Consider the following 115,343-nt stretch of genomic DNA (forward strand, 5'->3'; position numbering starts at 1 on the left):
GCATGTGTTGCCAGCGCACGGGCTGCAATATGGAAAACTGTAGGGGTTAATTCGCCTGCAATCTTATACATATTGGGAATCATCAACAGCAGCCCCTGGGAACAGGTAAAGGTAGAGGCCAAGGCACTGCCCTGCAAGGCGCCGTGGATAGCACCAGCAGCACCGGCTTCGCTCTGCATCTCAATGACCCTCGGAATTTGACCGAAAATGTTAGTCCTTTCATCGCTGCTCCATTCATCTGCCCATTCACCCATGGCTGAAGAAGGGGTGATGGGATAAATAGCACAGACTTCACTGGTTTTGTAAGCAATATGTACAGCAGCCTGATTACCATCCATGACTTCTGTTACTGCTTTTTCTTCTATTAATTCTTTTGGAACTGGTTGTGTATTTACTAATTCCATGGCAAGATTTTTAGTTTGGGGAATTGGCGGAAAAGTAAGCATGAATAAAGGACAAGAAGGTGACTAAAGTCAGATATGTAGATGATTCAAATGACGAATGGGAAAGTTGAGGGAAATGTATGATGTTGACCGTTAGTGAGCCTGAGGTGGAACGCTGGTCAGGTTTTCGTAATCTGATTGTGTGTCAATATCAATGTGGCCTTGGGAGAATGGAATTGTGACTATATTATTGGCGTATTGCTGGACGATCTTACGGGCGCCGGTGTCTCCTTTGAGTTGGAGTAATTCGCTGAACATACTTTTATGGAAGAAGGTGGGAGGACCGAATGTATTTCCGTAGCTACAGGTAATGACCGGTTTGCTGGTTTCTTTGTGTGTTTTTAGTAAATCATTTAATAAAGAAGCCGTTACAAAAGGTTGGTCGCAGAGCATTAGGATGATACCATCTGATGAAGGTGCCATTGTAAGTATAGCGTTTAGACCGCAACGGATGGATGATGCCATCCCTTCCTGCCATTCAGTATTTATAATGACATGTATGTTTTGCTGATCAATTTCTTTCTCTAATGCTTCCGCATTGGCGCCTAGCATTACAACCACCTGATTAGCATTGGCGCCCAGGGCAGTATTTATATTATGCTGCAGCAGACTTTTGCCGTCAAATTGTAATAATTGTTTTGGCTTGCCTAGGCGCCTGGATGCACCGGCTGCCAGCAGAATAATGCCAAAGTTGTTTGTCGTATTTTGGTCGGTACTGATGGTATGGTCTTTTATAGGGAATTCAATCTTATTTCTTCGATTAGGGTTGCTGAGCGGGCATGGATCACATCATTCTTTTCTGTAAGAAAAAAAGGATACCGCCTGGCTAGTACAGCTTTTATTTCAGCCATAATTGACAGTGCGATTTCTTCAGGAGTTTCTGCGCCAATATCTAACCCGACTGGGCTATGGATGATAGAAAGCTGCAGCGGTGTTAGCGCCTGGCCTTCAGCGCGGAGTTCATCCAGCATGCGGGTCAGTTTTTTCTTGGGGCCCAGCATGCCAATGTAGGCCAGGTCCTGTTGGAGTAATACACGGAGCATTGCCAGGTCATAGTTGTAATTGTGCGTCATGAGCACGAAGGCTGTTTGATCGTCGATTGGGATTTGCTGCAATAGGCCTTCTGGTTTCGTGGTGAGTACCTGGCAAGAACCTGGGAACCTTTCTCCTGAACTGTAATGAGGTCTTCCGTCTATTATAGTTGTTTGCCAACCCATAATGCCGGACATGTTCACCAGGGGCAAAACATCATTTCCTGCACCAATAATTACAAGAGAGACAGGCGGTTTTATGTATTCGATGAATGCCGTAATGTTTTGATCCTGGGAAATATAGTTTTTAAAAGCAGATTTCTTCAGAGCTATTACCTGTTTTGCATTTGCAATCAATGTTTCTTCCAGCTGTGTTTCTTTTAAGAATGCAGCATTGCCGAGTATATATTGGTCGTCAGTTACCAATAAACAAAGGCCAGGTTGAGGGGCCCTTTTGTCTTGTAATGAAAACAAGGTTATTAAAGAGGCATTTTGCCTTATGGCTGTTGCTTTTTTTAATAATTGGATAGGGTTATTGGGGTTAGAAGGATCGATGGATTCTATCAATACCTGAATGATACCGTTGCAGCCCAGCCCTAAGCCCATTTTAGCATCATCTTCGTCATTGGTATCGTATGTAACCAATTTTGTCTTCTGTTCCATGATCGCAAGCAGGGACTTGCGAAGGGCGTCGCCTTCGAGGCAACCGCCACTGATCGCGCCTGTTAGTTCACCATCTTCGGTAATGAGCATGCGGGCGCCTGGTCGCCGGTAGGATGAGCCATTCACGTGCACCACTGTTGCCAAAGCGGTTTGCTTTTGTCGTGTTTGAGCTTCTTCATATGCCTTTATAATATCATTAATCTCCTTCATGGCTCATTAGATTCTATTATACTTTATTGATATCGAAAGGTAGTCTCCTGATACGTTTGCCGGTAGCGGCGAAAATGGCGTTGCAGAGGGCTGGTGCGAAAGGTGGCAGTCCGGGTTCGCCTACACCTTTTATTTTAGGACCTCCGTTGGCCAAAATATGTACTTCGACAGGAGGCATTTCGTTGATACGGACCAGTGGGTTGTTGTGGAAGTTGGATTGGACTGCTTGTCCTTTCTCGAAAGTAATACCGTTTTTGATCGCTGCTGTCAGTGCCATGACCGCAGCACCTTCTACCTGTGCTCTTACCGTATCCGGGTTGACCACTGTGCCCAGGTCAATTACGGCATAAATCTTTTCGATTTTAATACCTGTTCCTTTTTTGGAAACTTCAATGACGTAGCCACCTAAGCCCGCAAAAAATTCATACTGTGCTACGCCACGTCCCCAACCTTTTGGCAGGGGCTTATCCCAGTTGGAAACTTCTTTCAGTTTCAACAGGACATTCTTCGTGTCGGAATCCTTGGTGAGCAATTCCAGGCGGAATGCCATCGGATCTTTTTTTGCATTAACGGCCATTTCATCGATAAAACATTCGTGTGCAAATGCCAGTGTGGAACTAGTAACCGAACGCCAGGCCGCTATGGGAATGTGCAAGTCGGCATACACATAATTGTTTTTCATGTTCGGTATCTCGTACTTCTGCTCACTGATACCCTCGGTCATGCCCCTGTCTGATTTCGTTTTGTCATAGTTCATCCTGCCCGATGCATCGATAGAAGGGGAAATCACTTTATGCTGGAAGGCAACTGCTTTGCCGTCTGCTGACAATGCGCCCTTCATAGCAGAAAAAGTCATAGGGCGGAAAGGACCTTGCTGTGTATCATCCTCCCTGGTCCAGATCACTTTCACGGGCTTGCCTACCTTTTTAGAAAGCTGGACTGCATCATGAATGAAGTCGGTATATAAGCGGCGACCGAAACCACCACCATTAAACATTGTGTGTACCGTAAGGTTTTCTTCCGGAATGCCATAGGTTTTAGGGAAATCTTTTTTAATACTGCCTGGTACCTGTGTGGACGTCCAGATTTCCAGTTTGTCTCCTTGCTGCCAGCTGGCTACGCAGTTCATTGGTTCCATAGGAGAGTGAGAAACTATCGGAGTTTCGTAGAAGGCTTCCACTTTAACAGGAGCTTCTGCGACTGCTTTATCAAAATCACCCTGGGTGTGATCTACAACACCTTCTGTTTTTGCCAGGTCGCGAAGGCTTTGCTCGTAGGTTTTGGAGTTGAAAGTATCATGACCCTGGTGATCCCATTGCACTTTAAGCGCTTTACGTCCCTGCAATGCGGCCCAATAATTTTCTGCGATCACAGCAACGCCTTCGTAGGAATAGATGCCTATAGTGCGCGTGGAAGTCTCGACATGGAGGACGCCTTTGACCTTCCTGGCGGCGGCTGCATCAAAGCTTACCAGCTTGCTACCCAGGACTGGCGTGCGTTCAACAGAAGCGTAAACCATGCCAGGCACTGATACATCAATACCAAAGGTAGCCTTGCCAGATACCTTTAAAGGCGTATCGGGGCGGGGCATTGGTTTTTCCAATATTTTAAAATCTTTTGGGTCTTTGAGTTTAGGAGACTGGGGTACTTCCAATTTAGAAGCGGCCTCTACCAAATCGCCATAGGAAAGGCTTTTACCGGAGGGTTTATGAAATACTTTGGCGTTTTCTGCATAACATTCTTCCACCGTGGCGCCCCATTGCTGGCTGGCCGCTTTCACCAGCATTTCGCGGGCAGAGGCACCAACCTTCCTTAAGTTATTGTAGTTGGAGCGGATAGAGGAGCTACCACCAGCAGATTGTCCGCCACCGAATTTCTTTTCGCCACCAGTTTGTTTGATCGTTATCTGATCCATGGAAACTTCCAGTTCTTCTGCGATCAAAGAAGGGATGGCTCCGAAGACACCCTGCCCCATTTCTGGTTTGGTATTGAAAATGGTGATGGCACCGGACTTTTCAATGACCACGAAAGGGGTGAGTTCGAATGCCTCGGTGGCATCGGCCAGGCTGTTTAAACCTGAATTGGTCAAATTGGCTACTTCGGGGACACCGTTATTGCCTTTGGCGGAAAGTCCCATAATGAAGCCTGCACTAGTGATGCCTGTGAGTCTAAGAAAGTTGCGGCGGTTGATATTTGAAGATGTTTTTTGCATGAGGGAATTTGTGAATGGTGAATTGTCAATGGTCAATGGTGAATACGGTTTAGGCTTGTGACAGTTCGGCGGCGCGGTGGATTGCTTTGCGAATGCGTTGGTAGGTACCGCAGCGACAAAGATTACCCTGCATGGCTGCGTCGATGTCAGCGTCTGTTGGTTTGGGAATCCTTTTTAACAGGGCAACGGCACTCATGATCTGCCCTGACTGGCAATACCCGCATTGGGGAACCTGTAGTTCGATCCATGCTTTTTGCACGGCGTGGTCGATGTTTTCAGAAATACCCTCGATTGTGGTGATCTCTTTACCAACAGCAGCTGCAACGGGAAAACTACAAGAACGTATGGGGGTACCATCGAGGTGAACTGTGCATGCACCACACTGTGATAGACCGCAGCCAAATTTTGTTCCTGTTAGTCCCAAGACATCCCGAAGTACCCAAAGGAGGGGCATGTCTGGTGTTACGTCAACATTGTATTCTTTCCGGTTGACTTTTAGTTTTATCATTTTGGTTAGTTAAGTTGAATAAGATTGAGTGTATTGTGATTATATGAAAAACAATTCTCTATTGAAGAATTGTACGATTGATAAAACTAATATAGAGTTGGGAAAAAATAGGTGATTGGGGGAGATTTTTTCTGAACCAAGATTTAGGGGAATCAGGGATTGGGAGGAATGGGAGTTTGAAGTTGGGGGGCAAAACTTGGAAAGTGGGGGTTGGATTTGTATCTTTAGACTCAGTTCCACCTAACTCCGTTCAAGGCCTTGAAGGCGTTCTGCCTGCAGGTTGTTTTCCCCTTATTTATGAGCATTTGCTCAATTCAGGTCGAAGCATAGTCGAAAGATGGTCGAAGGATAGTCGAAGGATGATCGAAGGATGGTCGAAGTAGCATCGGTTTAGGTACGGCTAAAGTATGGCTCAAGTACGGCTCAAGTATGGCTCAAGTATGGATTAAGGGTCAAGAGTTAGGGGAGAAGGGAGGGGTCAAAATCTGTTTCGTGCGCTAAGTATACTTGAAGTAAGCTTGAGCTACCCTTCAATTATACTACAGGTATACTTTAGGTATACTCTAGGTATACTTTAAGTATGCTTTAGGTATACTTAAGCTACGAAAGATGAATTGGATTTTATTGGGGTAGAGAGGGTGATGAGCCGGGGCTGAGGGTAAGTTTTATGCTGAGAAGCATTACAAGAGTAAGAAGGGAAGGAAGATCGCGGTGACCCACCACCCAGATATGAGTGGGAAAAAAGCCTCTAAGCATCGGGGATAGGAGCAGTTGTTAAGTTGTTGAGAGATGCTGAAACTTTTGCATAGTTTTTGAGTAGTGATCAATCACATACTTCTTTATTAATAATCCTTTGAATTATTGTATTAAAATAAATTATTGTTTATGGATAAGAACTTTAGTAAATAAATATATATGGCTTACAAGAAAAAGATTGTTCTTTCTATCATGGTTACTTGCTGTATCAGTTTATCAAATTGTAAAAAGGACATTAATGAAGATAATTCTTCCCCCCAGGAAACGGAAAATATCTTAACCAAGGATACTTTGAAATTTGATACCTATATTGTTTTTTGGAATACTTCCTATGAACGTATCGTCTATAAAAAGGGGAGTAATGCGAACAGCTGGAATTTAGATAATGCCTGGTATAAATTTGATTCTAATGGAAGCTATAAGCTTTGTATACCTTTTTTTAATTGGAATCATCAAGCTTTATGGGAACTTTCAGATGAGAATAAAACACTTAGAACCTGGGATACTGCTACTACCTTTAATCAAACAGCTAACATACTTAAACTATCAAAAGATACTATTGAATGGGTAAATCCGGAATCCAAGGTTTTTTGCCGCCTTCTTCCAAAATGATCATCTAAAGATTCTTACAAATGCACAAAACATCTTGTTCGCTTCAATATTTGTGTAACTTAACTGTAGGAAGGCGATAACCTATCCGGTCTATACTGGTAAACTTGACGGCTGCATTGGTTGTTTGTTTGTACCGGGACTCAATGTTTGGTGGATTATAAATATTAAGAACAGACAGGAGAAAACGTTGGATATGAACAAGTGGACAGTTCTAAGCAGGTAGATGTGTGATAACATTGTCAAAAACACTTTGAACCCCTGGGGCAATGCTAACTGCGACTTCAATTTCAGACAATGAACCCTGATTCAAATATTGATGTGTTGATTGTTGGTGCAGGGCCAACCGGATTGATGATGGCTTGTCAACTTGCAATGCACAACATTCCTTTTCGCATTATTGATAAAAACGAAGACCATACTACTCAGTCCCGTGCGCTTGTTATACAAGCAAGAAGCCTTGAGATTTTCGACCAGATGGGAATTGCAGAGAAAGCCCTGCAGCGTGGCAAAACAGCTAAAGCAATAGGTGCGTTTTTTAATGGGAAAAAAGCATTGCGCATTGCTGTAAACGATATGGGTTCAGGACTTACCAAGTTCCCTAACCTGCTGATGCTTGAACAATCACAGACCGAGAGGATTTTAGTGGAATTTCTTGGTAGTCAAAACCACAATGTTGACAGGCGGACTGAAATAAAAAGTTTCTCTCAGAACGGAGATGCTGTTACTTCTATTTTGAAACTTCCTGATGGAAAAGAAGAAATAATAAAGTCAAAATTTATTATCGGTGCAGATGGCGCACATAGTTTTGTGCGTGAGCAATCAGGAATCACTTTTGGTGGTAAAACGTATGAGGAATCACTTTTTGTTCTTGATTGTAAAGCTGAGGTTGATATTCCGGATGATGAAATGTATTTAACTTTTGCCGACAAAGCATTCGGAGGATTTTTCCCTCTTACTAATGGAAGATGGAGGGTATTAGGAAATATACCAATGGACCTGGAAAATAAGGAAGAAATAACATTTGAAGATATAGAAAAGAACTTTGCAAATAGAATTCAACTGAATGTGAAACTTTACGACCCACAATGGATTTCTGCATATCACTCGCATCATCGTTACGCTTCTACATTCCGCAAGGATCGTTGCTTTCTTGCCGGTGACGCAGCACATATTCATAGTCCTGTAGGTGCACAAGGTATGAATACAGGATTGCAGGATGCTTATAATCTGGCATGGAAACTTGCTCTTGTACTTAAAGGAAAAGCGAAAGATTCTTTGCTTGACACATACACGGAAGAACGAATAGCTATTGCAAAGCGTCTTGTCCGTTCAACAGACCGAGTATTTAAGGTTGTTACAAGTAAGAATTATTTTCCCAGAATATTCAGGATGTATGTAGTTCCTGTTGCTTTAAAATTGGTAGCTCCCCTTTTTCAAAAAATAAAATTCATTCAACGGATTGCATTCAGATTGATTTCAGAAATTGGGATCAGCTACAGGAATAAATCCTTATCAAAGAATGCTTCATTTGGCAAATTTTCGAATGATGCGCCACATCCCGGAGACCGATTACCTTTTATACGATTTAAAGATGCAAACGGAAATGAAACCAATATTCAAAATAAAGTAAAGGGTAATTGTTTTTGCTTTTTGATATTTTATGATAATATACCAAAAGAAATAATTTCTGCTATTGAACCTTTTAAATATTTTATTTCAATCGAAATTATCCCAATGACATCGCAGACCGAAATTCTTTATAAAGCGTTTGGCATCAAGAAAAATGGATGTTACCTCATTCGGCCGGATATGTATATTGCTTACAAATCTGTCGATTTTGATGCCGAACACTTGACAAAATATCTTGAAAGATATTTTGTCAAGTGAGCAAACAAAATGAAGCATATGCCCATATCAAGGTATTGCCTACAGGCAACAGGCAGTTGGAAAGGGTAAAATTGAAAGATTAGAGGCGGTAATTTCAAATTTCCAATTCCTTAACTCAAGGTTTGTTAATTTTGCAGCTCGAAAATGATATAATGAAAAGCTTTGATGTACCTGTTGTTTATAGAAGTCCGTTGATCTCTGCTATTAAGAAAAAGCGTAAAGAGGAAGACCGGATGAAGAAGGACTTTTCGCCTACGCTTTTAGATTTTGGCCCTATCCGCATATTCCTGGCCCGTCACTTTGGGTTTTGCTATGGGGTGGAAAATGCTATCGATATTGCTTTTAAAACGGTGGAGGAACATCAAGGCAAGCGGATCTATTTGCTTAGTGAAATGATCCATAATCCATATGTGAATCGAGATCTTAAGGCTAAAGGCGTATCATTTTTGCAGGATAATGCCGGCAGGCAGATCATTCCTTTTGAATCACTAACGTCAGACGATATCGTATTGATCCCGGCCTTTGGCACTACCCTTGAAATTGAGGAAAAGCTGAGAAAAATAGGTATCCGAATAGAGAATTACGATACTACCTGCCCATTTGTAGAAAAGGTTTGGAACAGGAGTGAAGTGATCGCTAAAAACGAGTACACGATTGTGATACATGGTAAACCAAACCATGAAGAGACCAGGGCTACTTTTTCACACGCGGCTGCTAATGCTCCGGCTGTTGTTGTAAAAGATATGAAGCAGACACAAGAACTGGCAAAGTACATTACGGGTGAAAAGCCTGCAGAGCAGTTTTATACAGAATTTGCCTGCCAGTACTCTGAAGGTTTTGATGTGACGAAACACCTGCAAAGGTTGGGCGTTGTGAATCAAACTACCATGCTGGCCAGTGATACGCAGGCCATTGCCGATTTCCTGAAGCAAACCGTTATGCGGCACTATGAGTTAACAGAGGATACTGTAAGGGAGCGATTTGCGGACACGAGGGATACGCTGTGTTATGCCACTAATGATAACCAAAGTGCTGTTACCGGTATGCTTGCGACGGAAGCTGACCTGGCTGTGGTGGTAGGAGGATATAATTCGTCTAATACTTCACACCTTGTCGAATTGTGTGAAGAGAAGCTGCCGACATATTTTATCAATAATGAGGAAAAGATCCTTTCCGCTCAAACGATCATGCACTATAATTTTCATACACACCAGGAGTTGGTGACAGAGCATTACCTGCCTGCTAAAGAACCTGTTACCGTATTGATCACCAGTGGTGCTTCATGTCCGGATGCGTTGGTGGAAGGGGTGATCAAAAAACTGGCTGGTTTTTATCCTAGCAGTAAATCGATTGAAGAGATTGCGAAACAGTTTGGGTGAGATGATAGATGATAGATGGCGGGGAGGGAGAGAGGTGCGTGGTGAGGTAAAGATATAAAAGGGTTTGGGAGGTTAAATCAGTTGGTTTTTAGGACCGGAACTGATTTAATCTCGCAAACCCTTTAAATTTTATATAATATTCTAAATATTAAGCTGGTACTTCTATTTTGTAGCGTTCTTTATACAACAATTCGTAATATTCATTAGCCATGCGGTTACTGTCGAATTGCAATTGAACGTCTCTCATACCGTTTTTAACGATCTGCCTCCAGGTTGGATAATCTTCATAATACAAAGGCAGTATTTCGCTTTGTAAGATCTCATACAATTTGTCCAGATCGTATTGGTCCTGCTCCTGAACTGACATGTGGTGATAGTCGGCAGGTGGTACTACAAAACCATTGTTGCCATGATGTACGAATTCAGGGATCCAGCCATCATTGGTAGAGAAGTTTACAGCACCATTCATTGCCGCGGTCATACCGCTTGTGCCGGAGGCTTCGCGAGGTACGCGAGGATTGTTCAGCCAACAGTCAGCAGCTTGTTTCAGGCGTTTTGAGAGGTGTAATTCATAACCAATCACAACAGCTACGCTTTTGTATCTTTTGCTCAGGTGCACCAAGTGGTTGAACTCAGAGATGGCAGGGTAGTCAACCGGGTAAGGTTTACCTCCCCAGATCACCTGAACAGGGTATTTTGAGTTGTTCAACAGTGCTTCAAACCTTTGTACTTCGCTGGCAATCAAACCTGCGCGTTTGTAACCGGCAAAACGGCGAGCCCATACGATGGTAAATACGTTAGGGTTTAAAAGCTTTCCTGTTTGGTCGGCAACAATTTCAAAGGCTCTTTTCTTCAAATATTTTTTGCGATCATCGAAAGTTGCATCATCACCATCTTCTTTTGCATTGTACAATTGCTTGTCTGCCCAATAGCGCCAGTTTTGTGCATTGGTAATAGAGAGGATCGGGCAAATGTCATTGTATTTGCTCCACATGGCTCTTGATACTTCACCATGCAACTGGGATACGCCATTTGCGATCCTTGCAAAACGAAGTGCTGCCAATGAGTGGTTGAATTGTTCGTCCGGCATACCTGTCAATTGCATTACTTCTGGTACGGAAAGACCACAGAAATAACTCATTTTATGACACAGGTAGATGTCGTGTTTTTCATTACCAGCTTCTTCAGGAGTATGGGTTGTGAAAACAAGGCGTTTTCTTACTTCGTCGATGTTCCTGTTGTATTTCTGGTAAAGATAGAAAGCAGCGGATAAGCCGTGCGCTTCGTTCAGGTGGTATACATCCGGCTTGAAGCCAATTTCATCAAGCAGTTTTGCGCCACCAACACCCAAGAGAATGAACTGTGCCACTTTCGTTGCCACGTTCGCATCATAAAGGCGGTGCGTGATGGTCTGTGATACGTAATCATTTTCAGGAATGTCTGTAGTCATTAAGAACAGAGGTGCAGACTGGAAGACATTTGGCGGAAGGTACATAACCTTAACCCAAACCGGGTGTTCGTGCACTGTAATGGAAAATTTAATACCGGTATCTTCTAAGAAGCTGTATTGTTTTTCCATCCAGGTAACCTGTAAAGTCTGGTCCTGATTTCGGGCCTGGTCATAATAGCCATATTTCCATAAGATACCAATACCTACAAGGTTTTGGCGAAGTTCATAAGCGCTTCTTAAATGGGAGCCTGCTAAAAAACCTAAACCGCCGCTGTATATTTTTAATGGTTGGTGTATTGCGAATTCCATTGAGAAATAGGCCACACTTTTCTTATACCGCTCGTCGATGGTAAAGGGGACTTTATATGCTTTAAAATTCATCTGACTTGTTTTATTAATAAGATAAATATAGTAAAAGATTAAATGTAATATCTACAAACAAATTACAGGCTAATTATTAACCTTTTTTCTTTGTTTTAGCTTCTGTTTTTTCTTTGTCTTTGTCTGTTTTTTTTCTTTTAAATGTGCCATCAAAGGAACATTCCAGTCCTCTCCTGGACCCGCAGCCTTCTAATTCTTTCAGGGCTACCGAATTCGCTGAAAAGGTTAGCTGCAGCACGCAGGGGTCGCCTCCCTGGCGGTATACCGCTGAATTAGCGCCTGACATTTCTGCATCCCCTTTCAATTCACCATTACACTGGCCTTTGTTCTTTTCGAAGTGGATAAAAACAAGTAAGGAGTTGGGTTTTCTGCCATCCCTTACAGATACGATGTTTCTATTATCTTTTGTATAGTCGCCTGTCCATTTCTGACTGGCAGGGAGCGTATCAATCGGATTCACAAGTGCCTCACTTCTTTCGTCCAGAACATCGGTCATGATCAGCGTAAAAGCCTTTGCATCATTATTATAAACGTAAACATCTTTTCCTTCAGCTATAACGTCATTTGGCTGCTTACGGAAGACACTACGTGAAATAGAATAAGCTTTATCTATTGTGCTCACCTGTGAAGTAGCAGATTCTTCATCCGGAATCAAAAATGGAAATACACCACCGAACTCGTGGTCTTTATTAAAAGAGAAGAGCAGGGCTGATTTTTTTGATCCAGCGGAGGCTTTCACGATGTAATAAGTTTCTGCACCGGGCACTGCTATTTTTGCAAGTGGAACATATTTAACGCTGGCATTTTTTCCAAAGAGCTTTGTTTTTGTGCTATCCGGAACCAGGCTTGAAAATGATTTATCGCGGATTTGGGCCGTGTCTTTATTATTGATCAAGGCCGTATCGGAAAGTTGAAATGGTACTGTTGCTGATTTGAACTTTTCCGTGAAGTCCTGATATTGAAAGTTTTTTTCTTCCTGTTGTTCCTGTTTGTTATTCCCGCATCCAACTACCACCGCTGTAAAAATCAAAAAGCCGATCCCGATTTTCATGAAGAATATTTAATGTAAATAAAACAAAAAACTTGCAAATAAAACCAGGAAGCTGCTATCCTTCAAAGAATAACAGTGCGAAAAAACACAGTTTGTACGGAATACACATTAAAAAACGGTAAAAAATCATTTTGCATTGCTGAGATGGCAAGAATTAACGGTGAAAATTGAGGTTTGGGTTGGAAACTCCGGTTTAGGGGAAATGATGAAGAACCAATGAGGCAGAAATAGTGAAACCAAAAAGTGCCAGGTTGAGGGGTAAGAGGGCAACTGTGAAATTAAGGGTAAGGGAGGGGGTTAGTAGCATTGTATCAATAAGAATTTTAATTAGTGGGGTTGTTTGTGGGGGCATATGGTTCTGAAATATTTTTGGGCCAGTTGTAATTAATTTTTAGCTTAGTCTAAATTTTAATTTCGGAGTTGTGAATATTTCTAATAGTGAAGAAAACTACCTGAAGACTATTTTTCATCTTCAGGCTGACACTGAGAAAGTGAATACCAACGCTGTTGCTGAAAAGTTGAACACGAGGCCAGCTTCGGTAACTGACATGATGAAAAAGCTGAGTGCTAAAAAGTTGCTGGATTACCAGCCTTATAAAGGTTTCAGTTTGTCGGGTGAGGGGAGAAAGATTGCTTTAGGAATAGTACGCAGGCATCGTCTTTGGGAATATTTTCTGGTTGAAAAATTACACCTGGGCTGGGATGAAGTGCATGAAATTGCTGAAGAGCTGGAACATGTTAGCAGTAAGAGGCTTATTGATAAGCTGGATGAATATTTAGGTTTCCCAAAGTTTGATCCGCATGGTGATCCTATCCCTGACAGCAAAGGAAAGCTCAGGAGATCGAATGAAATCTTATTGCTTCAACTTCCGCTGCATCAGCGAGCAGAGGTTTGCCGTGTTGGTAATCAGTCCGCAGAAATGCTAGAGCTGTTACAACATAAGAATATACGCATTGGAACGAAGCTGGAGGTGAAGAATAACTTCCACTTTGATGGTTCCATTGAAGTAAAAGTCAAGAATACAACTGTTTCCATTAGTGAGCAGCTTGCTAAAAACATCTTTGTTACCTATGAATCATAAGCATAACATTGATGCATCTTTAAGTGAAGTGCATCAAAGTGTAGATACAACTTCTTCCTCAAAACCTGTCTGGAAAAGAATACTTTCATTTTTTGGCCCGGCTTATCTTGTCAGTGTAGGCTATATGGATCCCGGCAACTGGGCTACGGATCTTGCAGGGGGCAGCCAATTTGGCTATTCATTGATCTGGGTTTTACTAATGAGTAACCTGATGGCCTTGTTATTGCAGAGTCTATCAGCCCGCCTAGGTATTGTAAGGGGTAGAGACCTGGCGCAGGCTAATAGAGAGACTTATCCTAAGACGATTAACTTCTTATTGTATATACTTGCTGAGGTTGCGATTGCTGCTTGTGATCTTGCTGAAGTATTGGGGATGGCAATAGGCATTCAATTGTTAACGGGTCTTCCGCTGCTTTGGGCCGTGCTGATCACTGTTTTTGATACTTTCATATTCCTTTTATTGCAACGAATGGGGATGAGGGTAATGGAGGCATTCATAATTTGCCTTGTCGGCATTATTGGTATTTCGTTCCTTATTGAAATCCTGCTTGCGAAGCCTGATGCCGGGCAGATCGCAACCGGCTTTGTCCCCTATCTCCAAGGTCCTAAAGCATTGTACATTGCCATAGGAATCATTGGGGCCACTGTGATGCCGCATAACCTGTACCTGCATTCAGCTTTGGTACAAACCAGGAAAATCAGGCGCGATGAACAGGGTATCAAGCAGGCGCTTAAATTCAATTTTATAGATAGTGCTATAGCGTTGAACCTTGCTTTTTTTGTGAATGCTGCCATATTAATATTAGCCGCTGCAGTTTTCTTTCACAAAGGACATACGGACGTTGCTGAGATTAAAGAAGCGCACCGCCTGCTTGACAGTGTTTTGGGCACGCGCCTGGCCCCGGTATTATTTGCAGTAGCATTAATTGCTGCGGGGCAAAGCTCTACTGTGACAGGAACGCTTGCCGGGCAGATCGTGATGGAAGGGTACCTGCGCTTGCGGATCAATCCCTGGATCAGACGGTTGATGACGCGGTTAATAGCAATTATCCCCGCGGTTATTGTAATCCTCATCAATGGAGAGAATAATATTGACAGTTTGTTGGTATTGAGCCAGGTGATTTTAAGTTTGCAATTGGGTTTCGCCATTATACCGCTGATCCATTTTGTGAGTGACAAGAGCAAAATGGGTATTTTTTCTATCAAGCCAATAGTGCAGTTTATGGCGTGGTTAGTCACCGGCGTTTTAGTGTATCTGAATATCCGGATGGTAACCGGGGAGGCCATCAACTATTTTAAAACCAGTGAAAATGTGTATTGGAAAATAGTGATTGTAATTGGAGGATTGCTTTTTATAGGCTTATTGCTGGTAGCCATTTTTTATCCGTTGGTTAAGAAGAGAAGAAAGCCTGTATCTGTGCAGGTGCACAGGGAGGATGTGCAGGTGAGCAGACTGGAACCCCCGGCTTATGGTCGTATTGCTGTGGCGATTGAATTCAGTCGTCATGACCATACTTTATTATCTTCTGCTATCGGCCAGGCCAGTCAACATACTTCTTTTGTATTGATCCATGTAGTAGAAAGCGTGCCGGCCAAAATATTAGGTGCGGATAGTGATGACTTTGAGACGAGGAAGGACTTTGAAAAGCTGGAAGTGTACGCACAAATTTTGAAGGACAAAGGATATTCTGCGGAAAGCAGGTTGGGATTCAAAAACAGGGTGAAGGAAATTGCGCGCATTGTGAAAGAAAGTAAGGCGGACCTGTTGGTAATAGGCGCCCATGGCCATAGCGGGGTGAAGGACTTGTTGTACGGGACGACTATCGATGCTGTGCGTCACCTTGTGGAGGTGCCGGTGTTTATTGTTAGGTTGTCTGAAACTTGATTTAGAGAGGGGATGGGGAGAGGCGTGCGTATAGTGGTTAATTTGGAGAAAGGAGTGTTTCTTTAGAAATTTTACTAATTCCTGACAATTCGTAGAATACATATAAAAAAATAGCATTAAAGCCATTCATTTTGATAAAACATTAGATTTGCAGCCAATTTTTATTCAAAAGCGCTTATAAAATGACCGAAAAAATCAAAGTTGCCAATCCCGTTGTAGAATTGGATGGTGATGAAATGACCCGCATTATCTGGAAGTTTATCAAAGACAAATTGATCCTTCCTTATATTGATGTTGATATTAAATACTACGATCTGGGTATTGAATATCGTGACCAAACCAATGACCAGGTAACTGTTGATGCCGCTAATGCCATTAAACAATATGGTGTTGGTATCAAATGTGCCACCATTACGCCTGATGAAGCCCGTGTGAAGGAATTCACTCTGAAACAAATGTGGAAGAGCCCTAACGGAACGATCCGTAACATCCTGGATGGAACGGTATTCCGTGAACCAATCGTGATCAAAAACATTCCACGTCTGGTAACTACCTGGGATCAACCAATTGTTGTTGGCCGTCATGCTTTTGGTGACCAATACCGTGCTACTGATTTCGTTGTGAAAGGAAAAGGTAAGTTGACCATTACTTTCCAAGGAGAAAATGGAGAAAAGCAAGAATACGAAGTATATAACTATAGTGGCGAAGGCGGTGTTGCTTTAGCTATGTACAATACAGACGAAAGCATTCGTGGCTTTGCCAGAAGCTGTATGAACATGGCGCTTCAAAAAGGCTGGCCGCTGTACATGAGCACAAAGAATACCATCCTGAAGAAATATGATGGTCGCTTTAAGGATATCTTCCAGGAAGTGTTTGATGCTGAGTTCAAGCAAAAGTTTGCTGATGCAGGCATCACTTACGAGCACCGCCTGATCGATGACATGGTAGCGAGCGCTATGAAATGGAACGGTGGTTTTGTTTGGGCTTGTAAGAACTATGATGGTGATGTGCAAAGTGATTCTGTGGCTCAAGGTTTCGGTTCACTTGGTCTGATGACTTCTGTACTGGTTACTCCTGATGGTAAGACCATGGAAGCTGAGGCTGCGCATGGTACTGTAACCCGTCACTACCGTGAGCATCAGAAAGGTAATCCTACATCTACCAATCCTATTGCTTCCATTTTTGCATGGACCAGAGGTCTTGCTTTCCGTGGAAAGCTTGATGGCAATCAAAAGCTGATTGACTTCTGTAAAGCTTTGGAAGAAGTATGTATCGAGACTGTGGAAAGTGGCAAGATGACCAAAGACCTGGCATTGACCATTAAGCCTGGTAAGGTTCAGCATGGCAAGGATTTCTTGTATACAGAAGAATTCCTGGATGCTATTGATGAAAACCTGAAGAAGAAAATGGCGGGGAAGTAATTATCTCTGATAAATAATTTTAGAAAGGAGCTGCGGAAGATCATCCGCAGCTTTTTTATTTATCGCTTTATTGTTTGGATTTGTTTCCTTTAATTTGCACACGTAAATGACTCTGTAGCTCAGTTGGTAGAGCAGCTGACTCTTAATCAGCGGGCCTAGGGTTCGAGTCCCTACAGGGTCACAACAGCCTCCTCAACGGAGGCTTTTTTATTGCAAATTGTATTGATTTTCAACTATTTTCAAAAATCTTTCATCAAATCAAACCAATTCAAACCAATGCATTCGGTAACCATTTCGGTAACCATTGTATCTTCCTAATTTTAGGTTACCGAATTTAAGTGAAGTGCTTGATAGACGTGGGTTTAAGAGGATTGCAAAAGGCTGCAAAAAGCATCAAAAAAAAGAAAAAGCAATCAAAATTCGGTTACCAAAACACACTACAACATGAAAATTAACCAAAACACGTCAATCCTTTTTTGGCTGTACAAAGGAAAACAGTCAGAAGACGGCAAAGCCCCCATTTACTGCCGCATCACTATCGAAGGTAAACGCACTCAATTCTCTACCGGCAAAAAGATCATAGCCAACAATTGGAACGCAGAACTAGGAGCAGCCAAAGGCAACAACCAGGAAGCTATTGATATCAACAGGGAATTAGCAAAGATCAAAGCTGGCCTTCAGAAAACTTTTGATCAGTTATCGGCCATTCACGAAAGAGTGACTGCCGAAATGGTCAAAAACACCTACCTCGGCATTGGACCCCGGTACAAAACCATCCTAGAAGTATTCACTGAATACAATCAAATTATGAAGGAGAGGGCCCAGGCCAAAGAACCCACCTTAAGCATGGCCACCTGGCAGCGCTTCGAAATAGGGAAGAAGAAGGTCGAAGCCTTCCTGAAGCATAGGAATGGTACCAGTGAAAAATTCATTCAGGACGTTAAGAACACTTTTGGCGAAGACTTTAAGCATTATCTCACCACCGTTGAAAACATCTGTATGAACACCGCCTGGAAATACCTCAAGATCGCCAAGCAGGTATTTCGCTATGCCGTACTGCAGGAATACATTCCCACTTCCCCCATGGCTGCTTTTAAGTGCACCTACAAAAATCCAAAACGCGAACGTCTCACCTGGGAAGAGTTGGTTAATTTATATCATACTGAAATGCCAATGAAGCGCCTGGAAGAGGTTAGAGATGTTTATGTTTTTAGTTGCTTTACAGGTTATGCTTATATGGATACCTATAAACTTACCCCCGAAAATGTGATCCCCTGGATTGATGGATCCAAATGGATGATCAAGGACCGTAGTAAGAACGACAACAAAGCAAACGTGCCGCTCATGGATATCGCACTGGCCATCATCGAAAAATATAAAAAACATCCTTACTGCCAGGCTTACCGCAAGCTGCTACCTGTCAACAGTAATCAGCGTTATAATACTTATCTCAAAGAAGTGGCAACTATAGCTGGCATTGATAAAAACCTGACCACCCACACTGCCAGGCATACCTTCGCCACTACAGTTTTACTGGAACATGATTGCCCAATAGAATCTGCCAGCGAAATGCTAGGGCACAATTCTATCCGCACTACTCAGATCTACGCCAAGACAACCGACGTGAAGGTGAGCAAGAACATGAAAGACGTGAGAGCTAAGATCTCCGGAAAACTGGAGGTGGCCAAGACTGGTAGTTAGTCATAGCCATTTATATTAAATGAGATAAAACTATCTCATTTACCTTCACACATTCTATACAAACTTGTCTCTTTTATCTTTAAAAAATTATAAGGTAAATGGGCAGGTTTTTTTATAAAGTATAATATATTTAACGCCCATTTGGTTGCCATATAGACATTAGCCTTCTGAAACAAACCATCATTTCCCTTCATTGGTAACCAAATTGTTTGAATGCCAATGTAGCTGACCTACCTGAAAACACCCTTAAGGGACCAATCCAATGCGCATCCAGGTTGTCCCTGCCAAAATTCACCTTTAGTTCTAAGCATTATTTCATCAATCCCCTGACAGGTTTGATAAGGGAAGTTTTGCCTCTTCATTTAAACAATGAAGCGAGGGCGCATCGTAGGAAACTGAAAGCTTAACGATAATACACCATAACTAAACTTAAAAAATTTGAAGAACTCATTAGAAAAGCTTTATTATTTAATCAATGTGCGGATTAACCCTGTCAATACAGAAGGAATTGATGCCTCTTGTCGTTTTTTAGATATTTGGATCAATGAAACAATTTCAGAAACTGAAAGCATCAGAACTTACTTGCTTAAAAAGTCTGTAGACATCGAAAATGAACAATCTCTCGTACTCTTAATTTACCAATGTGAGTCAGCCCTGATACGCCTCCTGGACAAAGTCTTTAGCTACATGGATCCTGCTTCTCCGCTCAATGGTATGTATGATACCATCCTAAAGCGCCTGGAGAAGCTGCTGCATTTTATTGAATGCCATTATCCTAAATACTTCAACAAGGAAGAAAAGGTACCAGATCATTTGCTGCATGCCACCCAAGCACTCATTAAAAAAGAACTTCGGCAACTGGAAAAGACTGTTTTTGCTGGCACTGATCCCAGGCTGAAGAAAATAGTATGCAACCATCTGCAAAAGTTTACGCAACACAACAGCCAGGAGTTTATCTGTTATAAGAAGGTCGCCTACATCAAAGAGCTGGTTACTGAGTTGAAAGATATATCGTCAGGCTTCACATGTTCCTCCAGGCAGCTAATGGACTTGCTGATCTACATGAACTTCAATACGGCTGATTTGTTTAGTTATTATGTGTCTAATATTGAATCCACCACTGCTGTATGTAATATGCCAGCCCAAAAGAGAGATGCATTGCTCTCAGGTCTTAAAACGTTAAACCAACTGCAGGAAAAGCCGGGCATTGCTTTCAAACCCAAGATGAGAAGCTTAAAAGAACAGATATGTTCCTGGATCTCTGAAGAAATCAATTATTTGGATCAACAACAGGCCTGCTTACATGCTTCTTATGTTCAGTCAATGCCCACCCAAGATGTGGATGATGAAGAAAAACTGCACACTTCCCTTTCTGTGCAGCAACTCGCCATCTTAATTAGAGCAGCCCGGGATACAGGGGTGTTGACCAATAAGAACCAATCAGCTCTTCTTAAAACCTTTGCAAAGGTATTCCGCACTCCCCAGGCAGAAACCATTTCCGCCGAAAGTTTGCGTAGCAAGTATTATACAACTGAGTCAAATGCTCTTGAATCAGTTAAAGATATTTTGATGAAAATGTTCAATAAAGCACAATCCTATTGACCACAAAAAACTTACTTACTTATCCAAAAATATTTTCTCTAATGTGCATTTGTCATTCGTCACGAGTTCGCCTTTGACGGATTCGAATGATTCGTCATTCAAATCAGTCTTCTTTCAGGAAATCCATCAAATCATACTTCTGCAGGTAATCTACAATTTCATACTGGTGATGATAAGTAAAGGAGGGATAGTCATGCCACCTGTAGGCTGGAACATTCAAAAGATCCTGTAGGCTCTTATGGCCTTTTTCCAATAATAAACTTTTCAGTTCCGGACTAAATGGAAGATCTTGAATAGGAGTGTTTAATATTTCCTGTTGGCGACTCATAAGAAAAAAATTAGCGTGGTACACATGTCTACGGTTACTGAGGGACCGCCAAGCCCCAACATCGCCAATAGACCGTGCCCACGCCGTAGCGTAGGCGACCGGTCTATCTTCGGAGCGATGTTTAGAAAGTTTGGCGGTTTTCAGTAACTCTTCAGATAGCGTTCGCTATCAAATATTTTTATGTAGTTTCTTGTTTATGTCATGTCACAAATATAGTATAGCTGACCTCCCAATTCTGAATTTGTTCTCTTTCTCTTACTCACTCATATTATTTAAAAAATCATAACTCAGTCCCAGTCTGCCTTTCACTGGGGTACCGGTACCCCTGCTACCCCTGTGATATTGCAAAAACTCCTCTCTTTGTTCCATCATTAAAACAAAACAAATTTTATGGCAGTAGAAATTTTAACCCGGCACGATTTGATGTTATTTAAAGAGGATTTAATCAGTGAACTGAAGCAGATGTTTAACAAAGAGCAGGCAACACAGAAAAAGTGGCTAAAGTCTGATGAAGTGCGCAGGTTACTCAAGGTATCTCCAGGTACCCTGCAAACGCTTCGCGTCAACGGTACTCTTCAATATACCAAAATAGGAGGGATCATCTATTACGATTACGACTACATACAATCCCTACTCACCAAATCCAAAATGTAATATGAATACACTAAGCCTGTTCCCTTGTGCGCCTGCAAGACTACACACGCGGAGCGATTGTGGCAGTCTTGAACCATCTTTGGTTACTTTCTTTGTTTCAAGACAAAGAAAGTAACACTAACCAAAAACTAACATTGTGAACTACATTCTGCATCTAAACAATTTCCTTGAACGAGTCAAAGCAGATCCATCGCTTTCTCCACTTCATGTAAGTCTTTATATGGCGCTATTCCACTACTGGAATATAAATCGTTTTGGCAATCCATTTCCAGTGTACAGGGAGGATCTCATGCAACTCAGTAAAATTGGATCCAAGAACACCTATCATAAATGCATACGGGAATTAAACGACGCAGGTTTTATCCTGTTTTATCCAGCCCCTGCTAAATACTTACCGGTGGCAGTTAGCATGATAAGGTTTGACAGGGAAATAGAGAAAAATAGTTATCAACAATTGGATATGTTTAGTCCCAAAAGTGGTACTTGTAAAGCATCTTCTACAAGTACCGAAAATGATACTAGACAAGTACCACTTTTGGGCTCAGCAAGTATCAAAAATGATACTAGACAAGTATCAAAAGTGGTACTCCTTTATAAACATATAAACTTTAAACAGTTAAACAGTGTGTGTAACACACCCACAAAAAAAAATAAAAAAAATAATGTGGAAAAAAAGAAATCCAATACTTCTTCAGTTACACCCAAACAGCAGAAGCAAAAAGAAAACAAAGCACCCCGCGCCGAAAATCCGAAACTTACACTAAAGCCACCTACGCAGAAGAAAAGGCAGGAGAGGGCTGGTCCCACACTTCCGGAAGTAGAAACATTTTTCCGCCAGCACAACTACCCCCTTTCGGAAGCCCAGAAATTTTTCTACTACAACCAGGGCAAGGCCTGGATGATCAGTGAAACACTTCCGGTCACAGATTGGAAATCCATTGCTCACAAATGGATGCTTAATACCAAAACGCAAAAACAAAACAATGATCCAACCCAATACCTCCATACCTCACGAAATAAAAACTATTCAGAGCCACTATGACTACACAGCCTATTGGATGCTCGTCGAAAAGAAAGGAAAAGAAATCTTTGGTCCCAGGTTCCGGCTCTATGAAGAAGATGCTGGCATTATCCTGCAGTTACTCATATATTTCCTGCAAGATGTTCCTTTAGCCCAAAAATACAAGATCGACCTCAGCAAAGGGATAATCCTCGCCGGACCAGTAGGCTGCGGTAAAACGACTCTAATAACGCTTATGAACCAGGTGCTCCCTGTTCTACGTCGTCACATGGTCAGAGCCTGCCGAGAAATTGCCTTTGAATTCGGTATCGAAGGCTTCGAAGCCATCCAGCGCTATACCCGCAAATCCTTCAATCAGTACAGCGAAACCACTGTCACCTATTGCTTCGACGACCTGGGGCTCGAGCCTTCCGTACAACACTATGGCAGTGTCTGCAATGTCATGGCCGAAATACTGCTATCCCGCTACGACCTATTCATCCGCTTCAAAATGCTCTCCCACATCACTACCAACCTAAACAGTCAGGAAATTGAAAGCCTCTATGGCAACCGGGTCCGGAGCCGCTGCCGCGAAATGTTCAACCTGATTTCATTCAATATCAATTCCTTAGATAAAAGGACCTGAATGTGTCATTCGCCAGGATTTTCCAGCTTTCTTTCCGTTTCCTTGATCCATGTTGTGGTTTGTCTTGCCTTTTATCAATAAATTGCGCACCCCATCACCACAACAACAAAACTAATGGTCACCATTGTTCATAAAATTGATGATTTCCTTTTCAACCTATTCCCTTCGCTAAAGGGTACTCATGACCATACCCAACTTAAACAGGAGTTGGAATCCTATTACTCCTATAAATCCATCAAACCAAATGTGACCATCGTAGGCGACTTGATTACCATCACCATCGACACAGAAGCAATAGCAGCTCAGGAAAAAGATTATGACAAAGCCATTGTCCTATGCGAGCAGGGCCGCTTTGCCCAGGCAAAACCTTTGCTGAAAAAACTTATTTACGCCAACCCAACAAATTCCAACCTGCACCGCATCTTAGGCCAGGTTTACGAATCCGAAGGAAGGATCGATGATGCCATCAATACACTTATTGAAGCACTCCGCTGGGGCCCTAACAATGTGGAAGCTCTTGTCATGATGGGCAACATCTTTACCCGTCATCAAAACGACCGGCAGGTGGCCAAGGCATATTTCCAAAAAGCCCTGGAAGTTCAGCCCGATAATCACTTTACCCTTACTAACCTCGGGTCAATCCTGATGCAGGAAGGTAAAATTGAAGATGCTAAAGCTCTTTTCCTTAAGGTCAATAGCATCAATCCCGATTATCCAAATGCCATCCTGGCTCTAGCCATGCTTGCAGAAAGGGCCAATGATCCGGATACCACATTCTCCCTGGCCACAAAAGCTCTAAAGAGAGTGGCAACCACAGATCCTGTTGTTCCACCTGCTACCAACTTGGCCATCAATGCTGCCAAGGCCTCCTTGGAAAGGAATTATGAAGACATTATCAATAATTACATTTCTGAGATTAGAACTATTTCCGATAAGCCGGTACTGCTGCAGCAGGACAGCACCATTGCCACTCCTGCCAAACTGGAACTTGCAGAGAAATACAACAGGCCTCACCACATAGTTAAATACAGGGCAAAAACCCCTTACACACCTCACCTAATTATGCACGAGTTGGTGCATCTGCAATTCATTGAAGAAGCCCGGGCGGCCGGTGTAAACGAATTGTTTATTTCGCACGAGGATTCCCGTCAGCAGTTTATTAAAGACTTCCGCAAAGAAGCCGAGAAGTTGAGAAAGCAGGGAATAAGCGAAGAAAACACCCATAACTTTTTCAATTCCCTTTTTTCGGGTATTAACTCTCAGATGTTCAATACGCCCATTGACCTTTTCATTGAACAACTTCTATTTGACAAATACCCGCAATTGCGCCCGGTTCAGTTTCTTTCCATTCAGCAACTAATCGAAGAAGGTATAAAAGGCTGTACTTCCAAACAGATCCTGGAGTTAACGCCCAAACTCATTCTTACAGCCAGTCGTGTTTTAAACCTGGTGAATGCCATTCAATTCAAATCTCTCTTTGGTTTTGATGTCTTGGATGCATTCAAAGCGCCTAAAAGCGAATTGCAGCAGGCCCAAACCCTTTATGATGAATGGCTAACATATAAAGATGACCGTGAGCCAGGCGAAGAATACGAAATCATTCGCCACTGGCAGCAGGATCTTCAGCTAACAAAATATGCAGAATTAATTCCGGAAGAAAAAGCAATTGAAAAAACAGATATTGACAGTCTGTTGGATAAAATTGCTGCCGACCCTTACAACCAGGATAGGGAAGAGGATGGGCCTACTTTTACCACTATGCAAGATCCCATTGGTAAAATTGCCATTATCCAGTATATGATCGGTGCCTTGCAATATTTCAAAGACAAGCCAAAAGAAGCGATCCAAAAAGTAGCTTTTGAAATAGCCGGTTTAGGGGCCCTCGGCATAAACCCTAGCGACAAAGACGCCCGCACCAGTTTAGCCTCAGTTCCTGGCAAAAGCTTCTCCAATCTTCAAATGCTGGCTTGGATGTACGTATCCTTCCAGCAGATCAATCCAGACCTGGATACAGGATTGGATTTTAAAAATGAATATAATATTGCACTTAACTCTTATTCATGATAGAATTTTTCCTTTCATGAATTATGTATTAATTTCATACATAATGGTACTTTTCTTTTCTTAATTTGCGAACGCCAAAAACTTAAATCACGATAAAGTTTTTTAATAAAATTTATCCAGACTCATGAAGCCACTAAAACAACTGCTAACACCACGTCCTTCAATTTTCGATAAGTCCAAAAGAGACACTGTACTAGACCTGACAGATTTAATGTCTGAAGGGAGAATTAATGCCAACGAGTTCTTCAAGGAAAACTTTGTTACTGACGGCATGAAAGCGCTTTACCAGGGTGTAATACAGCGTTTTGAAGGTAGATCCGATGATGGCATTTTCCGGTTAAAACAGACTATGGGTGGAGGTAAGACCCACAACATGATCGCGTTGGGGTTATTGGCTCAGCATCCGGATTTGCGCAACCATTTAATGGGCAAGTATTATAAAACTGCCTTTGATAAAAAAGTTAGGGTAGTGGCTTTTTCTGGCTATGAAACGCCTCAATATGGTTTATGGGGCTTTATCGCGGAAAAGCTGGAAAAGAAAGATGCTTTTAAAAACTATTATGAGCCTTTATCTGCTCCAGGTCAAACAGCTTGGATTGAATTATTAAAAGGCGAACCTTTACTGATCCTGATAGATGAATTGCCGCTTTACCTTGAAGGCGCCAAAGCGAAACAAATTGGTAATTCTGATTTAGCAACTCAAACGGCTTTAGCATTAACCAACTTGATGGTTGCAATTGGTAAAGAAGAATTGAAAAACGTTTGCTTGATTATGTCCGACCTAACTGCAAACTGGCAGGATGGTATGACCATGATACATGAAGTTTTGCGAAACGTGGATGCGCAAACAAAACGTTCTGCACGCGATTTTACCCCTGTTCAGCCGAATTCTGACGAGATCTATCAAATTCTTCGTAAACGGTTATTCGAAAATGAAGCTGCCCCTTCTGATATCAAAGAAATAGCTGTTGCCTATGGTGAAGCTCTAAAAGAAGCAAAACTAGTGGGCATGACCAGCGATAGTCCTGAGTCCTTTGCTGCAAGTATTGAAAATTCTTATCCTTTTCACCCGGGTATTAAAGATTTGTTTGCCCGGTTCAAAGAAAATCCGGGTTTTCAACAAACCAGGGGCATGATCCGGTTAATGAGAACTTTCCTGTCAAGAATGTTTAATGAAAAAGATGGCTGGGCGGATGCCTCTTATCTTATTCATCCCTTTGACTTTGATCTAAATGATTCTGATACCTTAACCGAAGTACAAAATGTAAACAGAGAGTTGGTTAATGCAATCGGAAAGGATATTGCAAATCATGGTTCAGCAACTGCCGAAAAAATTGATGCCAAGTTTGGAAATTCATTGTCAACTGATACAGCCAAATTAATACTGCTCTCTTCGCTTTCCAGCATATCAGGAGGATTGAAAGGTCTAAGTGAAAATGATATTATTAAGAACATCATATTGCCCGGCCGGGTTCCATCCAGTATAAAAACCGACGTATTGATTCCCCTCACAACGGAAGCTTGGTATCTGCACACGGATCGGGCTGGTAATTTATTATTCAAAGATGTAAAAAATGTAGTAGCCCAGCTAAACGAATATTCCGGCAATTACAATCCGGAAACTGTAAAGAAGGATTTGATCAACTATCTAAAGGAGTTGTTTGAACCTAAAAGAAAAGATTGTTACCAAACGGTTTACGTTCTACCATCTTTAGATGAGGTAGTCCTTTCTCCGGATAAGGTTGCTTTAGTCATTTATACGCCCCATTTTACCGCCGGCTTAAATCCTCAGCTGGAGGAATTTTATAAAGACCAGTTATATAAAAATCGGATAATGTTTTTATCCGGTGATAATAAATCATTAGCATCAGTCAACGAAAATGCTGCGCAATGGAAGGCTATTAACCAGATATTAGCAGACTTGGCCAGTCGTCAGGATGTCCAGAAAAATTCCTCCGAATATATACATGCTGAAAGTTTGCAGGAAAGTATTCAATTTAATTTACGTAGTGCATTACAGCAAACATTTGTGAAGCTTTGGTATCCACATTCTTTGGGTTTAAAGAGCGATACTTTGTCAGGGCAGTTTACAGATAGTAATTACGACGGTGAAGAACAAATCCGGATCACTTTAGGTAAATCACAGAAATTTACTACCGACGTTACAAGCGATTTGTTCCGCCAGCAATGTGAAGTAAAGATTTTCGTTCAGAAGCAAATGCCATGGAATGAAATAAAGAAAAATGCAGCCATGAATACAAAATGGCAATGGCATAAGCAAGATGCGTTAGACCAGCTGAAAGATGATATGATCTTCAAAGGCCAGTGGAAATCCGATGGCAGTAATTGGGTTGAAAAAGGACCTTTCCCGCTTCCTGTCACAGAAGTTAGAATTCAAAAGATTGCACGAGATGAAGACACTGGTGAGACTACTCTAAAGATTACGCCTGTTAATGGGGATACAGTTTACTATGAAGTAGGGGGCACTGCCACTACAGCTTCTGCAAAAATTAAAGATTATAAAGAGTTTAAGTCAAAGGATTTAGCTGTTTCCTTTTTATGTGTAGACAGCACAGGTAAACACCAAACTGGCACACCTTTATTATGGAAAAATGAAATTTCACTTAAATACAGGGTCTTTGATCAGGGGGGGCAAAAAATGTTGGAATTGAAGGAAGCTCCTGCTGCTGCTTCTATAAAATATACAACTGATGGCTCCAATCCTGTTAATGGTGGTGCAAGTTATGATGCGCCTTTCCCTGTTCCTCATGGGGCAAGCTTTGTGTTAGCTGTTGCACAGAGCGACGATGTCTCTTCCGGTCAAATCAAAATTGATATTCCTAAGGGTGATGATGCTGGTCCGGTTATCGACAAAAACAAGCCATTAAAGTGGAAAAGAAAACAGGCATTTCAATCAACTCAAGAGACGTATGATTTTTTTGAAAAAGCAAAAAAACATGACGCTCAATTGTATCTTTCTTTAGTTTCTGTTCAAGGTGCAAGTTGGGTGGAATTGAGTATGAATGATGAATTACTGGTCAATCCACTTCAATTGGAAGAGGTAGTAGGCAAAATAAGAGAAAACATTTTTGGCGAAGGGCAGGTATGTGCAGAAGTTGCGGCTATGCAGTTTCCCTCTGGTCAGAAATTTGAAGATTATTTGCATGAAATAAAAACGGAATTAAAACATAACGAAGTTGAGCAGTAAGAAAAAAATAACGGGCTTTGGATTTATACCAGAGGAAAGTGAACATCACTTTCTTATAAATATTTTATCCAAAGATGTGGTAGTGGCGGAACAGTTCAACTATGATCCTGATGCTTCTCTGGCAGAGTTGAGTTATAAAATTGGCCGGCAGAACACGCAAATAAAAGTGATCCTGCACCGTAAAAAGTGGGACCTGATAGCTGACGAAGTAAAAGCTGAATTTAACCGTAGGCTGAATGAGTTAGATTCACCTATTGGTAAATGGGCAAACAACCGCAATTACCTGAACCGGTTATTTGGTAAAGAACTCGTTTTGTTATGCTGGGCTATCGAAGAAGCCGAAGCTGCGCTGATTCCTACAGCACTTCAAAACTGGCTGGGATTGAAGCCTGAAGAGCGTTGGTGGCTTTATACCATGACCAATGCTGCTACCGGCCATGCCATATATGGCAGGAACATTGGCTGGAGAAAAGCCATTCGATATGCACTTACAGAAAATCCGGTGAGCAATACACCTAGAGTGACGATGTTAGACAATCTGGACGGTTCTTCCTTATTTGAGTTGAAAGAGGTGGAAGAGGAAAAATATAATAAGCCTTTGAAAAAGACTAAACGGTAACTTTCGGCAATATTTTATATAATTGTAGAAAATAACAAGTGTAACTTTCGGCACTAATCTCCATCTTTGCCGATAATAACAAAAATGCAGACATTCTTAAAATTTCAGGAGCTGATTGCTTTTCTGCCTCAGGATGAACCGTTTCGCAGGGACCTGGTCGGACATTTTTATGAGCAGAAAGGAGAGGTGCTTACAGAAGAAAATTTGAAAGTAAGGGTAAACAGGCTAAAGGCAAAAGGTGTCATTGTAAATATTGGCAGAGGATGGTATAGATTGAACAACAAAAGGATCTTTAAACCGGAAATAACCGCAACCGTTAAAAAGGTAAACTCAAAAATCAGGAAAAACTTCCCTTATCTCAACTATCAATTATGGTCAACTCAATGGCTGAATCAGTTGCTTACGCTTCAGTTGTTAAAGAGTATAACTATTGTAGAAGTCGAAAGTGGTTCTGAAGAGGCCGTATTCAGAAATCTTAAAGAATCTTTTCCTTATCAAACATTTCTGAGCCCTTCAGATGAAGAATGGGCCAATTATATTGCGGATAAGGAAGAAACAATCCTGGTCCGGTCAATGATTTCAGAATCTCCGAAAGAGCTGCACCAGGGCATACGAACGCCTAAATTGGAAAAACTCCTCGTTGACCTTTACTGCGATAGGCTTTGGCAGCTATTATTTTCGGCAGAAATGGAAAATATATTCCGCGAATCTTGTGAAAAGTTTGCAATAAACTTTAGCACCTTATTAAGTTATTCAGCAAGGCGGGGAAAGCGTACTGAAATTTGGCAGTACATAAAAGAACTTCATGTTTTAGACAGCGCAACAATAGACCTAATTGAAAGATGATTCAACCACAATCCTATACTATCGACTGGCTGGATGATAAAGTAAAAGAATTTAACGCCAATAGCTACGATTTAGCTGAAAAAATGGTGTATGCTTTAACGCTTTTGGAGCAGTTGCAATTGAATGGACTGAATTTTATTTTTAAAGGAGGTACTTCTTTAGTGCTCTTGTTAGATGGCTTCAACCGCTTTTCAAAGGATATAGATATTATGATGACTCAAAAGCCAGCTAATCTGCATGATGTTTTTAACCAGGTTGTAAAAAATTCGCCTTTTATACGGTGGGAAGAAAATAGAAGAACTGGTGACAGCTTTGGTGTCCCTAAAGAGCATTATAAATTCATTTACAAACAATCCAAAAATGCACAGTATCCGGAAGAACCAGTGTTGTTGGACATCATTTTTGTAGAAAGCACTTACCCCGAAACGATTGTGCTCCCGGTCAGGCATTCGGTATTGCATGCAGAAGAACCTCATGCGGAAGTTATTGTACCCTCTATCGATGCCATTACCGGTGATAAGCTGACGGCCTTTGCTCCGGCAACCATCGGAATACCAGCGGGTAAAGGCAAAGCGGTCGAAATAGCGAAGCAGTTGTTTGACCTGAATATCTTGTATGATAAAGTAAAAAGCTTTGACACTGTGCGTCAAAGCTTTTCTGCAACTGCTGTCATGGTAGCAAAATATTATGGATCAAACGTTTCAGAAAATGATGTGTACGATGATATAATCGAAACTTCATTTGTAATGGCCATGGGTGGAAAAGTAACTGCGCCATTGTATGCTGAAATCAAATCAGGGGTGACAGCACTGAACAGCTATCTCAGTAGAAAAGCTTCTTTTAGCTTTGATAAGGCGGTGCTGGCGGCGGCAAGGTTGGCTTACCTGGCAGCCTGTTTTAAAACAGGGATTACACCGGAAAGGCTGGAAGAAATAAGCGCGGAGAGATATAAAACTATGCGTATTGAACATCAAAAGTTCAGCGCATTGAACAAACCGCTAAAGGCCGGTTATCCGCTTGCCTGGCTCTACTGGTACCATGCTGCGCAATTATTGAACTTCTAAATAATTTCTTATTAATCAATTTTATTATGATAAACGAACAGGACGCTGAATTAACTGCAATGCCTTCCATTACCTCGGCTAATGATGGCAGCAAGCCCATTAAGTCATTTATAGAATCTCAATTCCCTGTTTCTAAAGTTTCTAAAGAAAGCTATAAAGAACGAATGGCCAATAATGGCCAAACGCTTACTGGCTTAGGAAAGTGGTGGGGGCGAAAGCCATTGATATTAGTTCGGGCTGTTATTTTAGGGTTGTTGATGCCAGCATCTAACGATCCTAAAAAGGACCGTGAGATTTTTCTGAAGATTCTGACTATGGATGATGAAGGCCTATGGTTGCGCAAAGAAAAAAGTCCTTCAGTCGAAGAGTATTTTCAATTGGCAAAAAAGGCTGGCCTAACTCGTTATTTTAACCAGGTATCTATGCCAGATGGAAAAATAAAATTAACCTGGGACAAGTCCTTCTCAGTAGATGAAATTTTAGCCATACAGAGAAAACTCTTCAAACAATTAGGCTATGACGACCGTTTAAAGTATTGCATTCGCCCTGAACACGTGGATAATTTACCAATTAGCGAATGGAATTTCATTAACAGCCATCTGGGAACAACTGCAACTTCTTTACAAGAATTAGTTGAGCAGTTAGGTAAAAAACAATTTGGCCACAAGCCTCGTGTGGGCGATTCCTTTTGTGGTGGTGGATCAATACCTTTTGAAGCAGCTAGAATAGGTTGCGACGCATTTGGTAGCGATTTGAATCCTGTGGCCGCTTTGCTTTCCTGGGCGGCATTGAACATTATTGGCGGTGGTGGGGAAGTTGTACACGAAGTTCAGACGGCTCAGGAAGAAGTGTACAAAGCTGCTGATAAACAAATTACAGATTGGGGTATTGAACACAATGAACAGGGCTGGCGGGCTGATGCTTATTTGTATTGTGTAGAAGCAGTTTGCCCGATCACAGGATACAGGATACCATTGGCTCCGAGCTGGGTTATTGGCGAAAAGTCAAAAACCATTGCAAAATTGGTTCGTAACGAAGCTTCAAATAGTTATGACATTGAAATTCATAGTGGCGTAAGTGACGCTGAAATGCAATTTGCTCGAGATTCCGGAACTGTTCAGGGCAATTATATGGTTAATCCAGATGATTCAGACATTCGCACTTCAATGCAAGTATTGCGTGGTGATAAAACTAAAGACAAAGAGTCTGTTTTTGGGCTGCGCTTATGGGAAAATGCCGATGTAGTGCCCAAGCCAGAAGATGTCTTTCAGGAAAGATTATACTGCATAAGATATGTAGAAACTTACTATGAAAAAAAGATTCAGCAAAATGGTAAGAGCATCTGGGTTGAGCTATCAAAAGAAGAATTAATTAAAGTTCAAGATTTATCTAGTTTAAAACAAGAAGGTACGATAAGAGAAAAAACTAGAAAAATTTATATAGCGCCAAATAAAGATGATTTAAAAAGAGAAAAGATAGTACTTGATTTATTAAAAGATCGTTTTGCGCAATGGCAGCAAAATGGATATATCCCTTCAATAAAAATAGAACCTGGTACAGAAACAACTAGGTTGCAACGAGAAAGAGGTTGGACATATTGGCATCACTTATTCACACCTAGACAATTATTATTATATGGAACCTTTTTTGAATTACTTGATGCATTTCCGTTAAAAGATTCTGTAAGAAAATGTTTAGTTTCTATAGGTAGAATGATAAATTGGGGATCAAAACTTTCTCGTTGGGATTCATCAATTGCAAATGAGCGCCCAACTGATACTTTCAGCAATCTAGCTTTAAATACTCTTCAAAATTATGCTGTAAGGGCATTTACTTACATGAATACATCTTGGTTTATAACACCTGACAGAAGTTGGTTTATTGAAAAGAAAAATGATGTTATAAATACTTTAGATGTAAGGGCTATTTCAGATAATTGTGATTTTTGGATTACAGATCCACCATATGCTGATGCTGTTAATTATCACGAGTTGGCGGATTTCTTTTTATCATGGTATGAGAAGTTTATACCTAAATATTTTCCTGAATGGTATGCCGATGGTAAAAAAGCTTTAGCAATTAGAGGTGAAGGTGAGGATTTTAAAAAGGGCATGGTTGATGCCTATACAAATCTTGCTAAGAATATGCCTGATAATGGAGCTCAAATTGTAATGTTTACCCATCAAAACTCGGCGGTTTGGGCTGATTTGGCTTTAATACTTTGGGCTAGTGGTTTACAGGTTAGTGCTGCATGGACAATATCAACAGAAACAGATAGTGCTTTTAAGACTGGAAATTATGTTAAAGGAACTGTATGTATGGTTTTACGCAAACAAACCACAGAAGAAGAAACCTTTATTAATGATGTTTATCCTGAAGTAGAATACCATGTTACTGAGCAGCTAAAGGAAATGATTGCTCTTGACGATAAAGAAGACCCTAATTTCAGTGACAGCGATTACCAATTGGCTGCCTACGCTGCCGCTTTGCGTGTACTTACGAGCTATCGTAAAATCCATCCCATAGATGTGCAGTATGAATTGACTAAGCCCCGCAAAAAAGGAGAGAAAAATGAAGTTGAGAAATTGATTGATAAGGCCGTTGAAATCGCTACGAATTACTTGGTGCCAGAAGGCCTTGATAAGGACCTTTGGATAACCTTAACCCCTGAAGAGAAATTTTATTTAAAAGGTTTAGAGGTTGAAACCCATGGTGAATATCGCAATGGAGTATACCAGGAGTTCGCTCGTGGTTTTGGTATTAAGGAATATAAAAACTTGCTAAGCACTGGTAAAGCAAATGAAACAAGGCTCCGCAGCGCACTGGAATTTAAAAATAAAGGGCTTACCGATGAAGGTTTTGGCGCTTCAATGTTGCGCAAAGTCCTGTTCGCCGTTCATGAAACTCATGTAAAAGAAGATCCCAAAGAGGGAAGAAATTATCTTAAAGGTGAACTACAAAAAGAATATTGGTCGAGAAGGCAAAAGCTAATTACCGTTACTCGTTATATCCAAAACTTGGGTAGCCGTATTGAGCATTGGCAGGATGATGCAAAAGCAGCAAACCTATTAGCAGGTTCTTTAGAAAATGATCATGTATAGCGTATGATGAACAGATTTTCTTCCCGCCTGCACAAACTGGATGTTTCATTTCTAAATAATCGGCTGCAAAATGCGAAGTCTTACGACCGCATAGCTGGTTATTTCAGTTCTTCTTTGCTGGAAGTAGCAGGTGAAGCTGTAAGTTCCGTTACAGGTAAAGTGCGTATTGTATGTAATTCGGATCTGGATGAACGTGACGTGGCTACCGCAAAAGCTGCGGAAATGGCCATACGCCGCGAATGGTGTGGAAAGGAGCCTGAAAAATTGCCAGAATTGGCATACCCGAGATTCAAAAAGCTTTTTGATTTATTAGTAAGTGGCAAATTGGAAGTAAGGGTTTTACCCTCACATGTGCATGGCTTGATCCATGGAAAGGCCGGTGTGATAACAAAAGAAAATGGAACAAAAACTTCGTTTATGGGCAGCAGCAACGAAACCTATGCTGCCTGGAAAATGAACTATGAATTGGTGTGGGAAGACGATTGCGAAGACGCAATTGAATGGGTTCAAAATGAATTTGATTACCTATGGCGCCACCAGGATGCACAAAAATTGTCGGAAGCTGTTATTTCAGATATTGGCCGCATTGCTTCTCGCTATGAAATTAATGTAGACAAGTGGAAAGAGAACCCACAACCGGAAAACACTTTTGTAGAAAGCCCAGTTTATAGAAAGGAGGCTGGTTTATGGGCGCACCAAAAATATTTTGTTCAAAAAGCATTCGAAGTTCATAAAAAATGGGGAGCTCGTTTTGTATTGGCAGACCAGGTTGGCTTAGGGAAAACCATTCAGCTAGCTATGGCTGCTCAGTTGATGGCTTTGTATGGTAACAAACCTGTTTTAATACTTGCACCCAAGACACTGATCTGGCAATGGCAGGACGAAATGTTGTCCTTATTAGATATGCCATCCGCAGTATGGAACGGAAGGCAATGGGTCGATGAAAATGGAGTGGAACATGCTGCAAATGGTATAAAAAATTTAAAGAATTGTCCAAGGAAAGTTGGTATTCTTTCTCAAGGATTAATCACGTCCGGTGGTGAAGCTGCAGTTATGCTTAGATCCATGGAATTTGAATGTGTAGTCGTAGATGAGGCGCATAGGGCTAGGCGAAAAAGGTTTACTGATAGGCAGCGGACAACTGCAGGCAATAGGAATAACCTCATGCAGTTCATTTATGACATTTCAACAAAAACAAGAAGCCTATTACTAGCGACAGCCACACCAGTCCAAATTGACCCAATTGAAGCGTATGATATGCTGGATATGCTAGGAGTTGGTTCAGAACAGGTATATGGCAATGCCTGGAGCCGTTGGGCTAATCCTACGAGGACTTTAGAAATTGTTGTGGAAAAACAAAATGTGCCAGAGGACGAATTGGAAGTCTGGGATTGGATGCGTAATCCTTTCCCTCCGGAAGATGGAAATGAAATATTCTTTGAACAGGTAAGAACAAGATTAGATATCAATGAACACCGATTTGTTATTCCTGGAGATCAAATTGAAAAGCTAACCCCGCCAATAAGGAGAAAAATTAAAAACAATACAACTGATTTTTTCAACAAGCATAATCCTTTCATTCGCCATATTATCAGGCGAACAAGGCAATACCTGGAGAACGAAACAGATCCTTCAACAAATGAAAAATATCTTAAGCCAGTAGTTGTTGAATTGTTTGGAGAAAAAGATAATGAGGCTATTGCTTTACCGGGTTATTTACGGGATGCGTATACCACTGCAGAGGAATTTTCTAACCTCTTAGCACGACGTTTGCAAAGTGCGGGTTTTTTAAAAACAATGTTATTAAGAAGGTTAGGTAGTTCTATAGAAGCTGGAAGAATTACTGCAGAAAAGATGCTCAGTTCCTGGGAACAAATTGATTCAGAGGAAGATGATGATCAGGATGAAGAAAATGAAGAAAAGAAAAGCGATATTACTGCTGTCAGTCAGAGTAAAACTTTAACGGCTAAGGAAAAACAGTTATTGCAGCAATTTATAGATGAGTTGGAAGAACATGGTGAAAAAGATCCTAAATATGGTTTTCTACGGCAATATTTGATTGGTAAAAAGTGGTTGGAAATGGGTTGTATCGTTTTTTCACAATACTACGATACCATAAGATGGGTAGCGAATCAACTTACAGTTGATTTGCCGGAAGAACCAATTGCCATTTATGCTGGTGGTACCAAAAGCGGCATAATGCTGAATGGTACATTCAAGCCCATGCTGAAAGATGATATAAAAGCCAAAGTAAAAAGCGGTGAACTTCGCCTGGTGCTTGGTACAGATTCAGCCAGTGAAGGTCTGAACCTGCAAAGGTTGGGTACCCTCATTAATCTTGACTTACCCTGGAACCCAACAAAACTGGAGCAACGCAAAGGCCGTATTCAAAGGATAGGGCAGATCAGGGATACTGTATTCATATACAATATGAGGTATAGAGACTCAGTGGAAGACAGAGTGCATCAACTCCTGTCTGATCGGTTAAAAAATATAGAATCCTTATTTGGGCAAATACCAGATGTATTAGAAGATGTATGGGTAGAAGTAGCCTTAGGTGATAGAGAAAAAGCAAAGCAAATAATCAATAACGTACCAGAGCGGCATCCCTTTGAAATCAAATACGACAAGATCGAAAATATTAATTGGGAGTCTTGCAGTGTAGTCCTAAATGCAATAGAAAGAAAAAATGTGCTAAAAGAAGTTTGGTAATTAACGCTCAACACAGATTAAATTTTGATTCCCTATGCAACTAATTAAACCAAAACAGATATCAGGCGAAATCATGACGCTTTTTGATGATGCTGATAAAAAAGTAATCATCGTCAGTCCTTATTATAAAGTTGAAAAATGGTATAAACTGCGTAACTGCTTCGATGATTTAAAACGCCGCAATATTGAAGTTGAGTTTTACGTGAGGGAAAACGAATGGGAAAGCATCAATGAATTAAAGGCAATCGGTTTTGCCCCTATTAGCATACCAAATTTGCACACCAAGCTCTATCTGAATGAAAAATACGCCATAGTATCCTCCATGAACTTATTATTGAGTTCAGACAATAATTCACTGGACATAGCGCTGAAAACAGAAACTGAAGCAGAATATGAACAGCTATATCAATATTATACCAGGTATATAAAAGCTACACCAACCCAAAAGCGTGAATTCGTTAGGCCCGAATATAATGATTGGAGAGAAGAGCTAGAAAGGGCACTTGCTAGCACATTTAATAGAAAGGTATATATCAATGAACGTGAAAACGCTCTGCAAATAAATGTTCGCAATAAGTATGAAGCATTTATACACAATGGCAAATCAAACAATCTGAGGATTTCAGGTATTCTTTCAAGTAAAGAGTATGAGTTTACCTCGAACAACCTCAACATATTTCATGGATCCAAAATGTCCATTGAGCTGCAGGCAGGTGGCAAAGGTTACTATGACACCATCTGGGGCACAATCAATGGCCTTAAAAGTTGGTCAATAAATGATTTACACAAGGATGATGAGAAAACTGTCGTGGATGCTATAGTAAAGTTCATTGCAGGCATTGAGCAGCTTAAATCTTTAGTAATATAATCATGCCGGCATTATGTTGCATTTAGTCAGAAATAACAAGTTTGGAAAAAATGTAAATCCGGAAATCAACTTGGGTGTCAACTGGCGTGCTTTATTCAAAATCTCCGAAGATTCTTTAACATCTTCCGTTTTTTCATTACTCTTTTACCTGCCGGTAGAGCTCTTTTGGGATATATTTTATAATGCTTGTTACTATCCCTCCTTTCCAAAACAATGTGGTAGGATGCTTATATATGAATTTTGGCCTCATTGGGATAGTACAGGAACGGAAAATACGAATTATACAGAACCAGACTTATTCATAAGGTTTGAAGCGTTTGACTTAATCATAGAAGCCAAGCGGGATGATTATAAAGGTCAACAGATAAAGGATCAATGGAAAAAGCATATTAGGTCCTATTATAACACATATGAGGCATCTGCGAGGAAGCCCTTGTTTTATGTTGCTTTGAGCGGTTTGCAATGTGGTTGGGAAAAGCAAGGTCCTGAAGAAATTGAAAGTGGTTCATTAGTATATATTACAACCTGTAGGTGGCACCGGATATTAAAACTTGTTCAAAAAGCAGAAGAGAAGTTAAATCAATCTAAAGAGGTAATAAGTTCTGTAAATGCAGTCCATAATATTTTATCGGATTTGATTCTGGCTTTTAGTATCCATGGCTTTTCAACGGGTAAGTTATTGCACACGATGCCAGTAAATTATTCAATAAATCATACATCTCTCGGTAACCTTCCAAATCTTAAAGTTCCTTTTCGCTGGAAACCAATTCCGTCTAGCCTGCGAAATATAAATCTGCATTATTTATAAATCATTAATATGAATCAATTATCAAAATCCGACTTAGAAAACATCTTTGTTGATGTGCGGAAGGCATATCGCTTATTATATTTTTATCAGCGTAGGGTATTAGATACAGTTAAATTTATCTCCGGCACTCTTTCAAAGAACATTCGCGGTGGTTGGGCTTTATTTAGCGATAATGCACCTAAAAATGGCTCAGGCATAAACATGGATACACTTGCTTGGGATTGGTTGAATATGTATGATTATGAATTTAATTTTCAGGATGAATCCATAAATGGCAATAGCTACAAGTTTGCCATTGCAGTGCAAAGTGATTCCGGCTTCTACGATGTTATGAATAACATTTCAGAATCTACTGTTGAATCATTTTCACCCGTTGAACAAGCTGTAACAAAAATTTATTTTTGTGTTGGCCGTAATACCTGGAAACCGGGTGACAGTTTTCAAAAGGCAAAACGCAAAGATGCAAACGATGAATTTATTTACCAGGAAGAGGGCACAGACAATCTTTTTATTACGAAACGTTTCGATTTATCAGATTGCCGTGATGAGGAAAGTATTTTAGGTTGTTTAAGAACGTTTAAAAAATTTTGTGAGGATAATGGAATAAATGAATTCATAATCGATATTTAAAGGTTATTTTAAGATTCGCATGATGATACCGGACCTCTTCTCACAGTTTCACTTCAATGATCTATCCAGGCACCTCATTGGTGCCGACATTCCCTTTTCCATACAAATTGAGAATATGGAAGCCGGCTGGATTAATATTTCTTTCACTGCAGAAAATACAAATGCCAGTTATTCAGCTTCAAAACTTACAAATGCACTATCCGACCTCCTTGAAGCTGTAGTTGATATCCTCCCAGGTATTGGTGAACATGATAAATACTTCGGCACGCTGGGTATCCGCTCCCGTTGTACGCATGATTTGGAAGCTCAAGGCTCAATGGTCATTGACTTCAAAAGAGATGATTTCAGGCGAATCTATGTCTTGATCCGCCAAAGTCCCGACCTGGACTATGAAGAAGATCTGGAGCTTAATGGTTTTGATGAAAACGGTTGGTGGATTGATAAAAGTATCGATTTTCAAGAGCCTGTTCTAATGGCCATAATCCTGGACGAAGCAGTTCTGGTTTATCATCTTTATAAGGCCTGCCATGCTTTATTAGAAAAATTCAATAAAGAAGAATACAGAAACCGCTTTGGCCACGACTTTCCTGAAGAATTGTTACAAAAGATCAGAAGCTGGTTGAAGGATGGCCAGTCTTTTCATGGTTATTCAATAAAATAACAAACAAGTTATTTTGCCGCAACTTCAATAGTATTAGCAATTGCCTGTATTAAGGATGCATCTACCCCTTCTTTCAGTTCCTGTTCAACCACCTTATACTTCCCATTCACTTCCTCCTCAAACACAACCTCACCTCCAACCACCTTCACTTTGATCTTATACCCATACCTTCCCTTTCCCTTCAGCAGTTTGCCCCTGAACTCCAATTGCTCCCCTTTATATTCAACCGGTATAATCAGCCATCCTTTCATAATGCAGTAAATTTTTCGCCCAGTTATGTTACACTTACTATTTGGTCTGCTCTTCATTATTTCTCTCCTGCTTTTACACTGCTGTTACAAATCTGCTTTTTGTCTTACTTACCCTTTTTGAATTTAACGAAGGATAATCTTAGTTGATTTATCCTAAAGTCCAGACACCACGTCCGCTAACTTCAGTTGGAAGTAAAATGTTTCTCTGTTCTAAATTTTTTCTGGCAAATCCAACTTCAGGTCTCCATGCAGGTTCTGCTCCTGATCTTGTCAACCTTTTTCTAGCTTGAACACTTACACCTAATCTTGCAGCGATTTCATCATATATATTCCACCCTGAATCCACATCCCTTATCTTAACCGATCCATTATTTTCTTTCAAAATTTGAATAATAGTTTGTTCAATGACCTTTCTAGGTGGAAAGCCTGTATCAGGGTTTATTTCAGCAATCCTATCTTCTATTTCCACATCTTCAGGTATACTAATAGCAATTAAAGATTTACTATTCTTAAGTCTAAACTTTATAACAGGATTTGTTTCTGATATTTCTATCACTATTGTCTTCATATTAAATGTTTATTTACAAAGAACCTATTATGCTAATTTACAATTCAAGCTGATCAATGCAAAAGATTCTTACTAAACCTTTATTCCCTAACACTTCATCTGTAGCTATTAATCTGTTCTTATAAAGGTTTGTCTATTTCACACAACCGCCTTCTGAAACCACTACGTTCATCTTTGTCTTGTCATTACTCACATTCATCAACTATTGAAAATAGCTCTCAAAAAGCTCTTAAAAAGCAAAAGCTGAATTTGCAAGCATCATTCATTGCGCTACTCACAATCCTGAAACGCAACCTCTCTGCCGCAGACTAAACCTGCAACAAACAACTGACCGGCCGGCGCTTTTTCATTAAAAAATTTCTATACGGGCAAATTAGCAAGCCTCACAAAACTCTGGCTGCGCAGCATAAACACTAACCCAAACGCACAATGGCCATCATTTATACTGCCACCCAGCCAGGCTTGCAGAAGACTTGCCCTAAAATTTTTAAATATGAAAAAGCTTCTTCCCGCCCGTCAGCGTCGTTTCTCCAGTGCAGTTTTAGTTTTCAGCTATGTAGATGCAGGCCTCCAGTTCCATGTTTATAAATATCGCCAGTGTCGGTATTATATTCATGCTTGCAAGCTTTATGCCTTTGTCAGCGAGTTGCCTTTTTAGGCAGCTCGCTTCTTCACCCAACCTGTCCTCATACAATTTGTAGTTTTTTAATTGACGATTATCATTGACAATATTCGAGATGGTGTTTAGCTTTGTTCTACTATTTTAAAAATAGCAGTTAGTTTTGGTTGCGGCTCCTCTTTCTAGTGGAGCTTTTTTTCTGCCTACCATTGCCGCATGACACACCATGAAAACGACCGGGTAACCATCCTGCCTGAAATAATACAAGATCAATCCGTAAATCGAATCATCTTCTGTTTAAAAGGAATATCGCATCAAAAGAAGTAGGTACCATCCGTAACCTGGACCTAGAGAAATCCCAGGAACAAAATGCCAACCTGTTCTGGATCCAGTTTCATGTAGCCGCGATTAGAATTGAAGAAAAGTACCTGGAGATAGTAGAGAGGTGGGGCCCCTAAAAGATTTCAAATAAAATTATCACCCGTAATACCTTTTTATATCAGTCCCCGTCTTTTACCAATCAGGATTATCTCTTGGTCTTTGTACTGATCCTTCCGCCTCAATGCAGGGGTAAATGGCGTATCCGGGCGCCACTTCTTTGCGTCTCTTTTCTTTTGTATCTCTTTATGGAAATTCTTTACAGCAGTACTCACCTTCGATATCATCTGCACTTCCACATCAATCAAATCCCTTCTGTAGGTTTCCTCAGCCTTTACCCGCATAATATGCTGCACCGCGTCGATATTATAGTTCTCGATCTGCCGGATCCCCGAAAAAGGTTCCCGCCGCTGACTGGTCCATATTACAATCCTATAATAAGGCAAATGCTAATTTTGTTAGTAAAGCTATGAAATTCATCAAAAATAAAGTATGATTTAAGTTTACTGTGCTAGACAACTTTGCTTCGGGTATTAATTCTATTGAAGGATACAACATTATTCATTCTTTAGGAATTTCACAATTAGCAAATAGTAATCCTGGTCTAGCCTAACTTTTGACCATTAAGATATATATACAAATTAAAAACAGCTTGTTCGAATGTGTCAAAATATTTTCTACCGTAAACTGAATCTAGATAAAAATATTTACTTGTACTTCTGCCTTTGTAAAGTTTATGTTTTTTGCTATCAGCGAATATGATTTCATATTCAATAAAATTACCCCAAATAAGATCATATTTTTCTTTCTCGCTTATAATTTTATAGCTGAATTTAACATCCTCATTGATTGTTTGCTTTTCCGTTGTCCCTAAATTATTGCCAGCCTTTTTACTTATTATGTATTTAGTTTCTAAAAATTTTAGTATATCATTTATATTATTTAATTCACTGTGGTATTTTGTTTCATTTACAAAAAACGCGTAATGGTCTGTACTATCTAGTTTTAATGCAATTACATTCTCATCGAAAAAGCCATGTTTTAGAAGATAGCTTTCATGCTTTGTTTCGAATAATAAAGATTGACTTCCTAAATACTCCCAAGAGCCCTTTTGTACGATACCATTTTCTGAAATAAGTAATTGATTATTGGGTCTAAATATATAAACGCATTTGCTTTGATTTATGTCGCCAATAGAAACCCAGTGTTGGTTCATTAGCTTGGTCAAGTCATCAAGCTTTTGGCTGAACCTTTGTATTTTAGGTATTATATCTGCTACATAAGTTTTCATTGAACAATGTTCTTTATATATTTATAATACAGATAAATCTAAGATAATGTTTTATGATAAACAAGATTTCTCAATTGCAGTTTAATCCTTTTCATTGAAAAATTGCTGTCTTTCTAAGTTTGAAATCTTAAAAAATAAGGTATTCCTTTCTGATAAATCATTAACATATCTTCTTTAAAAGAACATTTCTTACAAGCAGTTTTGGTATGCTTCATCTCCATATATTCTATTCCATCAGCAATGCAAATCAATAAAGCTTCCCTGCCGATCTCCTGATCATATAGCTCTTGTATTTCCTTGATCATCTTTAATTTCACTACAATGAGCAATATTTCTTCTCCTTTCTTTCGGGCGATTTCAATATCGGTTGTTTGTGACTTTTTGTAATATTTCAAAACAATAGGGGTGTCGAATGCATGATTCTCTTTACATACATACTTAGGACTCATTGTTTTCCTAGTCCGTATGTTAATTGTCCTGCAAACCGGGCAAGACTCTCTCATCTCAAAATTGGTAGCTATTTCCCTCTCCACTTCATCCTTGACTCTTTGTTTGAAGACGCCTTCAAAGTCAGTTGTTTTTTCTAATAGCCGCTCAAATGACAACCGATTATAAATTTCATAGAAGTCGACTGGCTGCTTCGTATGTTGTATTACAAAAGGACCTTCTGTTGTGTTGCAGTCCTCGCAATAATTCTTCTTTATCAGTTTACTCTTTTCATTCCATTCTTTAGTTGTCCAGGCTTTTGGCTGTGCTTTTAAAACTTCAAAAGCTTTACTATAATCAATTCTATCTGCTTGAAGATCAGCGGATAACTGTTCCAATAATTTAGTTCTCATAAAATACATTATATATGTTGACAAGTAGTATGATTTGTTTATACCGTATACGTTTCTAGTATCATTTAATAGATAACTCCTGCTTTACATTTAAAACTAAATTTTCCGGCACCAGGTTGTAAAAGCAACCATCCTTAAATGATACACGCTTTGATTTATCGCTAATATCAAAGGGCGCAACAAAGTGGAAGTATACAAGCCTGGCTACTGATTGCTGGAATTTTTTACCATCCTTGCTCAAGGTTGCCAGTAGGGTAGAGGTTGGCTTGTTTTTATTGCCGTCCGCAACCAGTTTTGAAATATGTTCCTTTAGCCAGACCTGATTGCCCTTGAACCGGCTGCACGATTTGATCCTGCCCCTATTAGATACCTGGTACGTATTGTTTAATCCCTCAATAGGCTTCCAGATCTCGCCTTCCATGCTTTCCGGATTAAGATTGAGTACTGGAATTGGAGTTTTCAGAGATGTCCTTGGCTTTCCGATCTTTTCCCATAGGTATTCGTTAAAGACTTCATCTTTTGCCTTCTTTGGCTGCCTTATTTTCTTCACCTTATTTTCCAGTTGCCACCGGTAACCTTTATGCTGAAAAATATGTCCTTTTGTACACTCCGCGATGGCGCCAATACTCCAACCCTTTTTTTCGCCGGCCTCTGTAATACTTTCGAACCTAGCCACAATATTCCCTTCCATATCCAATTGCAACACCGGCAGTTTGAAATCTACTTCAGCCCTCTTAAGATCATAGGCTCTCTTCAATAATTTACTCCTGGTAGTTAGGATCAGGTTTTCAGGCCGCAGGTTCCTACCTTCACAATCAATAAAGGAAACAACCAATTCCGGATCATCCAGGTCAAATGGAGCAACAAAGGCATAATAAACATACTTGGCAACAGAAGTAGACCTTACCTTACCATCCATTTTAAGACTAACACCAACATTATATGTTTTTGTTTTCAGATGATGGTTAGGTTTTGTAGAAGTACGCAGCCGAAGGATTTTTTCTTCAGTATAGTAACCACCCCCTTTACCTGCATTTCGCCACCGCCTCAGTGATTTGATCCTTCCAAAGTTGGAAACAAGATATGCGCCATCAAACCCCGGCACATCTTCCCACAGCTCACCCTCCAGATCAGCAAGGTCTAAGATTTGATAAGGAAAGTTCTTCTTGGTTGCCATTTGCTAAATATCCGGAAATTTGAGATCAAATCAATACCGCCTAGTCTGCTTAAAGCATCAAAAGCATGTGCTTCTTCCCTAATTCAATTGCAGGATAATTATTATGATACCAGCAGTAATAACTCCGATAGATCTTCTGTTGCGTCGCAATCCTTTCAACGTTCTGTAATTCTATTGAGCAATTCCAAAAGGTATATCAATTTGAATAAAACCCACCGCACAAAAAACTTTATAGCTGCAACAAAATCACAAAACCCAGTCAGCAGCCAAAAAGTTTTTCTCCACCCTGCCCTGAACCACTAAAGCCACGCTTCTTTTCCCCACCCACTCGCAGCCTTGTTCATTCGCTCGCTTCACTACGCTCCGCAACGGCTCCTTTGTCACCGATCGCTACGCTCCGTTACCGCTTTCTCATTCACAATACTGCTTTCCGCCAGCGCTTCCCTGATCCCTTTTACAAAAGTTTTTATTGTTGCAATCTACCTTCGTGGTTTTATTACTGAAGGTAACATTCGTTGTTTAATCATTGACATCTGGTCGGGCTTGAAGATAATTATTGATTTAGTGCTGATAGTTCATTCGTCAGCCTCGCTATTGCAAATACTCATTAAGCTGCAGTTGTAGTTACGTTCTCTGCTTGTGATTTAAAATATGTAATCTAGTATCTCTACGTATTTACAAAATTACTAAGGGTATATGGGTCGACTTTTATTTGAAAAGTTATTTCTTTATCTTCTAAAATTGAATAAGAACTGAATAATAACATACAATTGCCTACTTTCTTAATTTGATGTAAACAATCATTTTTACAAAATTTTGAAAACTCCTCTCCATTGTTTCTGATTTCAATTTTGTTACCATATTTCTTGTCTAATCTAGTGACAATATATGTAAACGGGTTCCTCTTGGTATTGATTTTAATTGTAACAGGAATCCAACCGTTTATTTTCCAATTGGGTATAAAGTCTTTGTAGTTTATTGCCTTAGAAACGTCATTGTATTTGATATCCGTACAAGGGTGTTTGGGCCAGGGTGGTCCTAATTCATCAAAAAAAACTCTGCCACCATTTTCTGATTTGTAGAAGTATACAGGATATCCGCAAACAGGACATCTCGCATTTGGATTTACATAGGAAGTATACTTACATTCATTAAAGTATTCAACTGAATGTATATTTTTTCTTTGTATCGTATGGGAATTGAATATTTGAATTCCTTCAGGCCGTTTTCCTGAATGCCCTTCACCTCCCCAACCACAACGGCATCCATTTCGATGATTATGACCATTGCACATAAGCGATTTGTAATTATGGTTGCTAGATATATTAACGAGCAAAGGATTTTCTGCCGCTAGCGGCAGTCCGTGTTATTGTCGTTCTGGTTAAAGATAAAAAGTTAATCAGGAATATACAAGTTGATTGGGATGAGCCTTGGGAAGCACTAAAAAACTTTCGCAAACGACAAAGGAAATCACTAATTTCTCGCATGGAATCAATTCTACTGCACAAGATAACGATGGACGAATTCTTTGAAAGACTCCGGGCCATTATCAAGGAAGAAGTAAAGCTTGCCCTGCAGCAGGACCAGTTGCTGACAAAAGAGGGTGCTTTGAAAATGGCCGGCATTAGCAATTCCGTTTTTCTAAAAGCGATCAACGAAGGCATTGTAAAGCCCCAGCTTGTCAAAGGGCGTAAGAAAGCCATGTACCTGGAATCCGAAGTTCTAAAAATAGAAAAACGCAAAGGATCCAAATCCTAGACTTACAACTGGTACATATCCTCTTCTTTTACCGGGACGAAGATCTCTTTTTTCTTCGTGATGAGTTCCAGCGCATGGTTGGCATAATTGAAGCTGTCCACCCATTTCTTACAGCGCCTTTTGACCTCCGGTTTAATGTACTTTTCAAAATGGTAGATGAATTTCATCATTGCATGATTGCCGTTGTAGATGTCAATGTACTCGGACAGCTTGCATTCAAAGAATTCCTCTTTGAGCCGCTTCAGGTCCTCCCTCACCAGTTCAACTGAGGGGACAGGTATAGGGGAGGTCGTGATGTCTTTTACGTCCGAAGGAAACTCGTAAGGCTTTTTGCTTTTTCGGCCTTTACTGGACGATACTTTGGATATTGTTTTTTTGAACTTCTCCTGGTCTGCTTTTAGCTCAATGTAGCGGGCGAGGTTAACGTTTCTCTGTTTAAGTTCTTCGGCCAATGCCTGCAAAGCTTTCTTTTGGAAATAGAAATTGTGGCCTTTCCTGAAATAGGCGGTAAAGCCAAGTTCTTTAATCAGAAACGACCCGGGTCTGTATGGAGCGCTCCTTATGAACTTACTTATATCAGAATCCCCTACCCATTCACCCCGTTCGATCTGCAGCTTTTGGTAAACTTTGGCGGCTTTGTCAATTGCTTCTTTTGAGAATTGTTCTTCTAGTTGAAGATCCGCAGTGCCGACCAGTTGGGCAAGGATATTCTTGATGTCCTTCAGTTCATTCAAGACCTGATTTCTCATGAGTGGTGTTTTAAATTGTTATAGATGACAAATAGGTAAGCTGTTTGAAAGTTCACGTATTTCCCAATTAAATACTCATAGGGATTAAACTTATTTCAGCAGACTATTAAGAATTGTAAAGCAAGCTGAACATCACCTTTTTCATTATCGCAGAATACCAGCTCAGGGAACTCCGATAGCTCTTCCGTTGCGTCGCAAATGCTTTAGCATTCATGAGTGCCATTTTAAAATCAATTATTCCGCGAATAATCCTTTCAGCGATCTGTAATTCTATTGGGCAATTACAAAAGGTATATCTATTTAGATGAACCCCACATCACAAAAAACTTTATCACTGCACCTAACCTCACAAGATCTTTTCAGCAGTCATAAAGTTTTTTGCCAGCACACTCCAAACACTACCCCAAGCTTCTTTTCCCTCCGCACAGCAGCATTGTTCACTCGTTCGCTTCACTGCGCTCCGCAACGGCTCCTGGCGTCGCCGACCGCTCCATTACGCTCTCTCATTCACAAAGCTGCTTCTAGCTAACGCTTCTTATTCCCACTGCACAAAAAACTTTATCACTGCACCAAAAAACACAAGACCCAACCAGCAGCCATAAAGTTTTTGCCAACACCCACCATTCACAATCCCATGCTTCTTTTTCCCTCCGCAAAGCAGCCTTGTTCATTCCCTCATTCGCTCCGCTCATTTGTTCATTCACAAAGCTGCTTACTGCCATCGCTTCTATCCCTCAATTAATTCCAATATACCTTAAATACAATCAATCGTACCCCCGCACAGCCCCGCCAAGCCAGGCAGCAGGTGCAGCATAACACAACACTCACAATACGCAGCACCACTAGCCCGGCTGGCGGGGCTTGCCTACACGCAATCTTGCACTTGCTTGAATTATACATTAAAAAAGATCTGCGTGCCCTCAGCCTCCTGACGTCGGCTGTTCCAGGTAAAAAGGTCTCTCTCAGGCAGGGTCGGCAAGCAGACGTGCCAAACCCTTGCAGCAGCGCCAATAATGTCTATAGGTCTCTTTTATGGTATTGGCGCCGCTGCAAGTCCCTCCGGGTGATCAGCAGTTTGTCACGCTGCTTGCAGCTCCCTCTGCCTTCGTTCGGGCAGCTCCTGTGTCCTTCACCCACCTTTGTTCATTCCCTCCTGCGTTCCGCTCCATTCCCCCCGTTCGCCCCTAAACTTTTGCTCCCAGGCATGGCAGGCCTTTCCCAACTCAATGCCAATGCTCCAAACCTTAACACAAAAGCTATGCTCCGCCTTAACGCACAAGCATTACCCCAAGTCCTGCACATACCTTTCCGCAAGCAATCCGCACAATAGCTCACTGGGTTCCATTCCGCTCCACTCCGTCGGTCATTCACTTCAGTAGGGTTCAGTCCCCCCGCTGCCCATATTGGTGCTCGCCTGCGCTGCTGCCGGCTGCGTTCCGGGGCTCCACTGGCACAATGCCCTCGCGTATGTTTCCACGCCGCAATACCATATCTCAAACATGCCTCGTTCCGCCCCGTTCACTGTGCGCCCATCATTCCCTAACGGTCATTTTCCTGTGCGCCCCAGCCGGCAGCGCTCGCAGCCGCTTCCGTTCAGCCCTGCCATGCTGCAAAACCCTCCGCACAACGGGCTTCACTCCAGCGGCTTTAACGGCTCGCCCCTAAGTGCCGCAAGTATGCGGCAGTGCCCTGCTTCTTAAAACCAAATACAACAGTGTCGCTTTGCTGGCAGTAAAATAGGAATAGAAAATCTTATTCGCTCTTAATAGCTAATGAATAGGGAAGTAGTATTACAACGTTCCTCACAGCTTTGTGATTGCAGGGAAGTCTGGGATTTTACCCCTTAACATTTGCATGGCTGCTGAATCGTGTTTAATGGGTTAAATATAATTCTGATGCCTTTTTTTCGAAAAAATTGTTTGTTGTGTACTGTTTATATTATTTGAAGATTTCCCAATTATCAAGGTAATTATTGGGATCATCCATTTCAATTCTGAATTTTCGCATAGATGTTTCTTTCATAACGCCAGGCCTTGTAGATATCCAATGCTCATGTTGCCACTTGACATATTCAGCTACTGCTAGGCTTGGCACTAAATAAAACTTTGGCATTATGCCAGCATTTTCAATAAGAACAAAACAATAAATAAGATTGCTGTCTTTTATGTCCTCATGCTTTTTACTCATTGTCCAATGAAAAGCTGGTTTATCTGAAAACAACTTTTCTATTTTATGCGGGTTGGTAGTAGTTTTTACTTCAACTTTAAAAAACTTATTGATTTCCTGGTTTGTTACAAGTATATCAATCCCTTTAGTATTTCCTAATGTCAAAGTAGCGATGTAGCCTCTAGCTGTAAGTTGCGCAAGAACATAATATTCTCCGGCTAATCCTATTTGTGTTTTGTCTAAGTTCATATCTTTCTAAATGGCACACAACGAACAGGGCTTGCTGCTGTGGCGGCTTTCATTGTTCGTCCAGCCGATAGCCGATGCCGATTTAATGTACAAAATTTGATGTCAAGAATTAAAGCTTGGTATTGTTCGTCAAGTTGGAACAAAAGCCGAACAGCGATTTATAGTTGATTACTTGCACCACGCCCCGCCATATTGCCAATGCAATGTTATTTGCAGTTGCATAATTCACGCAGATTCAATTATTCGTACTCGCTGCATTACTACTAAAGTCATCTGTTTCCGGTGACATAGAAACTGTCTTAGCCTTCCCTTTAACCATTGCCTCAGCTACGAAAATAATTTGCCCTTTTTTGTTAACAAAATAATCTGATTGAAGTAATCTAAAATGTCCTTTTCTAAAATGCGGTATTTTTGATAGTTGCGAATTATCGATATCTCTGATCTTTTCGGATAACTGAAAAGTAAAGTTTCTCGCCGACTTATCTTCGCTTCTTTCAAATAGATTCTTTGGCACTCCATCAGCAACACAATCTGGGAAGCAATTCATATAGGCAATTGTATTAATCGCAAGCCGAAACATTTTTGAAAGGGTTAGTGAAACTTCGTCACCTTTCTTATTCACGTCTGCGTAGAATTTATCTGACATGCGACCACCATTTTCCCCTAGTGAAAAGTATAGTTCCACGCTACCATCATTTTCGAGGCTTAAGGAAAAGGCATATCCATCTGCTTCATAGGGCAAATGCAGTGCAAATCTATATACTACAGACTCGAATTGTTCTTTTGAATATAAATGAATGACATCTTTGCTTTGCCCATTTTCGTAGAGGAATTTTTTAATACCATCTAAATCCGACAATGGAGTTTTTTCAAGAAAGTCCCGTAATTGTTTATCTAGGAAGAAAATATGCAAAAGCTCACCTTTATAGTCGTCTCTCCATAATTCTAACCCTGATATTACCAAACTTCTCGACTCTGGAGTTTCAAAGGCCCCCATAGGAGCAGCTAAAATATTTCTTCGAAGTAAAGTGAATATTTGGTCATCCGTAAAATCTGGTGTAAATTTTTTCTGAGTCCGATAAAGATGTTGCCAAAAATATTTTAACGGTTTGCTGTAATATACTTTTCTGGCCATATCAATTTACTTTAAATTTGGTAATGTGTCGAGCAATTGCAGATAACGGATTTACAGCTTTGCTGAAGGCAGGGTGGTCAGGGTTGCTAATCCTTGGCTTATGCAGTGCTGTTTATTCCTATTTTACTGCACTAATATACTACTGTAGCCCTGCTTTCGCAACAACTGGATGTTAGCTGTAGTTGTTATTTTACCATTTCAATTTCTCTGAATTGCAACGTTATTTTATTTTGTATATGGTTATGATCAAGATAATACTGAAGAATAGGGTATTCTACTTTTAAAATATCAGAAAAGTTCAATTGAAATCCTTTAGGCTTTCTTTTTGAAAAGTTTACGCTCTTTTTATTTACTATTAAGGTGAAAAACAGTTTTCTATGGTGCAGTTTGTACTGTTCATATAACTTGTTTGAAGCCTTATATAGAATCCATTCGACTGCGCTTTTTGAAATAACGCTGTTTCTGAATTTACATTGGATGAAATTTATGTTCCCATCCTTTATTGCAATAAGATCAATTCCATTGTCAAAAAAACCATTAAATCCATTATACCTGACCTCGTAACCTTCATCTTCTAAAATTTGCCCAACATATTTTTCATATACATATCCCCACTCTGAATCGCTGATTTGATCATACGGCAAAACAAATTGACTGCCTGCAATTTCAACTTGCCGGACTATTGGATTAAGATTGATTCTTCCGAGTTTTAAGTATTTAACGATTCCCATTTTACAATTACAGCTAACACACAAATCTCGTCATACGCCAATTTAAAACAAAATTAGTTTTACATATTCAGTTTCAATGCCATTCATTGCGTTTTGATGTTGCCCAATCTGCATGAGCTCTTCCATAGTGCTAATCTGAAAACAAAGAATACGCAACTGCTTTCTTTTTCACCGCACGCCATTCCTGTTCACTTTGTATTTCTCATTTATAGCTTATTTCCATTGTTGCGTCCATCCCAAAAGAAAATGAAAAAAAGCAAATCAAGGTAGCAAGGGCAAGCCTTGCTACTTCCGGTCTGCAGCTGCTACCAAATTTTTTAAGGCCATAAACACAGCCTTTTCTCAATAAGCCAGCACTGCATCCACGCTACAAATGCCCACATTTATAGCCAAAAATTTGGTCTGCAGCATTGCCCTTGCTTCTGCGGAGGCTTTCTTTTTTTCCCTTTTTTCTTTTGGGAAATGACTTTTTAAACCACTTAAATAGATACATCATGACAAACGCAAATCATCTCTTCCGCTCCCGTAACGGCTCTGACCATTTTTTCCAACACCGTCCTTCTAGGATCTACTTCTCACAAGGAGTAAAAGACCTGGCAGACATCTGCTCAGCCTACTGGCTCCTTGAGCTGATCATCAGCTATCAATGTAAAAGGCGGATCAAGGCAGAGGGCTTCCAAGTATGGGAACTCAAACGTATAAACGAGGACCGCTTTATCGTCACTGCTACTGATGGCAACCACCACCGCCTTGTTTACCACTATCTGCCACAATGCGATTTTACTTATGACCTGGCCACTATCTGGCTTATACGCGGAGTCCTTGTACTCCCAGTAGAGTATTAAAATAAAGAAAGGGCCTCTCGGCCCTTCCTCATTTCTCTAATAGGTCACCACAACATATTGAGAGAAGTCATTTATGGAAATAATGCACCAGTGCTTTCAGGATTAAAGTTACTACGAAACTCACTGCTGCACCCACAGCAGCTAAAACTACCGTTTTCAGCAGATCCTCACTACTGATGTTCACCAGGATAGTAAGCATGGTACCTGCCGTAGTGCCTGCTTTAGTGGTATTGTCGAACACGTGCTCCATAACATCATTCTCCTTCCACAGCTGCCTGGCTCACCGCAGACGCCACGGATCCGGCGATGGCCAGGTAACCGGCTATTTTGACCACCACTATCGGCAGGGCCAATGGTGAAGTAGTTAGAGCAATGCTAACAGCTGTAAGTGCTAGGCCAATGTTTCGAAGCTTTACAAAAAAAGGTGGAGTAGGGGCCTGGATCCTGCTTATGATTTGTTTCATAACTCTGAATTAAGAAGTAAGGAAAAAGGATTTAGAAAAGAAAAAGGAAACCAGAGCGCTTGCTATACCTCTCTCCGGTTTCCATGGTTTTCACAGGATGGTATCTTATACACCCTCAACTTTGATCAATGCCAATGCATTGAAGGCACCATTCTTCAGTGGATAATATTCATTATTCACCAGTTGCAGGAATTCAATGCCCAATACCTGGAACAGCGGGTGAACACTAGCCGGTGTAAGTGCAGATTCCAGGCTAATAGCTGCTGTTGGCATGTTATCCAAAGGCAGAATAGCCGTTTGTTGGGTTTCTACAATAAACTTTCCTGCTTCAAAATCCACCTCTGCTGCTCCTGAAGTGATCTTGAAATGGGTGGCACCTACTGGAGCTGCAATCATATGAGCTGGAATGAAAGGTGGTACCGCTACGGTACACTGGCCTGTAGCCCTGTTAATAGTGGCATCATATGGCGCATACAATGCAGTGGTCAACTTACCATTGATGTTGAATTCAAAACCTTGCAGGAGCTCCACTTCACCATCCAGCACATTTCTCATACCACGTGTACTGGTGGCATCCGCCTTCACCACTTTTACCATTTCAGTGGTCAGCCGACTGGCCAGCCTGCTGTCTGATACATTTTGCAGTAAGCCCTGGATGGCAATGCGCAGCAGCTTTGCAGCCTTACCGGCCCTGCCGAATTCAGCACCATTTTCCCGGGTTCTTTCAAAAGCAGCATCAGTTGCAATACGGTCACCATCTACGCCGCCTTTTTCGCGAGCCAGGTAACCATCCTGGGATTTGTAAAAAGTGATATCACCAATCGTCCCTTTGAGTTTGATGATACCCATTTGTTTAGCCATAGGATAAAGTTTTTAATAGTCTTGTCAGACAAGGAGGACACAATTGCATGCCCAACAAGAAATGATAAATAATGATTAATTTTAAGTTCCTCACCACAAGATTATTATACCATACCCAAAACCTAAAGTAGCGGTACCGCTATTGCAGCATTATGCAGGAAATTGTACCAATTCGCATAGTCATCTATGCCAAAGACATCAGCAATATAACAGGCAAGAAGGAACGCACTGCCCGCAAGATCATTGCCCAGATCCGCCGCAAGTACAACAAAAAGCCAGGAGATCTCACCACCATCTACGAATTCTGCGAGCACACCGGCCTCAACGAGGAAAAAGTCCGGCAATTCCTAACTAGATAAAAGCTAGGATAGAGTAGGAGTGAAGCATGTAGAAGGTAAGGATAGTGTATAGATAGTGTATTAAATTGTGCAAATCTATCAATAAAAAAGAGGTGCAGGTACCCTACGTTATTTCTTAAAAATAAAAATCATCATATTGCTAACGTTTGAAAAGAGTTTCAAAACGTAATTGCGCTTACGGTTGGCCGATATTCCAATCTTAGTTTGAAAGATCAGAGTTTAATGTTTGAAATTCACTGATTTGCATTTTTTCAAATTAATGAGAGAGTAATCTTATTACTTTTGACACGGATCCACAAAACTAACCCATGTTTTTATCAAAATTACTGCTTTGGAACTTTCGCCGATATGGTGCGACTGCACCATTTGATCTGTCCCAACCACACCTAGCCCTATCGTTTAACAAAGGCATTAACCTTCTAATAGGAGAAAACGACTCAGGTAAAACAGCCATTATTGATTCTATAAAGCTTCTTTTAAAGACCCATAGTGGTGAATGGGTGCGTATAGAACACGAAGATTTTTTTAAGGATTCTATACGGCTTCGAATTGAATGCAAGTTTGAAGACTTGTCTGAAGATGAAGCCCAAAACTTTACAGAATGGCTCGGGTGGGAGACCCTTGGAGGACAGTCAAAACCTTACTTAAAGGTTTTTTTAGATGTAAGTCGTTCGGATAAGAAAATTATCCCGGCTGATATAAGAGCTGGAGCAGATCACGAAGGCTATATCTTGACTGCCGAAGCACGAGACAAATTACGTGTAACTTACCTGAGGCCTCTTAGGGATGCCACCAATGAGCTGTCTTCTAAAAAGAATTCCAGGCTTTCTCAGATACTTTTTTCTCACGAAGCCTTTAGCGATAAGGAAGGGCATCGCTTTATCGAATTAGCAGCCACACTTAATAATGAGATTGCAGCTTATTTTAAAGGTGAAGAGGCAAATGGTGCGCCTTTACCTCCCGATCAACAACAAGGTAAAGGTTTAAAGCAAGTCATTGATAAATATCTCAAACAATTTGCTAATAGAGAGACAGATTTTCGTATGACCGATACCGATCTAAAGAGTGTCCTTGAATCCCTATGCTTACTTTTTAAAGATGGTTATAACTTGGGCTTAGGCAGCCATAACTTGCTTTGTATTGCCTCCGAGCTTTTGCATCTTCAAAAAACAAACTGGGATGGTCTCAGGTTAGGTCTCGTAGAAGAAATTGAAGCCCACCTCCACCCGCAGGTCCAATTACAAGTAATCGAAACACTAGACAATGAGGCCCCTGATGTTCAGCTTATTTTTACTACCCATAGTCCCAATATTGGTTCTAAAATACCTTTAAAAAACTTAATAATCTGTCAGCAAGGCAAAACTTTCCCAATGGGAGAAGAACATACACAACTTAAGCCAACTGATTATACGTTTTTAGAGCGCTTTTTGGACGTAACCAAAGCAAACATGTTTTTTGCCAGAGGTGTTATTTTAGTTGAAGGATGGGCAGAAGAAATTATTCTCCCTGTTATCGCCAAAAAAAATGGTCACAATCTTACAGCGAAGGGAGTGTCAATTGTAAATATTGCCAATACGGCTTTTTTAAGATATGCCAAGGTGTTTCAGCGTAAAAATGGGATTAGTATGCACTATAAGGTTGCTGTAATTACAGATGTCGATGTAAAACCATTGAAGGCGGGAGATGGCAGAAAGGTTGAAAAAGCAGACGGTACGGGGAAAGAAATAGTGCCTTATACTGCTCATGAGATTGATAATTTAATATTAACACAACAACAAAATAAGCAGGCTAAATATAATGGGCAAGTGGTGATCACCTTTGTGTCCCCATTTTGGACGCTTGAATATTGTTTGGCTAGATCAGTCAAACTTCGAAAATTGTTTTATAAATCAGTTTTAGAGGCTCTATTGGAACAAAAAGAAGAGGAAGAAGTTTCTGATCTTACTGCATACCGTTCTGCCATTTTGAATATTGATAACCATTTTACACAATGGACAGAATCAGATGAGGAAATTGCATATAAGATTTACAATCATATTATTTCTGGCGATAATAAAGTTGACGTAGCAAAACAAGCTATTTCAAAGTCCATAATAGCACAACACTTTGCAAACAACTTAAATGCCGATAAAACTATTACGGATTTGCGTACAGAATTAAGTATTTCTTACCTTTTAAATGCTATTGATCATGCTTGTAGTTACTGATGAGCAAATTCACACAGCTGAGAATATTTTATTCGGTAAAACTGGGGTATTCGATGATGATCGTAAGACTTTTATACGGGAATGGCATACATGTGACTTGCAAGCCGTACCAGGAAGTGGTAAAACGACCGCTTTACTGGCAAAGCTACTTATTCTTGAGGCGCAGCTTCCTTTAAAAGAGGGCGGAAATGTTTTAGTCATTTCTCATACAAATGCGGCTGTAGAAGAGATCCGTCATATAATTGCGAAACATTGCCCTCGCTTGTTTGCAGAACCACATTTTATTGGCACAATTCAATCTTTCGTAGATCGGTTTTTAGCAGTGCCTTATTATGTTCACAAATTCAAAAAGAGGCCTGTTCGAATCGATGATGAAGTGTATCAAGAGTATCAAGAGCATCATAAGCCAAGTAGAAGTTTTCAACACTGGTTGAATAATCGTACTGATAAAGAAAAAATATTATTTAAGAGTCGCCTTTTGGATCAAGATACAATTGGATATGCTTTTACTTCGGATGAGTTTCCTCTAAAGAACAAAAATGCTTCAAGTTATTTGGAATTATTGCGAATCAAAAAAGATTGCCTTGAAAATGGGATTCTTTGTTTTGAAGATGCCTATTTATTAGGTTTTGAGTATATGCAATCTATACCTTCAATCAAATCAATTATACAAAAGCGGTTTCGCTATGTTTTTGTAGATGAAATGCAGGATATGGATAGCCATCAATATGATATAATTGAGCAACTTTTTGGGGATCCAACTTGCTTAAGCCAGATCCAACGTATAGGTGATCGTAATCAGTCTATTTTCAATGATGAGTCTAAGTTATCAGACCCCTGGGTGCCACGTTCGTCAATATTACAATTGAATGGAAGTCATCGTTTACACCCGCAAGTGGCTGCAGTGGTACAGAATTTGGCGTTGCATCCAATTGCTGTAAATGGATTAAGGAGAACCCCACAAGGGATGCCGATTGATATAAAGCCACATCTATTAGTTTATAAAGATTCTAATAAGCACTTAGTTATTAATCAGTATGCTCAGCTGATTAAACGTTTTAATGAATCTGGGCATATTCCTCAAAGCGACAAAAATGTTTATAAAGCAATATGCTGGACCACAAAAAAGGAGGAAGGCAGAGTTCGGATAAATGATTTCCATCAATCCTATTCAAAAGAGGCTGAAAAGCCTCAAATCAATTATCCGAGTTTAGAAAGTTATCTTCACCTATGTAATCAAGAATCGTTTGCTTCCATTCGGAAAAATATACTAAATTCTTTTTTGCGGGTTTTACGTATTGCAGGTGTTAAACACTCTAGTGGACAAGTATTTACAAAGCGGACTCTGTTGAAGTTTTTACAGAATACCAATCCTGATACATATAAAGAATTGAAGTTAAAACTATATCAATGGTGCTGTCTAATATTAAACAGAGATCATGCATCAGCATTAACTCAAATAAAAGCATTCTTGACCAACTTTATCTCATTATGGCCAGGAAAATCTTTAATTGGAGCCAGGCCCTTTTTAAACGCTGTTTGCCCTTTAAGTGTTAAACCGGCTACAACTGAAGCCAAGGCCAAAAGTCCAAATCATTGCTGCCCGCACGGAATTCCTATTGAAGTTACTACAGTGCATGCAGTGAAAGGCCAAACTCACACAGCTACTCTTTATTTGGAGAGTTTCTATCAAAAAAGTATCAAGAAAACTGGGAATTATGAGTCTGAGCGACTCGCTCCTCAGTTAAAAGGAATAGCGTTAGCAAGTGATGCTCATGAATATATTAAGCAATCAATGAAAATGGCTTATGTAGGTTTTTCTAGACCTACTCATTTACTTTGTTTTGCAGTTCATGAAAGCCGTTACCAAAGCCACCTTAAGGAATTGAACTCTGAAAGTTGGGAAGTAGTGTATGTGGAGCCTGTTTCATAACAGATCTCAAAGAAGGCAACTCTACAATTGTTATCTAAACTGCATTCCAAAGGGGGGCCGTCCTGTCTGGTCCACAATAGTCAAAAATGCTATTAGTTTCCAATAGCATTCTTTATTTTGGTCGAAGTGGGTTCGAATTATACAGTTTACGCATCACAACAAAATAGCAGTAATATTATTCAGGCTTTTTGGAGCAAAATAAGTGTAAGCATTTCTGCTTTTTAAGAAAGTATATTCTTATTCTATTCGATAAAAATAGAATAGGTGTTGGAGCCCGCATATAATCAGAGATGATTGATCGAAAATTTGGTTGTTATTCTGATTGATGGGTTTCACCTTCCATTTCAATAAAATAATTTAAGGAATAAAGTGTGTAAGATGGATAAATATGTTCAAAGAACATTTTATGAAAAGTGCCTGGAGCAATCCAGTGTCCTGCGTAATCTTTGTCTACTCCCTTTTTATAGACTTTGATGCCCTGGCCATTAAACACAAATAAATTTTTGTGTTTTGTAAGAGCTTTGGTCTTGTTAGTCTCTCTTTCTGTAGCCCACTCTGCAATCAAGCCAACTTTATCTGCCAGTTTGATGTACTCATCTAGATCGATCATAAACAACACCTTAACTCTTTTAAAAAGTATATCAAAAATAAATTCTTTTTCTACAGGGAGGGTAAATATCGGCTTGTTTAAAGACTCAATAACTTTCAGGAAATCAACTATGAAGTAGTTTTTGGTGCCCTGTTCGGCAATACCTTTAAGTAAAGCTTTTCCTACAAATTTAAAATGGCCTTTGAAAATACCGATATGGAGGCAGTTTTCAATAACATTATACGCCCACAAATTTCTTGTATCAAGTTGTTTACGAAGTTCGTACAATTCTTTAATGAAACGTGGGGTTCCTTCCTTTGGAGTAATTATTTTGATTTCTTGTCCAGTTGAACTGTCAATACCTTTGTCCGTGTTGATTATGTCTGTAACGTTCTTCAACTCTGCTTCTTGCTTCATTTGTCGGAGTAATTGCTCCATATCCTTTTTGGTGAGACTATACTTTATTTGCATCTCATCCATTGTTGCCTCACCTTCGTTAACCTCTCCCAAAACCTCCAAGATTTCAAGATTTCTTTTTCCTTCCTTTACTTCTCCTAATACTACCTGATTATCAATAGTACAAAGCAAGTCTCCGATTTGAACATAACTGGTAATATCTGTTATTAACGCAAAATCTAATTCTCTCTCATTAATTTTATCAGCGACTGCCTCTACAGACTTAATGTTAGAATACTTTAATATTTTATCGCCCTCCACTCCCTTATATAACCTCCTTGAAATATACAGTTGTCCATGGATCATTTGCCATGCTATATAATCCATTGTATGCCGGATAACATTTTCTTTGTAGCAATATAGTTCAATGTCTGATTTAATTTGAGCAATTCGGTTTCTGTTTCTACTTTTATGCGCCAGTTTAAGCTCTTTTTTTAGAGTAGACACCTTTTCTTGGATATCTTCTATTAATCTAAGAGCTAGTTTTTGCCCCTTCTTAAATCCTGTATGACAATTGGCAATGAACTTTTCGTGGTTTCCCTTTATTGCCTCTTGTATTTTCTCTTGAGCGGTAATGCTGTTTTCAATGGAACTTTTAATTCCATACTCACAAACAAAGTCAGCTATTTCGATCACTTTTTTTTCAAATTCCTTGATATCTGCCAGACGAGCTAGATTGGCAGGTCTTAATTTGTCCAACTTTTCAATTGCTTCATCAAGGTCTTTTGCTGCTGTCTGTTTAAGTATTTCAGCCCGGTATTCGGACGTCAAAGGAGTTAGAATTCCATTATCGATATTATTTTTCAGGTATCGTAACCCATCCATCTTTTTCTCTCCAGCTTCATTAAGGATGGACTCTATGGCAAAGTGTGCAAGGTAAGGAGGCGTATTCAGAATCCCCATGTTTGATTTGATCGATGTATACAACACGGTCTCAACTTCCTGAAAATTACTGATGCTTTCCACCAACACTGAATTTATATGAGGTTCCTCCGGTCTTCTATAAGTTCTCAATAAATCCGAGGTCCTAATTTCCCGTCGCCAGAGCATTGACTCAGCCTGCAATTGAGTAATATTATCAGCTAAGACTAGTATGAAGGCCTTTACTGGTTTGCCTTCCCCGGCAACTGGTATTACTGTTGGTGCATCGCTTCGGCCAGCGCTTAAACGAGCATATTCTACATTAAAAGGAGTTTGACAAGGAATTCGATCAACAATCAAAGGTTTGAGTTCAGGCCCGGGATCGTCTACAAGTGACCCGTAAGCCAGAATGCCCAGTTTGTATTCTTGTTTTTCAGCCATATATTATTATTAAAAAGTCAATTAGTTGTCTGTCCTTTCCTTTTCCCTAGTCTTTCTTTTATGATAGTTGATATTGATAAAGATGTGGAATAAAGTTGTGGTAGCGCCATGTAAAGATTTCCCGGTCTTTATTGAATCATTACCAAAAGTTGAAGAAAGATCTTCAACCATCCCATCCAACTCAAATCCTGATGGAAACTCAATCACGCTTGCTAAATCGGTCTTATAGCCATTCCAGTTTTCTTTGAATTTGTTCTCATCACCTAGATAGTAAATTATGATGAAGAAGAATTTTCTGGTTGCATCGTAATTAAAGACCTTAAAATTGTGTTTTTCAACATTTGCGACGTTTTTGCCCTTTAGGATCAATGCTTCGCATATTGTAATTCTTTCTCCCGGACCGAAAATAGCAAAATCAATTTCTCCCGGATTTAATTTACCTGATTCAGGAAATCCGCCCCTTGCATTTCCCACATGCCAGGTATAGTTTTTAAACCTATTACTTAATGCAAGAACAAGCAAGTCTGAATACTTGTCTTCCTTTTTGATTGATGAAACACTGTTGACATAGGTAAGCACATCTTCAGCAACACTAACGAGTTCGCTCAAGATGAATTCTGGTAAGCCAAAATCTTTCGTGAATTTGTGGGGCAGTATTTTAATTAGACTTTCCGCGGAGCGGGAAAATATCCTGAGATACTGCTCCCTTAAAACTTTAATTATGTCATCATTATCCGCATGGGTCTTAAGGCGGAGTATGAATTCAGGAGCATTACCATTTGACAGCCTGTGGTATTCTTCCGCTTCGGACAAAATCGATTCTGCCTGGACCTGCATCTTTCTTTTGATCAGGGACATGACAGACAGTTCAAGAAAATCCTTACTTAGTTGAAGTGGTTTTTCCAATTTATTAAACAATTCATCGAATGCCTGATAGTCTGTGAGAGCAGAATAGACATAAAGTTTGTTTAGCCAGATCATTTCTTTTACGAAATCCAGTTCGTTTTGTTGCAGTAGGGTGTTTTCATACTGTTTCCATTCGTCTATGGCTTCCCGGTAAAGTCTTTTTTTATCATCTACATTGCTTGTATTGTCAGCCCAACGTATTTTAGCAGCAAATCTGTTCAATGCCAGCGAAACTTTATCTCTTCCCTCTGTCTTCAATTGTGTATCAAAAATTGAATAAGCCTCCGGAGCGCGGTTTTTAGTAAGATACACCAGTGCTTTGTAGAAAGTTCGGGATCTGGATGCAGAAAACTCGGTGGCCTGATAATGTGATCGAAGTTTGGGATCAGGTATCTGATCGACTTTTTCTTCATCCTGGTCATGATAAGCCAGAAGCAACTTTATTCTAAAACAGTTGATCTCATGTTGATCATTAAGTGCATGACTATTTTTAATTTTTACCTTCTCCCAAATAGTCAACGCTTGTTTTGCCTTCTCAGCAAACACTTTGTTTTCAGCAAGTTGTTGTAAAACATATTCTGCATCGGTCCTGGTATAGGTTTCTGAGAAGAAGTTTTGAATATCCTGATTATTTAAAATACTTAAAAGTATTGCCTTATCACTTTCGGAAACTACAAATTCGAGCAACTTGAAACATCTTACGATCTGGTCCGAACTTACGAGTTCTTTTAAAATTCGATTCTTGTTGTCCTTTGAAAATCGATTAAGTGCATTGCCAATTTGCGGCAGTAGTTCTTCTTTTTCGGTACTCCAGAATGTTCTTTCAAAAAGGGAATCGAATATGTCAATCTGTTTATTTTCTGGTTTATTTATACAATACTTGATTACAAGAGAAGTGACCTTGTTTTCCAGCTTAGTGAGAGTGGGGGTTATGGGGTAACCTTGTGCTGATAAGATTATCTGATCTTTAAAGATTGTATGATAGCCATTAAGCAATATGGAAAGGTGGGTTCTGATTTTGTTAGCGACAAATCGATTATATTCCTCATACTTATTCTGGGCAACTTCCATTTGTAGATTGGTGGGACTGAGAAATTCATCCAGTATATTATCTTGCTCCATTGCAATAAAAATGGATTTCCAGTCCAACAAACCATTGTTAGATTGCTGGTTGTGCCAGATTGGAACGTTTTCGCTTGTTGTCTTTTTAAAGTAATCCCAGACTGCCTTTTTGCCTGTATTTATTGAATCGAGATAAAATGAAACAAACTTTTGGATAATAATTGATTGCAGTTCGCGAGACATTTTCTTATCGCTCAGGTTTTTTGCCAGTTTCATTATCCATAGCAGGAAATCCAGTTCAACATGCGGGATAGCAAGGGAATTATTTCTAAAGTAGTCAAAAGGCTTATAATCGGCTACCTGCTTGTATAGCTCTTTCAGAACTACAGGATACCATAAATCTTCTATTGGCCCGTTAATAGTGATAACCCTTCCGGGAAGCACAGCATGCTCAAATACGTCGCAAAGGGAATTCCCCAGCTGGGTTGCATTGATCTTGTGACGCATGTTTTTTTGTGCATCCGGGCTGATAACTTTCATTTTATCGTGGAAAGAGATGTAAAGACATTGAAAGATTACTTTTGCCTTTTCTTGATTATCAAGGCCTGCGTTCGTGGCTAGGAACCTACACAATAACCCAAAACAACTTGTAGCTATTTCTTCAAATACGATTGGTTTATCGGCAAGAACATTCTCGCCTTTTTTAAGCTTCCACAGCAATGTAAAACCCAACGCTGCTGTTTTGGATCGGTAGAGCAGGTTAGGAATAATGTGTGGCTCCCAATAATAGAGATTCCAGCAAGTTTTCCAAAGTGCATATGGTTTGGCAGAACCAGCTTCTAATAGACAAAGTATTCGTTCGCATGAATTTTCTTCATCATTTCTGACTATCTGGTTTATGTAATAGAAAATATCTTCTCTGGCATCTTGCGGCCACATCAATTGATGCTGCCATCTGTTATCAATAGCTTCAATGCCCTCGTATAGGTCAAAGAGATCACTATCTGTCGGAAATTCCGGTTCGTTTTTATGTTCTGATAAGACATAGGAAATAGTTGATACGCGATGTGCCTGATCCAGTTTTATTTTCAGGTACTCTTCTTCACCTGACGTAAGGTCCTCTTCTGTTAATACGACCTGTAAAGCAGCATCAAGAAATCTTTTTTTAGCATCCAGGTTAAAGTATGTTCTGATACTGCACCAGTGATGGTGGTGAACCATTCTGTCATGCCAATATCTGATCCTTTCGAGATCGTTAGAAAACTGTTCTTCTGCAAGGAGTGAATTCCAGAGTTTAGCTCCGGCCTTATCAAGTATCATTCCGCTAAACGGAGAGTCTTGACAACGAAAGTTCAATATATAATTATGGCCGTTTGATGTTAATACTTTTTTTTCTATTAGATCTTTTACCGAAGGGGTTGCAGGGAACAGCGCAGTGTGACTGGTGTGAAGATTCGTGAGTTGATGTATCGATATTACCAGTCTATTCTGAGTTTCATCTGCCAGGCAATCACGAAGTTTTTTTATAAAAAGAAAATCATTTGCATATTCGACCAGAGGCCTGTAATAGTCAAGATTTTGGATAGTGATCACCTCATCTTTTTCCTGTATCCAATTGTTTTTTTTCATTACTGCTACATCGAGGACAATAGTATGAGTTTTATTGAATGCGACGATAGCTTGCTCGAAGGCTGCAACTGAAATCTTGCCATCGACGTGTGCAACCATCAATTCTGATAAAAAGCCAAATTCGCCCTTCAGATTCGCCACTTTGTCAATGTCAAAAACGCTGTAACGGATAACGCCCGAAATGTTTAGTTTTTGGTTTACAATGCGAAGCCAGTTACGTTTGAAAAGCCCATCAACGTCAACCTTAAGACCAGTTTCTCTTTGAAAAGTAGTATAAATCTCATAGACTTTCTCTTTTGTGATAGTATGATAAGGCTGCAAAATTGTATGCAATTGTATCGATGCGTAGAAAAAAGAAGCGCCCCAGTCATTTTCAGCACTCACTTCTTTGGAATGATCGAAGGGATTGAAATGTTCCTTTCTTCTGTAAATTTTGATCACCTTGCTCAATTTTGATGCCTCATCCCTAAAATTTTCCATGCAATAAAAATTTTGAGCAAAAATATTGATGATATTGTCCTATGATCGTTAAAAATTGTTGGGCTATATTATAGAGGGCTAATATTCAAATAAGTCCTCATTCTTCTAATTAAACTTTTAGTCCCGGTTGTAAATTTGACAGAATGGAAAACTCATCATCCAAATTGATCCCTGGTAAACCTGCGCCGTATTCCAAGACATCTACTGCGGAATAGGATAGCAAGAATTTATTTCAAGTTTTAGTAGGAGCAAAGTATATTAAATGCAAACTGAAAACATTTGACAAGCAGCCTAACTCAGATGGGATCCTGGATATTGTTGATAGCGAAGGATATCCTATAGGGAAGATAGTCGTACAATTAAAAGCGCTTTCGGAAAAGAACTACCCTAATCCAAAATATCAATGCGAGCGTTCATTTTTGGCTACTGTGAAAGCTCAATATTGCAGATCATATTGGTAGTAGTTAACCACAGTAAAGATCGGAAAGTATACTGGCGGCATTTTGACTGTGTGACACTAATGGAAGTATCAGCCAACACGGACTGATAAAGATGTTCGTTGACCATTCCGGTCGGAAATTGTATTAATGGCAATCAGCAAACCAGTATCACAACTTGTCATCAAATAGTTTACTAGTTTAAGTAGAGAGTATAGAATTGTGACTCCGAAATAAAAAGGAGAAAAGCATAGGAAATTCTATTAAAAGATCTGGATGGTAGATTCCAGAATCCTATTTACTTAACCTTTCCTCTTGTAATAGAAGTTCATTACTTCCTAGACATTAATAGTTATAGGCATGTATCATAAGATTTGAATTAAATTGCTATCATTTGTACTTCTTATTTTGTAAATTTATAGAGCAGTTTAGCTCTTCGAAATTCCATCAAATTCAAGCAGTTTATGCGGTTTCCTTTTCGGTATCCTAAATGGTTTGATCGCTTGAAACTCAATACAGTAGCGGCTTTTGTGGTCCTGTTCTGTTCCCTACAGGGTCACTTTAAGGAACCAGCGTTTCGGATCGAACGTTGGTTCCTTTTTTATTTCTCTAAAAGTCTCGTTTACACAAATAGGACCTATCCTGGAAAATGTTACTATGATTACCCGAACTCTTCAATTATTTGTTTTAGCTGCATTTTTCTTGACAAGCTGTTCTAAAAATGGTGAATCAAAGAGTTTTTCCAATATTTACGTGACTGACCGTTATGGACAAATGCTTGCAGGTGATACATCAGATGGACAATGGAGGAGCAAGTATTTTACAGATTCGGAACTTGCTCATTTTTCGAGTTTGGATACTATTAAGCTGACAGGCACTACCAAGCCTTCTTTTTGGCATGTTACTTATGCCTATTCAAACCCATTTGCTCATTATACAAATGTATCGGTTAATGCAGAAGGGAATGAACATTTTTTTAAGACCTGGGGGTAATCTTGAATACAAGTGAGATAACTGGTAACAACATAACCAGAAGGATGTATGGCCATATCTATTCACACCCATTCTTTACCTAAAACTCATTTACATTTATAATTAAAACATCAGCTTAACGCTCATTTGCTTAAGATAATTGTTGAAATGAGGGATCTTAAAACCTCTTCTCACCCAAAAGTGAGCATTTGCAAATGAGCTTTAATCCCACAGAGAACAATCACGTGGGCGCCGGCTACGGCTTTATTCCCAAAGGCTATTATCTACATCTTGGCGTAGATTGCAAATGCCGTCTGGTCGTTATTCGGGGCAAAGTGAATAAGAAGCAGGTAACTGCCGACGCAGAACAGCAAGCGATCATCAAAGCCCAGAAGGATGATGGTGAGGGTGGCGAAAAAGTGCTCAGCTTCGAAGGTTCCATCATCACCGGATTGGTGAATGGAAAGCCGGTAACAAAGGCGACTGATACGCTTTACGCGCGTGGCATGGCCGGCCTGATGGCAGGTGGCGGGACGAAAAAGCTCAGCAGCGCCAGGTCAGTTGCCAATCTACAAACGGTAAATTGGCAGTATAATCATCCAAATAATGGGATAGAAAGGAGACATCGTTTTATCAAGTGGCAAACCAAAACAATCTTGGATTTAAGAACATTGAATCTGACTCATGAACACTTGCTGGTATAAAAATGGTGAGAATGATTAAAGAAAGTCAAGTAGTTGCTCCTATGGCGACTTCCTATAAAACATTTACATGAAAACACTATATCAAACCAGCGTTACTGTAACTGGTGGACGAAACGGAAAAGTTCAAAGTGAAGACGGTGTTCTGGAACTGGAAGTAAGGACACCCAAAGAATTGGGAGGACCAGCAGGTTATACCAATCCTGAACAATTGTTTGCGGCAGGTTATGCAGCATGTTTTGACAGTGCCCTTAATGTGGTAATGAACCGGGAAAAAATACATTCTGAAGGCCCTTCTACAGTCAAAGCAACCGTTGCATTGAAGCCAAATGGAGAAGGAGGATATGCATTAGACGTTGCTTTGGCTGTGACGATTCCTGGTATTGAAAAAAGCAAAGCAAGGGAACTGGTAGAGAAAGCTCATAAAGTATGTCCTTATTCCAACGCAATCGTTAAAAATGTTAATGTTCAGTTGGAAGTAATTTCATAATTTCTCATTGGGATGGTTGCAGGCTCGTCCAATCCGCAAATCAAAGAGCAAATACATATTAGTTAATCATATCCGTTATAAGGCCTTAAAGATGCCTTAGATGCTTCCTTACAGTGTTTTCAAATATTCTATTACTGCTTTTCGTTCAGCATCGGTAAGTTTATCTCCAAAATAATGTCCGTAATTACCGTATCCTGGCCAATCAGTATTGTAAACAGTTGTACCATCCCCATTTTCATGAATTGAAAATTTCCAGCCTATCTTTTCGTAATCATACTCTGGTTTTTCAAAATCTCTTGACCAGTACTGGGGTCTCAATTTACTATTTAATACCGCCTCCAAAGTAGGTACAGAGCCATTGTGTAAATAGGGCGCAGTGACCCAGATGCCGTCCAAAGGAGGAGCTATATAACCTTCGAAAGGTTCCAGCCTTGCCGGATGATCACCCTGTGTAAACCAGCTCTTATTGAACCAATTGACAAACTGGGGATTGGAGTAATTGCTCTTAAACAGAAGTGAATCGGTTTTGATCATAGCTTCAGGGATCAACAGATTCGGATAGGACTCTTTTTCGCCATAAGTACCATGACATTTGGAGCAACTTTTTTCGAACAGCACTTTACCTTGCTGTACTAACTCTTCATTAACCGGATATGGATATTTGGGAGGTGTGATAGAATAAATATAGGCTAGCAAATCCGGCATGTGATCATCTACCTGCCTCGATTCTGACGTATCATTTACGGTTAAAAGGTTCGATGCCATTAAAAACCGTCCAAAATCGCCACGGCCGAATCCGTTATAAAACATAGCATTTTTCTTCTTCAGCAACCACCAGGGTGGTGTATCGGTAGGCACTACTTCATCGGGAATTTCCAATATCGGACGGTTTGTCCATTGAAAGGTATTCGGATCGCGGTGAGCAATGAGCACATAGGCTAAACGTCCGGCTGCATTCACACCCCGGACTTTTGTATATAAATACGGTGCAATGGTTTTGGTCACTGTAAAAAAGGGAGCAGCAGCCTCGTACTTTTTAGGGTACAGTGTTTTTAACAACGATTCTACATGTTGAATTTTTTTGGCATTTACTTTTTTGTTGTTGGTAAAATCAATGGAAGTATTGCCTAAGCCAATGATCAACTCATTATTAAAAACCTGAGCATGACATTGCAGACAGTTCGGTGCGGCAAGTACCTCGCCGTTCTTGGCTGTTACGGCCGTGTATTCATACGACAATTTTTTATTAAAGCCTTCCCTTTGCAGGTAATTGGCTTTTGATGCACCGGCTCCTAATAAATATAAATTGTAGGGAATACCGCTTTTTACATAATCACCTGTAATTAAATACTGCCATCCCTGTTTTGCATCTCCTATTCTTTGCGGACTGGCTGGTATAGGTACCGGTTTTTCAATTTCCCATGCACTTATAAAAGCCGAAAGGCCTAATCCACACAGGATCATCACTACAATCACTACCCACTTTTTCATAAATATTTATTCCATATAAAAGTTAGGAAAGAATTGCGAGCCCAACAAGAAATGATGAATAATCAGTTCAAAATAAACCAAATGTAAAGGTGCCCTCTGAGGGGCTATATTCTACAATTGTTTATCAAAATGCATTCCTGAAGAAGGTTGCAGACCACTCCGGTCTGTATATAATGAGCTCCAGGCAATCGAATATCAATTGTCTGGAGCTTAATTGTTTCAGTTAGGCACCCCTTTAGATATAAATTGCTTTTACTTATTAAGTACAGTTCATATCAATTGAACAACCTGTATTCATTCGGTGATTGTCCCACACGTTGTTTAAACAACCGGGTAAAATGCTGGGGATACTTAAATCCCAACTCATACGCAATTTGGCTAACAGACTTGCTTTGGTCAAATATTCTTTCTTTAGCTACATCAATTACCTTCACTTGGATGTACTCCTGCGCTGTTTTACCAGTTTCTTTCTTGATCAGGTCACCAAAATAGCTGGCAGATAAATTCAATTCATTGGCGCAATAAGCTACAGAAGGCAAACCAATTGTTTGCGGTTTCTCTGATTCGAAATACTCGTTTAACAAATTTTCAAACCTTTCCAAAATCCCCTTATGTACGTTATCACGGGTAATAAACTGGCGGTCGTAAAAACGGACGCAATAGTTCAAGAACAATTCAATGTTAGATACAATCAATCTTTTACTGTGCTTGTCAATGGCATGCTCTAACTCGTATTCAATTTTTGAAAAACAATCCAACACAATCTTTCGTTCACGTTCTGATAAATGGAGTGCTTCATTCGATTGGTAACCGAAGAACGTATAGTCCTGTATATTCCGTCCAAGCGAAGTGCCATGTATTAAATCAGGATGAAAAACCAGTGCATATCCTTTCGGTTGATAAGTCTCTCCATTGCTATTTATGCCTGCCACCTGTCCCGGTGCCAGGAAAACCAGTGTACCTTCCTGGTAGTCATACGTATGCCGACCGTATACCAAATCACCACATTTCACATCTTTTAAGAAGATGGTGTAGAAACCAAAATACATCCGGGAACCTTGCCTGGGACTTGCTTTTGACAAGTCAACCACACTCACCAGCGGGTGTAGCGTTTCGTTATTGTTGAAGGCGTTGTAATCACTGATGGTTTCAAACCGTCGCAGGTTATCCATATCACTATTGTTTTAACAAATTCAAAATTACCTCTTTTGTCACCCTTTTATGAATGAGCAGTCGCTAATCAGCAATATTGGTAGGAAAAACCGGAATCTGTATACCTGGCAGGCAGAAAAATGAAAAGACCTTTGCGTAGTCAAAAAGAAATATACGATGCAAAAAGTAAAACTGAATAACGGAGTAGAGATGCCCATCCTTGGTTTTGGGGTTTTCCAGGTGACAGACCTGGCAGAGTGTGAAAGAAGCGTGCTGGACGTCATTAACACAGGCTATCGTTTGATTGATACTGCTGCCTCTTATATGAATGAGGAGGCTGTAGGAAATGCGATCAAAGGAAGTGGTGTGCCAAGAGAAGAACTGTTTATCACGACCAAACTTTGGATACAGTCAGACGGTTATGAAGGAACAAAAAAGGCTTTTGAGGCTTCAATAAAAAAATTACAGTTAGATTATCTTGACTTATATCTGATGCATCAACCATACGGCGATGTGTATGGTGAATGGAGAGCCATGCAGGACTTGTACAAAGAAGGAAGGATTAGAGCAATTGGTGTCAGCAACTTTCATCCTGACAGGCTGATTGACTTGATTGTTCACAATGAAATTGTACCGGCAGTCAATCAGATTGAGACACATCCGTTCCACCAGCAAATTGAAACACAGAAGTTCTTACAGGAGAACAATGTTCAAATTGAGTCTTGGGGCCCATTCGCCGAAGGTAAAAACAACATCTTTCACAATGAGTTGTTGCTATCCATCGGTAAGAAATACAACAAATCCATTGCACAGGTCATACTACGCTGGCTTACACAAAGAGGCGTTATCGCCATCCCAAAATCTGTTCGCAAAGAAAGAATGGAGGAGAACTTCAATAGCCTTGATTTTAGCCTAAGTGCTGAAGAAATGGAAGCAATCAAAACATTGGACACAAATGCAAGCCTCTTCTTTGATCACCGCGATCCCAAGATGGTCAAATGGCTGGGAGAAAGAAAACTTGAGGTTTAACTCACTTTAAATATTGAAAATGCAAAAAAAGAAGCTAAGTCAGTTCAGTCCATAAGGTTGAATTGCTTAGGAGTAACAATTTAAAATAAACTAGAATGAAAACACTAGCATTCTTACTAATATCATTAATGCTATCAACAGCAAATATTAATAGTTTAAAAGCACAAACCATGAGTAATCAAGCAACAACAAAAAATGGGATTGGCTTTCAACAAGTAACAACTTCAAATGAAGCATCCCTTCAAAAGGGACATCAACAAAACCCCTGGACTTTGGTATATGAAGGAGCCATTACCAAAAATGAAAAAGGAAAAGTAAACATTCATCCGGTGAAATATAAACTGAATGGGATTGATATCGCTGCCAATGTTTATACACCAGCCAATTATGATGCGTCAAAGAAATTTCCTGCGGTAGTGGTAGCCCACCCTAACGGTGGTATAAAAGAGCAGACAGCTGGATTATATGCACAGCGTTTGGCAGAGTTGGGTTATATAACCATTGCTGCCGACGCAGCATACCAGGGAGCAAGCGGCGGAGAGCCACGTCATACGGATAAACCTGCAAACCGAATTGAAGATATTCATGGTATGGCTGACTTTATTACCCGGTATGTAGGGGTTGATGCAAACCGTTTGGGTGTTTTAGGTATTTGTGGTGGCGGTGGTTATACTTTAAAAGCAGCACAGAGCGATAAACGTTTTAAGGCCGTCGCAACCTTGAGTATGTTTAATTCAGGTGAGGTAAGACGTAATGGCTTTCAGAATTCCCAATTAGCTACAATCCAGGAACGTTTAAAGCAAGCTACGGATGCCCGTGCGAAAGAAGTTGCTGGCGGTGAAGTGACTTATGCAGGTGTGGCGAACCCGACAGATGAGGAAATTGCCAAAATCACAAACGATTTATATCGTGAAGGATACGTGTATTACTACAGAACGCATGCACACCCAAATTCAACTTTTAAATACACCACGAGCAGCCTGCTCGACTTAATGACTTGGGATGCTGCTACGAATATGGATTTAATCAACCAGCCTCTGTTGATGATGGCCGGGAGCAAAGCCGATACAAAATATATGACAGATGAAGCATTTAGCAAAGCAACTAATGCAAAAAACAAGGAGTTATTTCTAATCGAAGGGGCTACTCATATCCAAACATATTGGAGACCTGAATATGTAAATCAGGCAGTAAACAAGATCACAGATTTCTTTGGTAGATATCTGAAATAAAACAGCATTCAAAAAACGAGTGAATGCAAAATAAAATCTGAACCAGTTATTAATTCAATAATTAATTGATCATGCAAAAAAGAATATTAGGAAAAAGCGGATTAGAAGTATCAGCTCTGGGTCTGGGTTGCATGGGCTTGAGTTTTGGTTACGGTAATGAAGTAGACAAACAAGATGCAATTAATCTAATTCGTGCAGCATATGAAAGAGGTATTACTTTCTTTGATACGGCTGAAGCATACGGTCCTTTTACAAACGAAGAATTACTTGGTGAGGCATTACAGCCATTCCGCAACGAAGTAGTGATTGCGACAAAATTTGGTTTCAAAGAAGGTAAACCACAATTAGGTACTGATAGTCGTCCCTCAACCATTAGGGCCGTTGCTGAAGCTGCACTAAAACGATTGAAAACAGATGTAATTGACTTGTTTTATCAGCATCGTGTAGATCCCAATGTTCCGATTGAGGACGTGGCAGGAACGGTAAAGGAATTAATCAAAGAAGGAAAAGTGGCGCACTTTGGTCTGTCGGAAGCCGGTGTACAAACTATTCGTAAAGCTCACGCGGTACAACCAGTAACAGCCCTGCAGAGCGAATACTCACTTTGGTGGCGAGAACCGGAACAGGAAATATTGCCCACACTTGAAGAACTGGGAATTGGCTTTGTTCCGTTCAGTCCACTGGGTAAAGGTTTTCTTACCGGAAAGATTGATGAGCGTACAACATTCGATAAGGCTGACTTCCGTAACATCGTTCCTCGTTTTTCAGAAGAAAACCGGAAAGCTAACCAGGCTTTGGTTGACCTGCTTGAGAGATTGGCAAACGTTATCGATGTTACACCTGCTCAAATTGCCCTTGCATGGTTATTGGCGCAAAAGCCGTGGATCGTTCCGATCCCGGGTACAACCAAGTTGCATCGGTTGGAGGAAAACATTGGATCGACAAATGTAGTACTTGATGATAAGGATATTGAAGCAATTAATGAAGCACTTTCAAAAATTGAAGTACAGGGCACTCGCTATAATGAACAATCGCAGAAAATGATTAACCGATAGTAAACATTAGCAATTTATCGCTCAACTATTATATAACAATTAATCATTCATAACATGGGCAATTCAGTCGAGAAATCAACTACAGGTTTTAATCGCCGAGACCTATTCAAAGCGGGGCTCGTATTGGCCGGTGGAGCCATGTTGCCTGCAGGCTGCAAAACATCTGCGAGTGCAGCTGGCGCAAACACAACCACATCTAAGACGCAAGTAACCACGCGGCGCAAACTCGGCAAACTAGAAGTTTCCAGCGTTGGCATTGGTGTCCAGAATATGAGCCGCAAGTATACAACTGAGGTTCCTTCCCGTCCTGAAATGCACAACATCATCCGTACAGCTTTCGACCGTGGCGTGACCTTTTATGATGCGGCCGAGGCCTACGGGCCTCATGAGGTGGAACGTATACTCGGTGAAGGCGTTGCACCTTTCCGGGACAAAGTAGTGATCTGCTCTAAGTTTGGTTGGAACATAAACCAGGAGACCGGTCAGCGACTACCTGGGCTTAATAGTCGTCCTGACCATGTTAGAAAAGTGGTTGAAGGTATGTTGAAACGTTTGCGTACTGACCGCATTGATCTACTGTATCAACATCGTGTGGATCCGGCTGTTCCCATTGAAGACGTTGCTGGTTTGATGAAAGATCTTATTAGGGAAGGAAAAGTGTTGCATTACGGACTTTCCGAACCAGGGCTGCAAACCGTAAGAAGGGCACATGCCGTTCATCCGGTTACGGCTATTCAAAATGAATATTCGCTCCTGTGGCGTGGACCGGAGGAGGCCGTCATTCCGCTTTGCGAAGAACTCGGTATTGGTTTTGTACCGTGGAGCCCATTGGGCGTAGGCTTTCTAACAGGAGCTATTGATGCCAATACAAGGTTTGCTCCCGGAGATATTCGCGGCATGGAATCACGTTTCTCTCCAGAAAATCTTCCCAATAACCTGGCACTCGTAGAGCTGGTGAAAAAATGGGCTGCACAGAAAAGAGCCACCCCGGCACAAATATCACTAGCATGGCTAATGGCACAAAAACCCTGGGTTGTGCCAATCCCAGGTACAACACAGATGGCGCACATGCTGGAGAACAACGGTGCTGATAGCGTACGGTTTACTGCTGATGAATTAAAGGGCTTCAATACAGAATTATCGAAGATTGAAATTAAAGGATTGCGACTCCCTCAAGCTGTGTTGAATTTTTCCGCAGTTGAAGCACCTGCAAAAAAATAAGAGGCAAAATAGAAAATATCGAAATCAACATTATATAAACAAACAGCTATATGAAAATTGCAATTCCGGCACTTTGCTTTTTGCTCCTATGGGGGCAATGGTCATCTGCACAGCAAACAAAAACCTACACTGCTGCCGAGCAGGAAGTCATCAGTCTTTCCAGGCAAAAATGGATTTGGATGGCGGAGAAGAAAGCCGATACGCTGGCCACTCTCTTTCACGAAAAGTCAGTGTTTGTGCACATGGGCGGAAGCTGGGGAAAAGCGCAGGAAGTCGACGTTATCAGAAGCGGCGGCATTTGGTATAAACAGGCCGATGTTCAGGAAGTATCTGTTCAACTGATTGGCAATACCGCCATCCTGCTAAACAGGATTACTTTATTGGCAGTGGTAGGTGGCAACGAAGTCACTAATCCGTTTATCGTTACGGAAGTGTATGTAAAGGAAGGCGGCAAATGGCTGTTAGGCTCGCTGTCATTTACCAGGCTGATGACGCCTAATAATTCACAGCATTAAAGCAATAAAAAATGTTGAAGATGAAGTGGGTATTGCTATTGGCACTTTTATCAAACTGTACGAAGAAGGAGGCGGATATTTCCATGAGTAACGCAGGCGGAAATATTACAATTGACACACTTCTAACACTTAGTCATCGTGTTGGAGATATTACAACCCATTCAGCCTTTCAGGGTTTTGGAGAACTTTTGTTGCCCTGGGACAATAATTCATCTTACCAAAACACTTCCCTAAGAGACGTGGCGTCGCTGATGCCTTATCACAGCAATGTGCGTCCCGATGTCGTTCTCTCCTCCGTCAACCACATGATAAATGAAGTGGCCAGCGGCAAAACCATTTTCTATAACATCTATTCAGATCAGCAAAAGCAACAGGATCGTTCACTGGAACAAACCGGGCTTTTCTTTTTCAGGGGAAAACCCGGTGCGCCATTTGCCATTGTGTGTCCTGGGGGAGGGTTTAGTTATGTAGGCTCGTTGCACGAAGGCTTTCCGCTGGCGCAGGAGATAAGTAAGAACGGACTAAATGCATTTGTCATCCGGTATCGTATTGGTAGTGAGCAAAGAGCCATCGAAGACCTTGCGGCAGCTATATCCTATATTTTCAGTAATGCGGAAAAGCTGGGTGTAAGCACAAAAGATTATTCCTTATGGGGTGGCTCTGCAGGCGCCAGGATGGTTGGCAACATTGCTTTAAGCGGTATATCTGCTTATGGCGGCAGCAATCTTCCAAAGCCTGCTACAGCGGTTATTGCATATACAGGGCAATCAACGTATTCATCCGGTTTTCCTCCCACCTTTATTTCTGTGGCTGCCAACGATGGTATAGCCAATGTCGCTACGGTAGATAGAAGGGTTGAAAATTTAAAAGCTGCAGGTGTGGAAGTAGAATACCGCCGGTACCAAACCGCTGGTCATGGTTTTGGTACAGGGAAAGGAACAGATGCGGAAGGATGGATGCTGCAATCTCATTTTGGAAGAAGCATATAACGAATTAAAGGCTCATTGTCGTTCACAGGCTTACTTATCCGGTAGCATACGATGAAAATCTTGTTCTTCCTCCCAAACAAATGAAATGCGACCAGAGTCGGGTACGGCTTTAAGCGCCGGCAAAATATTGATCGTGTACCTGTCACGGACAAATAATACGAAGGCAATAGCGGAAATTATTCAAAACAATGTAGGCGGAACTTTGGTAGCACTTTAATTAGATTTACACCAGTATAACCTAAATGGAAAAACAGTAATTCCTTTCAATACAAATGCGGGCTATGCTGTAGGAAGCAGTTTCGAAACGGTAAAGGATTTGTGTCCGGATAGCAAAATACTGGAAGGCTTTACCATGAAAGGTGGAGTGGAAAGAGACGGTGTTTATCTTGCTATTAAAGATGAAAAGAGGAAAGAGGCAGAAACCAAAGTGAAGGCATGGTTGCAAAGGCTCAAACTAATTAATAAAGCTTCATAAGGTGTTTAGTCGGTAGATATTCGTTAACTATTGTTTCAATAATCAACTGAGAAAGCCATAATTCTCTTTTTAATAACGGAAAAAAGTATGAAATCAATTAAAGTATTTATTCTCCTCACGATCATGGCTTCGCAACTCTATTTTGCACCTGATGTAATGGCTCAGGCTGGTTTAAATGACAATCAAGCGTTGGATGCAAGGTATCAGTCTATCGTTACCATTTCATCCTTTACAGCCAAGGGCGAACTGAAAGGCTTGAAGAAGGCACTCAATGATGGACTGGCCGCAGGACTTTCGATCAATGAAATCAAGGAAGTAATTGTTCACCTCTATGCCTATTGCGGCTTTCCCCGAAGCATCAGGGGCTTACAATCGTTTATGTCGGTGTTAGATGAGAGAAAGTCGAAAGGTATTACAGATAAAGTAGGCAGAGAAGCCACGCCTATAAAAGATACTGGGAGCAAATTCGAGAGAGGAAAAAAAGTCTTGGAAGCACTCACTGGGCAACCGCAAATAGAGGCCCGGGCCGGCTACGCAGCCTTTAGCCCCGAAATAGAGGTGTTTCTGAAAGAACACCTTTTTGCTGATATTTTTGAGCGTGACATTTTAAGTTATACAGACAGGGAACTTGCCACTGTATCGGCCCTTGTTAATTTGGGTGGTGTAGAGCCAATGATGCAATCCCACATGGGTATAGCACTGCATCTTGGCATAACGGAGTCCCAGCTCAAGCATCTTCTTTCCCTTATTGAGATGAATGTGGGGAAAAAAGAAGCCGAAGCCGGCAGACAGGTGCTCTCGAATGTAATGAATTCAAGAAGAAAGTAAAACCGAAAAATGAAACAGGTCGAAAAAAAACTATGCTCATTATTGTTTGTTTTGTGCACATTAAGTTTTCATGCAGGTGCACAAAAAGCAGCAGATACGATATTCCCAAAAGGTCAAAAAATTACCAACGATAATTTCTTTGGTACTGCATGGCTTCAACAACTGGTTGTGAGTGACAGTACTAATTTCATACAGGTAGGTAATGTGACCTTTGAACCGGGTGCAAGAACGAAATGGCATTTACATCCTGGCGGACAAATTTTATTGGCTACCGGTGGCGTGGGCTATTACCAGGAAAAAGGCAGCCCGAAAAGGCTTCTCCGCAAAGGCGATGTTGTGAAATGCCCGCCGAATGTTCCGCACTGGCATGGGGCAAGCAGCGATACCGGATTTATTCAAATTGCCATAACGGATGCTGCAAAGGGGGTAACCGTGTGGTTGCAACCTGTAACGGACGAAGAGTATCATGCATCAAGGTAAAATGCCAAAATAATTATGTAGGCTAAAAGAATCTACTTTCATGGTGGCTAAAAGGTGTCTTCGCTGATCCTGATTGTTATTTAGCCTTCGTAGAATTTGAATCAAATTGCTATCATTTGTCCTCTTTGTTTTGTTAATTTATAGAGCAGTTTAGCTCTTCGAAATTCCATCAAAATCAAGCATTTTATTCGGTTCCTAAATGGTTTGGTCGCTTGAAACTTAATACAGTAGCGGCTTTTGTGAGCCTGTTCTGTTTCCTGCAGGGTCACTTGATAATCAGGGCGTTACATTAAAAGTAACTCCTTTTTGGAACTTATAAAAATGGCAAATAAACAACAACTTCATATAATTAAACAAGGTGTAGATGCTTGGAATAAATGGAGAATTGAACATCAGGAAGAAAAGATAGATTTAAGTGAGGCCAATCTTGCTGGAACTTATCTCTATGGAATTAATTTAAGCAATGCTGAATTATCTGGAATCGATCTAATCGGAGCCAATCTCATCGCGGCCGATTTATCTAATTCTAACCTAACAAGAGGTTATCTATCTGAGGCGAACTTCTGTGGCGCAAATTTTAAAGAAGCTAACCTTATTGGCGCCCACTTCAGTGGTTCTGATCTTACTGGAGCTAATCTCACTGGGGCTTATCTTTATGAAACAGATCTATCTGGAACACAACTCCGTCGAGCCAATTTGAGTTCCACACTTTTGCACTGCACAAATCTCCAACTTGCTAACCTGGTAGAGGCAAACGTTGAAAAGGCTGAGTTCATTAATTGTAAAGTTTATGGAATTTCAGTTTGGACTTTAAAAGGAAAACCGCCCTGCTTAACTACCCAAAGGCGCTGTGTATCGGCCTAATAGCTTTTACGGGCATCATGCTTAGTACATGATCATCAGCAAAGCGGATGAATAATGGGTTGCCTATAGATTCCAGGTATGCGTCAAAGTTCATGACCAGGTACACCCCTTTTTTAGTCTTCGTTAAAGCGAATCGGGCATCAGGTGCAAAGCTGTAAAGGTTGGTATAGTACGTGGTGTCAAAGGTGATTTGGTCTAACTGAATCTCAACTTTAGGCTGCACAATGTTATGTGTTTTGGTCTTTTTCTTTCTCATTAAATATCATGCGGTAAAGGTATTAACACTTAATCAAGACAATACCAATAGCTTACAATATTCATCATGGAAAACTACGGCTACACGAAAATGTTAAATATTCATAATCAAGTTTTATGAATTCTTTCTATCCTTGTGAAATAAAAAAGGTACTGTGTTGATTTCCAAAAAAATCTGAACTTTATTATAGACGAAGGAGAGCTTCAGTTGATAGATTTAACGGAAGTTCATCTTGTGCAGGCAGGCTTTTAGGGTCTGCCTGTTGTTTTTCAACGACTGCGTCGTTGAGACGAAGAAGAAACTTAGTCTCCTGATTTCCGGATGTTTTATTGGCCTTGTTTTCATCATACACAGTATCTTCTCTCCAAAGTGTATATAGCAGAATCAGCAATTTTCTTTGCACAGCCGTAACCCCCACCATCTTAGAGGCTTTGCTTTGATTGATCCTCTGATACATCCCCTGGAAGTTCTTGTTATGTCTTGCAGCCACCAGTGCCGGGAAATACAAGGCTGCTCTGATTCGGCTGTTACCTTTCTTAGAAATCCTTGTTTTTCCTTTAGTGCTGCTGCCGGATTCTCTTTGCACCACATCATAACCGGCATAACTGGCGAGTTGCTTTACATTAGTGATCAACTTAAAGCCTTGGGTCTCTGCCACAACAATAGCTATGGTCATCAAGCCCACTCCTTTAATGGTGAGCAGCTTATCTACTTTTTGTTGTAAGCCCTGATCTGAAGCGATTAAGGTGGTGATTTCGGCTTTAGTTTTGTCAATTTCCCGGTCCAGTTTTCTAATCATCTCTTTTGTGGATCTGACAATGAATGGCAAGGGCTCATGCCCTGCTTCCATGCTGTGCAGTCTGTTTACAAAAGCTGTTTTCTGGCTTTTTATGTCTGTATAAAGCCTAGTCAAAGCCCTTAAGTTTCTGAAAACTTCTGCCGGCGGTGTCCACTCTTCCAAAGCTCTTTCAGCTCCCATTTGAGCGATAAGGCGGGCATCGATGATGTCTGTTTTGGATTTAATATTCAAGCTCTTTGCATAGTGTTTCACTTTGTTAGGTAGTACTACACAAACTGGCTGACCTAACTCATGTAGATGATAGGCAAGCGGCTCATAATAAATGCCTGTTGCTTCCATTACAAAAACTGCTTGTGGGGCCACAACGGCATGTTTGCGAACCCATTTAAGCAGTTGGTTAAAACCGTGCCTGGAGTGCTCAAATTCGCTAACCGGTGAACAGGTGGTTTGCCCAGTGTTAAACTGCTGGCAAATGCAGGCAGTAAAGGTGCTTTTGGCAATGTCAATACCAATGCACTGACGAAAAATTGTTTGCATTTCTCTGTGAAGGGGTTAAGGTGAACAAATGACCTTTTTTCTCCTTCGTCTTGCCTTTTATTGATTACACTTGCTTATCGGTTGATAGCCTTAAGTACTGTTCAGACTCTGAAGAAAATAAAAGAAAATGGAGATTCCTTTTTTACGGTATAGTTGCAAGCAACTTACCTAGCCCCACATCTCTCATTTTCTCTTTAGCTAATCCGTTAAGTCTAACTTCAACAGAGTAGCAAATAAGGTCTGATACAAAAGTAAAAGCCCCACAAGAAGGCAGGGCCGCAATCAAAACTAACTGCTATGTTCAGTCAGAAACTTAACAGTAATGCGCACTAATGAGAACAGCTAGCAGCGGAGCACCATCCGGTATAAGATACTGAACAGTAGCCGTACCCTTTACAGGATGGAAGTATTTGACGATTCAATAAAATTATACATATTAAAAATGAAGCAAATATTGAGTAAGGCACTAGAAGTTGTGTGGAAAATATTGTACTTACTTTGTGCTTGGTAGTTAGATGACAAATTCTTTATTCCTGCCTCTCATAAACAGGAGCTCTAACTACTTCTCAATTGAGTTCCTTGCTAATAAGTATTGATTTTTTTTATTTTGTATATCACTTCAAATTCTAACCCAATTTACACTTCGATTTTCAATTAGAAAACAATACAGGATTACTTGGAAGTATTATAAGGATGTTGTAAATTAATTGTATTAATTACTATTGATGCATTAATTTAAAAGAGACGATTTCAAAGATTGCAGGCTGAATAAGGGCTAAAGGCAATTTATTATCGTTATAGTTGGATGTTTTTTAAAGGCATGTTGCCTGGTGATTTTGTTCAGATCCATCTTAAAAGTATAGTATTATTATCAAAATTGTATTTTTTTAAATTTATTGCTTGTTGATCTTCTTTAGAACTCACCTAGTAAACCATTTATAAACATAACCAATGACAATGCAACAATTTGATCTCCTGGATAAACCAAAGCAACACAAGTATTTATTAAAAAATGGTATTTTCCTGGAAAGCCAGGAAAAGGATGAAAGCTTTATCGTTCTTTTTAAATTGGATCATTGTTATGCAGTAGTACACTTTGATGTTTGTTGTACTAAAATTATTCACAGCAAGACTTTTGAAAACAAAGAGAAGCTCTACTCATATATCGCACAAGATAAGATACCTGTTTTATCTTAGGATCATTTCAAATGAATTACATTGGGTAGTTATCTTTTGATCATCGCTTCAGGCAATAGGAATATTGTCGAATTAGTGTTATATTAGGTTTAGTGATGTTTATGAAGTTTTAATCTTGTACCAATTTTAGTAACCCATATGAAATATCAAGATGATCCTTCCTTGCAATGGCTAAAAAGAGAGCGCATGATAGGATTTTGGTTGAGCCTGATAAGTATAGTCATTATTATACTTATGACTTACCTCATCTTTAGAACATAATGAGTGCTTTTATATCAACACAATATCTCTGCTAACTCCCTCGTCGCCTTCTGCTTCACTCTGTTACCGCTCCATCTTGCACTTGCTTGAATCTTACTGTAAAATAGACTTGCGTGCCCTCAGCCTCCCGACGTCGGCTGTACCAGGTAAAAAGGTCTCTCTCAGGCAGGGTCGGCAAGCAGTCGTGCCAAACCCTTGCAGCCAAGGATGTACTTTAAGCGTAGAAATACCTGTGTAAGAGTGATTTGCTGGAAAATTTAGTTTCCGCTTACTTGTTTTATTACACGCAGTGAATAAATTATTTATATTTGTTTGTGTTGAGAAGGACAGTGAATTCACTTATTGATATTGAGTTTTACATGTAGGAATAAGTCAAATATAAAAGTTAATGAACCTCTTAAACCAGATATATGTTGACGGCAAAGGGTTTGCTGAGTTGACAGATGACATGGATAAGAGGGTCGTTTTAGAATCAGCCAGGATGTTGCAAGATTATGAAGATGAACTGGAGCAGTATCCCGAGGGTAGAATCAAAATAAGCAAGTTTGGAAGTATTGAAATTACAGGCTTTCCAAAGGAGTTAACAAAAGTTATTAGGAGCGTGCTGCTGGAATAGTCTAAATACGTCCAATTTTAAGGCTATTGAGACCAAATGCTTGCATCGTGGTAAAGTAATTAAAAACAATGGCATTTTTATGCAGTCCTTAGCCCTTCCAGGAAATAAAAGCACGGTGCATGAATGTAATAGATCGCAAAGTCTTTTAACCATTGAATTTCCTCTTCCGAAGCCTTTTTCTCATAGCAACGGAGAAAGATGCTTTCAATAGATTTTCCCTCAATCCGAAATGCTTTAGGGTGCACGGGAAAGCCATTAGGATAAATCGGCTCCCCGGTAAAAGTAGGATAAGATCACAAAACGGACTTTCGTATATTTTTTAGATCATATTAGTTGTTTTTGTCCTGCCTCCTGCATAATTTAGACGCCCTTGGAAATCACCACGCACATAAAAACCTTTAAGCTTTCCCAGCTGACGGGAAGCATAGAACGAATGTTCTCCCAACATTTCAGGGAAAAACTCTTTTGGGTGATTGCTGATGTTACTGACCACACCTTTCAGAAAAACTCCGGTCGACGGTATTTCGCCCTGGTCGAAAAAAAGCAGAACTCCAGCGATATAGTGGCCAAGGTCCAGGCAGTTGTCTGGGAATCTTTTGCTCAAAAGATTGATGATTTTGAAAAAGCTACAGGCCAGAAATTTCAAAGTGGTCTGCAGGTCCTTGTCAAAGTCTCTGTAAACTACCATTCCAATTACGGCATCAAACTCAATGTCGTTGATATCAGTTCAGAATTTACCATTGGTAATCTGGCACGCCAGCGAGAAGAAACCTTAAAGCAGCTGCTCCGTGATTGCCCCTCCTTTATCCGGAAGATGGGGGAGACCTACCACACTTTCAATAAAGGACTCGCTTACAAACCAGTGATCCAAAGAATAGCCCTGGTCACTTCCGCTACAGCAGCCGGGTACGAAGATTTTAAGAATACCATAGAGCATAACTCTTTTGGCTATCGGTTCTGCATCGATAAATACTATACACTCGTTCAGGGAGATGTCAACGCAGCTGCCCTTTGTAGCAGGCTCCATGATATTTGTGCCTCAAAAGTTAGTTATGATGCCGTCATTATCATCAGAGGAGGTGGTAGCCAAACAGATTTCCTGATTTTTGACAATTATGAATTGTGCAGGACCATTGCCAGCTTTCCATTCCCCATCATTACAGGTATTGGCCACCACCGCAATGAATCCATAGCCGACTTAATGGCCCATACCGTTGCCAAAACGCCTACGGAAGCTGCAGAATTTATCATAGCTCATAACCAGGCATTCGAAAAAGCATTATTGGATTTAAGGAACAAAATAGCATCAAAGTCGAAAACTATTGTCGCAGGTAAGATGCTCCAGCAATCCCACCTCCAATCCCTCATTGTCAACAAATCCAGGGATATCATTGCCAGGCACAAAGAGGAGCAAACAAATATCAACCAGGCCATCACCAGCGCTGCACAAAAGATGTTGTATGATAAAAGATCAGAGCTGCAAGCAACCATGAGCAGCGTTATAGCCAATCAAAAACTGGTTATTATCCATAAAAGTAACGAGATTGCTGCCCTTGTAAGCAAAGTAAAACTGAGTTCAAAAACCTTTCACTTCAAACACCAGGATTTATCTCAATTAGGTACTTCCATATTCAACAATGCCAGGAATTTAATCAATCACAGTAAAGCTGAAAGCCTGAATAACTATCAGACGATTACCAATAGCGCCCGATCGATACTTTACAAAGAGAAATTGCACCTTTCCATGGTATCACAGCAAATCTCTATTCAGAGCAAACAAATCGTAAAAGATCATCAAAAGGAATTAAGCAATCTCAGTACAAGTATTAAAACCAATTCAGAAAAGTACTTAGCTGGTCAAAACAAGTCTTTAGATACATTTGTATCCATTTTACGAGTCATGAGCCCTGCGAATATTTTGAGGAAAGGTTTTGCCATTGTTTTCCATGATGGCAAAATCATCACTAATGGCGAGTCGATTCCGGATGGCTCCCAAATTAAGATCAGATTTACCGATACTGTAGTAGAAAGCGTTACAAAAAACAAAACCAAACCCAATGACAGAGACTATATCATATGAAGCAGCATACAACGAACTAAAGCAAATAGCTGCAGAAATAGAAAACGAATCCGTATCAGTTGACGTACTTGCCGATAAAGTAAGCAGGGCCTCCTTTTTGATCAACATCTGCCAGGAAAAATTAAAGTCAACCGAAACCCAGGTAAACAGCATCATCAGCCAAATGGATGGGGGGCAGCTAAAATAACCATTATTCTATTTTTTTCAGAACTTCTACAATATGCATGTTCTTGGTGCCCCCTTCATAAGATAGTTTATCTCCCTCCACTTTATAAGTAAATACAACTGGTTCCTTGAGTAAATCTTTATCGGTTGATTGTTCAAAGGTTTCAATGTATTGATTGCCATTAGTTATAGCTTTCCCCTGGCCTGTAATTTCAAGGCTGTCAGTTTTCCTGTTATAAATAGTAAAGATGAGTCTACCTGATGTTATCGTCTTTGTCAAATTATGAGTTGAACTATTCATTTTAAAGGACCAATCAGGCCCCGTAATAGTTGTTGAAATCATTCGCTATGTTCCTTGTATGTCTTTATTTGTTTGAGCTATTATTTTATTTGTCAGCATAGAGGAACATAGTAATGACAAAATGATGGTAATTGTTTTCATGATGCTCGTTTTATTTTAGGTAAAAGCCTAATGAAAAAAGTTGTCTTTATCATATAATTGCAATGTTTTGAATGTAAAGGCTATGATCTTGCCAGATGAAAGTAAACAAGGGAAGGAGTGATCAGCTTTGGAATGGGGTAGGGGGTAAGAACAAATAATATAATAAATATAATAAATTTCATGACTTTAAAATGATCGCAATGCTTAACCGGCTGAGATAATCACTTCCCTGGGTAGAGGTGTATATAGCAATCTAAAACCTGCAACAAACGAATACCTGGTGAAATCAGAAGATTAGTACTTGCGATTATCAATACCCGAATTTATCTTGTTGGCTTGATTAGGACATTTATAAATATGCCCGTTGTTTACCAACGGGCTATTTCTTTATAGGTGAGAGCCATCCAAATCACAGTTCCCTACCTGTTGAAATAATCTCTCCGCCTCAATGCCTGTACAAAAGGCTTATCCCCAGGCCACTTCTTCGCCTTCCTTTTCTTTTTAAAGGATTCCAGGTGATTCCTTACAGCAGTACTAGTCTTTGAGATCATCTGTACCTCCACATCAATCAGATCCCTTCTATAGGATTCCTCAGCCCTCACCCGCATGATATGCTGCACCGCATCGATATTATAATTCTCGATCTGCCCTGCTGAACGAAGGGGCTATCGGCCGTAAAATAGTGTTAAGTCTATCATTTTTCAGGCATTTTCATTCCCACCTGCACCATGCTTGTTAAGGGTGATTGCACAAAATGGTGTTCGGTAATTTTTCCTTCATCATTAAAACGAAATATATCCACATCCTTTATTTTATAGGACTTATCTGTAGCTTTCTGGCCCATAAAATCGTTTTTCCAGGTTCCGCTCCAGTCACCCCAAACCATTACCAAATCACCATCGGCAACTGATTTTAGATTTTCACCTTTCACATCCGGAAAAGCATTTAGCCATGATGAAACTGATGCTTTAATGCTGTCTATGCCTTTAATAGCATCCATACTTCCATCTCCATAATCAACAGCGTCAGGAGTCACATTTTTTAGAGCCATATCGATATTGTGTGCATTGATGCCATCGACACTTTCAAGCGCGATCTTTTTGTTTCTCTCTTCTTTGTTTTCGCCGGCTGTGTCCATTTTTTCATTGGAAGCAGTTGTTTGTGGATTATTACAGGCTGCAAAAAATAAGCAGGCAACAGGGATAAGAAGGAATATCCTTTTCATATTTTTAGATTTTTGGATTAAAAAAATATAAAGAAGCTGTCAGGTTTTTTCTGATGATGAGATCCTCTCTGATGCCTTCATCGGCCTAGCGAATTTTATTTTAGATCAACCACATACAATGGCCTTTCTAAGCAGTTGGATTTCCTTAATACGAAGGGGTGCAGGATTTTGTTCAATACTTTTTTCCTCCAGGAGGGAACAATTGCGGCTTTGCCGTATAAAGGTAACAATAAAATTGACTTCCAGTCTACTAGTCCAAATACATACCAAGGATGAAGAAGGGAAGTTCATTGAAGGACCTCGTATATTGAAAGAAACACTATAATAAAGGCAATAGATAACACAGACTCACACGTAACTTGGGTTTAAGTAGTTCGGTTTGCTTCGCTCTTGCTTGCAAGCTTAGAAACGGGCGATAGGGACGCGTCCACGACATCTCAAGCTACGTGTAGCCTTGTCCTTTAACGACTTTTTATTTGGACATTATTCATCATTCATCCTTCCACATTCGTCATTCAAATCATTTTCCTTTTATCTCAGGCTAATTCTTATTTCCCTCGGCATTGCAGAGAATTATATCTCTACCCATTGGTTTGTAAAAAGATATAAAGAACTGACCCTCTAAAGATATTGCTGGTTTTATGTTGTGAGTTCAAGCCAAGCTAATCATCATCTTCATTATCCTGCCAGTCCATGTAAGATTGATACCATTCCCATGAATCATCTAAAATCCTGGCTGCTATTTCAGGAAGCTTTGCGTAATCTGTTTCTATTGTATTAAGGAACTGGACCAACAAGGTCCAATTCTCCACTTCCCCTTGCAAATTGATAAAGGAGTAGAACTTGTAATAACTATCTTCCGCTTGCTTTAGATGCCCTTCTAAACATTCAATGATAGAAACAGGATTTTCTGTATGTACAATAACAGCATTGCTGTCATCATTCATTGGATTATCTGCAAGTAAAAATTTGTCCATGAATATACTGGTTGATCAGTAAGTTACATAATTAATGTTGACTATACTATTTCATGTGCCAACGGATCTATGCCGATGCGTTACACCTGATCAAGCCACTTATCATGTTATAGATATGGAGGCTTATTCATTAGCCTTAGTTGCTATGAAGGAACAAATTCCATTTTTATGTTTGAAATATATTTCAGACGGTGCTGTTAGTTATTCAAATATCCTGGCAAAGTGATTTCCCAAATGGTTGCGCATAGCATTGCGGAACAGTTCCGGTGAGCCATTCTCAATAATGTCCACCAGCCCTTTATGTGACACAAACCTTTTTGTATTTGCCGGCTTTTTCAGCAATCCACTGTGGTGCACATAATCAAAAATTGGTAACAGCAATTTCTGGAACTTCTTCAGTGTATTATTTCCTGTTATTTCGTATAGCTTACCATGGAAAGCAATTTCATGTTCGATATTGAACAAATAATGCTCCGTTTCATGGGGCTCGTTGCTTACTATTTTTTTCAATTCATCAATATCTTCTTTCTTCACCCGGTGAAAGATGAAATCCGCCATGCCTATTTCCAGGACCAGGCGCAATTCAAACATATCTTTTAAAGTTTCCTGGTCAAGGATATAAGGGTTCATGCTTTTATCAATGATGCCAAAGAGGTCCGGACTTGTAATCACAGCACCCTTCTTCTTTTTGGATTCAATAAGTCCCATGACCCGCAGGCGCAGCAGTGCTTCCCGGATCACAGTACGGCTAACACCCAGGGTTTCTGCCAGTTCAATTTCTTTAGGAATAGCATCCCCCACCTTCAGTTTTCTTTGCTGCAGTAAACCTACCAGATTGGCTTCCACTCTGTCCACCAAAGAACTGGTGTCTATAGATTTCATCTCTTCTTTAACAGATGCCTCTATCATAGAAATTAATTATGTAATACTTAATAATATATAAAGATAGGGTTTTAAGCAAGATGTTATCATTAATTTAAAAATATTTAGAGAAAAAAGAAAATTATTTGGTGAATTAAACTTTTTACTTACCTTCATTATGTCATACATAATACCTAAAGTAAACCATTATGAAGAGAGCAATTGCTTGTCAGCGACTGCTATTACTATTAGCAGGATTCTTTGTATGGATCACCATCCATGCACAAACAAAACAGGTTACGGGAAAGGTAACCAGCGAAGATGGCTCGCCGCTGGCGGGCATCAGTATTACAGTAAAAGGAAAGCCTTCCGGCACCCAAACTGCAGCAGACGGTACCTACTCCATTTTGGCTGATGCCAATGATGTACTCGTATTCAGTTCCGTAGGTCATGAGCCTGCAGAAGTATCGATAGGTGCCTCCAACATTCGTAATGTTTCCCTGAAAACGTCGGATAAAAAAATGGATGAGGTAGTTGTGGTGGGCTATGGCAAGCAAAGTCGCCGCACGCTCACAGGTGCTGTATCCAGTGTGGATCAGCGGGTGTTGGAATCTGCACCTCGCACCAATGCTGCGACAGCCTTGCAGGGAACCGTATCGGGTTTGAGAGTACAGCAAACATCCGGGGCCCCCGGTGCTACACCCAATATCGTTTTCCGAGGTGGAACTGATTTTGGAGGTGGTGGTTCCCCTCTGTTTATCGTAGATGGTATCATCGTTCCCTCTTTATATGGGATCAATGCAGAAGATATTGAATCTATGGACCTTTTAAAAGATGCCGCTTCAACAGCCATATACGGTGCCCGTGCTTCCAATGGAGTTGTGCTGGTAACGACGCGCAAAGGCAAGAAAGGCAAAACACAGGTTAATTATAACTATAAATACGCTCAAAACTATGTGCGCCGCAATCCAGTGGAGTACCTTAGTGCAGCAGACTATATTAAGTGGAACCGGCGTGGCTTAGCCAGTCGCTATGAAGCTGCCATTGCCAGTGGGTCCACTGCTGATGCCAACAATGCCAAAGGTCAGATAACGGGTTCCTGGGGTTGGGCGCCGGCTGCAGCCTGGACGGCTAAAGACGGCAAATACAGCACTCAGTTGGTAACGGATGCCAACAGGAATTTACTGAATGATCCGCAATGGAATTTACTGGTGGATCCTAATCCGTTCAATTCCAGTCAGGTGGACAGCATCCTGTTCCGTTCCATTTCTCAACGGGAACTGGAAGATCTGATCCTTCAGGAAAGCAGTCTGCAGGAACATTACCTGAATGTATCAGGGGCAAATGAACAGGGCAATTTTGCTTTAGGTTTAGGGACCATTAAAGATGTGGGTATGGTCGTAGGATCTTCTTTAAAAAGGTTCAACCTGAATTTTAATGGTGGGCTGAATGTAGGCAAGGCTTTGAAATTGGGCCTGAATGTGAATGCGTATAACGATAAATCAGTGCCCTCTTATCTTACTGCAGATAATAGCGGTGGTTTGACCGGCGGATTGATCCAAAGGTTTGGCGGTATCGCACCCACTGTGCGCCTAACGCATGATTCCTCCGGCGCTATTTTGCCTGGTGTAGACGCCAGCACATTGGGAAATCCACTTTACTTTAAGGATAAATTCCTGAACAACACACTGGAGCAGCGTTTTGCCGGTGGAGTAAACCTTGAGTACACCATACTGCCTTATTTGAAAGTGTTGGCCTCCGGTTCTGGTTTTATACGCTACAACAACAATGAAACCTTCAACAAGGAATATCAGAATGGTACCGGTGGCGCCATCATTAATACGCGCAGGGCTTCTTTCGCCATTAACCGTTATTATCAATACAACTATAATGCTTTCCTCCAGTTTGACAAGAATTATAACCGTCACAATATAACAGCCATGGCTGGTGGTGAATATTTCGAACGCAAGAATAACTATTTCAGAGCAGCTGCTACAGGCCAGGGAACTGACGTAATTCCTTACCTGACCGGGGCTACACTTTCAGAAGGTGTACCTCAATCTGGTTATGATCTCTGGCACCGGATGACTTCCGCTATAGGCCGTGTGAATTACGGTTATGGAAACCGTTACCTGCTTACAGTTAACCTGCGCTACGATGGCACTTCCAAACTAAAGGACAACCGTTACGGCTTCTTCCCCGGTATTTCAGCCGGCTGGAATATGCACAATGAAGACTTCTTTAATAAAATACCGGGCAGCCAGGTGATCTCTACTTTCAAGCCAAGGATCAGCTGGGGTAAGAATGGGAATATCAATGATGATATCCTTGGTGATTTTGCCACCAACCTGGTGTATAACAACCTTGGCATTTACAATGGCTACACTGGTTATGGCGCCACAAGCCTCATCAATACCGCACTGGTTTGGGAAAGCGCTACATCCACCAATTTCGGTTTAGACCTTGGTTTGTTCAACAACAGGCTTACCATTATCACTGACTATTTTATACGCAATGTTTATGATAAATTGGCCAGCCTGAGCATTCCAAGGTGGACTGGTTATTCAGGCTTTACCACCAACCTGTCACAGTTACAGAACAGGGGGATAGAAATGGATCTGAAGGCCAACATATTAAGGCCAACAACACCAGACGGTCTGCGTCTTGACCTGGGTGCCAACCTGTTTCATGTGAAGAACTTCGCTAAAACGCTCCCTGACAACGGACTGGAAAAGAACAGGCAGGGCGCTATCCAGATTTATGATGAGAAATCCGGCCAATTGGTTTGGGTAGGCGGCTTGCAGGAAGGCGAAAGAGTGGGTCTGGATGAAATTTATGCGCCTATGTATGATGGCATCTACCGTACACAAGCTGAATTGGATAAAGATGCCAATGTATATAATACATTTCTGCCTTATACCAACAAGCGTGTAAGACTCATGGGTGATGCCCGCTGGCTGGACCGCGACGGCAACGATACCATCAACAGCTTTGATTATGTATATGTTGGACGCACGACTCCAACACTGCAGGGCGGTTTTAATACATTCTTTGGCTGGAAAGGACTGAGCCTGTTTGCGCAAATGGATTATTCCTTAGGCTTCAAGATAGCGAACCAATCATGGTTAAGAGGTATGAGCCAGGTGCAGGGTTCACAAAATGGTCCGGTTGATATCAAAGACACCTGGACCCCGGAAAACCCGGATGCCAAATATCCCCGGTACTATTGGGCTAATTATGGCAGGAACTTTTTTACAGATGCAGGCGGTGGCACTACCGCACCTGCCAACTACTGGCAAAAAGGCGACTATCTGGCTTTAAGAGAAGTAACACTTAGTTACGATTTTTCACGTGCTTTCTTAAAGAAGAAATTAAACAACAAAGTGCAGTCGTTCCGCCTCTATGTTTCAGGTTCCAACCTGATTTACTTCACCGGATATGATGGCACCTTGCCGGAACAGGGCGGTAATGATGTAGGCCGATTCCCCTTACCACGCCGCGTAACCTTTGGTGCTAACATTACTTTATAAACAGATTAAAGAAACAGAGCAATGAAAACAATCAAAATAAACTATATAGCGATTGCCCTTGCCGCGGGGCTGCTTACCTTCACTTCCTGCGAAAAAAGACTGGAGGAAGTGACTGCAGGAACTTCTATCCCTCAGCAGGCAGTACTCACAGATCCTAATGCTGCTGTGGGCCTGTATAATGGACTTTATTCCTCTTTTCGAACTTATCATAGTGCATTATTCACCTTAGGTGAAATGCGTTCGGAGATCTGGGCTGATGGGCTATATACAGAATCTGAAGATGCAGGTGCAAAACAATATTACACACATAACATCAGCAGGGACAATGTACCGGCAACCGAATGGGCTGGCTTTTACAATTTGATCGACAGGTTGAATACGGTGATCACTCTCTTTCCTCAGTCACCTCTGGAGGCTGCCAAAAGAGACCGTTATCTGGCTGAAGCTTATGGCATGCGTGCGTATGTTTATTACACCTTGTTGAAAACCTGGGGTGGTGTTCCCATCAGTACAACGCCTGTGACTGGTGTAAGCAACCTGCCTGAATTGTATCGTGAAAGAGCCAAACCGGAAGATGTAATGAAGCTCATAAAAGAGGATATAGAGCAATCACTGCGGTTGTTCAATGGTGACAATAGTTTTAACCCACTGAGCAGCAAACGTATTTATTGGAGCCGCCCGGCAACCTTAACGCTGAAGGGTGATGTGTACTTATGGTCTGCCACAAATTTCAATGGCGGTACTGCTGATCTGACCACGGCAAAGCAGGCTCTGGAAGAAGTTAAGAATCAGCCCACGCTTGGTTTGAATGCTAATTATGCGGATAACTTCAATCCGGACAGGGAAGTTAATAACAAGGAAATCCTATTCGCCATCAATTTTGAAAAAGATCAGGCAACTATAAGCGCCTATGGCAACATCCTTGTGAATACTACACAGGCAGGGACTCTTTATATAGATCCTGCAACAGGCCAAACCGTTGCTAATGCATATCCTTTAGTGGCAGGGGCCAGTCGTATTGGCCTTTCACCAGACATGATTAATAAACTCACATCAGGACAATCAGACCAGCGTATCAGCAATACCTTCCGGGTCATGTATAGAAAAAGTGGCAACACTTATTCATCTGCCGGTGTACTGCTCACGAAATTCATTGGTAAATCAGATGCAGGCATACAGGTGTATAGTACAGATTTCCCGGTTTACCGCTATGCAGATGTTTTACTGATGCTGGCAGAAGCTAAAACAAAGCTTGGAGAAGATCCTTCTATCGAGATCAACGCCATAAGGGAAAGAGCCTATGGCAGCGGATATACACCATTGGTAAATGGTTCTGTTCAGCAGAACATGGCAGCGATACTGGAAGAAAATCTGCGTGAGTTTATTGGCGAAGGCAAGCGTTGGTGGGCCTTGAGAAGAGCAGGCAACGAATTCGTGTTCCAATATATAAATCCGCAGTATTTAGCTCCTTCCAATACTTATAAATTACTGTTACCCATTTCACGGGATATGTTGAACCTGGATCCAAAACTGGAGCAGACGCCAGGTTATTGATTGTTTTGAAAATTCAACTGTTTAAGATATAAACACCAAATATGAAAATTGAGCACTTACAAGGATTAGTGGCGGCGCCTTTTACGCCCATGCATCAGGATGGTTCATTAAACTTATCATTGATACCCCAGTATTACGAGTTACTTAAAAGCAATTATATTACCGGTGCTTTCATCTGCGGTTCAACTGGTGAAGGTGTTTCCATGACTACCGAAGAAAAGAAAGCAGTTACAGATGCCTGGGCTGACGTCACCCGGAATGATAAAGATTTCAAAGTGATGCTGCTGGTAGGTGGCACCAGCATTGCAGATTGCATAGACCTTGCAAAACATGCAAAAAAGGTGGGCATCTATGCTGTTTCATTTACAGCACCTTTTTACTTCAAGCCTGCCAATGTGACCAGGCTGACTGATTGCTGCAAGGCCATTGCAGATGCTGTTCCTGATATGCCTTTTTATTACTACCATATACCTGTGCTTACGGGTGTAGGCTTTGCCATGTACGACCTGCTGCAAGCAATTGATGGCAGGGTGCCTAACTTTGCAGGTATCAAATACACCCATGAAGATTTCATGGATTTTCTTTCATGCCTGCGTTTTAAGGATGGCAAATATGATATGCTGTGGGGAAGGGATGAAAACATGCTCTCGGCATTGGTACTAGGTGCCAAAGCTTCGGTAGGCAGTACCTTCAATTATGCGGCACCACTTTATTACAGACTGATCGATGCCTTTAATAATGGAGATATGGAAACAGCACAGGCATTGCAGCAAAAATCCATCGACATGATCCGGCTGTTGGGCAAATTTGGCGGCATCGCTACAGGCAAAGCTTATATGAAATTGGCCGGCCTGGATTGCGGTGAATTCAGGATTCCTGTTACCAACATGAGTGCTGAAGCTTTTGAAAACTTCAGCAAGGATGTAGCAGCTTTATCATTTGATGCATTCAAATCTGTTATTCCGGAACTGGTAAAATCGTGAGGACTTTCAGGTGAGATGTTTCCTGCTTCATAAGATATTCATACTTGTATTCATTGTAAATACACAAACGATGTTAGCACAAATAAACACAGGCATACAGATTGATTGGAGGATAGCAGCCACCTTACCAGCATCCCCGGACAATGATCAACCGCTGGGGCAGGCAGGAACCCTGGCGGGCATTCATAACAATGTTATGATCATTGCGGGAGGTGCTAATTTCCCGGACAAAGCACCCTGGAATGGCGGCAAAAAAAGGTACTACAAGGATGTGTTTGTGTATGAAATGGATACGAGGGATGTGACCAGGAAACTGGACAAGGTTTTTCAGTTATCCTTGAATACGGCCTATGGCGCCAGCTGCTCTTCATCAAGAGGGATCGTTTATGCGGGAGGAGAGAACGAATCAGGAATTTCGGATCAGGTGATCTTGTTGCGATGGGATCCTGTTGGGAAAAAAAATTTAATCAATGATCTGCCCTCTCTTCCATTTCCAGTAACTAACGCAGCGGCAACATGCCATGGCAACAGGGTATTTGTAGCGGGAGGTGAAACTGCTGATGGCGGCGTTTCGTCAAAGTTCTTAAGCCTTGACCTGGCCAATGTTTCCTCCGGATGGAAGCAGTTGGCAGATCTTCCTAAACCCATTTCACATGCAGTTATGGTGGTACAGTCAAATGGAGATCAGGATGCTATCTATATCCTGGGCGGAAGAAAAAGAAATGCCAGCGGCATCAGTGACCTGTATGCATCTGTGTATGCATTTGATTTTTTGAAAAACCAGTGGCAAGAAAAAAGGTCATTACCTTATCCTTTATCTGCAGGAACAGGAGTTGCAGCAGGTAGTCATTCCATCCTTTTGTTTGGCGGCGATAAAGGTGAAACCTTTCAAAAAGCGGAAAGACTGATCGCTGCAATCAGTAAGGAAAAGGATGAAAAGAAAAGAGAAGAGTTGAACCGGGAAAAGATCAATGTCCAATTAGCGCATCCGGGTTTCAGCAAAGAAGTTTTGCAGTATAACACGATTACAAATAAATGGTCTATTGGAGGGTGTATTCCTTTTGATGTGCCTGTAACTACCACTGCATGTAAATGGGGTAAATATGTAATCATACCAAGTGGTGAGATAAAGGCAGGTGTGAGAACACCACTGGTATTGGCAGGAAAGATAATTAGTAAATGAAAGAAAAAATAACTGACATTATCTAATAGCAAATGAAATACTCAAAAAACTATCCATGGATATTGGTCGGGCTGTTGTGGGGGGTGGCTCTTTTGAACTACATGGACAGGCAGATGCTATCCACAATGAAGCCCTCCATGCAAATGGATATTGCAGAATTGCAGTCGGCCACCAACTTTGGCTACCTAATGGCTATCTTCCTTTGGATCTATGGATTTATGAGTCCTGTTTCAGGAATTATTGCGGATAAGTTTAATCGCAAATGGCTGATCGTGGGCAGTCTTTTTGTATGGTCTGGTGTTACTTATACTATGGGGTATGCTACAAGCTTTAACCAGTTATACTGGCTAAGAGCCATAATGGGCGTAAGTGAGGCCCTGTATATCCCTGCAGGACTATCACTAATCGCTGACTTCCATGCTCCCAAATCAAGATCGCTGGCCGTGGGCATCCACATGACCGGGCTTTATATGGGACAGGCACTCGGCGGCTTTGGCGCTACAATCGCGGCAGAATATTCCTGGAAGGAGACCTTTCACACCTTTGGACTGATTGGTATTGTTTATTCGACTGTATTGATCCTGTTCCTCAAAGAGAAAAAGGGCGGAGTGGAACAAGGTACTGAAATGGATATAATAAAACCGAAGGACAACACATCGCTATTTAAAGGTTTGGGCATACTATTTACCAATATTTCCTTTTGGATCATCCTCTTTTATTTTGCAATACCAAGTCTGCCAGGCTGGGCCACTAAAAACTGGCTGCCTACGCTCTTTGCCAATAACCTGCAAATAGAAATGGCAAAAGCAGGTCCATTATCTACCATTACTATTGCAGCTTCCTCTTTCCTGGGTGTCATCTTTGGCGGTATTTTGTCCGACCGGTGGGTACAAAAAAATATAAGGGGCAGGATATATACCAGTGCCATCGGTCTGGCGTTGACCATCCCTTCCTTACTGCTCATAGGTTTTGGTCATTCATTAGTTCATGTGATTGGCGCTGCGTTTTGTTTCGGCTTTGGGTTTGGGATGTTCGATGCCAACAATATGCCTATTCTTTGCCAGTTTGTTTCTTCCAAATACAGGGCTACGGCTTATGGACTGATGAACATGACCGGAGTATTTGCGGGGGCATTCATTACAGACCTGTTAGGCAAGTCAACTGATGCAGGCAGTCTGGGCAAAGACTTTGCTATGCTAGCAGGTATTGTGCTGGTCGCTCTCATTATTCAGCTTTATTTCCTGCGCCCGAAAATGAATGATTTTGTGGATGTGCAGACTGAAAATGCGCAGAGTGAAAAAACATTTGAAGCTATTAATGAAATATAATTAACTGTTATTCAACTTAGTTTTCCTCATCCAAGAATAAATAACGTTTTGGATGAGGAACATCATTAATTGAAAAAGAATGAAGACGCAAAAAATTATCTATTGGTTTTGTTTCTGCTGTTTATTATTGTACACGCAGATTAGTAATGCACAAACCAAATCCTCATCAAACTTTAAATCATCCTTACCCGGTGGCATCCGGATCTCATACATCTCACCACTGATCCCTACAATAAAAAAGTTTGACTTTAATCCACTGCTCCGTATCCGTGTTTATGTTCCTGCGGGTAAGCCTTTGAGTTTAAAAAGCCTTGGTTTAACATTAGATAAAAATGCTGTTGATGCCATTGAGGAACTAAAGGTATATAACACCAAGAACGAGCCGACAATTGCCAAAAGCTCAATCCTCCTTGCAACAGTGAATAAACTCTCCGGCCAAATAGATATTCCATTTGACCTGGAAGCTTATCCCGGCATTACATATGTATTATTAATAGTTAAGTTGAAAGATGATGCAGATATTGATAAAAAGTATATTGCTAAGGTCACTCATTTTACCACTGCAACGGGTGAAAAGTTAAAGACACCAGAATTGGAAAATTCTTTGGAAACAAAGACTTCATCTATTCACCGGCTTGGAATCACTGTCCGTTCGGCCTGGGAAGACAGTGTACACACTTACAGAATTCCAGGATTGGCTACAACAGATAAGGGGACATTGATTGCAGTATATGACGCACGGTATGATAATACCAGGGATTTGCCCGGAAACATTGATGTAGGCATGAGCCGTAGCACCGATGGAGGCAAAACATGGGAGCCAATGAAGATCATAATGGACATGGGAGCGCCGCATGAAAACAATGGTGTTGGAGATCCTGCCGTTTTATTTGACCCTGTAACAAAAAAGATTTGGGTGGCTGCATTATGGAGCAAGGGCAACCGTTCCATTGCAGGGTCAGAACCTGGGCTTTCTCCCGATACGACCGGTCAGTTTGTTTTAGTAAGCAGTGATGATGATGGATTAACCTGGTCAAAACCTTACAGCATTACAAACCAGGTAAAAGATCCCAAATGGCATTTATATTTTAATGGTCCGGGGACTGGCATTACTATGAAAAACGGTAATCTTGTTTTTGCCTCACAATACTGGGACGAATCGAAGAAGCCAGGCATTCCACATTCATCTATAATATACAGTGGAGATCATGGCAAAACATGGAAGAGTGGCATTGGCGCCAAGTCGAATACAACTGAAAGCCAGGTGGTGGAAACTACCCCAGGCACATTAATGCTGAACATGCGGGATAACCGGGGAAAGTTCAGAAGCGTCGCAACAACAAAAGACATGGGTAAAACTTGGGTAGAACATCATACCTCGTATGAAGCATTGCCTGACCCGGTTTCAATGGCAAGCCTTATCAAAGCAAGGGTGAATGTAAAAGGAAAAATGAAAGATGTTTTATTTTTCAGTAACGTTAACTCAACTTCAGCTAGATTCAATACAACCATCAAAGCAAGTCTTGATTTAGGTGAATCGTGGTTGCCAGAGAATGAAGTTGCACTTGATTTTAGGTCAACTTATGGATATTCTGCCCTGACAAAAATTGATGATCATACCATCGGCATTTTATATGAGGGTACAAGAGATCTTTACTTCTTACGTATTCCAGTAAGTGATATCATTAAATAATAAAGAGAAATCAATGCGGCCGCATTTTTCAATAAAGTGTTTACTGGGTGCACTGCTGGTTTGTATAAATGTCTTTGTATCTGCACAGCAGGCTACCATCCTAAAGGTTGCCTGCATTGGCAACTCTGTGACTTTTGGAGCAGGGCACAAGAAACCGCAATTGACGTCCTATCCCTCCGTCCTGCAGCAATTGATGGGACAGAGATATACGGTTAAAAACTTTGGTCATAGCGGGGCTACACTACTGCGCAAAGGCCATAACCCTTATTATAAGACCAAGGCATTTGCGGAGGCATTGGCATTTGCGCCTGATATAGCTATTGTACATTTAGGTTTGAATGATACCGATCCACGGAACTGGCCTGATTACAGGGATAACTTTGAACCTGATTACGCCTGGCTGATAGATACATTAAGGAAAGTAAATCCGGTTATTCAAGTGTTTGTCTGCAGGCTTACACCCATATTTAACGGGCATTCAAGGTTCAAGTCTGGCACAAGAGACTGGTATTGGCAAATTCAGGAATTGATTCCTGCAATAGCTAAGGCTAACCATACGGCGCTAATAGATTTGTATACGCCCTTGCACAACCGTCCTGATTTGTTTGCTGACAATTTACATCCTGACGCTGAAGGCGCTTCTATCATAGCTCATACCGTCTATAAGGCTTTAACCGGAGATGTGGGCGGTTTGCAAATACCGTCCATATTTACTGATGATATGGTATTGCAGCGTGAGCAACCCATTTATTTTTATGGTAAAGCCAATGCAGGCACTCTGGTTGAAGTGACCTTTCATATGGATAAGCAAAAAACAGTTGCCGATGAGTATGGCAACTGGAAAATTGCCTTTCCTGCTATGCAGGCGGGTGGTCCATATGAGGCTAGCATTAAAAATCAGCAGTCGGTAATTACCCTGAAAAATGTATTGATTGGCGAAGTGTGGTTATGTTCTGGCCAGTCGAATATGGCATTCCAACTGCAGCATGCTATTGGAGGAAAAGAAGCGATTCAGGAAGCTTCAAGACTCTCCAGGCTTCGTCTCTTCAAATACAATCAATTGGCAGAGACCAATGCTGCTGCCTGGGATTCTCTAACCTTGGATAAAATCAACAAGCTGCAATACTTTTCTGGCCATTGGAAAATTACTGATTCCCAATCGGCTGCCGACTTTTCAGCCATTGCTTATTTCTTTGGCAAAAAGCTAACTACTGAAGAAAACATTCCTATTGGTCTAATACAGGTAGCTGTAGGCGGTTCGCCCATAGAATCATGGATTGACAGATATACCATGGAGCATGATGAGCAATTGGTTGATATTTTAGACAACTGGCGTAAATCTGACTTTATACAGGCTTTCTGCCGTGAGCGGGCAGATGTGAATTTAAAGAATGCCATCAAAGCCAACCAGCGTCATCCCTATGAACCCTGTTACAACTATGAAGCCGGTATTGATTCTTTAACCCGCTTTCCTATAAAGGGCGTACTATGGTACCAGGGCGAAAGCAATACGCACAATCCAGAAGCCTACCAAGCACTATTTAAGACAATGGTACGCAGCTGGAGAAAGAAATGGGGTTATGATTTTCCTTTTTATTTCGTGCAACTATCGTCCATTGACCGTCCGTCATGGCCTCATTTCAGGGAAATACAGCGCAAATTGCAAAAAGAGGTTCCCAACGTTTATATGGCTGTGAGTTCAGACCTTGGCGATTCCTTAGATGTGCATCCGACAAGAAAAAGAGAAGTAGGGGAGCGCCTGGCGCTTTTAGCGGAACGATATACTTACAACAAAAATATCCCGGCAGAGGGCCCGATGGTAACATCTGCGAAGCAAGACAGCAAGAGCGTTATTATTGATTTTTCTTTTGCAAAGAAGTTATCTGCTTCAAACAATGAACAGCTAACAGGCTTTGAGCTGGTTACCACCAAAGGATTACTAATTCCCGCACAAGCAAATATTGTTAGTGGTAATAAAGTAAAGATTAGTTTACCTGCTAACGAAAAAATAAAAGCTGTAGCATATGCCTGGCAACCATTTACCCGTGCTAATCTGGTGAATGAGGCAGGCTTGCCAGCTTCTACTTTCTACCTTACCTTAAACAAACAGTATAATGAGTTATAGCAAAGAAGACCTTCTGAATCTGAAAGAGTTTTATAGCAACCAATTACTGAACGACACTATTCCCTTCTGGTTTCCCCGTTCTTATGACCAGGAGCATGGTGGCTTTTTACTGATGCGTGATGCTGATGGTAGTCTGATCGATGATGATAAAGCAGTTTGGATCCAGGGGCGCGCAACCTGGTTGTTGTCTACATTATATAACACGGTAGAGAGGAAACAGGAATGGCTGGAAGGGGCAAAGCTGGGATATGATTTCCTGAACAGGCACTGTTTTGATACAGATGGCCGGATGTTCTTTCATGTCACAAGAGATGGCAAGCCGGTTCGCAAAAGAAGGTATTTCTTCTCTGAAACATTTTATGTCATTGCGACGGCTGCCTATGCCAAAGCCAGCGGAGATGAAGAAGCTGCCAGCAACGCCAGGAAGATATTTGGTGAGTGCATTGCATATGCCAGCGGTGAGAAGATGCTACCCCTTAAGTTTACGGATACACGCTCTGCTAAAGGTATAGGCGCTCCTATGATCATGATCAACACCGCGCAACAACTGCGTGAAACTATAAATGATGAGCGTTGTGACGAATGGATTGAAAAATGGATACAGGAAATAGAAACCTACTTCGTAAAAGATGACATTCGCTGTGTAATGGAACAAGTTGCTCCCGATGGTAGCATTATTGATCATATTGATGGGCGTACACTGAATCCGGGGCATGCTATTGAAGGGGCCTGGTTTATTTTGCAAGAAGCGGTCTACAGGAATAATGATCCCCATCTGATTGAGCTTGGCTGTAAAATGCTGGACTATATGTGGGAAAGAGGTTGGGACAAACAGTTTGGCGGCATATTATACTTCAGGGATGTATACAACAAACCTGTGCAGGAATACTGGCAGGATATGAAATTCTGGTGGCCGCATAATGAAACCATCATTGCTACCTTGCTCGCTTACCTGGTGACAGGTAATCAGAAATATGCGGACTGGCACAGGATGGTGCATGATTATTCGTACCAGCATTTTCATGATCAAAAGAGGGGAGAATGGTTTGGTTACCTGCATCGTGATGGCACCATTGCACAAACGGCTAAAGGCAACTTATTCAAAGGGCCTTTTCATTTACCCAGGCAGGAGTGGTACTGCCTGCAAATACTTAATGATTATTTAAAAAAGGAAGAAACTATTCACCTCGGCAGCTATTCGAATACATAGAAGGATTAAAACATTGTGCATAAGGTTGTTCAGCAAATAAATGAGTGCTGTTCTTTATTGTTAAGCACGATTGTATCAAATCTTTTCAGAAAAATGAAGTAGTTGTTCAATAGTCAAGCTGAAGATCATGAAAAAAAAGCTTTTACAATTTATCACTTATCTCTTATTCATTAACGGTTCTATTTCTGCCCAGTTGCAGAAACCAGTACTGCATGATAGCTTGTTTTCTACTTACTATCACCAGAGAGTTACACTTTTCAAAAGTATTCCGCAAACAAAAGGAGATATCATCTTTTGGGGAAATAGCATAACTGATGGAAACGAATGGGCAGAATTGTTTGCTGACCTTCGCATCAAGAACCGTGGTATCAGCGGTGATGTGACAGCAGGTCTCATTCACCGCATAGATGAAATAATAAATCGCAGACCTGCAAAAGTATTCCTGCTCATAGGTACCAACGATCTGGCCAGAGGTATTGCTTCTGATAGCGTTGTGAAAAACATTTTATGGATCGCTGATTACTTGAAACAGGAAATACCGGCAACTAAATTATATGTACAAAGTATTTTCCCGGTAAACAGCTCTTTTGGAAAATTCGCCGGACATATGAGCAAGGCCGAAGAAGTGAAAAAGGTAAATGATCAATTGAGCAGGAATGCAATGGCGCATCACTATTTCTTTATTGATCTTTACTCCTCGCTGGTCGATGCCGATGGCTGGTTAGATGCCCGGTACACTAATGACGGCCTGCATCTCACCGGTGAAGGTTATATGTTATGGAAGCACCTTATTTATCCTTATGTGTATGACAGGCCAAAGCAAGCATCTTTAATACCATTACCACAAAATATAGAATGGAAAAAGGAAAAGTTTCCTTTATACGCAAGTAACGCAATCGTGATCAATGATAAGGCAATACTAAAAGAGGCTCGTTTGCTACAGCATGAAATGCAGCGAATAGGCAAAACGTTGCAAATAATTGACAGGGCTGTTGCTACTGATCCGCAAATTGAATTAAAGCTGGGTAAGGTAGATGCACCTCAATCATCAGAAGCTTACCATTTAATAGTAAATGCTTCAAAGATCACCCTGACCGCCAATACTGCTCATGGTATCTTTAATGGTCTGCAAACATTGTTTCAATGCATGAGGAGTGGTGTCATGGTCGATGGCTGTGAAATTAAAGACTGGCCTCAATTCTCCTGGCGGGGATACATGGTTGATGTTGGCAGGAATTATCAATCCATGGATCTCCTGAAGCAGCAGATTGAAATAATGTCTCACTACAAGCTGAATATCTTTCATTTCCACCTGACGGAGGATGTTGCCTGGCGGCTTGCTTTCAGGCAATACCCAAAATTAACCGCTCCACAAAACATGCTGAGAGATAAAGGCTTGTATTATTCTGAAAATGAGTTGAATGAACTCATAGCCTTCTGTAAAGAAAGATACATCACTTTGATCCCTGAAATTGATATGCCTGGCCATAGTGCAGCTTTTACAAGGGCTTTTGGCTTCGATATGCAAAGTGACAGCGGCCTGGCCATTGTAAAGAACATTCTGAAAGAATTTTGTGCAACATACGATGTGCCTTATTTGCATATTGGCGGAGATGAAGTGAAGATCACTAATAAGAACTTTCTTCCTGAAATAACAGCATTGATTCACCGCCATAACAAGAAAACCATAGGCTGGGATCCTGGCGGCAACCTGGATAAAAAGACCATACGGCAATTGTGGATGAAAGATGGAGCCGTGGATAAAGCATGTACCTATATTGATTCGCGTCATCTTTACCTGAACCACATGGACCCATTGGAAAGCGTAGTTACCATTTTTCATAGACAACTGGGTGACAGAATGAAAGAGGATAAAAATATATCAGGAGGAACGCTCTGCATTTGGCACGACAGAAGAGTAGCAAAAGAAGATGATTTCTTGAAAATGAACCCCGTTTATCCTGGCATGTTGGCTTTTTCAGAAAGAAGCTGGCGCGGTGGTGGTTATCAGGGATGGATCACCAATTTTATTCAGTCAAAAGCAGATACTGCCTTTACTCAATTTGAACAGCGGCTGATGGAGCACCGTGATCAATATTTTTGTGGTCTGCCTTTCCCTTACGTTAAGCAATCTTTTACAGTTTGGAACTTGTATGGGCCTTATGAAAATAGCGGTAATCTCTCTAAATGCTTTGAACCGGAAAATAAATCATTCAATGAAAGTAAATCAGTTTCATCACTGTATGTAACGGGTGGTACAATTGTATTACGCCATTGGTGGCATCCTCTGGTACAAGGCGTTATAATGAACCCTAAAGAAAATACAACCTGGTACGCCACAACCAGGCTATGGAGCGATGAAGACGGATTTAAAGATTTTTGGATTGGTTTCAACAATCTTTCCCGGTCACCTGCTACTGATACTCCGCCTGTTGGCAAGTGGGATGAAAAAGAAAGTGCTGTTTGGGTAAATGGAAAACCTGTATCACCTCCTGTCTGGAAGAGAGGTGGACAAAAAGGCGATTCAGAAATTCCGTTGCAGGATGAAGGATATGAGTACAGGGCACCTACAAAGATCTATTTGGAAAAAGGCTGGAATAGCGTATTGATAAAAGCACCTGTTGGTACCTTCAAAGGCGCAGACTGGCAAAACCCGGTAAAATGGATGTTTACGTTTATACCTGCTGATGGTGTAAGCACCATGGAATAAGACAATAATATTGCCTGCTATTTCTTTCATCAGGATTTTTATAATATAAAAGCATGAGGACAGCTATCGTTAATGGAAAGGTCTTTACAGGCGAAAAGGTAATAGATAATGTCATAATCGTTATTGAGAACGGCAGGGTCTGCGCTATAGAAGACAGCATACCCGGTGATGCAAGGGTGATAAACCTGGAAGGATGGAATATTGCACCGGGTTTTATTGATATCCAGATAAACGGTGGTTCTAAGCATTATTTTTTTAAAGGCATCTCACTCGTTACGCATCTTTATAATGCCATGACGTAAATGGGACATCGCGAACCTGGAATTGTGGGGCCGTTTTTGACAACGAAGATGTATTTGCACCAGTCATTCTTGATGGAGCGCATTGCCATTATGCAGCTGCAAGGATTGCTTATAAATTGAAAAGAGAAAAACTATTTTTAATCACTGATTCCAGTTTCCTGGGCAGGAAGCTCAAGGAATTTGAATGGGAATTTATTGATGCGAAACTAATTGACGGCTTTTATCGCAATAAAGAAGGCAACCTTGCCGGCGCCTCTATTTCTATGGTTGAAGCAGTACAAAATGCAATACAATATTTGAACGTGACGGTTGAAGAAGCCGTTAGCATGGCCACCTTACGGGTTGCGAAAGCCATTAAGATGGATCATAATTTAGGTGCTATAAAAGTGGGCTATCCAGCCAGTTTTATAAAGTTCAGCAATGACTTTAAGCAATACGAAACAATGATTTTTTAAATTATAAATAGATAACGCATTTTCTTTAAGACCCAATCCGGTATAAAGCAATCACTTGATAGGCCAACATATCTTATCTTTGAACTAAATTGTAAAAGCCGTTAATGACTTTAGATTTCGATTACTATATAACAATTGGATCGCTGAAAATAAGATAAAAAGCATTAGCATTTCGGGCTGTTAGCTCAGTTGGTTTAGAGCATTACCTTGACAGGGTAGGGGTCACTGGTTCGAATCCAGTACAGCCCACAAGTTTTGAAGTCATTAGGCGGCAAATCCCCCACTACTGCCCATGACTATTGAAAGCAAACGAGCCGAATTCTCTAGTTCAGAACAAAGTCGGTTTACTATTTCTATGTTATCTTGCGCAGAAAATAATTTTTTCATCATGAATGAGCTAACAGGCTGTTATTTAGATGCATCTGTAATTTCAAAAATGAATCCTCTCTTTGTGTTTGCACTTTCATCTGAAGCCGCTGAGGAATTTAAAGAGTTCAATAAACTGTTTGTTGGGATCGGGAAAATAAATGCAGTATTTAATTTAACGAAAGCAATTCAGGAGCGGAAACCAGGTCTAATCGTGAATCTAGGTTCAGCAGGCAGTAATAAATTCAAGCGGGGCGAAGTGATTTGCTGCAACAGGTTTATTCAACGTGATATGGATGTCAGAGGACTTGGCTTTAGATTGTATGAAACACCATTTTCTGGTTTGGAACCTGTGTTGGAGTATGGATTGAAAATTGAAGGGCTGAAAGAAGGCACATGCGGAACGGGGGATAGTTTTGAGATGAATCATACTGCATCAGAATATGATGTAATCGATATGGAGGCTTATTCATTAGCCTTAGTTGCTATGAAGGAACAGATTCCATTTTTATGTTTGAAATATATTTCAGACGGTGCAGATGGTACAGCTGCAGAAGAATGGCATGTACAGGTTCATAATACTGCAGCAGCCTTCAAAAGGATCCTGTCTGTAGACTCTATTGTAGAGAAGCTTAGTGATGGACTATAAGATTTAGCTTTTGTCGAAGTACTAAGCAAGAGCCTTCCTTATTTCCCTATTTTGATTCTCCAATAATCTGTTTTCGGTGTTTCATCCCCCATTTGTGCATGGCGATAATCACCTCTGAAAGCGTTTCGCTGAAAGGCGTAAGGGTGTATTCTACTGTAACAGGTTTGCTATCCTGAACCTTACGGATTACCAAACCGTTCATTTCCAGTTCCTTCAACTCTTTTGATAAAATCCGAGGGGTAATGCCTGCTTCTCTTGACAATTCCCTGAATCTTTTTTTCTTATCCCTCAAATAGAAATCAAAACCAATTTCCATTTTCCTCCCACTACATCTTATTATTCTTTACCAGTTTTCGGTGTTCAAAGTTCTGCTGACAAAGCAAAAAGGCCTGCCTTGCAACAATCTCCCAGATTCCTAGGAATAACCCAGTATTGTTTGAAAAGCATTTGCAATTTTATTTTTTGGAAAATAAAATATAGCTTTGCCAGCCAATTCCTTATTTCATCACTCTAAAACAAAAGGAATTATGCTTGAACTTATCTACATATCGCCCCTCTTGATTCAGGCCTAACATGGCAGGTTGAACGCACGCTAACATTTTTTTATGGATTGATGCAATGTTATTGGTAAATACATTGTACTCACCTTTACTTGCCTGCACTATAATTCTGGGTTAGGCTTCTACCGGGCATCAATCATGGGCACTATTTTCATGGTAAAGACGCATAACGACATGCCGCAATCATCAGTGCATGGTTGCATGCTGTCATATGTGTTATTCTATTAAGTATCACTATTTGCAAGATTCATTGCATCACCTACATGGTGTATTCAATGGCAACAACTTCAGACACTCCTTTTATGGGAAATATAAAAACAAAAGAACTAAGTAAGTTAGGCTATACCAATGATCAAACAAGAAGTTTGGTAATTAACATTCTATCCAAACACTTCAAACATCATGAAAAGGCCGATCTGATAAAGCTATTAACAAACATTAAAGCTAATCCTTCAGCATATTTGCAGGATATCGTAGTTGGTAAAATAGCTGAAACATTTATTGAGAAAGAAGAAGTACCTGTTTTTAAAACTTTCTCTTTATTAGAAGAAACAGGCAAACTCAAAATTTATGGTGGAAAAGAAATTGAAGCAAGCGCCAAGCGGCAAATGGAACTTGCTATGGCACTGCCTGTAACGGTACAGGGCGCTTTAATGCCAGATGCTCATACAGGCTATGGGCTCCCTATTGGCGGTGTATTGGCAACATACAATGCGATTGTTCCTTATGCAGTCGGTGTGGATATTGGATGTCGTATGGCTTTAACAATTATAGATGAAAGTGATAGCTATTTAAAAAGGTATACACACCAATTAAAAGTAGCTTTAAAAGAGTATACGCATTTTGGAACAGAAGGTGGACTGGAATTAAAACAGGAACATGAAGTTTTGGACAGCCCTCTTTTTAACAAAACAGAACTATTGAAACGATTGCAGGGAAAAGCAGCAAGACAATTGGGCTCATCAGGCAGCGGAAACCACTTTGTTGAATTTGGTACAATAGAGTTATTTCCAGGCAACGTACTTAAACTACCTCCTAAAAGATACCTGGCATTGCTTTCCCATTCTGGTAGTCGCGGTTTAGGCGCAAACATTGCCCAGCACTACACGAAAATTGCCATGGATACTTGCAAGCTACCTAGAGAGGCGCAACAGTTAGCTTGGTTAGATATGGATAGTGAGGCTGGCCAGGAGTACTGGTTAAGCATGAACCTGGCAGGAGATTATGCAAAAGCCTGTCACGAAACCATACACGCTAATTTATTAAAAGTACTGGGGTTACAAGGTGTGGCTTTAGTAGAAAATCACCACAATTTCGCCTGGCAGGATACACTTGCGGATGGGAGCAATGTGATCATCCACCGCAAAGGTGCAACACCTGCTCATAAAGGTGAGTTGGGAATTATTCCTGGTAGTATGACCAGCGCAGCTTATCTGGTGTCAGGGAAAGGTGTGGAGCAGGCCTTGTATTCCGCCTCACATGGAGCTGGCAGGGCTATGAGTAGAAAAAGAGCAAAAGAAAGTACAACGGTTTCTGACCTGAAAAAAATGCTATCTAATGCAGGCGTAACACTGGTTGGAGGCAGTATTGAGGAGAATCCTTTGGCTTACAAGAACATAGAAAAAGTTATGAATTCACAACAGGACCTGGTACAAATAGAAGGCAGGTTTTTGCCAAAAGTTGTTCGGATGAACAAAGAATAAAATTAAACAAATGGAAAAGATTATTATACAGATAACTTCGGGAAGAGGTCCCGTTGAATGTTGCAGAGTGGTGGCTAAAGTAGCAGAAATGATGTTGGAAAAAGCCCGGAAAAAAGGTATTGGAATGGAAGTGTTGGAAAATAAAAAAGGTGATTTGAATGGCACGTTACTTTCCTCCACTATAATGGCAAAAGGCATAGACCTCGAAGAGTTTTCAAAGGAGTGGTGCGGTACTATCCAATGGATCGCACAAAGTCCTTACCGGAAATTTTATAAAAGGAAAAATTGGTTTGTGGGTGTTGCTATTTTTAATGTTGAAAAGCAGATGAATTGGGATGCTAAAGATGTAGTTTTTGAAACGTGTAGAGCATCCGGTCCAGGTGGTCAGCATGTAAATAAAGTGGAAACAGCAGTTAGAGGTACGCATACACCAACAGGCATACAGGTATTAGCCTCTGATCATCGTTCCCAATTACAAAATAAAAAAGCATGTTTGGAAAGATTAGAAGCAAAAGTACTGGCTTGGCAAACGGCGCAATTAATGGCTCAGCAGCAAAGTCACTGGCTGGAGCATAATTCATTGGAAAGAGGAAATGCCGTAAAAACAATCATAGAAAAGCTATGAATTTGCAGTTATCTTCAGAAGGTTCAACCTTTGAGTTCCTTCAAACTAAAAGATAAGACAACTGTAAGCTCTTCAACCAATTTTTCCAGGCATGGTGGCATATACCATACTTATGAATAAGAGAGATGCAGGGTTTGTCAAATGATTTTGACAACTTCTTATTTGCCACATAGTTTAAGTAAATATTGGAATACAAACTGGCTTTAAATTACAAGCCAGTTTGTATTCCAACATACTAACTTGCCGTCAAATAATTTTAATACTTAGGATCATAAGTCAACTAGCGAGATCCAGGCATTATCGGTTATATCTGGTTTTGCACCTTTTTGAATGTAGATAATATCCTGATTTTGCATAGTGTTTTCTTGATTAAGTATAACATATCACCTTCCTTTCTTCCTAATTTTACAAAGAATTGATTACAGGCTTAACTGTCTTTATTCAATAAACGATACGAAAACAATAACGATAAATTGCTTTGCCATGACATCAACTTCATTCAAGGGTGTCCATAAGACTTTGCATTTTAAAATATTTACCCATTCTCTTACTTCAATTGCAATTATTTTACTTCTGTACAATCATACAAGTGCTCAATTAAACGGGAAAACAAAAGACCAACAACCTTTATTGGGTTATAGAACAGCAAAAATCCTTACTGTAAACGGGCTGAAATTCAAAGATTTAAATAAAAATGGAAGGTTGGACAGGTATGAAGACTGGCGATTATCCAATGAGGAAAGAAGCCAGGATTTGCTTTCTAAAATGTCGCTGGAAGAGAAAGTTGGCTTTATGTTGATTAGCACCACAAGATTGAAAAATGATTGGTCTTTTGAAGCACCTAAAAATAAGGAGCCAATTACAAGCGATTTTAATGAAGAGGATTTGGTGACTACAACAAACATGTTTACTCATAAATCTCTACCCGTGCCCATCATGACAGCAGCAGGCACTACAAAAGCTGTTACACAATTTCATCTTCGTCATTTTATCCTGCGGGCAAATGTTAGTGCAAGAATTTTAGCTGAATGGGGAAATAAACTCCAGGCACTTTGTGAAAGTGATGGTTTAGGTATTCCTGCTATTGTTGCTTCAAATCCACGCAACCATATTACAAAGGATGCCTCCATTGGATTAAGTGTCGGTAAAACAGCCTTCTCTACCTGGCCCGGTGAATTGGGTTTATCTGCCATGCGGGATTTAGGACTTGTCAGGGAGTTTGCAAATATTGCCCGCCAGGAGTGGGCGGCTACGGGTTTGCGAAAAGGTTATATGTACATGGCCGACCTTTCCACCGAACCCCGCTGGCAAAGGATTGAAGGAACCTTTGGAGAAAATGCAGAATGGGTGGCTAAAATGACGACAGAAATTGTTATTGGATTCCAGGGTGCAAAGTTGAATCCTACCTCTGTAGCTTTGACTACAAAGCATTTCCCGGGTGGTGGTGCTGGCGAAGGAGGACAAGACCCTCACTTTGAATGGGGTAAATACGAAACCTTTCCAGGGGGTATGTTCGAGAACAACCTGATTCCTTTTAAAGCAGCCATCAAAGCAGGTACATCCTCTATCATGCCCTATTATTCTGTTCCAAAAGACACCAAATATGAAAAGATCGCCTATGCTTATAACAAAGTGGTGATCCGTGATTTGTTGAGAGATAAACTTGGTTTTGAAGGTATTATCAACTCAGATACGGGGCCCATTGAAATGATGCCTTGGGGTGCCGAGAATTTATCGATCACAGAAAGGTATAAAAGAACCTTGGAAGCAGGTGTAAACTTGTACTCCGGTACGGCTGATCCTGCAAAGCTTTTGGAAACGGTAAAAAGCGGTCTCGTAAATAGAAAACTCATTGATGAATCAGTACACAAGTTGTTGATTGAAAAATTTGCATTAGGCCTTTTTGAAAATCCATATGTGGATGAAGAAGCAGCCGAAAGGATTGCTGGCAATGCAAAATTCCAGGAAAGGGCCAGCCTTGCTATGCGTAAATCAATAGTGCTGTTGCGCAACGAAACAAAAGTGCTTCCACTAAAACCAAGAACAAAAGTTTATTTTGAAACTTATTTGCAAAGGAAAGGTATTCCAAGCCCTGGTAATATTTATTCGGCAAATGCTGATAACTACAACGTTCAATTTGTAAATAAACCTGAAGAGGCAGATGTGATTCTGCTATGGATCACTCCAGGCACAAAATCCTTGTTTGAATCAGACGGCTCACCACTGTACCTTTCTTTATCAAAGAATGCGGTTGATGTTGGTTATGTAAATAGCTTAACTGCAAAGAAGCCCACTATTCTGGCCATCAATTACACCAATCCCTGGGTGATCGACGAAATTTACAATGATGCAATGAAGTCTAATATCAAAGGTGTTCTAGCCACCTTTGGCACTTCCACAGATGCTCTTTTAGATGTTGTTACAGGTAAATTCAATCCAACGGGGAAGATGCCCTTCACTACACCTGTTTCAGAAAAAGCTGTACAAACACAAAAGACTGACGTGCCAGGCTATATGGAAGGGCCAAACTATGGTTTGTTTCAATACGACGAAGGATTAAGTTATGAATGAAGATTACTGTATCGAGTTTAACAAGTTTTGATTTAATATGGAAGATATTACCAATTCAAAACGGTTATTGGATCCAATGGATAGGGCCGAAGGGATCTTATTCGGATTAATAATGGCACTCAGTTTTACCTGTTCAATCAGTATTGCCAATACCCACCGGGCGGAAATCAGGCAATTACTAGTTGGAGCCATTAGTTGTAACCTTGCTTGGGGGCTTGTCGATGCTGTCATGTATCTTATTGGGGTTTTGGCCCAAAAAAACAGGAATAAAGTAATATTTGATGCGATTCAAAATTCTTCAGAAACAGACAAGGTTAGAAAGTACATCTCTGATGCCTTGCCGCCAATTGTAGCATCGGTAATCGGAACAGAAGGGCTCGAGCAAATAAGAAATAAATTGATGAACCTGCCGGAAGTAAACAGGAGTGTACGTCTCACTGGTCATGATATAAAAAAAGCCCTGGCTATTTTTTTACTGGTATTTATTTCGACATTTCCCGTTGTGGTACCATTTGTATTGATACACGATACAATGGTTGCGTTAAGATTTTCTAACCTGGTTGCCATAGTGATGATGTTCTTATGTGGGTGGTCAGTTGCCAAATATGTGGGATTTAATAAATGGAAAATGAGTATTTCAATGATTTTAATCGGAATAATACTGGTGGCAATAACAATCGCATTAGGAGGATAAACATGAAAAAATATTTATTGCTATTAATTGGCTTTGCCTCATTAAAATTATTTGCACAGGAAAACCAAATAGATTCAACAAGCGCTCGCTGGCGTTTTTCAGCCTGGGCAGAAATGTTTTTCATTCCCGGTGAGGAAGATTTTTTTAATCCAACTTTTTACGCCCGTCACAAAACACTACACCTGGAAGGCCGCTATAATTATGAAGACCGGAACACCACATCACTTTGGGCAGGACGAAGATTCAAATTTGGTAAACCTGTGGAGTTTGTGATTGTTCCCATGGCTGCCATTGTTTTCGGAAATACGAATGGCATGGCACCTGGTCTTGAAACAGAGATCATGTATAAGAAATTTGATTTCTATTCTGAAAGTGAATACCTGTTTGATTTTAAAACGCAAGAAAATAACTTCTTTTATTTGTATTCGGAACTGGCAATTAGACCGATCAAGCCAATACGTACCGGGATTATGGCTCAAAGAACAAAATTGTTTGAATCAGAACTTGAACTCCAACGTGGCATATTTGCAGAATATTATTTCGGAAGATGTAGGGCAGGCGTTTTTTATTTCAGCCCGTTTAGTTCAGATAATTTTTGGATCGCATCTTTTAGTGTGGATTTCTGACCCCTTGTCAACAGGTATGTAAAACCGAAAATTTTATTTACGCAAACGTTTGCATAAATAATTAGGGTTGAACAGGACAGATCAGGACAGTGTTTCTGGGGCAATAACTATTTTTAATCCGCGATTGAATGAATCAACTGATTGATCAGTTGTAATATAGTGAACAGTTAATTTCAAAACTTTGTTCTTGCATATGAAACTCAAAGTTCTACACTATTCTTTTTCTTCTCAAAATCATGCTGTAAAGTCACAATTACTTAAAACGACACCCCCAAAAAAAGCGGTTATACTATAACGCTAAATAACGATTGTAAACATTTTATTTAATCAATTTTATTATTGTCGGACTGCTATGAAGAAAAATTACACTTGCTGGGGTAATGGTATGACCATTATTGCCCTGATCCTCTCTTTGTTTTGCATTCAACAGATCCATGCACAAACCCTGGCTTTCCCAGGTGCCGAAGGTTTTGGTAAGTATGCCACTGGTGGCCGATACGGCTCAGTGTATCATGTTACCAACTTGAACAATTCAGGACCAGGCTCCCTTCGTGACGCCGTGAGTGCTCCCAACCGGATCGTGGTATTTGATGTAGCCGGTGTGATCCGGATCACAGAACGGATGATCGTATCCAGTAACATTTACCTGGCTGGCCAGACCGCTCCAGGTGAAGGCATTACCGTTTACGGTAACGGTTGGTCTTTCTCAAATGCCCACAACACCATCTGCCGCTATATAAAGATCAGGATGGGGATTGTCGGAAGCAGCGGGGTAGACGCTAACGGCCTCGCCAGCGGCCATGATATTATTTTTGACCACTGTTCCGTTTCCTGGGGCAGGGATGAAAACTTTTCTATCAACTCCACCACTGCTCAAAACATCACAATTCAAAACAGTATCATTTCTCAGGGCCTGCTGACGCATTCAGCGGGTGGCCTGATGCAATGTGATGGCGGCATCACACTGTACCGGAACCTGTATGCGGACAATGGTACCCGCAACAACAAAGTAAAGGGTGTAAATCAGTATGTCAATAACATTGTATACAACTGGAGTGCCGGTGCCTATATCATGGGAGGCGAATCCAGCGGGGAGTCATTTACTAATGTGGCCAATAACTGTTTTATACAGGGGCCGGTGGATGGAGTCCAGCCGCTTAGCCTGGGTAATTCGCTGTTCCATATTTATGCTACGGACAATATTTACGACAACAACCGGAATGGTGTGTTCGACCCATATACGATCCCTCAAAACGAATATGAAGGTCCCCCGGACTTCCAGGCCTCTCCATATGCCTATCCTTCACTGCCCACAGTGCCTGCGCAAAACCTGCTCACGGAACTGTTGCCTACAGTGGGGGCAAGCCTGCCTTACCGGGACTATGCGGATTATTATGTGATCAACGAAGTGAAATCGTTAGGCCAAAAAGGGGAGCTGATTGGAAGCGAAAGCGTTTTGCCTTTCGGTGCGCCGACCTCATGGAATTTGTGGGCGGGCACAGCAAGAACGGATACCGACAACGATGGTATGCCTGATGCCTGGGAAACGACTCACGGTACTAACCCGAACGTGAATGATGCTATGGTGATTACGGCTTCAGGTTATACCAACATCGAAAATTATATTAACAGCATTACCGCCAACAACTCCCAGGAATATTTAAGGGCGCCGATGAAGTTGAAATTAGAATCCGCAACTTCCAACAGTCTGACACTTTCCTGGTTAGATTATACTGAAAAAGAACAGGGGTATATAGTGGAAAGAAAAGTGGGTGCAGTATGGGAACAAATTGGTACTACTGGCGTTAATGTTAACTATTATACTATAAATGGTTTGCAACCCGAAGAAACAGGAACATTCCGGGTGAAGGCATACAACGCCACCACTCAATCGGGTTACACCAACGAATTAATAGCCAAAGCAAAACCGGTGGAAGTGCCGGTCCTGGACCCCAACAACTTTACACCTGATCTAACCTGGACGGGATCTGTAAACCAGGATTGGGATAAAACTACCAATAACTGGCTCAACCAGGCCAATACCGCTGTGGCCTTTACCGACAACAGCAAACTCCTGTTTCCCGAAGCAGGCACGGCCGGTAAAACCGTTAACCTCACCGGCACAATGGGGGCAGATGAAATATTATTGAACAGCAACGGTAACTATACTTTTTCAGGTCCCGGGTACATTGCTGGCAGCAAATCCTTGAACAAGACAGGCTTCGGCACATTAGCCCTTTTAAACAATAATACTTATACAGGTGCCACCGTATTAAGGAACGGCACCATAGAATTCAACAAACTTGCCAATGGAGGTGCGCCCTCTTCCATCGGTGCGTCTGCTAACTACGGCTTTAACTGGGTGTGGAAAGGCGGTAAGTGGACTTACACCGGCGGCAGCGTTAGTACTGACCGGAACGCCATTATTGATGCAACGACTGAGTTCAATGTGAGTAATAGCAGCAGCACAGTCACCTTTACCGGTGTCCTGAGCGGTGATGGGGGATTGACTAAGTCCGGACCGGGCAAGTTGGTATTGAAAAGTGCCAACCCATATGCCGGTGAAACCACCATCAATGGCGGTACGATCGAGGTGATGCCTGTTAGTAGTGCGACAGAGGCAGAGGACATTATCGACAATG

98 protein-coding genes, 2 tRNA genes and 1 pseudogene (1 of these 101 running past the window's edge) are annotated in these 115,343 nt (G+C 40.7%); 66 read left to right on the forward strand and 35 right to left on the reverse strand.

Annotation, left to right across the window (positions count from 1 at the left end; translation table 11 throughout):
* The 5 genes from OCK74_RS14730 to OCK74_RS14750 all read right to left on the reverse strand — a co-directional run.
* The coding region (locus tag OCK74_RS14730) for a hypothetical protein (RefSeq protein ID WP_279297816.1) at window positions 1–404 on the reverse strand (404 nt) is incomplete at its 3' end.
* Window positions 405–536: 132 nt separating this feature from the next.
* Window positions 537–1,190, reverse strand: coding sequence for a nucleotidyltransferase family protein (locus tag OCK74_RS14735; protein ID WP_341483199.1), 654 nt, complete (start codon window positions 1,188–1,190; stop codon window positions 537–539).
* Window positions 1,175–2,347, reverse strand: coding sequence for an XdhC family protein (locus tag OCK74_RS14740; RefSeq protein WP_279297817.1), 1,173 nt, complete (start codon window positions 2,345–2,347; stop codon window positions 1,175–1,177). The genes OCK74_RS14735 and OCK74_RS14740 overlap by 16 nt, the downstream gene beginning before the upstream one ends.
* A gap of 16 nt (window positions 2,348–2,363) precedes the next feature.
* On the reverse strand, window positions 2,364–4,559 hold the full coding sequence (locus OCK74_RS14745) for a xanthine dehydrogenase family protein molybdopterin-binding subunit (protein ID WP_279297818.1): 2,196 nt from the start codon (window positions 4,557–4,559) through the stop codon (window positions 2,364–2,366).
* A gap of 49 nt (window positions 4,560–4,608) precedes the next feature.
* On the reverse strand, window positions 4,609–5,067 hold the full coding sequence (locus OCK74_RS14750) for a (2Fe-2S)-binding protein (RefSeq protein WP_279297819.1): 459 nt from the start codon (window positions 5,065–5,067) through the stop codon (window positions 4,609–4,611).
* A gap of 915 nt (window positions 5,068–5,982) precedes the next feature.
* Here OCK74_RS14750 and OCK74_RS14755 point away from each other — a divergent pair.
* The 3 genes from OCK74_RS14755 to OCK74_RS14765 all read left to right on the forward strand — a co-directional run bounded on the left by OCK74_RS14755 (window position 5,983) and on the right by OCK74_RS14765 (window position 9,701).
* Complete coding sequence (locus OCK74_RS14755; RefSeq protein WP_279297820.1) at window positions 5,983–6,435, forward strand: hypothetical protein; 453 nt, start codon at window positions 5,983–5,985, stop codon at window positions 6,433–6,435.
* 294 nt (window positions 6,436–6,729) lie between these two features.
* Complete coding sequence (locus OCK74_RS14760; RefSeq protein ID WP_279297821.1) at window positions 6,730–8,322, forward strand: FAD-dependent monooxygenase; 1,593 nt, start codon at window positions 6,730–6,732, stop codon at window positions 8,320–8,322.
* Window positions 8,323–8,474: 152 nt separating this feature from the next.
* Window positions 8,475–9,701, forward strand: a complete 1,227-nt coding sequence (locus OCK74_RS14765; RefSeq protein ID WP_279297822.1) for a 4-hydroxy-3-methylbut-2-enyl diphosphate reductase — start codon at window positions 8,475–8,477, stop codon at window positions 9,699–9,701.
* A gap of 148 nt (window positions 9,702–9,849) precedes the next feature.
* Here the strand turns inward: OCK74_RS14765 and glgP are convergent, their stop codons facing one another.
* Both glgP and OCK74_RS14775 read right to left on the reverse strand, forming a co-directional pair.
* Window positions 9,850–11,532, reverse strand: a complete 1,683-nt coding sequence (gene glgP / locus OCK74_RS14770; protein WP_279297823.1) for an alpha-glucan family phosphorylase — start codon at window positions 11,530–11,532, stop codon at window positions 9,850–9,852.
* A 76-nt stretch (window positions 11,533–11,608) separates the two neighbouring features.
* Window positions 11,609–12,583, reverse strand: coding sequence for a hypothetical protein (locus tag OCK74_RS14775; protein WP_279297824.1), 975 nt, complete (start codon window positions 12,581–12,583; stop codon window positions 11,609–11,611).
* A 422-nt stretch (window positions 12,584–13,005) separates the two neighbouring features.
* Between OCK74_RS14775 and OCK74_RS14780 the strand changes: the two genes are divergently transcribed.
* From OCK74_RS14780 to OCK74_RS14805, 6 genes are all read left to right on the forward strand, one after another.
* Window positions 13,006–13,665, forward strand: coding sequence for a metal-dependent transcriptional regulator (locus tag OCK74_RS14780; RefSeq protein ID WP_279297825.1), 660 nt, complete (start codon window positions 13,006–13,008; stop codon window positions 13,663–13,665).
* A complete protein-coding gene (locus tag OCK74_RS14785; RefSeq protein ID WP_279297826.1) occupies window positions 13,655–15,550 on the forward strand; it encodes an Nramp family divalent metal transporter in 1,896 nt (631 codons plus the stop codon). The genes OCK74_RS14780 and OCK74_RS14785 overlap by 11 nt, the downstream gene beginning before the upstream one ends.
* A 182-nt stretch (window positions 15,551–15,732) precedes the next feature.
* The gene (locus OCK74_RS14790) at window positions 15,733–16,971 is read left to right on the forward strand and encodes an isocitrate dehydrogenase (NADP(+)) (RefSeq protein ID WP_279297827.1); all 1,239 of its coding nucleotides are present in this window, start codon (window positions 15,733–15,735) and stop codon (window positions 16,969–16,971) included.
* A gap of 108 nt (window positions 16,972–17,079) precedes the next feature.
* A tRNA-Lys gene (locus tag OCK74_RS14795) sits at window positions 17,080–17,152 on the forward strand.
* Window positions 17,153–17,415: 263 nt separating this feature from the next.
* Window positions 17,416–18,672, forward strand: coding sequence for a site-specific integrase (locus OCK74_RS14800; RefSeq protein WP_279297828.1), 1,257 nt, complete (start codon window positions 17,416–17,418; stop codon window positions 18,670–18,672).
* A 438-nt stretch (window positions 18,673–19,110) separates the two neighbouring features.
* Window positions 19,111–20,274: a hypothetical protein gene (locus tag OCK74_RS14805; RefSeq protein ID WP_279297829.1), complete on the forward strand. Its 1,164-nt coding sequence runs from the start codon at window positions 19,111–19,113 to the stop codon at window positions 20,272–20,274.
* Window positions 20,275–20,377: 103 nt separating this feature from the next.
* Here the strand turns inward: OCK74_RS14805 and OCK74_RS14810 are convergent, their stop codons facing one another.
* Window positions 20,378–20,602, reverse strand: coding sequence for a hypothetical protein (locus OCK74_RS14810; protein WP_279297830.1), 225 nt, complete (start codon window positions 20,600–20,602; stop codon window positions 20,378–20,380).
* A 390-nt stretch (window positions 20,603–20,992) separates the two neighbouring features.
* Here OCK74_RS14810 and OCK74_RS14815 point away from each other — a divergent pair, with 390 nt between their 5' ends.
* From OCK74_RS14815 to OCK74_RS14880, 14 genes are all read left to right on the forward strand, one after another.
* Complete coding sequence (locus OCK74_RS14815) at window positions 20,993–21,256, forward strand: helix-turn-helix domain-containing protein (protein ID WP_279297831.1); 264 nt, start codon at window positions 20,993–20,995, stop codon at window positions 21,254–21,256.
* A 136-nt stretch (window positions 21,257–21,392) separates the two neighbouring features.
* A complete protein-coding gene (locus tag OCK74_RS14820) occupies window positions 21,393–22,298 on the forward strand; it encodes a hypothetical protein (protein WP_279297832.1) in 906 nt (301 codons plus the stop codon).
* 16 nt (window positions 22,299–22,314) lie between these two features.
* Window positions 22,315–22,902 carry a P-loop NTPase family protein gene (locus OCK74_RS14825; RefSeq protein ID WP_279297833.1) on the forward strand — a complete coding sequence of 196 codons (588 nt, stop codon included), beginning with the start codon at window positions 22,315–22,317 and terminating at the stop codon, window positions 22,900–22,902.
* A 114-nt stretch (window positions 22,903–23,016) separates the two neighbouring features.
* Window positions 23,017–24,966 carry a tetratricopeptide repeat protein gene (locus tag OCK74_RS14830; RefSeq protein ID WP_279297834.1) on the forward strand — a complete coding sequence of 650 codons (1,950 nt, stop codon included), beginning with the start codon at window positions 23,017–23,019 and terminating at the stop codon, window positions 24,964–24,966.
* A gap of 124 nt (window positions 24,967–25,090) precedes the next feature.
* Window positions 25,091–28,174, forward strand: a complete 3,084-nt coding sequence (locus OCK74_RS14835) for a DUF499 domain-containing protein (RefSeq protein WP_279297835.1) — start codon at window positions 25,091–25,093, stop codon at window positions 28,172–28,174.
* Window positions 28,164–28,793, forward strand: coding sequence for a DUF3780 domain-containing protein (locus OCK74_RS14840; protein ID WP_279297836.1), 630 nt, complete (start codon window positions 28,164–28,166; stop codon window positions 28,791–28,793). Before OCK74_RS14835 ends, OCK74_RS14840 begins: the two co-directional genes overlap by 11 nt.
* Before the next feature lie 84 nt (window positions 28,794–28,877).
* Window positions 28,878–29,639 (forward strand): DUF6577 family protein, encoded by a 762-nt coding sequence (locus tag OCK74_RS14845; RefSeq protein WP_279297837.1) that lies wholly within the window; start codon window positions 28,878–28,880, stop codon window positions 29,637–29,639.
* Window positions 29,636–30,703 carry a nucleotidyl transferase AbiEii/AbiGii toxin family protein gene (locus tag OCK74_RS14850; RefSeq protein WP_279297838.1) on the forward strand — a complete coding sequence of 356 codons (1,068 nt, stop codon included), beginning with the start codon at window positions 29,636–29,638 and terminating at the stop codon, window positions 30,701–30,703. Before OCK74_RS14845 ends, OCK74_RS14850 begins: the two co-directional genes overlap by 4 nt.
* A gap of 26 nt (window positions 30,704–30,729) precedes the next feature.
* Window positions 30,730–33,804 (forward strand): anti-phage-associated DUF1156 domain-containing protein, encoded by a 3,075-nt coding sequence (locus tag OCK74_RS14855; protein ID WP_279297839.1) that lies wholly within the window; start codon window positions 30,730–30,732, stop codon window positions 33,802–33,804.
* 3 nt (window positions 33,805–33,807) lie between these two features.
* Entirely contained in the window at window positions 33,808–36,516 is a 2,709-nt protein-coding gene (locus OCK74_RS14860; protein WP_279297840.1) for a phospholipase D-like domain-containing anti-phage protein, read from the forward strand.
* Between the two features lie 34 nt (window positions 36,517–36,550).
* The gene (locus OCK74_RS14865; RefSeq protein WP_279297841.1) at window positions 36,551–37,384 is read left to right on the forward strand and encodes a phospholipase D-like domain-containing protein; all 834 of its coding nucleotides are present in this window, start codon (window positions 36,551–36,553) and stop codon (window positions 37,382–37,384) included.
* 223 nt (window positions 37,385–37,607) lie between these two features.
* Complete coding sequence (locus OCK74_RS14870) at window positions 37,608–38,192, forward strand: hypothetical protein (protein ID WP_279297842.1); 585 nt, start codon at window positions 37,608–37,610, stop codon at window positions 38,190–38,192.
* 9 nt (window positions 38,193–38,201) lie between these two features.
* Window positions 38,202–38,822: a hypothetical protein gene (locus OCK74_RS14875; RefSeq protein WP_279297843.1), complete on the forward strand. Its 621-nt coding sequence runs from the start codon at window positions 38,202–38,204 to the stop codon at window positions 38,820–38,822.
* Between the two features lie 19 nt (window positions 38,823–38,841).
* Window positions 38,842–39,483 (forward strand): hypothetical protein, encoded by a 642-nt coding sequence (locus OCK74_RS14880; RefSeq protein WP_279297844.1) that lies wholly within the window; start codon window positions 38,842–38,844, stop codon window positions 39,481–39,483.
* Between the two features lie 8 nt (window positions 39,484–39,491).
* On the opposite strand, the gene OCK74_RS14885 is transcribed toward OCK74_RS14880, so the two are convergent.
* Both OCK74_RS14885 and OCK74_RS14890 read right to left on the reverse strand, forming a co-directional pair.
* On the reverse strand, window positions 39,492–39,734 hold the full coding sequence (locus tag OCK74_RS14885) for a hypothetical protein (protein WP_279297845.1): 243 nt from the start codon (window positions 39,732–39,734) through the stop codon (window positions 39,492–39,494).
* A gap of 148 nt (window positions 39,735–39,882) precedes the next feature.
* Entirely contained in the window at window positions 39,883–40,302 is a 420-nt protein-coding gene (locus OCK74_RS14890) for a hypothetical protein (protein WP_279297846.1), read from the reverse strand.
* A 493-nt stretch (window positions 40,303–40,795) separates the two neighbouring features.
* On the opposite strand from OCK74_RS14890, the gene OCK74_RS14895 reads away from it, so the two are divergent.
* A complete protein-coding gene (locus OCK74_RS14895) occupies window positions 40,796–40,960 on the forward strand; it encodes a hypothetical protein (RefSeq protein ID WP_279297847.1) in 165 nt (54 codons plus the stop codon).
* Window positions 40,961–41,415: 455 nt separating this feature from the next.
* On the opposite strand, the gene OCK74_RS14900 is transcribed toward OCK74_RS14895, so the two are convergent.
* The 5 genes from OCK74_RS14900 to OCK74_RS14920 form a co-directional block, all read right to left on the reverse strand.
* Window positions 41,416–41,745: a hypothetical protein gene (locus OCK74_RS14900; protein ID WP_279297848.1), complete on the reverse strand. Its 330-nt coding sequence runs from the start codon at window positions 41,743–41,745 to the stop codon at window positions 41,416–41,418.
* Window positions 41,746–41,903: 158 nt separating this feature from the next.
* Window positions 41,904–42,590, reverse strand: coding sequence for a hypothetical protein (locus tag OCK74_RS14905; protein WP_279297849.1), 687 nt, complete (start codon window positions 42,588–42,590; stop codon window positions 41,904–41,906).
* A gap of 113 nt (window positions 42,591–42,703) precedes the next feature.
* On the reverse strand, window positions 42,704–43,429 hold the full coding sequence (locus OCK74_RS14910) for a hypothetical protein (RefSeq protein ID WP_279297850.1): 726 nt from the start codon (window positions 43,427–43,429) through the stop codon (window positions 42,704–42,706).
* Window positions 43,430–43,490: 61 nt separating this feature from the next.
* Window positions 43,491–44,606: an NUMOD4 domain-containing protein gene (locus OCK74_RS14915; protein ID WP_279297851.1), complete on the reverse strand. Its 1,116-nt coding sequence runs from the start codon at window positions 44,604–44,606 to the stop codon at window positions 43,491–43,493.
* Between the two features lie 667 nt (window positions 44,607–45,273).
* Window positions 45,274–45,900 (reverse strand): hypothetical protein, encoded by a 627-nt coding sequence (locus OCK74_RS14920; RefSeq protein ID WP_279297852.1) that lies wholly within the window; start codon window positions 45,898–45,900, stop codon window positions 45,274–45,276.
* A gap of 191 nt (window positions 45,901–46,091) precedes the next feature.
* On the opposite strand from OCK74_RS14920, the gene OCK74_RS14925 reads away from it, so the two are divergent.
* On the forward strand, window positions 46,092–46,364 hold the full coding sequence (locus OCK74_RS14925) for a hypothetical protein (RefSeq protein ID WP_279297853.1): 273 nt from the start codon (window positions 46,092–46,094) through the stop codon (window positions 46,362–46,364).
* A 2-nt stretch (window positions 46,365–46,366) separates the two neighbouring features.
* On the opposite strand, the gene OCK74_RS14930 is transcribed toward OCK74_RS14925, so the two are convergent.
* The 5 genes from OCK74_RS14930 to OCK74_RS14950 all read right to left on the reverse strand — a co-directional run bounded on the left by OCK74_RS14930 (window position 46,367) and on the right by OCK74_RS14950 (window position 51,394).
* Window positions 46,367–47,113, reverse strand: a complete 747-nt coding sequence (locus tag OCK74_RS14930; RefSeq protein ID WP_279297854.1) for a hypothetical protein — start codon at window positions 47,111–47,113, stop codon at window positions 46,367–46,369.
* Window positions 47,114–47,634: 521 nt separating this feature from the next.
* Window positions 47,635–47,835, reverse strand: a complete 201-nt coding sequence (locus OCK74_RS14935) for a hypothetical protein (protein ID WP_279297855.1) — start codon at window positions 47,833–47,835, stop codon at window positions 47,635–47,637.
* A gap of 1,216 nt (window positions 47,836–49,051) precedes the next feature.
* The gene (locus OCK74_RS14940) at window positions 49,052–49,528 is read right to left on the reverse strand and encodes a hypothetical protein (RefSeq protein WP_279297856.1); all 477 of its coding nucleotides are present in this window, start codon (window positions 49,526–49,528) and stop codon (window positions 49,052–49,054) included.
* Between the two features lie 235 nt (window positions 49,529–49,763).
* Window positions 49,764–50,663, reverse strand: coding sequence for a hypothetical protein (locus OCK74_RS14945; protein WP_279297857.1), 900 nt, complete (start codon window positions 50,661–50,663; stop codon window positions 49,764–49,766).
* A 185-nt stretch (window positions 50,664–50,848) separates the two neighbouring features.
* On the reverse strand, window positions 50,849–51,394 hold the full coding sequence (locus tag OCK74_RS14950; RefSeq protein WP_279297858.1) for a restriction endonuclease: 546 nt from the start codon (window positions 51,392–51,394) through the stop codon (window positions 50,849–50,851).
* A 494-nt stretch (window positions 51,395–51,888) separates the two neighbouring features.
* Here OCK74_RS14950 and OCK74_RS14955 point away from each other — a divergent pair, with 494 nt between their 5' ends.
* Entirely contained in the window at window positions 51,889–52,239 is a 351-nt protein-coding gene (locus OCK74_RS14955) for a DUF6876 family protein (RefSeq protein ID WP_279297859.1), read from the forward strand.
* A 67-nt stretch (window positions 52,240–52,306) separates the two neighbouring features.
* Here OCK74_RS14955 and OCK74_RS14960 read toward each other — a convergent pair whose 3' ends face one another.
* The 3 genes from OCK74_RS14960 to OCK74_RS14970 form a co-directional block, all read right to left on the reverse strand.
* Window positions 52,307–52,489 carry a hypothetical protein gene (locus OCK74_RS14960; RefSeq protein WP_279297860.1) on the reverse strand — a complete coding sequence of 61 codons (183 nt, stop codon included), beginning with the start codon at window positions 52,487–52,489 and terminating at the stop codon, window positions 52,307–52,309.
* Window positions 52,490–52,493: 4 nt separating this feature from the next.
* Complete coding sequence (locus OCK74_RS14965) at window positions 52,494–52,703, reverse strand: hypothetical protein (protein WP_279297861.1); 210 nt, start codon at window positions 52,701–52,703, stop codon at window positions 52,494–52,496.
* 105 nt (window positions 52,704–52,808) lie between these two features.
* Window positions 52,809–53,564 carry a hypothetical protein gene (locus OCK74_RS14970; RefSeq protein WP_279297862.1) on the reverse strand — a complete coding sequence of 252 codons (756 nt, stop codon included), beginning with the start codon at window positions 53,562–53,564 and terminating at the stop codon, window positions 52,809–52,811.
* A 152-nt stretch (window positions 53,565–53,716) separates the two neighbouring features.
* Here OCK74_RS14970 and OCK74_RS14975 point away from each other — a divergent pair, with 152 nt between their 5' ends.
* From OCK74_RS14975 to OCK74_RS14985, 3 genes are all read left to right on the forward strand, one after another.
* The gene (locus tag OCK74_RS14975; RefSeq protein WP_279297863.1) at window positions 53,717–53,923 is read left to right on the forward strand and encodes a hypothetical protein; all 207 of its coding nucleotides are present in this window, start codon (window positions 53,717–53,719) and stop codon (window positions 53,921–53,923) included.
* A 308-nt stretch (window positions 53,924–54,231) separates the two neighbouring features.
* Window positions 54,232–56,130: an ATP-dependent nuclease gene (locus OCK74_RS14980; protein WP_279297864.1), complete on the forward strand. Its 1,899-nt coding sequence runs from the start codon at window positions 54,232–54,234 to the stop codon at window positions 56,128–56,130.
* Complete coding sequence (locus OCK74_RS14985; protein ID WP_279297865.1) at window positions 56,114–58,063, forward strand: UvrD-helicase domain-containing protein; 1,950 nt, start codon at window positions 56,114–56,116, stop codon at window positions 58,061–58,063. The genes OCK74_RS14980 and OCK74_RS14985 overlap by 17 nt, the downstream gene beginning before the upstream one ends.
* Window positions 58,064–58,376: 313 nt before the next feature.
* Here OCK74_RS14985 and OCK74_RS14990 read toward each other — a convergent pair whose 3' ends face one another.
* Complete coding sequence (locus OCK74_RS14990) at window positions 58,377–60,410, reverse strand: hypothetical protein (protein WP_279297866.1); 2,034 nt, start codon at window positions 60,408–60,410, stop codon at window positions 58,377–58,379.
* A 21-nt stretch (window positions 60,411–60,431) separates the two neighbouring features.
* On the reverse strand, window positions 60,432–64,487 hold the full coding sequence (locus OCK74_RS14995; protein WP_279297867.1) for a hypothetical protein: 4,056 nt from the start codon (window positions 64,485–64,487) through the stop codon (window positions 60,432–60,434).
* 1,094 nt (window positions 64,488–65,581) lie between these two features.
* Between OCK74_RS14995 and OCK74_RS15000 the strand changes: the two genes are divergently transcribed.
* The 3 genes from OCK74_RS15000 (at window position 65,582) to OCK74_RS15010 (ending at window position 67,087) form a co-directional block, all read left to right on the forward strand.
* Window positions 65,582–65,917: a hypothetical protein gene (locus OCK74_RS15000; RefSeq protein WP_279297868.1), complete on the forward strand. Its 336-nt coding sequence runs from the start codon at window positions 65,582–65,584 to the stop codon at window positions 65,915–65,917.
* Between the two features lie 194 nt (window positions 65,918–66,111).
* Window positions 66,112–66,600 (forward strand): hypothetical protein, encoded by a 489-nt coding sequence (locus tag OCK74_RS15005; RefSeq protein ID WP_279297869.1) that lies wholly within the window; start codon window positions 66,112–66,114, stop codon window positions 66,598–66,600.
* 67 nt (window positions 66,601–66,667) lie between these two features.
* Window positions 66,668–67,087, forward strand: coding sequence for an organic hydroperoxide resistance protein (locus OCK74_RS15010; protein WP_279297870.1), 420 nt, complete (start codon window positions 66,668–66,670; stop codon window positions 67,085–67,087).
* A 108-nt stretch (window positions 67,088–67,195) separates the two neighbouring features.
* On the opposite strand, the gene OCK74_RS15015 is transcribed toward OCK74_RS15010, so the two are convergent.
* Together OCK74_RS15015 and OCK74_RS15020 are read right to left on the reverse strand one after the other, a co-directional pair.
* Window positions 67,196–68,578 carry a c-type cytochrome gene (locus OCK74_RS15015; protein ID WP_279297871.1) on the reverse strand — a complete coding sequence of 461 codons (1,383 nt, stop codon included), beginning with the start codon at window positions 68,576–68,578 and terminating at the stop codon, window positions 67,196–67,198.
* A gap of 275 nt (window positions 68,579–68,853) precedes the next feature.
* Complete coding sequence (locus OCK74_RS15020; RefSeq protein WP_279297872.1) at window positions 68,854–69,750, reverse strand: helix-turn-helix domain-containing protein; 897 nt, start codon at window positions 69,748–69,750, stop codon at window positions 68,854–68,856.
* A gap of 157 nt (window positions 69,751–69,907) precedes the next feature.
* Between OCK74_RS15020 and OCK74_RS15025 the strand changes: the two genes are divergently transcribed.
* From OCK74_RS15025 to OCK74_RS15075, 11 genes and pseudogenes are all read left to right on the forward strand, one after another.
* Window positions 69,908–70,759, forward strand: a complete 852-nt coding sequence (locus OCK74_RS15025; protein ID WP_279297873.1) for an aldo/keto reductase — start codon at window positions 69,908–69,910, stop codon at window positions 70,757–70,759.
* Between the two features lie 170 nt (window positions 70,760–70,929).
* Complete coding sequence (locus OCK74_RS15030; protein ID WP_279297874.1) at window positions 70,930–71,991, forward strand: alpha/beta hydrolase; 1,062 nt, start codon at window positions 70,930–70,932, stop codon at window positions 71,989–71,991.
* A 71-nt stretch (window positions 71,992–72,062) separates the two neighbouring features.
* The gene (locus OCK74_RS15035; RefSeq protein WP_279297875.1) at window positions 72,063–73,046 is read left to right on the forward strand and encodes an aldo/keto reductase; all 984 of its coding nucleotides are present in this window, start codon (window positions 72,063–72,065) and stop codon (window positions 73,044–73,046) included.
* A 54-nt stretch (window positions 73,047–73,100) separates the two neighbouring features.
* Window positions 73,101–74,267: an aldo/keto reductase gene (locus tag OCK74_RS15040; RefSeq protein WP_279297876.1), complete on the forward strand. Its 1,167-nt coding sequence runs from the start codon at window positions 73,101–73,103 to the stop codon at window positions 74,265–74,267.
* Between the two features lie 50 nt (window positions 74,268–74,317).
* Entirely contained in the window at window positions 74,318–74,782 is a 465-nt protein-coding gene (locus tag OCK74_RS15045) for a nuclear transport factor 2 family protein (protein WP_279297877.1), read from the forward strand.
* A 20-nt stretch (window positions 74,783–74,802) separates the two neighbouring features.
* Window positions 74,803–75,771 carry an alpha/beta hydrolase gene (locus OCK74_RS15050; protein WP_279297878.1) on the forward strand — a complete coding sequence of 323 codons (969 nt, stop codon included), beginning with the start codon at window positions 74,803–74,805 and terminating at the stop codon, window positions 75,769–75,771.
* Window positions 75,772–75,856: 85 nt separating this feature from the next.
* Entirely contained in the window at window positions 75,857–75,988 is a 132-nt protein-coding gene (locus tag OCK74_RS15055; protein ID WP_279297879.1) for a hypothetical protein, read from the forward strand.
* A gap of 18 nt (window positions 75,989–76,006) precedes the next feature.
* Window positions 76,007–76,246 (forward strand): annotated as a pseudogene (locus tag OCK74_RS15060) (flavodoxin); the annotation flags it as partial.
* Between the two features lie 87 nt (window positions 76,247–76,333).
* Window positions 76,334–77,074, forward strand: a complete 741-nt coding sequence (locus tag OCK74_RS15065) for a carboxymuconolactone decarboxylase family protein (RefSeq protein ID WP_279297881.1) — start codon at window positions 76,334–76,336, stop codon at window positions 77,072–77,074.
* A 9-nt stretch (window positions 77,075–77,083) separates the two neighbouring features.
* Window positions 77,084–77,554 carry a cupin domain-containing protein gene (locus OCK74_RS15070; RefSeq protein ID WP_279297882.1) on the forward strand — a complete coding sequence of 157 codons (471 nt, stop codon included), beginning with the start codon at window positions 77,084–77,086 and terminating at the stop codon, window positions 77,552–77,554.
* A gap of 306 nt (window positions 77,555–77,860) precedes the next feature.
* Entirely contained in the window at window positions 77,861–78,418 is a 558-nt protein-coding gene (locus tag OCK74_RS15075; protein WP_279297883.1) for a pentapeptide repeat-containing protein, read from the forward strand.
* Here the strand turns inward: OCK74_RS15075 and OCK74_RS15080 are convergent.
* Window positions 78,390–78,674: a hypothetical protein gene (locus tag OCK74_RS15080; RefSeq protein WP_279297884.1), complete on the reverse strand. Its 285-nt coding sequence runs from the start codon at window positions 78,672–78,674 to the stop codon at window positions 78,390–78,392. The two genes, OCK74_RS15075 and OCK74_RS15080, sit on opposite strands and share 29 nt — an antisense overlap.
* Before the next feature lie 184 nt (window positions 78,675–78,858).
* Entirely contained in the window at window positions 78,859–80,010 is a 1,152-nt protein-coding gene (locus OCK74_RS15085) for an IS110 family RNA-guided transposase (RefSeq protein WP_279297885.1), read from the reverse strand.
* A 957-nt stretch (window positions 80,011–80,967) separates the two neighbouring features.
* On the opposite strand from OCK74_RS15085, the gene OCK74_RS15090 reads away from it, so the two are divergent.
* The 4 genes from OCK74_RS15090 (at window position 80,968) to xseB (ending at window position 84,351) form a co-directional block, all read left to right on the forward strand.
* A complete protein-coding gene (locus tag OCK74_RS15090; RefSeq protein WP_279297886.1) occupies window positions 80,968–81,207 on the forward strand; it encodes a hypothetical protein in 240 nt (79 codons plus the stop codon).
* A gap of 649 nt (window positions 81,208–81,856) precedes the next feature.
* Window positions 81,857–82,084 carry a hypothetical protein gene (locus OCK74_RS15095; protein WP_279297887.1) on the forward strand — a complete coding sequence of 76 codons (228 nt, stop codon included), beginning with the start codon at window positions 81,857–81,859 and terminating at the stop codon, window positions 82,082–82,084.
* Between the two features lie 370 nt (window positions 82,085–82,454).
* Window positions 82,455–84,164, forward strand: coding sequence for an exodeoxyribonuclease VII large subunit (gene xseA, locus OCK74_RS15100; RefSeq protein ID WP_279297888.1), 1,710 nt, complete (start codon window positions 82,455–82,457; stop codon window positions 84,162–84,164).
* On the forward strand, window positions 84,142–84,351 hold the full coding sequence (xseB, locus tag OCK74_RS15105) for an exodeoxyribonuclease VII small subunit (RefSeq protein WP_279297889.1): 210 nt from the start codon (window positions 84,142–84,144) through the stop codon (window positions 84,349–84,351). The genes xseA and xseB overlap by 23 nt, the downstream gene beginning before the upstream one ends.
* Before the next feature lie 3 nt (window positions 84,352–84,354).
* On the opposite strand, the gene OCK74_RS15110 is transcribed toward xseB, so the two are convergent.
* The 5 genes from OCK74_RS15110 to OCK74_RS15130 all read right to left on the reverse strand — a co-directional run bounded on the left by OCK74_RS15110 (window position 84,355) and on the right by OCK74_RS15130 (window position 87,882).
* A complete protein-coding gene (locus OCK74_RS15110) occupies window positions 84,355–84,609 on the reverse strand; it encodes a hypothetical protein (protein WP_279297890.1) in 255 nt (84 codons plus the stop codon).
* Between the two features lie 581 nt (window positions 84,610–85,190).
* Window positions 85,191–85,391 (reverse strand): hypothetical protein, encoded by a 201-nt coding sequence (locus tag OCK74_RS15115; RefSeq protein ID WP_279297891.1) that lies wholly within the window; start codon window positions 85,389–85,391, stop codon window positions 85,191–85,193.
* 74 nt (window positions 85,392–85,465) lie between these two features.
* Complete coding sequence (locus OCK74_RS15120) at window positions 85,466–85,996, reverse strand: ester cyclase (protein WP_279297892.1); 531 nt, start codon at window positions 85,994–85,996, stop codon at window positions 85,466–85,468.
* A gap of 662 nt (window positions 85,997–86,658) precedes the next feature.
* Window positions 86,659–86,973 (reverse strand): hypothetical protein, encoded by a 315-nt coding sequence (locus tag OCK74_RS15125; protein ID WP_279297893.1) that lies wholly within the window; start codon window positions 86,971–86,973, stop codon window positions 86,659–86,661.
* Between the two features lie 201 nt (window positions 86,974–87,174).
* On the reverse strand, window positions 87,175–87,882 hold the full coding sequence (locus OCK74_RS15130; RefSeq protein ID WP_279297894.1) for a FadR/GntR family transcriptional regulator: 708 nt from the start codon (window positions 87,880–87,882) through the stop codon (window positions 87,175–87,177).
* 161 nt (window positions 87,883–88,043) lie between these two features.
* Between OCK74_RS15130 and OCK74_RS15135 the strand changes: the two genes are divergently transcribed.
* From OCK74_RS15135 to OCK74_RS15195, 13 genes are all read left to right on the forward strand, one after another.
* Window positions 88,044–91,364, forward strand: a complete 3,321-nt coding sequence (locus tag OCK74_RS15135) for a SusC/RagA family TonB-linked outer membrane protein (protein ID WP_279297895.1) — start codon at window positions 88,044–88,046, stop codon at window positions 91,362–91,364.
* A 21-nt stretch (window positions 91,365–91,385) separates the two neighbouring features.
* Window positions 91,386–92,918, forward strand: coding sequence for a RagB/SusD family nutrient uptake outer membrane protein (locus OCK74_RS15140; RefSeq protein ID WP_279297896.1), 1,533 nt, complete (start codon window positions 91,386–91,388; stop codon window positions 92,916–92,918).
* A 41-nt stretch (window positions 92,919–92,959) separates the two neighbouring features.
* Entirely contained in the window at window positions 92,960–93,901 is a 942-nt protein-coding gene (locus tag OCK74_RS15145) for a dihydrodipicolinate synthase family protein (RefSeq protein WP_279297897.1), read from the forward strand.
* A gap of 70 nt (window positions 93,902–93,971) precedes the next feature.
* Window positions 93,972–95,084, forward strand: coding sequence for a tRNA wybutosine-synthesizing protein 4 beta-propeller domain-containing protein (locus tag OCK74_RS15150; RefSeq protein WP_279297898.1), 1,113 nt, complete (start codon window positions 93,972–93,974; stop codon window positions 95,082–95,084).
* A 32-nt stretch (window positions 95,085–95,116) separates the two neighbouring features.
* Window positions 95,117–96,412: an MFS transporter gene (locus OCK74_RS15155; protein WP_279297899.1), complete on the forward strand. Its 1,296-nt coding sequence runs from the start codon at window positions 95,117–95,119 to the stop codon at window positions 96,410–96,412.
* 79 nt (window positions 96,413–96,491) lie between these two features.
* A complete protein-coding gene (locus OCK74_RS15160; protein WP_279297900.1) occupies window positions 96,492–98,105 on the forward strand; it encodes a sialidase family protein in 1,614 nt (537 codons plus the stop codon).
* Between the two features lie 13 nt (window positions 98,106–98,118).
* Window positions 98,119–100,230, forward strand: a complete 2,112-nt coding sequence (locus OCK74_RS15165; RefSeq protein WP_279297901.1) for a GDSL-type esterase/lipase family protein — start codon at window positions 98,119–98,121, stop codon at window positions 100,228–100,230.
* Window positions 100,220–101,440: an AGE family epimerase/isomerase gene (locus tag OCK74_RS15170; protein WP_279297902.1), complete on the forward strand. Its 1,221-nt coding sequence runs from the start codon at window positions 100,220–100,222 to the stop codon at window positions 101,438–101,440. Before OCK74_RS15165 ends, OCK74_RS15170 begins: the two co-directional genes overlap by 11 nt.
* Before the next feature lie 127 nt (window positions 101,441–101,567).
* The gene (locus OCK74_RS15175; RefSeq protein WP_279297903.1) at window positions 101,568–104,150 is read left to right on the forward strand and encodes a family 20 glycosylhydrolase; all 2,583 of its coding nucleotides are present in this window, start codon (window positions 101,568–101,570) and stop codon (window positions 104,148–104,150) included.
* Window positions 104,151–104,203: 53 nt separating this feature from the next.
* On the forward strand, window positions 104,204–104,452 hold the full coding sequence (locus OCK74_RS15180) for a hypothetical protein (protein WP_279297904.1): 249 nt from the start codon (window positions 104,204–104,206) through the stop codon (window positions 104,450–104,452).
* Window positions 104,453–104,568: 116 nt separating this feature from the next.
* Window positions 104,569–104,907, forward strand: a complete 339-nt coding sequence (locus OCK74_RS15185) for an amidohydrolase family protein (protein WP_279297905.1) — start codon at window positions 104,569–104,571, stop codon at window positions 104,905–104,907.
* A gap of 174 nt (window positions 104,908–105,081) precedes the next feature.
* Window positions 105,082–105,156 (forward strand) — tRNA-Val (locus OCK74_RS15190).
* A gap of 43 nt (window positions 105,157–105,199) precedes the next feature.
* On the forward strand, window positions 105,200–105,922 hold the full coding sequence (locus OCK74_RS15195) for a 5'-methylthioadenosine/S-adenosylhomocysteine nucleosidase family protein (protein WP_279297906.1): 723 nt from the start codon (window positions 105,200–105,202) through the stop codon (window positions 105,920–105,922).
* Window positions 105,923–105,968: 46 nt separating this feature from the next.
* Here the strand turns inward: OCK74_RS15195 and OCK74_RS15200 are convergent, their stop codons facing one another.
* The gene (locus tag OCK74_RS15200) at window positions 105,969–106,238 is read right to left on the reverse strand and encodes a winged helix-turn-helix transcriptional regulator (RefSeq protein WP_279297907.1); all 270 of its coding nucleotides are present in this window, start codon (window positions 106,236–106,238) and stop codon (window positions 105,969–105,971) included.
* A gap of 519 nt (window positions 106,239–106,757) precedes the next feature.
* On the opposite strand from OCK74_RS15200, the gene OCK74_RS15205 reads away from it, so the two are divergent.
* The 6 genes from OCK74_RS15205 to OCK74_RS15230 all read left to right on the forward strand — a co-directional run.
* Window positions 106,758–108,185: an RtcB family protein gene (locus tag OCK74_RS15205; protein WP_279297908.1), complete on the forward strand. Its 1,428-nt coding sequence runs from the start codon at window positions 106,758–106,760 to the stop codon at window positions 108,183–108,185.
* A gap of 10 nt (window positions 108,186–108,195) precedes the next feature.
* On the forward strand, window positions 108,196–108,810 hold the full coding sequence (gene prfH, locus OCK74_RS15210; RefSeq protein ID WP_279297909.1) for a peptide chain release factor H: 615 nt from the start codon (window positions 108,196–108,198) through the stop codon (window positions 108,808–108,810).
* Between the two features lie 483 nt (window positions 108,811–109,293).
* Window positions 109,294–111,381 (forward strand): glycoside hydrolase family 3 protein, encoded by a 2,088-nt coding sequence (locus OCK74_RS15215; RefSeq protein ID WP_279297910.1) that lies wholly within the window; start codon window positions 109,294–109,296, stop codon window positions 111,379–111,381.
* 37 nt (window positions 111,382–111,418) lie between these two features.
* Entirely contained in the window at window positions 111,419–112,075 is a 657-nt protein-coding gene (locus OCK74_RS15220) for a VIT1/CCC1 transporter family protein (RefSeq protein ID WP_279297911.1), read from the forward strand.
* Between the two features lie 2 nt (window positions 112,076–112,077).
* Window positions 112,078–112,701 carry a hypothetical protein gene (locus OCK74_RS15225; RefSeq protein ID WP_279297912.1) on the forward strand — a complete coding sequence of 208 codons (624 nt, stop codon included), beginning with the start codon at window positions 112,078–112,080 and terminating at the stop codon, window positions 112,699–112,701.
* Window positions 112,702–113,053: 352 nt separating this feature from the next.
* On the forward strand, window positions 113,054–115,343 hold the beginning of the coding sequence (locus OCK74_RS15230) for an autotransporter-associated beta strand repeat-containing protein (RefSeq protein WP_279297913.1). Its footprint extends 4,778 nt past the window's final position; the window shows 2,290 of its 7,068 coding nt (coding positions 1–2,290); it begins with the start codon at window positions 113,054–113,056; its stop codon lies off the right edge, out of view.

Source organism: Paraflavisolibacter caeni, assembly GCF_025628885.1.
GTDB classification, from domain to species: domain Bacteria; phylum Bacteroidota; class Bacteroidia; order Chitinophagales; family Chitinophagaceae; genus Flavisolibacter; species Flavisolibacter caeni.

Excerpts from the sequence above, each read along its gene's own strand:
- OCK74_RS14935 (WP_279297855.1), bottom strand. The coding sequence starts at position 47,835 with ATGGCAGTAAGCAGCTTTGTGAATGAACAAATGAGCGGAGCGAATGAG.
- OCK74_RS14845 (WP_279297837.1), top strand. The coding sequence starts at position 28,878 with ATGCAGACATTCTTAAAATTTCAGGAGCTGATTGCTTTTCTGCCTCAG.
- OCK74_RS15205 (WP_279297908.1), top strand. The coding sequence starts at position 106,758 with ATGGCAACAACTTCAGACACTCCTTTTATGGGAAATATAAAAACAAAA.
- OCK74_RS14825 (WP_279297833.1), top strand. The coding sequence starts at position 22,315 with ATGCTCGTCGAAAAGAAAGGAAAAGAAATCTTTGGTCCCAGGTTCCGG.
- OCK74_RS14925 (WP_279297853.1), top strand. The coding sequence starts at position 46,092 with ATGGAATCAATTCTACTGCACAAGATAACGATGGACGAATTCTTTGAA.
- OCK74_RS14760 (WP_279297821.1), top strand. The coding sequence starts at position 6,730 with ATGAACCCTGATTCAAATATTGATGTGTTGATTGTTGGTGCAGGGCCA.
- OCK74_RS15195 (WP_279297906.1), top strand. The coding sequence starts at position 105,200 with ATGACTATTGAAAGCAAACGAGCCGAATTCTCTAGTTCAGAACAAAGT.
- OCK74_RS14885 (WP_279297845.1), bottom strand. The coding sequence starts at position 39,734 with ATGAAAGGATGGCTGATTATACCGGTTGAATATAAAGGGGAGCAATTG.
- OCK74_RS15150 (WP_279297898.1), top strand. The coding sequence starts at position 93,972 with ATGTTAGCACAAATAAACACAGGCATACAGATTGATTGGAGGATAGCA.
- OCK74_RS15140 (WP_279297896.1), top strand. The coding sequence starts at position 91,386 with ATGAAAACAATCAAAATAAACTATATAGCGATTGCCCTTGCCGCGGGG.
- OCK74_RS15165 (WP_279297901.1), top strand. The coding sequence starts at position 98,119 with ATGCGGCCGCATTTTTCAATAAAGTGTTTACTGGGTGCACTGCTGGTT.
- OCK74_RS14970 (WP_279297862.1), bottom strand. The coding sequence starts at position 53,564 with ATGGCTAAACAAATGGGTATCATCAAACTCAAAGGGACGATTGGTGAT.
- OCK74_RS14980 (WP_279297864.1), top strand. The coding sequence starts at position 54,232 with ATGTTTTTATCAAAATTACTGCTTTGGAACTTTCGCCGATATGGTGCG.
- OCK74_RS14985 (WP_279297865.1), top strand. The coding sequence starts at position 56,114 with ATGCTTGTAGTTACTGATGAGCAAATTCACACAGCTGAGAATATTTTA.
- OCK74_RS14945 (WP_279297857.1), bottom strand. The coding sequence starts at position 50,663 with ATGGCCAGAAAAGTATATTACAGCAAACCGTTAAAATATTTTTGGCAA.
- OCK74_RS15095 (WP_279297887.1), top strand. The coding sequence starts at position 81,857 with ATGAACCTCTTAAACCAGATATATGTTGACGGCAAAGGGTTTGCTGAG.
- OCK74_RS15130 (WP_279297894.1), bottom strand. The coding sequence starts at position 87,882 with ATGATAGAGGCATCTGTTAAAGAAGAGATGAAATCTATAGACACCAGT.
- OCK74_RS14870 (WP_279297842.1), top strand. The coding sequence starts at position 37,608 with ATGCTTATATATGAATTTTGGCCTCATTGGGATAGTACAGGAACGGAA.
- OCK74_RS15200 (WP_279297907.1), bottom strand. The coding sequence starts at position 106,238 with ATGGAAATTGGTTTTGATTTCTATTTGAGGGATAAGAAAAAAAGATTC.
- OCK74_RS15050 (WP_279297878.1), top strand. The coding sequence starts at position 74,803 with ATGAAGTGGGTATTGCTATTGGCACTTTTATCAAACTGTACGAAGAAG.
- OCK74_RS14965 (WP_279297861.1), bottom strand. The coding sequence starts at position 52,703 with ATGAAACAAATCATAAGCAGGATCCAGGCCCCTACTCCACCTTTTTTT.
- xseB (WP_279297889.1), top strand. The coding sequence starts at position 84,142 with ATGACAGAGACTATATCATATGAAGCAGCATACAACGAACTAAAGCAA.
- OCK74_RS14755 (WP_279297820.1), top strand. The coding sequence starts at position 5,983 with ATGGCTTACAAGAAAAAGATTGTTCTTTCTATCATGGTTACTTGCTGT.
- OCK74_RS15090 (WP_279297886.1), top strand. The coding sequence starts at position 80,968 with ATGCAACAATTTGATCTCCTGGATAAACCAAAGCAACACAAGTATTTA.
- OCK74_RS15160 (WP_279297900.1), top strand. The coding sequence starts at position 96,492 with ATGAAGACGCAAAAAATTATCTATTGGTTTTGTTTCTGCTGTTTATTA.
- OCK74_RS14895 (WP_279297847.1), top strand. The coding sequence starts at position 40,796 with ATGAAAAAGCTTCTTCCCGCCCGTCAGCGTCGTTTCTCCAGTGCAGTT.
- glgP (WP_279297823.1), bottom strand. The coding sequence starts at position 11,532 with ATGAATTTTAAAGCATATAAAGTCCCCTTTACCATCGACGAGCGGTAT.
- OCK74_RS15070 (WP_279297882.1), top strand. The coding sequence starts at position 77,084 with ATGAAACAGGTCGAAAAAAAACTATGCTCATTATTGTTTGTTTTGTGC.
- OCK74_RS14995 (WP_279297867.1), bottom strand. The coding sequence starts at position 64,487 with ATGGAAAATTTTAGGGATGAGGCATCAAAATTGAGCAAGGTGATCAAA.
- OCK74_RS15030 (WP_279297874.1), top strand. The coding sequence starts at position 70,930 with ATGAGTAATCAAGCAACAACAAAAAATGGGATTGGCTTTCAACAAGTA.
- OCK74_RS14975 (WP_279297863.1), top strand. The coding sequence starts at position 53,717 with ATGCAGGAAATTGTACCAATTCGCATAGTCATCTATGCCAAAGACATC.
- OCK74_RS14860 (WP_279297840.1), top strand. The coding sequence starts at position 33,808 with ATGATGAACAGATTTTCTTCCCGCCTGCACAAACTGGATGTTTCATTT.
- OCK74_RS14875 (WP_279297843.1), top strand. The coding sequence starts at position 38,202 with ATGAATCAATTATCAAAATCCGACTTAGAAAACATCTTTGTTGATGTG.
- OCK74_RS14910 (WP_279297850.1), bottom strand. The coding sequence starts at position 43,429 with ATGAGAACTAAATTATTGGAACAGTTATCCGCTGATCTTCAAGCAGAT.
- OCK74_RS15000 (WP_279297868.1), top strand. The coding sequence starts at position 65,582 with ATGATTACCCGAACTCTTCAATTATTTGTTTTAGCTGCATTTTTCTTG.
- OCK74_RS15045 (WP_279297877.1), top strand. The coding sequence starts at position 74,318 with ATGAAAATTGCAATTCCGGCACTTTGCTTTTTGCTCCTATGGGGGCAA.
- OCK74_RS15020 (WP_279297872.1), bottom strand. The coding sequence starts at position 69,750 with ATGGATAACCTGCGACGGTTTGAAACCATCAGTGATTACAACGCCTTC.
- OCK74_RS14955 (WP_279297859.1), top strand. The coding sequence starts at position 51,889 with ATGACAAACGCAAATCATCTCTTCCGCTCCCGTAACGGCTCTGACCAT.
- OCK74_RS15215 (WP_279297910.1), top strand. The coding sequence starts at position 109,294 with ATGACATCAACTTCATTCAAGGGTGTCCATAAGACTTTGCATTTTAAA.
- OCK74_RS14865 (WP_279297841.1), top strand. The coding sequence starts at position 36,551 with ATGCAACTAATTAAACCAAAACAGATATCAGGCGAAATCATGACGCTT.
- OCK74_RS15220 (WP_279297911.1), top strand. The coding sequence starts at position 111,419 with ATGGAAGATATTACCAATTCAAAACGGTTATTGGATCCAATGGATAGG.
- OCK74_RS15015 (WP_279297871.1), bottom strand. The coding sequence starts at position 68,578 with ATGAAAAAGTGGGTAGTGATTGTAGTGATGATCCTGTGTGGATTAGGC.
- OCK74_RS14790 (WP_279297827.1), top strand. The coding sequence starts at position 15,733 with ATGACCGAAAAAATCAAAGTTGCCAATCCCGTTGTAGAATTGGATGGT.
- OCK74_RS14815 (WP_279297831.1), top strand. The coding sequence starts at position 20,993 with ATGGCAGTAGAAATTTTAACCCGGCACGATTTGATGTTATTTAAAGAG.
- OCK74_RS14990 (WP_279297866.1), bottom strand. The coding sequence starts at position 60,410 with ATGGCTGAAAAACAAGAATACAAACTGGGCATTCTGGCTTACGGGTCA.
- OCK74_RS15225 (WP_279297912.1), top strand. The coding sequence starts at position 112,078 with ATGAAAAAATATTTATTGCTATTAATTGGCTTTGCCTCATTAAAATTA.
- OCK74_RS14960 (WP_279297860.1), bottom strand. The coding sequence starts at position 52,489 with ATGGAGCACGTGTTCGACAATACCACTAAAGCAGGCACTACGGCAGGT.
- OCK74_RS15080 (WP_279297884.1), bottom strand. The coding sequence starts at position 78,674 with ATGAGAAAGAAAAAGACCAAAACACATAACATTGTGCAGCCTAAAGTT.
- OCK74_RS14775 (WP_279297824.1), bottom strand. The coding sequence starts at position 12,583 with ATGAAAATCGGGATCGGCTTTTTGATTTTTACAGCGGTGGTAGTTGGA.
- OCK74_RS15065 (WP_279297881.1), top strand. The coding sequence starts at position 76,334 with ATGAAATCAATTAAAGTATTTATTCTCCTCACGATCATGGCTTCGCAA.
- OCK74_RS14915 (WP_279297851.1), bottom strand. The coding sequence starts at position 44,606 with ATGGCAACCAAGAAGAACTTTCCTTATCAAATCTTAGACCTTGCTGAT.
- OCK74_RS15035 (WP_279297875.1), top strand. The coding sequence starts at position 72,063 with ATGCAAAAAAGAATATTAGGAAAAAGCGGATTAGAAGTATCAGCTCTG.
- OCK74_RS15040 (WP_279297876.1), top strand. The coding sequence starts at position 73,101 with ATGGGCAATTCAGTCGAGAAATCAACTACAGGTTTTAATCGCCGAGAC.
- OCK74_RS14835 (WP_279297835.1), top strand. The coding sequence starts at position 25,091 with ATGAAGCCACTAAAACAACTGCTAACACCACGTCCTTCAATTTTCGAT.
- OCK74_RS15085 (WP_279297885.1), bottom strand. The coding sequence starts at position 80,010 with ATGCAAACAATTTTTCGTCAGTGCATTGGTATTGACATTGCCAAAAGC.
- OCK74_RS15025 (WP_279297873.1), top strand. The coding sequence starts at position 69,908 with ATGCAAAAAGTAAAACTGAATAACGGAGTAGAGATGCCCATCCTTGGT.
- OCK74_RS14930 (WP_279297854.1), bottom strand. The coding sequence starts at position 47,113 with ATGAGAAATCAGGTCTTGAATGAACTGAAGGACATCAAGAATATCCTT.
- OCK74_RS15180 (WP_279297904.1), top strand. The coding sequence starts at position 104,204 with ATGAGGACAGCTATCGTTAATGGAAAGGTCTTTACAGGCGAAAAGGTA.
- OCK74_RS14920 (WP_279297852.1), bottom strand. The coding sequence starts at position 45,900 with ATGTGCAATGGTCATAATCATCGAAATGGATGCCGTTGTGGTTGGGGA.
- prfH (WP_279297909.1), top strand. The coding sequence starts at position 108,196 with ATGGAAAAGATTATTATACAGATAACTTCGGGAAGAGGTCCCGTTGAA.
- OCK74_RS15170 (WP_279297902.1), top strand. The coding sequence starts at position 100,220 with ATGAGTTATAGCAAAGAAGACCTTCTGAATCTGAAAGAGTTTTATAGC.
- OCK74_RS14850 (WP_279297838.1), top strand. The coding sequence starts at position 29,636 with ATGATTCAACCACAATCCTATACTATCGACTGGCTGGATGATAAAGTA.
- OCK74_RS14950 (WP_279297858.1), bottom strand. The coding sequence starts at position 51,394 with ATGGGAATCGTTAAATACTTAAAACTCGGAAGAATCAATCTTAATCCA.
- OCK74_RS15120 (WP_279297892.1), bottom strand. The coding sequence starts at position 85,996 with ATGAAAAGGATATTCCTTCTTATCCCTGTTGCCTGCTTATTTTTTGCA.
- OCK74_RS14785 (WP_279297826.1), top strand. The coding sequence starts at position 13,655 with ATGAATCATAAGCATAACATTGATGCATCTTTAAGTGAAGTGCATCAA.
- OCK74_RS14905 (WP_279297849.1), bottom strand. The coding sequence starts at position 42,590 with ATGAAAACTTATGTAGCAGATATAATACCTAAAATACAAAGGTTCAGC.
- OCK74_RS14800 (WP_279297828.1), top strand. The coding sequence starts at position 17,416 with ATGAAAATTAACCAAAACACGTCAATCCTTTTTTGGCTGTACAAAGGA.
- OCK74_RS14890 (WP_279297846.1), bottom strand. The coding sequence starts at position 40,302 with ATGAAGACAATAGTGATAGAAATATCAGAAACAAATCCTGTTATAAAG.
- OCK74_RS14880 (WP_279297844.1), top strand. The coding sequence starts at position 38,842 with ATGATGATACCGGACCTCTTCTCACAGTTTCACTTCAATGATCTATCC.
- OCK74_RS14765 (WP_279297822.1), top strand. The coding sequence starts at position 8,475 with ATGAAAAGCTTTGATGTACCTGTTGTTTATAGAAGTCCGTTGATCTCT.
- OCK74_RS15145 (WP_279297897.1), top strand. The coding sequence starts at position 92,960 with ATGAAAATTGAGCACTTACAAGGATTAGTGGCGGCGCCTTTTACGCCC.
- OCK74_RS15125 (WP_279297893.1), bottom strand. The coding sequence starts at position 86,973 with ATGGACAAATTTTTACTTGCAGATAATCCAATGAATGATGACAGCAAT.
- OCK74_RS14745 (WP_279297818.1), bottom strand. The coding sequence starts at position 4,559 with ATGCAAAAAACATCTTCAAATATCAACCGCCGCAACTTTCTTAGACTC.
- OCK74_RS15005 (WP_279297869.1), top strand. The coding sequence starts at position 66,112 with ATGAGCTTTAATCCCACAGAGAACAATCACGTGGGCGCCGGCTACGGC.
- OCK74_RS14830 (WP_279297834.1), top strand. The coding sequence starts at position 23,017 with ATGGTCACCATTGTTCATAAAATTGATGATTTCCTTTTCAACCTATTC.
- OCK74_RS14750 (WP_279297819.1), bottom strand. The coding sequence starts at position 5,067 with ATGATAAAACTAAAAGTCAACCGGAAAGAATACAATGTTGACGTAACA.
- OCK74_RS15055 (WP_279297879.1), top strand. The coding sequence starts at position 75,857 with ATGCGACCAGAGTCGGGTACGGCTTTAAGCGCCGGCAAAATATTGATC.
- OCK74_RS15135 (WP_279297895.1), top strand. The coding sequence starts at position 88,044 with ATGAAGAGAGCAATTGCTTGTCAGCGACTGCTATTACTATTAGCAGGA.
- OCK74_RS14740 (WP_279297817.1), bottom strand. The coding sequence starts at position 2,347 with ATGAAGGAGATTAATGATATTATAAAGGCATATGAAGAAGCTCAAACA.
- OCK74_RS14855 (WP_279297839.1), top strand. The coding sequence starts at position 30,730 with ATGATAAACGAACAGGACGCTGAATTAACTGCAATGCCTTCCATTACC.
- OCK74_RS14940 (WP_279297856.1), bottom strand. The coding sequence starts at position 49,528 with ATGAACTTAGACAAAACACAAATAGGATTAGCCGGAGAATATTATGTT.
- OCK74_RS15010 (WP_279297870.1), top strand. The coding sequence starts at position 66,668 with ATGAAAACACTATATCAAACCAGCGTTACTGTAACTGGTGGACGAAAC.
- OCK74_RS15175 (WP_279297903.1), top strand. The coding sequence starts at position 101,568 with ATGAAAAAAAAGCTTTTACAATTTATCACTTATCTCTTATTCATTAAC.
- OCK74_RS15155 (WP_279297899.1), top strand. The coding sequence starts at position 95,117 with ATGAAATACTCAAAAAACTATCCATGGATATTGGTCGGGCTGTTGTGG.
- OCK74_RS14810 (WP_279297830.1), bottom strand. The coding sequence starts at position 20,602 with ATGAGTCGCCAACAGGAAATATTAAACACTCCTATTCAAGATCTTCCA.